The following is a 115343-nucleotide window of genomic DNA, read 5'->3' as shown; positions in this document are numbered from 1 at the left end:
CCGGCATTGTTGATCAGGATCCTCACGTCCGGGGCCTGCTCGGCCAGCGCCGCCGCGGCGTCCGCATCGGTGAGCTCCAGCGCGAGTGGGATCGCGTCCGGGTGGGTGATGGTCCGCGGGTCACGAGCGGTGGCGTAGACCTTGGCGGCACCGCGTGCGTAGAGCTGCTCCACCAGTGCATTGCCGATGCCGCGGCTGCCGCCGGTGACGAGTGCCACCGAGTCTTTGATGCTTGTCATATACCCAATCCCTTCGAGGAAACCGATCTGTTTCCACAGGGTATACAGATCGGTTTCCAAAAGGCAAGAGAATGGGTAGTCTCAGATCTATGACCGACCAGACGCCGCCGGCGGCACCTGCCGCTTCCTCCCGCGACCGGTTGCTCGATGCCGCCGCGCAGATGTTCTACGACCAGGGCGTTCACATCGGTGTCGACACGGTGTGCAAAGCCGCTGGTGTGTCCAAGCGCACGATGTACAAGCTGTTCGACAGCAAAGACGAGCTGGTGGCCGCGGGCCTGGAACGTATTGCGCCGGACTATCAGGCCGCCCTGCTTCCGCCCGCCGATGATGGTCGGTCGCCACGCGAGCGGATACTGCACGTCTTCGAGCGACTGGAGCATCTGGAACCGGTTAAAGATTTTCGCGGCTGCCCCTATGTCGCGGTGGCGGTCCAACTCAAGTCACCCGAACACCCGGCGAGTCTGGTCGCCCGTCGGCAGAAGGACGGGCTCACCTCGTTCTTCCGCCACGAGGCCGAACGCGGCGGCGCGCACGTCCCCGCCCTGCTTGCCCGGCAGCTGACCCTCGTGTTCGACGGAGCCAGTGCCCGATCGGTCGTGCAAGCGCACAGCCTCGATGGCCTCGCCGTCGCGACCGCCACCACATTGCTCGACGCCGCCGGCCTCGGCCGGTCCGTGCCGCCCCACGGTTTCGCTCCAGAGGAATAAGTATCCAAACGGTGAGCGATGCGCCTTGAGGCCGCGACATGGCGCGCGACTCATTCTGGCGACGAAGCGGGTGCGGAACGAGGATGTCGACCATTTTCTGGGCCGACAACCTCCACTGTGATCGCCCGAGAATCTTCTCGGCATCCTTGTTGAACTCGATGATCGTGCCGTCGGCGTCGAAACGATCACTCGTCGGTCACAGCTCGTGCAATCGCCCCGAGAATGACCAGATCGTGACTTCGCGCGCGTCGGAATCAGCGGGCATGCCCCACTGGTCGCGCGGTCCGTCACCGCCGCACTCGGATTCGTCCTCGCGACCGCCCGCGACACCGACGAGGGTCAGATCACTCTGGCGACCGCGCACACCGCACTGATCCGCGCGGCCACTGCGGCCGCGACCAACGCCGCCGACCTCGCGGCCCGCGTCAGCACTGCGCACGAGCGCGGAGCGGGCGCATTCGACACCTACGGCGCTGCCTGGGCAGCCGCCACCGCCGACGAACTCCGCGCGATCCAGCGCGCACTCGAAACCGCATTCGCTACCGAGCACTGACGGCAAGACACCGGGCAGGACCTAGCTGCCCGGTGTCTCACCCCGAACCTAACACGACAGGGAGACACCACCGGAATGACCACAACAACCGTGACCACCACCAGCGCTGATGCAAACAACACTGGCGCGAGCGTCGAGCTGCTGATGCTCGACCCGACCACGCTCGAACTGGACCGCAACGTCCGCGACACCGTCGACACCGACAGTGCTGCGTTCACCGCCCTAGTGGACAGCATCCGCGAGCACGGCGTCCTGCAAGCTGTCAGCGCCACCCGCGACAGCGACGGCACGATCAAAGTCGAAGACGGCCAACGCCGAACGTTCCCCAGAAAGTGGCCGTGTTGTGTCGACGGGAGTTTCGCCCGCGATCGTTCCCGCATGGCTTCCCTGGCGTGCTCGGGTCGGCAATGAGGTCGTCGGTGTCGGCGAAGACCAGGCGACCGTCGTCGAGGGCGACAGCCCACCGATGCACCGGAGCCCAGGCATGCCCACGCTCCTCGGTGTCGGTCAGCTCGGCGTAGTCCTCGATGATCCGACCGGTCTGCGCCGGTTCGGACGTCGCCTACGCCACCCGACTACGAGACGCCGGGCTCCCCTCGCACACTCCACCAAGCGCCCGGCGCCTACCACGGCTTCGATCTGGTCGAAACGAAGACAGGCATCGCACGGGTCTACCTCCAGTCACAGATGACCGCGCTGACTACCGCTCTCGCCCCCAACGATGGGCTTACACCGTCCTGACGGCCTGACTGACAACCTCAATCAACCAGTCCGGTCGGTACTTCCCGAGGAGATTCGGTTCGATCTCACGATCGGTGTTGGGTGGTCCGAAACCTGGGACATCGAGCAACGAGTACCGCTAGTGACGACAGACCCGGACCGCGACAAGTGGGCGGCGGTCTATGCGGGCACCGTCGTTCAGCACGCAATCCTCTCGCCCATACAACGGCCGCGGACAACGTCCCGAAGAGGGCAGTGCGGCCTTGCCCGGGGACGGCTGATCCCTGAATATGGGAAACGACGCCGCGACCAGATCACCGGCGTTGAACCTGTCGCCCTGTCATTCGGTGAAACGCGCGGACCAGAGCCGGATAGTTTCGTCGGTGGCACCGAGCGAACGCACCCACCCGCGCACGCCGCCGGGGTGGGCGTCCCACTGAGCCAGGACACTTTCGATGGCCTCAGGTACGGCACCGCGGAGATCGCGGTCGTGGGGATGTGCCCGGCCGAGTTCGGGGGCGAACCGTGTGATGCGCGCCAGGATGGCCGGCATGTGCTCGTTGGTCGAGACGTAGTCGGCGGCGATGTCGCCGGGTTCGACTCCTGCGATGCGCAGCAGGAGGGCCACGGCGATTCCGGTGCGGTCCTTGCCTGCGGCGCAGTGAAGCAGCACCGGTGCGGGGGCGGTGGCCGCGACCTGCAGGACGTCCGCGAGTTGCTTCCCCGCGTTGATCAGGATCCCCTGGTAGATGTCGGCGAGCCGGGCACCCTGACTGGGCGCGGTGACTTCGGTGTCGGTCAGCAGGGAGATCAGATGCACGGCGGTGCCGTCGGACTGCAACGGGTGTGCACGGGTGGCGAACTCCCGGGGGCTGCGGAGATCGACGACGGTCCGGACCGGCCATTCGGCGACGACGGTGGGGCGTGTGTCACCGGGCGCGGGCAGCGCGCTGCGATACAGCACTCCGGGACGTGTCCGGCGCCCGTCGGAGGCGGACAGGCCACCCAGATCGCGGAGATTGGGGAGAACATCGATGTCGGTCACCGTCATATGAGCTTCTTCCTGAGATAGGAGGCGGCGCGGTCGAGGGTCACCACGACCACGAGCACGACCAAGACGATCGTGAGGACATTTCCGTACTCGAAGAGCCGGAGTTGCTGGGTGAGCTCCATGCCGATGCCACCGGCGCCGACGATGCCGAGCAGCGACGCGGCGCGCACGTTCCCGTCGAGCACGAGGAGGGTGTAGCTGGCGATGGTCGGCACGCTCTGCGGCAGCAGCACCCAGCTGATGCGCTGGGAGCGGGTGGCACCGGCCGCGGCGGCCGCCTCCCAGGCCCGCATGTCCATGGTCTCGAAGATGTCGGCGAACAGCCGGGCCATGCCCGCCGCCGATCCGATGACGATGGCGAGGGTGCCCGCGAGCGGACCGAGGCCCACAGCGGAGACGAACAGTAGCGCCCACATCAGTTCGGGGATGGCCCGGGTGACATTGATCGACGTTCGTGCGGGGTGGTGGAGCCAGGCCTGACCGAAGACCGAACGCGCGCCGAGCAGCGCCCACGGCAGCGCGAGGGCGACACCGATAGTGGTGCCGATGACCGCGATCGCGAGGGTCTCGCCCATCAGGGTGACCGCGGTCGGGAGGATGGACAGGTCGGGCGGGAACATGCGGCCGACGAAGTCGGCGATGTGCGGGATCCCGTCGAGCAGGGCAGCGGCGGAGAACTCGGTGGCCTGCGCCGACCAGAGGATCACCACGGCGGCGACGAGGACGCCGGCGCCGGTCTGCCAGGACGGCCGTCGCAGCGCGGCGAGGTCGGCGGTCGAGGGGGTCTGCTCGGCGGGCTTCGTGTCGAGTGTCATGGTCACCGCACCCCCGCCAGCGCACGGTCGGGTTCGGCGTAGAGGAGGTCGAGGTCGGCGGTCGTGACGGATGCGGTGGGGCAGTCGAAGACGAGGCGTCCGGCGCGCAATCCCACCAGCCGGTCTGCGACATCTCGCGCCAGGTCGACGTCGTGCAGGTTCAGTACCGCGGTGAGTCCCTCGATGCGCGCGAGTCGCACGATGTCGTCGACGACGCCGCGGGCGAGAACCGGATCGAGGTTCGCGACGGGTTCGTCGGCGAGCAGCATGTCGGGTTGCTGCGCGAGCGCGCGGGCGATCGCCACGCGCTGACGCTGCCCACCCGACAGTGCGTCCGCGCGCTTGCGGAACTGATCCTCGAGTCCGAGCCGGCGGACGGCCTCGACGGCGATCTCCCGGTCGGTGCGCCGCACGAAGTGCACGAGGCTGGGCAGCAGCGGCTGACAGGCCAGACGCCCGATGAGCGTGTTGGACAGCACCGTCGCACGTTCTACGAGCTGGAACTCCTGGAACACCAACCCGACTCTCTCGTGGGCACGACGCTTGGCGCGGCCACGCAGCCCGCCGCGATCGACTCCGTCGTGCAGCACCCGCCCCGATGTCGGTGCCGCGAGACCGGCGAGGCAGCGCATGAGCGTCGACTTCCCGGCGCCGCTGCGACCGAGCACCGCGACGATCTCGCCGGGCGCCACCCGCACCGACACCTCCTGCAGGGCCGTGGTGCCGTCCGGATACCGGTAGCTCACCGCGTCGGCCTCCACCCGCGGCACACCGTGTCGTGTGGTCGTCATTTCCGCGACAGCTCCTCGAGATTCACACCGAGTTCGGTTGCCGCGTCGCGGAAGATCGCGAAATCGCTGTCCTGTGCCGTCTCGAAGCTGGTCGCGCCGACCACCCCGAGCGCCGCCGTGTTGTCGCCGCCCACGAACGCGTCGACGATCCCCTGCTCGATCGCGGGGTCGAGATCCTTGCGCGCGATGATCACCAAGGAGACCGGGATGGGGTCGGACTCGGCGACGATCTTCTGCGCGGAGCCGTCGATGACACCCTTGTCCACCATGGACTGATACGAGGACCGGGCGTCCGCGGCGCAGTCGACCGAGCCCTGCTTCACCGCCAGTTCGGCGGTGTCGTGGCCGCCGGCGTAGGTGCCCTCGATGTCGGTGTCGGGGTCGATGCCCGCCCGCTTCAGCAGAAGCTTGGGAATGTAGTTGCCACTGGTGGACCCGGCGTCGACGAACGCGATCTTGCGGCCGCGGAGGTCGTCGATCGAGTCGATGCCGGTACCGGTGCGGCACACGAACACCGAGCTGTAGGCGGCGCCCTTCGCGACCACGAGCGGCTCGACACCGGCAACGGCCTCGGCGAGGGGCGTCGGAAAGGGGCTGAATGCGGCGACGTCGATAAGGCCCGACCGCATCGCCTCGACGATCGACAGGTAATCGCTCGTCGGCTTCACTTCCACCGACTTGCCCGTCCCGTCCGCGATCAGCGAGGTGATCGGTGCGAACTTCGCCTGCAGGTCCGCGTTGGCCTCCGCGGGCGGCAGCCCCACCTTCACTACATCGGGTGCGCCGTCCGGGGCGGAGGAGTCGCCGCAGGCGGCGGCACCGCACAGCGTGACCGCGCAGGCAGCGGCGGCCAGCGTGCGGCGAAGGGTCGGGTGGATGCTCACGGGCGGGGCCTTTCCGAGAAGTATTCGACGATGATCCCCGAATATTCATCTAGACAAGTAGCGTAAACCACGCTCACGGATGTCCGGCAAGTGAATGGGTTCTGAACAGGTCATATGCAAGTTGGTCGAAGCGCAGACATCCTCGAATGTCCTCTAGACTTGCCGCATGCCGAGCAAAACGTCCGCAGGCCGGGTACCGCTCTACCGACAGGTGCAGGACGTCCTCCTGCAGCGACTCGACAGCGGCATGCTGCAACCGGGAGACCGGCTGCCACCCGAGACCGACCTGGCCGCCGAACTCCGGGTCAACCGGCTGACGGTCCGGCAGGCCATCGGCGAGCTGACCCGCGCGGGCCGGCTGGTGGCGCGGCAGGGGTCGGGCACGTTCGTGGCTCCGCCACCCCAGCACTTCCCCATCGAACTCGCCGCCAGCTACATCAATGGTCCCGACGGCCTCAGCGGGGCCTTCGCCTCCGTCGGCCGCACCCTCAGCGAGATCCCTGTGAGCAGTGAGATCGTGCTCGGGGGCAGTGCGCCGCAGGCGGAAGAGTACCTACCGGGTCGCCGGTTGCGTCGCGACGACTCCGTGCTCGCGGTCGACGGTGAACCCTGGTTCGCAAATTCGGTGTGGATGGACGATCGCCGGTTCGCCGGGATCGGACGGCACCTGCAGGACGGCGTCCCGCTGTACACGGTGTGGCGCGACGTCTATGACGTGCGACTGAAGGCCGCCTGGAGATCGTTCGCCGCGGCGGCTGCGTCACCGCGCGTGGCGGAGATACTCGAAATCCCTCCGGGCGCACCGGTACTGCTACGCGAGGGCCTCAACCTCGACGAGGACGGCAGCCCGACTGTGTACATCCACCGGTCGTGCCGCAGCGACCGCGTACGGTTCGTCGCGAACTACCTACAAACGGACTGAGCCTCCGAACATCGTGTCGCCCACGGCCAAAGGCAGAGGTCCGCGAGATCGTTCAGTGGCGAACAGCTCGACCAATGAGGGCACTCATGGTCCATATCGACTTCATGGACCGCTACGGCATCCAGGCGCAAGCCCTCTCGGTGTCGGACCCAGGAGTCGAATTCCTCACCGGAACAGAAGCAGCCGAGATGTCGCGCTACTGCAACACCTACACCGCCGATCTGTTCAAGCGGCATCCCACCCGATTCGGTGGCCTGGCCATACTGCCGATGCGCGATACCACCGCCGTCATCCGGGAACTCGAGTACGCGCTCGACACCCTCCACCTCGACTGGGTGGGCCTACTCTCGGCCTACGAAGGCGCCTACCTTGGCGATCCCCGCTTCGAACCACTGATGCTCGCCCTCAATGCCGGTCGGCATATGTGTTCGTCCAACCCGCGGCCATTCCCGCCGACGCAAAACCCGAACTCCCCCTTCCCGACTTCCTCGAAGAGTTCACTTTCGAGAACCCACGGAAGAAGCACAGGGCAGCCGGCGTATTTGGTCACGAACGGCGATGCCCCGCATAAAGCTCAACCTCCGCCACCTCGTCAGAAACGACTCGGCCCGTTCCCGAAGTGGTCTAAACGGTCACAGTGGGCCAGAGATGCTTCCAACATCCGTAAAACCGTGTCATCGACTTTCCGGCGGAGGTTGCTACGGTGCGGCATCGCTCGATTTCGCCGATTCCACTACCCATGCCGCGATCTGTGTGCGTGAGTTGAACCCCAGCTTCGTCAGGAGATGCTCGACGTGCCCCTGCGCGGTGCGGGGCGAGATCGCCAGGCGCGCTGCGATCTCCTTGTTGGTCAGTCCTTCGGCGATCAGAGCGGCGACCTCACGCTCGCGCTTGGTCGGCGTGACCGATGGACTAGCTGCTGAAGCAGGGAGTTTTGGAATCTGCTCGCCCAGGGCATAGGCGACCGCAGCCTCGAAACCGAGCATACTGCCCTCCCGGTGTGCCGCGGCGAAGGCCTGCTTAGTCATCGCCTGTCGAGTCTTACGTTCGAACTCGTCCTGGTACACGAGCATGTCCGGCAACAACACCGTCGAACTCCCTACTGAGCGACTGAGTTGCTCGGCGGCTTCAGCCAACATGACCGCGCGGCTGGGGTTCCCTTCCTCAGCTGCGATCCACGCCAGTGCTTGGATGCACATGCTGGTCTTCATTCGGTCGTTGACTTTCCTGCCCGTCTTCAGTGCCTGCACGAGTAGGCGAGTAGCTCGCGTGCGATCGCCTTTTCGCCACACCGCAACCGCTAGCGCCCACAATGTATGGGCCCGGTGCACGGATTCGCCTCGCGCCTCCGTAATCGTGAGCACGTGCTCGTAGCATTCGATGGCCCGCTCGGTGTCGTTCTGCAGTTCGCACGTGATGCCGAGGCCGTCGAGAGCGAGGACCTGAAACAAGAGGTCGTCCCGTGCGATGTACACGCTGACCGCACTTTCAAGATGCAAGCGTCCATCGGACAGTTTTCCTCCGAACAGTGCGAGATATCCAGTGGCGTGGTCGATGTGTGCGCGAATCAAGGGGTTATTCGACTGGTCGACGAGCGTACGACAAGCTTCCACCAGGTCCGCCGACCCCTGAAGGTCACCCTGCAGTCCGCTCATCAGGCTATATGCAAATGTCGCTTTGGCTCGTTCGACAGTGAGGGTACCCACCTTGCGGGACAGAAGGCGACCGAGCCACCGGCGCCCCTCGTTGAGCGACCCCTGTGAAAGCCAGAAGGGGCATAGTGCGGCAGCGATCCGAATTCCGGACTCAGGGCTGTCGGACACACAGAATTCCAGCGCCTCACGGACATTCGGCTGCTCCCGCCCCAGCTTTGCGATCAACGCGAGTTGCCGGGAACTGATCCATTCGGATTCCGCCTCGACCACCAGCCGCTCACACCAGTCGCGGTGCCGACGGCGAAGCTCCGTGTAGCCGCCCCTCTCCTGCGCCCTTTCCCGCCCGTACGCACGGACGGTCTCGAGCATTCGGAACCGCACCGCGGAACCCGACTCCTCTCTCGTCAGGATCGACTTGTCGACGAGGAACGTCACCGTGTCGAGAAGGTCGTCTACGTCGTCACCATCGCAGACCTGTTCCGCGGCCTCGAGTTCGAAACTGCCCGCGAACACCGAGAGCTGCGCCCACATCCGTTGTTCCACAGGAGTGCACAGGTCATAGCTCCAATCGATGCACATCCGCAACGTCTGCTGCCGCGACGGCGCGTCCCTGCTGCCGCGAGTGAGCAACAGGTAGCGGTCGGTGAGGCGCTGCAGGATCTGGTCGGGCGTCATCGCGCGAAGCCGAGCCGCAGCCAGCTCGATCGGCAGCGGCAGCCCGTCCAGCCGCTGACAGATTCGGGCGATGGTGACCTTGTTCTCCTCGGTGAGCTCGAATCCCGGGACTGCGGTGGCGCCCCGTTCCGCGAACAGGGTGACCGCATCGTTGCGGGGCAGTCCCTTCGGCAGGTGATCGGGATCCGGGACGGGCAGCGGGGGGATCAGCAGCGCCGTTTCCCCACCGATCCCGAGCGGTTCGCGACTCGTCGCGAGAATTCGCAGCCGAGGGCACACGCGGAGCAGAATTTCGGCGAGCTTCGCGGCCGCGGCCACCACCTGCTCACAGTTGTCCAGCACAAGCAACACTTCACGCGGGGCAAGGAACTCGACGAGCACCTCGTGCGAGGGTCGCGCCGACTGGTGACGCAACCCCAGCGCGGCCACGACCAGGCCCAACAACAGCGAATCGTCGCGCAGCTCACCCAGTTCCACCAACGTCACACCGTCGGAGAAGTTTCGTTGCGCCTTGGCGGCTGCGCGTAGAGCAAGCCGGGTCTTTCCCACCCCGCCGATTCCGGTCAACGTCACCAGCCGCGACGTCGACAACAAGTTCGTCGCCTCGGCCAGTTCCGTGCGGCGGTCGACGAAACTGGTCAGCTCCAGCGGAAGTCCACCCGTTCGGCCCGAATCCGCCGGTGACCACGACGGCCGGACTGACGCTCCGCCCTGCACCTCGGCCGGTTCGGTGTGCATTGCCATCTCGTCGACCGGGAAGCCGTGATGCAGTTGGGACTCACGCAGTTGCCGACCCAGTTCCACAGCGGAGGGGCGAGCGCCGGCCTCGGAGGACATGGCACGTTCGATGACAGCGCTGACCCCCTCGGAAATGCCGTGTTCGCGCGGGTTCGGAACCGGCTCGGACGTGATCCTCAGGAACTGTGCCACCAATTGCTCACCGCTTCGCCGTTCGAACGCCGCATGACCGGTGAAAGCAGCGAACAGGGTGGCGCCGAGGCCGTACACATCGGCGGCCGGACTCGGAGGCTCACCGGCCACGACCTCGGGGGCGGTGAACGCCGGCGAACCCGTCACGACGCCAGCCGTCGTTTCGAACCCACCGGCGATGTGAGCGATGCCGAAATCCGTCAGCGCAGGCTCGCCGTAGTCGGTGATCAGGATGTTCCCGGGCTTGACGTCACGGTGCAGGATCCCGAGGCGGTGCGCGGCCGCCAGCGCGCCGGCCATCTTCACCCCGAGTCGCAACGCTTCGTCCAGCGGGAGCGGTCCGTGACGCCGGATCCGCTCGTCGAGCGACCCCCCGGCGTGGTACGGCATCACGATGAAGGGACGCCCGTTCTCGGTGACACCGGCGTGGAGAACAGTGACGATATTGGGGTGACCGGTCAGCCGGCCGGCCGCACGCTGCTCACGCAGGAACCGTGCCCGGTTCCCCTCGTCGAGGTCGGCGGTGAGGACCTTGACCGCCACGGTGCGGTCGAGCGCAGCCTGCGTGCACCGGTACACGACCCCGAAGCCGCCGCGGCCGATCTCCTGGGCATCCTCGAATCCGGCCGCCGCCAACTCCGCCGTGACCGAACCGGACACGTCGCGTTGCGTCGCGAATGGATCGACACCGGTCATCGGCTACATCGATTCATCCGACACAATACGTTGCAAAGGCACGGGCTTCTTTCACCCCTCAATCATGCATCCCCAACGATGTCGCGGGTAAGCCCGATCAGGCCGAGGGCGAGCAACATGGCGCCGAGTCACCGATGATGGCTCATTCGGTGGGACAGCTACTAAGCCTGGAGCCACCGATGTGGTGTCCGGGATGGGTGAGCCGAAACGACGAGATTCCCTTTGCTTGCTGAAAGAATTGGACTGCCTGTTGACGCGGCCACAGGCGGTAGACGTAGCGGCCGTCCCCTTTTCACATCGCGAAGCCTGCGGCGGATTGCAAAGGCACAGTCCTGCAAACGGGAAGCACGGGTGATCTTCAGATGCAAGGAAGGTGATTGTGTGCAGGCGCCCCGCAATATGGCCATCCACCACGCGTCACTCTATCCAACACAAACCACCTCGGTCACACCAGCACGCTTCGATCCGCGAAAACTGCTGAGCGCCCAATCGCCAACGCGCACCTTCCTGTGTTGAGCAACCCGAGCCCTCCGAATCACTGCGCCAAGGCGACTTTTTACTGGCGCTTCAGGTTTTTAGACACGGGGCGACCCCTGCGAACCGTGACGCCATCGGTCGGCGCTACGAGGGCTGGAAGGACGAACGTTTTCAACATCCGCGCATGGGCAGGATCGCTGGGTTCCATGGATTCCATGCTGTTGAACAGTGCAAACTGCACAAGGGCGAGCCAAGTGTAGACTTCCGACGAGTTAAGGTCACTTCTCATTTCACCCCGGGTCCTCGCCTCCTTCAGAAAAGGCTCCCAAAGGTCGGCCGTCAACTCGGCAGCCAACTCAAGAGTTTCCGACCACGACTCTCCTCGCTGATTTGCCGGGGCCAGAACCATAGCCACGATCGGATCTTCGCGCGCCAAGGCGACGGTATGAATCAGACCCGCAATGAAATTATCCTCAAAGGATCCCTCCCTTTGAAGAAGTTCCCTGCTAGCCTCCAGCACTTCTCGAGCGCGCCAATCGATCAGCACTGAGGTCAATTCAGTACGATCCTGGAAGTACCGGTATACCGTCGGACGTGAAACTCCAGCCTCCGTCGCTATATCCTCCATCGTCGTCTTCGCCAAACCGAAGCGCAAGATCACCTTCTGCGCAGCATGGAGAATCTGCGAGCGGGCTTCCTCGCCATCTTTGCTGAGGACGTTCCCTGCTTTCCTGCGCGCCATGTCACCTTGAGCTTCCACTCGGTTATCAAACTATTCAGCGTGGCCTATAAATCACTAGCGGTTCGCGACGGCTGGACGTACACGTATTGCACGATCACCACGCTTCAAGTATACAACATTCGTTTGTCGTCTCAACGACAACACGAAGGACCGCCTCGGCGCTGGTTGACATGACCCCCGGAGGGCGGGATGCACCCTCGCACCGCCCGTCTCACAGGCCCTGGCACTACGCTCACGTAGTGAACACCGCCCTTCGACGGCAATCCGATGCCAATTCATCGTCACCCGAGCTGGCCTTAGTCGCATCACCCCGAGGAACATGCAGCCCGTGTGCTCATAGATCTGGAGCACCGCGGTTTTAGCGCGCTACCTCTGCGAGCGGAGATCGTCCTCCAACAGGATCGGCGGATCCTCGATCGGGGTCGTCTTCCCCACGTCGTGAAACGCCGTCGCGCTACTCGATCGGTACGATAGTCGTGCACTCACGACTATCGGTTTTTAGTTCAACGCCTGCCATAAGCGGAAGCATTGTTCAGCAATGGATTACGAGAATCCTGGCGCGGATCGCGACTACGCGCAATACAATCTCTCTTCCTTCTCGCGCAAGCACCGCATTGTCACACATGTCGGCGAATCTCGATTGCCCGCGGCATTTGTCGAGGCTCACATCGTCGGCGGGGCAATCAAAGCTCAACCGGACCGACCCGCAGGGGATCGTGCTGCGGGGTCCGACTTCGCGACGAGTCAATGTTGCTCGCCGCAGTGCGCCTGCTAATGGGCGCCACCGCAGTTCTGCGAGCATGCCCACAACGTGCAGGATGTCCACTGTGCGGGCCGCCAGATTACGAGAGGGGTCACCTTTTCATAGTTTCGGGGTCGGATGCGGGGCATCCGGCCGTGTAGGTAATGGTGATGCCGCGATGTCGATGTTCATTCCCTCATCGAAATTGCAGTCTCGGGACAATTTTCGACCGCGCTCCGCGCGCTATCAAGGTACTCGACGGCTGGCCGAAGGTCGGTCACAATTCCCATGCCTTCTTCATCCATATCGAATACTTCGGGAGCTAATAGATAACAGCGGCCATGCCCCTGACATTTGGTCGTGTCAATCTCAACTCGCATTTCTCACTCCTTTCCAATCTATTGGATCAGGGTGACTTCCGTTTACACGGAAGACGCACCTGAATTGCAGCCTTAGGCGCACTGCGTGACAGCTCAGGGCTTTACGGTGTTTCCAGCGTCAACCGCGAGTGCAACACCAGTGACATAGCGAGCTTCATCGCTCGCGAGCCATAGCACCGCATTACTAATCTCAATCGGCAGCAATAGCGGCACAGGTGCGTATTCTGCATCAGGATCCGCATCGAGGTCAGGCAGGATGTTGGTGGCCCCCGCTAGCCCAGTCACACTGCTACCAATAATCGCCATCGTTCGATCACTGAACGTTCCCATACCTTCGGTAAGGACGCCAGTTGGGTGAACAGTATTCACACGGATCTTGTACCGCGAGAGTTCGTTGGCGAAGGCCTTCATCAGGCCCACCACGCCATGTTTGCTTGCCGCATAATGCGCGTACGGCGTATGCCCGCGAAGGCCGGCCGTTGAAGACGTAAGGATGATCGATCCTCCGCGCTTGGACTCGACCATGTATGGAGCTGTTGCAACGACTGTGTTCCAGACACCCTTCAAATTGGTATCTAGTACAGCATCGACAGCGTCCTCCGGGATATCCCAACTGTGCTCGTGCACCGTCATAATGCCAGCGTTGGCACATACGATGTCGATCCGGCCGAACGCTTCGATACCGACCTCGACGGCACCCGTCAGTGCAGCACGGTCACGAACGTCAGCGACGGCGCTGACACACTTCTGGCCAGTCTTTTCGACAAGCGCCCTGGTCTCCTCCAGATCTTCCCGTGTCGCGGCCTTGTAGTCCACCAAGGAATGAATAGGGGCACACGCATCGGTTACAACGATGTCGGCGCCTTCCTCCGCCAATCGCAGTGCATGTGACCGGCCCTGGCCATGGGCTGCACCCGTGATAAAGGCTACCTTTTCCGAAACTCTTCCCATCAGCCTGACTCCTTTTCCATCCGATACTCAAGTTGCAGCATTGTGTACGACTGAATGAATCACTTCTGAGAGCTACCAGCCCTCGCGGGGCAGCGCTTCGGGACTCCGCATGTGGCGTTGAATGTCAGCTCTCGCAATACGCAGCTAAATCCGCGCGCAGAGACGGGTTGCTGCCTCAAACCGACACGCCTACTTGCGTTCTGCAGAGCCACGACATAGGAGAAACCAAACTCAGACGTCGAGACAAAGTACGTTGTGTGTAATGTCGTTAATGTTAGTTACCTCACTGCAGAGTGTCAACGCCATAGCGGTGCCCACGTCATGCGGTGCCCGGAAGTTCCACCTTCATGAATCGTGGTGGTGGACGCACACTCAGTTGCGGCATGAACGACGCTGGACGCCAATGCCTTACGACCGCATTCGGGGTGTGGATAACGGGTCGAGCCACCGATGTGCCACCCGGACCTTTCTTCCCGCCAGACGAATTCGGTTTCGTCCGAAACATCCACTATTTGACAACCAGCTTCATCAACCGTCGCCGGGACAGTATCGAAGGCATCGAGGATGGGACGGGTGTGGTCGGCGAGGTGACCAAGCAGCCCAACTGCCTAGTGGCCGTCTGGTGAACACCGTCCGACACGCTGCAATATTTTCACCGCATCACCGCCATGTCATACTCAACCGCAATAGGGGACCAGTTCCCAGTTTGACTTCACCTACACGAGCTACTGCGGGACTGAAATCGGCGAAATCCATACGCCGGACAGTTGACAATCCTTCATGCAGTGGATTTCATGAGCGAGCAAACCTACAAGAACGCACCGCGTGCCTACATCGACTATTCACACTCAACGGAAGATTCACGAGAACAGTACGCTTTAGTCGATTCATCTTCGACCACGCTCGGGGAATCGCCGCGGTGTTCGCCGCCGGGAAGAGGCACGACACCACGCCGCCCCACTCTCACACCCCAGCGACGAACCCCGCCATCTACGCTCGCCGAGTTGAGTGAACCCTACTTTTACGACGTTTCGGCTAGGGACCTCTACGAGGCTGACGTGATGCCCTCGTCGAAAAGTGCCATCACCGAGTGATGCCGGGACCTGCCCTGGCCTCGGACTCGGCCCAGTCCCGTGCCGAGATCCGCCTCGTACCGCTTTGCCCTCACCCTGCCACACGCCGGTCGCATCGACGGGATTGTGTCGCCATCACCATGCTGGGCGACGGTCGACGAGTCCATCCCGCTAGCCCCTCGGCGTCACGTCGGCGAGCTGAGTGCGACGCGGGCGTACCCGTACCGCAAGCTGATATGCCGCTGCTCGGCGAATCGAGTGCCGGTGCCATGTGCAGTGACGGCAGTCGAATTCGTCCGGACCGATCAGACGCCCCGCCGGACATACCCCTGCTCGACGATTCCGCCACCGGACTCCCCCGACGCGGTCCTGAACGTGTGGAATTCGTCGTAGGCGCTCATCACTGCGCCCGTCCGCGGAGGCCCCATCGGAACCCACTGTCCGGCTGGCCGGCCTACCGAGGCCACGGTGAGCCGATCGCCGGAGTCCAGCTCGATCTCTGCCTCGACGAACAGTCCGCTGCCGTCGCGTGTGAACGAACTGACGCCGGCCACCGGCGTCGCGGTATCGCCGAGCAGGAATCCCGTTGCGTGATCAGAGCCGTCACTGCCGTACAACCTCATCACACTCAAGGCAAAGGTTTCGAATTTCCACATGAACCCGAAGTACTCGGACATCCCGATCGTCTCGTCACGAAATCCCCAGGTTCGATCGCGGAATCCGGATCCGTCAACCGCGGATTCCTGTCCTCGGAGGTTGACCGAGCCAACGACCGAGGCCGCCTGCTGGTAGTGCTTGAGAGCTCCCGTCTCGGCGTAGCCGCCGAACGCCTTTGGCGAGGCGTCGCCGACGAAGTCGGCCCGCGCGAACTGAGGCATGAACCGAAGTTCTGCGGTCACCTCCGGGGTAGAGATGGTGAAACCGGTGTCAAGATCCAGCCGGATGGATTTACTCTCAAAGCTCCCCGGGTCCAGAGGTTCAATGAGCTCGATCGTTCCGTTCGGTGTTTGCAGACTGAACCGCGCCTGGCGCGCGCCGGCGTTCGGCGAGGTCGAGACGTGGACGGTGCCGTATATCCCGTTCTCGTCGTCCCAAAAAGGAAGCCACGCATTGTCGCGCCACGGGGGAGATCCTTCGGGGAGGTCAGCGGGAGCTGTGATGGGCTGCGCCAGCGGACCCCACACGGTGTCCGCGCCAGCACTTAGTTGAGAGGACATGGATACTCCTTGCAATCATCGGACACTCATACATTTGTAACGCATCTTCATACTTGCTTCGTTCATCCAGAGCCGGACCGACGCTGGCGATCTCATCGACGTCCACAAGCAGGCATCAAGACCCGATCTTTTCCGGCCCGATCCCAGCCCTCGTCTAAGGGTTCCAACAGTGGGTGGTGTCGATAGGACACCCTGCGTAAAGATGAGCTAACTCAAGTCCCGCAATGCTCAGGTCTCGGCACTGAACCCACCTGCGCCGAACGACGCCTGAACTCGCTCCACGGCGCTGGTGGCCGATAGTGCTGTTCGTTGCCACCAGCAATGTGAGACCTGTCCCGCCGGCCTGACGACTACTTCCGGTCGAATCCCTGTGCAGCAAGGTACTCGTTGTACTTGATGAAGGCAGGCTGCATGGCCGGCAGCAACTGGAGGAGCTTGCCCACCGGTCCCTTCACTTTGATCTTCCTCCGTGCGAGTGCCATCGGAACATTCAGATCACCAAGCCAGAACTTATGGCCGGTGTCAGTGTCCATGAACAGCTCGATCTCGACGTCAGATGCCTTTGCAGCGTCGCCTTGCCGCACGACCGGCGGATCCTGGGATGCGTCAAGGACGATGACCAACTCGGGGTCCGTGTAGTTCATGCGGAACGCTACATTCGATGAAACCCATTTGGCTTTCAGTTCGGGGTCGACGGCGACATTCTCGATGAACTTGCCGAGAGTAGCCGCGGCTTCCTCAGTAGATGAGAACAATGGCATTGCATTTTCCTTTCACATAGATGTCGTTGCTGAACGTGTCGTCCCAGGTAGGTGATTCAGAGCGCACCCGGTGCGGTCTTGCCTTTGTTGCAATGGAGCACCTGGATGCTCGACAAGTCGTTGAGCCCCCAGGGACCGTGTTCGACGCCGATACCGCTCCACTTGACGCCGCCGAAGGGCGCGTTTGTCGCAAGTACCGCATGCGAGTTAACCCACGCAGTTCCGACGTCGAGTTGGCTTGCCAGGGCCGTGGCACGGTCGATATCCGGAGACCAGATGGACCCGCCGAGCCCGTACTGCCCTGCGTTCACCCTTGCGATCACATCGTTCACATCGTCGTACGGTATGACGGGCAAGGCGGGTCCAAATTGCTCTTCGTCGACGATTCGCATGCCGTCGACCGCACCGGCCAAGATGGTCGGCTCATAGAAGACTCCAGGTCCGCCAACCGGCCTTCCCCCTGCGGTCGCCTTTGCACCGCTCTTGAGAGCGTCTTCCACCAACCCGCTGACTCGTTCGAACTGAGGCCGATTCGCCAATGCCCCAAGCTGCGTTTCCTCACCGAGCGGATCACCAACGACAATCTGTTTAGCTATCTCGGAGAGCGCCTCGACCACACCGTCATAGATTGAACGTGGCACGTACAGCCTCTTAATGAGGATGCACCCCTGGCCGTTGTTCCAGAACGCGCCCCAGAAGAGAGCTTCTGCGATCTCCGCCGGATCAGCGTCGTCCAACACGATCGCTGCATCGTTTCCGCCGAGTTCTAGAGTGACCCGCTTGAGATCCGCTGCAGCGGAGCGATAAACGTGCTTTCCCGTCGCCACCGATCCTGTAAACGAGATCTTCCTCGGTACAGGATGCTCAGTCATCCAAGCACCGAGTTCGTCCCCTCCAGTAACGACATTGAAGACGCCGGGTGGCAAAATCTCACTTGCGATCTCGCCGATGCGCAATGTCGAGATGGGAGTGAAGGGTGATGGCTTCAGCACCATCGTGTTACCGGCACGCAGCGCCGGCGCGAGCTTGAAGAAGGCCATCGCGACGGGAACGTTCCACGGAGTGATTCCCGCGACCACCCCGAGGGGGCGCCGCACAATCTCCGTATGGGCACCGTCATCATCACGGATCACTTCTCGTGGCCGCTCTACATTGGCGTAATAGTCGAGCCAGGCAGCACCCGACATCGCTTCCACGCCGCCCAGATCGAGCGTCTTTCCATTTTCGTTCGCGAGGATCTCGGCCAGTTCCGGCGCGGCATCCATGACCGCAGCAGACAACTCCTGCAGCCTTTCCCGGCGGAAGTCCTCGTCTTTGCGCCATTCGAGTTGAGCCTTCGACGCAGCGTCCATCGCCCGGTCCAACTGAGCTGCGGTACAGACTGGCGCCTGCGCGTACACGTCGCCGGTTGCGGGATTGACTACATCGAAATAGTCACCTCCTGCGACACCTTGACCGCCGATTGTCATTTCCATGAAAACTCCCAGAGTCGTTATTCTAAAGAGACAAAACCAAGATTGCTGGTGGGCCGATCTACAGCACTTCCACCTAGCGACGCTTCTCCCTGGACAGGGAATACCTGTCACCGGTCAGGTCGATCGTGCCGGCTCCCAATGCCCTCTCGCGAAGTTGATGTTTGAGAACACGTCCAACACCGTTAACGGGCAGCTCATCAAAGAACTCGATGAACCTGGGGATGCAGAAGTACGGTAGATGCGTTTCGAAGTACTTCAACAGTTCGCTGGGCTCGGGGCGCTCCCCTCGTGCGACGATGCACGCCTTGATGTCGTCTTCCGTCATCGGCGAGGCCACGGCGTGTACAGCGACTTCATCAACCAGAGGGTGCTGCCGGATGGCAACTTCCAGCTCGATTGACGACACATTCTCGCCACGTCGCCTCATCGCATCCTTCTTCCGATCTACGAATGCGAATGCCCCCTCCGGAGTTTTACGGCCGTAGTCGCCTGTGTGATACCACAGGTTGGTGATCGTCGAAACGGTTGCGCTGTCGTTCTCCCAATACCCGGAGAAGATGGCACCCGGCGCCAGGGGTCGCACCGCGAATTCCCCTGTTTCGCCATCGGGCACCTCATTGTCGAGATCATCGACGATGCGAACTTCGATAAGGCTGGCTGCACGACCCACGGTTCCTGGGAGCCGTTCCTCACTCACCGGGTTCAGGCAGATCGCGGTGGCTTCGGTTTGTCCGTACCCGTCAGACACGACACGTGTACCGAAGCGTCTCTCGAATTCTTCTTGGCGCGGGATGTCCAGCGGAATCCATACCGCCAGACGTAATTGGCCGCGCATGGGAGGGTCCGACGATTCGGGTTGGGCCAGAACGGCTGCCGCCATCGCCGCGACACCCCACGATGTGGTCGCCCCTTCCTCGTGGACCTGACGCATGAAGGTGCTGGCGTGGAATTGGGCGAGAAAGCTGACCGACGACCGAGAAAACAGCGCCGACATCAGGACCGCGATCTGACCGCCGGCGTGATACAGCGGCAGGGCCGTGACGATCTTGTCCCCCGCTGCCACCCATTCCGCGGCAATGTACATGCGTGCGACCTGGAAGTAGTAGGCGTGCGAGAGCTTGCAGGCCTTCGACAGTCCGGTCGTCCCGGAGGTGAACATCAGACTCATCAAGTCGTCAGGTCGAACACTGACTTCCGGAAGTTCGGAACCGTGCTCGGCGAGCGACGCGTATGAGACATACATGGGCGGAGAATCAAGGTCCGGGGCATTCCCGTCTACTCCTACCAGGAATTGCACCGAGGTCGTCGCAAAGTCTTGGCCACCCAGTAGAGACATTGCTGCTGCATCGCCGACAACCGCCCTCGCGCCGCTCGTCGACAACTGGTGCCTCAGGAACTCGCCCTTCAGGAAGACGTTGATCGGCACGAAGACGATACCGAGCTTGGCGCACGCGAAAATGAGCTCGACGTACTCGACCGCTGTGGGGAGCATGATGGCGAGCCGGTCCCCCTTAACAAGCCCGAGTTTCAGCAAACCTGCAGCAACTCGGTCGGTCTTCCCGTCGAGTTCGCCGACCGTGATCCATTCCCCACCGAATTTGACGAAGGGCGCCGATGGATCGGCGGCCGCCCACCCACGGAGTTGCTCGACAGGACCGACAACAGAACCTCGGTCCACGTCAAACGGTAGTTCGTCGCCGCACTGCACTGGTGCGGTAGCCGTTGAACTGGCCTGAATCGTCACACTGTCTCCTGAATACCGTCGTTCACAACATTTCGCGTCGTGCAGGTAATCGGCACGCTTTCGACCGAGTTGTAACTGATACCAACCTGACGTGGCGTTTCTTCTTTCGGAATCGTCAGCCGGAAGTTTTCAAATTTGCTCAGCAGCTCCTCGTAGGCGATCGCCAGCTGAATTCTCGCAAAATGTGAGCCCAGGCAACGATGAACCCCCACACCGAACGCCACATGCGGAGTGCCCATACGCTCGAAGTCCAATTCATCTGGATTGTCGAAATGTTCGACGTCGCGATTGGCCGACATGTAGTTCACCGCAATGCGGTCGCCCTTTTTGAATTCGCAGTCCCCGATCGTGGTGTCCTCGGTGACGGTGCGAGCCATGAAGGACACCGTGGGTTCGAATCGCAGGAATTCGTCGAGATCGACCTTCCACCAGTCAGGGTTACGCAATCGGCCTTCGACCTCAGGGTTTGTTGCGAGGTGGTAGGCGATATTCGACATTGCGCTACGAGTGGTGTCGAGTCCGCCGGCCAACAGGGCTGTTACCACGCCCAGGCGTTCGTCGTCGGTCAACAAGCGACCATCTTCCACCGTGGCAGTGACCAGCGCACCGAGTACGTCATCGCGCGATTCGGGATTCTTCTCGACCTCTTCAAGAAGCTCACCTGCGATCAGAGCGATTTCAAAGAACGCTTCGGGTGTGCCTTCGGTCGCGGCACGCTCAACGGCGCTGACCGCGCGCTTGGTGAGGTCCGCGTCCTCGGTTGCAAAGACCACGCGACCAAGCGCGCCGGCGGTGAACGGGATAGCGAAGTCGTGCACGAACTCGAACTCGCCGTGCTCCTCGAGCTTGCGCGCAACTTTAGCGACGAGGTCTTGGCCGACCTGACGGATCTGGCCCTCGTACTTCAGAAGGTAGTTGCGGGAGAAATACTTGTTGAGAAATTTCCGAAAGTCGCGGTGGATCGGTGGGTCCAGATCCAGTGGCGCCAAACTGACAGGGAGACCCCTGAGTGCAGGTTCGCAACTGCTGAACCTGTCGGGTCGCTCAGCAATCGCCTTGACGTCTTCATATCGCGTTGCGACGTAGTATTCGCCGTCGCCCGCGGCGCGCGGGAAGGGGCACCCACCTTCACGCGCCGCACGCAGCGCGTCCAACATATGCGGACGCTGTTCCGGATCGTACAAGTCGATAGATTCGACGATTTCGTTCACACTCTTCACTTCTTCGCCCTCCTTATAGTTTTTCCGGGAACTGACAGAGTCTGCTGAATCCGTCACGAACACCGGGCGTCTGTGCATCACGTTGATTCACACATTTGGCCTTTCCGCAACGCGCAGCATCTCATTCAAATCGATGAGCTTGATTCGCGGAGCTCCTCGTTCCCTCCCCAGACTTCGCTCGTGCGCGTCAATGGATTTCGCGCCGGCGAAGTTCAGGTAGTCCGGTTGTCGCTCAGATATCAGTTGTCGCAAGTTTTCCTGCGCACGAACAGGTGCGTTGAGGCGCCCCGCGCGGTGATCCTCGATGATCTTCTCGACGGTGTCCTTTGCGCACTTCTTGTTGGTGCCGATCACGCCCGTGGGGCCTCGCTTTATCCATCCCGCGACGTAGACTCCTGTCAGACAGGCTCCGCTTTCCGAGGTGACACGGCCGCCATGGTTTGCAATCGTGCCACTGACCGGTTCAATGGGAAGCGGACCTGTTGGAACTCCTCGGTACCCAATCGAGCGCAGAACGAGCCCGCACTCGATGTCCTCCTCGACCCCCGTAGGCCGCACCTGCGAACGTCCATCCTGGGTGGACACCAATTCGTTGTGTGCGATTCTCAATCCCTCTACGTGGTCATCTCCCAATACCTCCAAGGGGGACGAAAGATAGCGTAGGACGATTCGCTTCTTGCCGGGACTGGGAGCGGAGGACACGAGCTTCCTCAGAATCCCCAACTTGACCGTCGCGATGGGGTCATTCCCCTCGGTAGCGGCGCGCGAGTATGCATCCAGCTCGGACTCGTCCATGTCTACGTGAACATCAAAGCTCGACGATTGACTCAACGCTAGAAGTTCCGGAGTCGTGTATGCCGCCTGCGCCGGTCCTCGCCGTCCCATGACGACTACTTCCTTGATATTGCTCCCAGCGAGCCTATCTACGGCATGGGTAGCCATATCCGTCTTAGCGAGAGCTTGGGGTTCGCTGACAAGGAGACGGGCGACGTCCAGAGCGACATTGCCGTTCCCGATCACAACAGCGCGGTCGGCGGACAGGTCAAACACACTGTCGGCGAAATCGGGATGTCCGTTGTACCACGCGACGAACTCGGTTGCACTGTGGCTACCAGGTAGCTCCTCGCCGGGAATATCAAGCCGTCGGCTCCCGGAAGCACCGACCGCATAGACCACCGCATCGTGCGACTCCAGCAATTCCTCATGCGTAACATGTTTTCCAACAGTGACATTGAGAAACATCTCCATACCCCTGCGACCTGCGGTGCGCTGAAACAGCCCGGCGACCGCCTTCGTCCCTTGATGATCGGGAGCGACGCCGTAACGGACCAGGCCCCACGGAGTGGGCAACTGTTCAAACATGTTCACCTCGACCGCGAGATCGCGGCGCAAGAGAAGCTCTTCTGCGGTATAGCATGCCGCCGGGCCGGAACCTACGATAGCCACCTTCAGCGGGCGGAGCTTTTCGTCCGAATCTACTTTCGTTGTCTGTGCCCGAGCAACATTCGCGTCCTCGGAACTCCTGTTCGAATAGAACGCAGCGTTGATCTCCTCGTACGGAGCCGTCTCATCCGTCAGATCGATATCGGCCACGATCGCGCTCACAGGACATACCTCGACACATGCGCCGCAATCGATACAGGAGACCGGATCGATATACAGCATCTCCGCAGTGCCATAACCCGGCTCATGCGGCGCCGGATGGATGCAGTTGACGGGACAGACCGACACACATGCTGCGTCATTGCAGCAGGGTTGGGTGACAACGTGCGCCAAACCATTACTCCTTCTTGCATCCTCCTGGGACAGCGCGTACGCGGCTCCAGGTGGAACGACGAGACAAACTACGTTGTCTGTAATACCGTTATGTTAGCTACCTCACTTTCGAGTGTCAATGCTGAGGCCTCCGCAAATCCCACCAGGCAATATCCGGGCTTTCCCGCGCGGCGAGGGCCGGCCCAGTGCTGGCGAACGAGGCAAGAAGGCCCTCCAGGGTGGACGTCCACGTAGTCGCAGCCGAACTGACGGCCGTCCGCTGGTTCCGGACGCACCGAGGCGGCCCTTTTGGAGCGCTTGCACTCCAACTGACACATACCTAAGCCCCGACTGGGCCGGCCTGGCTGGGCGGTCTGCGTTCGTGGGCCCGGAGGTACCCCGGCACCTCGTTGCCCGCGGCACCCAACTTCATAGAAGCTCCCGCGGGTAGCGCAACTGCAACAAGCATGACCGAGCCTGAGACGGCGAAATATATTGAAGCGCAGCGGGTTCGTTCGTGAGCGGAAATCGTTCGCACCTACAGTGCGACCATTCGTCAGGCCGATCCACATCAATTTAAAGTCAGATAGAAAAAACCCTGGATTGGCCGCATCCTCTGGGTTATGCTTTCGCTGAGCAGTATGAGCAGATCCGACCTTCCGCGGCATCGCGAGGAGTTGGCGGACCCCAGGGTGATTAGCGCACCAAGACACCGCGGTGACATGCCGTTCCGGTAGCGCCCGACACCCGACTGCGGCGAAGGTGAGATTACGTCACCGCGCGACGACATTTTCAATCGTTAACTCAGACAGAAGGCAGAGGTTCATGGACGTCATCGCAGTGATGCCGCTCGAGAAGTGCGGAGAGGATGTCGCATCGGAGGTCGGGGGCAAGGCGCTGGGACTCGGAGCGCTTATGCGGTCGGGCATGACCGTACCTCCGGGTTTCGTCGTTACCACCGACGCGTACCGTGCGGCGGTGAAGGCTGCGGGCATCAACGAGCACATCGAGGCCGCTCTTCGCGGAGCCGACCCCGAGGGCGATCTCACAGCCGTGTCTGAGGTGATTTCCGCGCTCTTCACGGAAGCGCTCATCAGTGATGAGCTTCGCACGACTATCGAAGATGCATACTGCGGGCTGGGCTTGTCCCCGACTCCCGTCGCCGTGCGGTCCAGCGCGATCGCCGAGGATCGTGCAGACGCCTCTTTCGCTGGACAGCAGGACACCTATCTCTGGGTGCAGGGGGCAGACCAGGTTATTACCCATATCGTACGGTGCTGGGCAAGCCTCTTCAGCCCGCGTGTCATCGCCTATCGGGCCCGCTTGGGAGTTCCGCCCGAGGATGTAGCCATGGCGGTGGTCGTTCAGGAGATGGTACAAGCTCGTGCGGCAGGCGTCATGATGACCCTCGATCCGGCCAACGGTGACCGCGACGCGCTGTACATCGAATCGAACTACGGGCTCGGCGAAGCCGTCGTAGCCGGGGAGGTCACGCCGGACTCCTTCTGGGTCGACAAGAAAACTCTTGGGTTACGCAAGCGCGTTATCGGGGATAAGCAGATTGCGTACCGCTTCGATGAGGCGAGTCAGCAGGTTCGCAAGGTAGAAGTCTCGCCCGGCGAGCGTGCGGACTGGTCCCTCAGCAACGAGGAAGTGTGCAGGATCGCCGAACTCGGACGAGAGATCGAGACGGCCTTCGGCGCCCCGATGGACGTCGAGTGGGCAGTTGCCGGGTCCGGACCGTCCTCACAGGTGCAGCTCCTGCAGGCGAGGCCGGAGACAGTCTGGGCATCGCTACCCGTCCCCCCCAGCAATCAGGTCCGTGTTGCCAACGACTCGGCTGTCATCACACCGGAGCGGTGGGATCCACTACACTCACCAAGCGCTCCGAACCTTCATTGGACCACGTCTAACCTCGGCGAGGCGATGCCCGGGGTTCTCACTCCCCTGAACTGGACGCTGTGGCACCGGACGCTCGAGGAGTCCGCACTGAAGGCCGCATTCCGTATCGGTGTCCTGTCTCGAGCAGAGTCGGAATTCACTGATGACGTTGACCGCCATTACTTCCGCGCGTTCTATGGCCGCCCCACCATCCAGGTCGAGTACATGGGCACAATGGGCGACCGTATGCCTGGCACCTCGAGCGAGGACATCGTCACACAGATCCTCGGTCGTGTTCCCGACGGTTGGCAGGCTAATCCCACACGTCGTCGATGGCCCATTATCGCCGGTAGATTCCCCTGGACATTCATGGCCGTCACCAAGGAGGTCCGGGAGACTGTCAAAGCGGTCGACGCCTGGTACGCACCGCATCTTCAGCGCGTGTCCAGAGCGTCGACGGTGGCCGAGGCGACCGAAAACTTCCGAATCGCCAAACGACACTTCGACCGAGCCCTGGACACCCAGATCGTCAGCTCCCTTGCAGGCATCGTTCCGGTGTACGACATTCTTGAACGACTGACCAAGCCTGCTGGAGTGGACATCTCGGCATTGAGCGGTTCCGGTGGGGCTGAGGTCTCGGGACTCGTCACCGACGTCTGGAAGGCGTCACGCAACGAGCTCAGCTTTGACGAGGTCGTCGCGCGGCATGGAATGCACGGTCCGTCGGAGGGCGAAATATCGAGTGTTGTGTGGCGCGAGAATCCTGAGCCGCTGCGCACACTGATCGAGACCTATGCCCACCAAGACGACGCTGAGGATCCTCGCCTTCGCGAGGCGGATCACCACATCGCGGCCGGTAAGGCGGCGCGACAGCTGCTTGCTGCGACGCCGAGATGGCAAAGACCAGCCGTTCGGTTCCTGCTGAAACTCGCAGCGAAACGTATTCCGCTGCGCGGTGTGGCAAAGCGGTCGTTGGTGCAAGGACTCGACGGGACCCGAGCAGCGGCGCGGCGGCTCGGTGCACTGCTTGTTGAAGTTGGCACTTTGGAGCACCCCGACGACATCTTTTACTTGACCGCGGCAGAAGTCGAACACATACCTAGCGACGTTAAGTCGCTTGTGCGGAAACGGCGCGAGCGACGGGATGCGTACGCAGCGCTGTCGATCCCGGGCGAGTGGAAGGGCATGCCGGAGGCGACGCCGGTCGGCGCCGATGACGGACTGACCGCCGAGGGAGCGATGACTCTTGAAGGCATCGGTGTTAGCGCCGGAGTCGTTGAGGGAATCGCGCGTGTCCTTTACGAGCCTGATTTCGCCGCGGTTCAACCTGGCGAGGTTCTAGTGACCCCGACGACCGACCCGAGTTGGTCCTCGGTGATGTTCATCTCGTCCGCCCTTGTCGTGGACATCGGCGGAGCACTTAGCCATGCAGCGGTCGTGGCCCGCGAGCTTCGGGTGCCGTGCGTCGTCAACACCCGAAGCGGAAGCCGCACCATCAAGACGGGCGACCGTATTCGCGTCAACGGCAATTCTGGAATCGTCGAAATTCTCGAACGCGCCGCCTCGCCTGTGGAGCTCGAGGACGCGTGATGCGCACAGTCTTCCTCAAACGAGGAAGACGTGACTGGTCCGACGTACCGACGCGCGGGGTGTCCGCGGGCCGGGCAGGATAATAGATTCGGAATCGTCCCCGAGGGCCCTCCCGGCCCGCCACCGCAGAGGGTGGAACCGTCTTCAAGCAGCGCAACGTGTCCTGGCGACTCGTGCCCACAGCGCGGTAGCACGTGTAACCACGACCGACCGTGTCCGACAGTACGAGGTGATGACCGTGGTGCGCAGGGCTCGGTACAAGTTGCCGATTGCCGGGCCGGGAGAGCCGGGAGCGGACGACGCCGGTGAAGCCCCTCTCCGGGACCGGTGTAGGAGGTCAACGCGGCCGCCGACCGGACGTGAAGCTAGCTGCGTCGGGCGAGGGTGGTGAGAGCTCCCCGAGTTACACACGGTCGGCCGGCGGCCTTGATGTACACGCACGATCGGGGGTGCAGCCGTGACAGTCGAGAATTTTGCGTAAGTCATTGCTGCTCTGATTTTTTGACACAAAAAGCCGGGTTGCCGAAGGCTAGGATGAGGGACCGAGTCCGGCGCTGCAGCCGACAATGGCGCAACGTCCACGACTGCGGTCGTGAGCGCCATCGATGAACTCAGACTCGGACAGTCACGGGTGGCGTTTCACCTCGATGTCATGGACGGTCACAGCAATGTGGCCACGGCTTGGTCGCTGCAACCGCTCCCGGGAAACTCCAAGGCGCGACTGCGGCCGCGTGCGTGTGTCAGGTTCGAATGGCTCTGGCTCATTCTCCGTGATGGTTCCTGAGTATGTCTGTGGCTGAGGTGTATTCGCATGTGTGGGAGGTCGAATCCGGCGCGTCCATCCCTCTGCCGCTCGCGCGTTTTGATTCGATTTACGTTTCCCTCGACAGCGCCGGAGTTGTCGGGCAGGTGGTCAGCCCGTTGAGGACCGCGGCTCGGTCGCGTCCGATCCCCGGACGAATCGATGCAGGTTCGGCAGATCGTTCGAGGAGACGGCCGCCTTACAAGGTTGACACGGTCGCCGTGTGCTGGTCAGCATCTCGGGCGAACGAGGTACGAACGCGGCGGTGGTCTCAACGTGCTGGCAGTTGGCGAGGACTTGCTGCTCGTCGTCGGTGATGCCCTCAGGTCGGTGCAGGATCCGCGAGGCGACGCGCCGAACCTTCGGGATTTTCGCCCGTGCAGATGTACGGTGGACTCGTCCAACCCGAGTGCCGACCTGCCTGCGGGGCGGCCAGCAGTTGGCGACGCTGCCAAACGGCCGACGCACGGTTCTCCTCAGCGCGCCCGAGCCCCGTTGGATCGGTTTGATCCACCTGCCCTGGGCCTCGAGCGCGGAAACCGCTTTCATAGCGGCGCTGGGTGGAGGCGACGAGGACGGATTGCTCGCGGCGCGCGGTCAACGCTTGTTCGGCGGTCCGCCGGAAGTCCTCCGCGGCGGTGAGTTCGGTGTGCCGTTCGGGATCGTCTGCAGCCCTGAGTCGGAGACAAACGCTCTGAGCCGCAATGTTTTCCGCGCGGCTTCGGCCAGGTTATGCCACAGCTGTCAGCTTTCGGCGACCTCGATCGCGTCGGGCGCCCCCGTGCGCGCCCCTTCGACGCAAGCGCCAGCGCCAACACGGCACCACGGTCGTGCCCGGGCACGCGGTCGGCCAGTCGGCCAGTCGGCGAAGGTAATCGACCTTCCTGTCGTTGAGGACGTCGCCGGGGAGGGCGGTGGCCATGTCGATCAGGACGATCCCGGACCGGTGCCGTCGTCGAAGGGCGAAGTCGTCGACTCCGAGGACCTTCACCGGCCGATGCCCCGTCTGGAAGCGCACGGACAAGTCGTAGCTGGGTGCTGTGTCCCGACAGTTCTGTCGCTGGGTTCCGGAGCGGCCGGCAACCGTCAGCCAAATTCTTTCGAGGCTTCCCTTCAGCATCTGGGGGTGCGCCGTGCACATCACACCGTCTATCTGCTCGGCGAAGGTACGCCCGGATCGCAGTCGGTGGTCAGACGCAGAAGCGCCACATCCCGCAGCACGAGGCGACTCAGCCGGTTTCCGATCGCGATGTCGGCCACACCGTGCATTCGTAGCTATGTTGACCTTCGTGCAGGACGCCGGCGTCCGGAGACGTGTGGATCCCCGCAGTGAGGGGCGCACCGGCCTCACGGAGGCGATCGAGGCAACCCGTGCCGACCGCCACCGGATTGGCCGGTTCGGCGCAGACTCTCGAGCAGTCGATAGAGCCAGGCCTGGCTTTCCCTGAGCGAGACGACGTCTGCAATCTTCGAGATCGTCTCGTGGCCCCGAGGACCGGTGGCACGGCGAGGCGTGCCACCGGATTTCCGGTAATGCTCCGACGCCGAAGGCCAGTTGTGCGGGCATCCTGCGGAGGTCCCGGGTCATTCTGCTCGCAAGAAGCAGAAGCCAGTCGATTCCAGTCAGGCGAACTGCTTCATAAGCTTCGCCGCCTGCTCCGGGCGCAGCAGGCGGAAGTGCCCGTCCGCCGCCACCAGTCGCGTCCCCGGCTCAGCAGCGGCGGCTATCCACGCCTGAGCGAAGACATCGCCGTCCCCGCTGGCGACCACTCGCCCGCGCACGAGCAGCTCCACCCCGGAGGGGACGGGGCGCAAGTATTGGACGACGAGCTTCCGGGTCAGGCCCGGTTTGCCTGAGTCTGCCACGACATGCCCCAGCGCGTGATCCATCAGCATTGCCGAGATCCCGCCATGTACGTGGTGCGGCGGGCCTTCGAATGCCTCACCGAACGTACAGGTGGCGCTGGCCACGCCGTCGACAGTCTCGAACGATAACGGAGCAACGAATGGACTCCCCTCCCCGGTCATTGGTGAGAACATTCGTACGCCGTTGTACGGGTCGTCAACCGAGGAGGGCACACCGGCCTGCCGGCTCGTCGCGCCTAGGATCGAGGTGGCCTCGGCGACCAGAAGCCTCGCCTGGCAGAGGATCTTGGTAGGCACCTCCGACATGACCGAGGCGGTCCCGAGGGCGCGGAGCGCCCGACCGAGATCACGGACCGCGCGTCGTCTATCGACGAGATCGCCCGGGACGTCCTGCTCTGCCACAGTTGTCGCTTGACCGAGCAAGGGTCCCCAGGCGATCGTTGGTACCGGGCCGATTCCCTCCAGGTCCTCGCCGTCCCTTGCCCCTCGGCCGACCCTTTCAGATGGCGACTTTACGAATCCCTCATTCACGCGAGGACTCCTGGAATCTACCCGGTTGAGGCCTCGACGGGTCAAACAAATACCGGAGAGTTCCGCATCCCGCATCCCGTATGCCGGCGCCTGCAGCAGCGCCGAACTTGGGGATGCGCATGCTCGGCGCCGTCGGCACTTCGTCGCGGGACGGCTCGGCGCGCCGCTCGCGGATCGATCGTACGACGATGGCGTCCATGTCTTCAATGCCCTGCATGGTGTTCCTTCGAATCGTGGATGAAGACCGGATCACCTCCGGTCAACGGCCGACGTACGTCCCCTTCGTGCGTGTTTTAAATGCCTCGAAGGCCGCGGCAGCGTCCTCGGTGGCAAAGGTAATGCGCTGGTTGTCCCACTCCAGGTCAAGCTGCTCGGCCAGGGTATTCGTCTCAGCACCTCGCAAGGCACGGACCGTCGCCCGCAACCCGAGTGGCGGCAGCTGCGCTAGATCCTTGGCAACCTTCAGCGCGTGCTCCAGCACCTGGCCGTCAGGGACCACCTGGTTGACGAAGCCTGCACGGTGCGCATCTTCCGCCGACATCGGCTGGTCCCGCAGCAAGAAGTCCGTCGCCGCCGATTGTCCCATCAGCTTGGTGACGAAATAACTGGCTCCCATGTCGGGGCCGAATCCAAGTGTGCCGAACGCAGCTTTGAACTTCACCGACTCGCCCGCAATGCGGTAAGTGTGCAGGCCAGCCCATCCGATGCCTCCGCCAGCCACGGCTCCATTGATGGCCGCGATGGTGGGCTTCTGAAAGTTGTTAAGCATCTGAAGAATCCATCGGCCCGGCCCCAACGGGTCGAAACGTCGAGCTTGAGCCGAGACCCCGAGCGAGGCGTGATCACCCTGCATCACTCCGCCGTAAAACATGACATCCGCGTCCGCGCCGGGACCGAGCTTGCCGTCCAGCTGGGCAAAGTCGACGCCGGGGCTCCACGCCGTCGCGCCGTCCGAGACGTTCGCGGTCGTGACGATGACGCGAACGCTGTCGTCACGTTCGAGCTCGGCGGAGACGTCCAAGAGTTCCCTCAGCAGAGACCCTCCGAGTGAGTTATTGGCGAGCGGACGATCGACCGTAAGCACGGCGACGTGCTCATCCACCGACACGTGCAGTTCCTCCGACATAGGCAGCCTTTCCTCGCGCGGGGGCTCCGGCGGACCGGGGAAGCTCCCGAGACATTTTACTGTACATTAAACTCTGGGCGAACAGAAGCATTCGTTCGAACCCCCACGCGATCAATACCGCGTGGTCGATGATCTGAACCACATCTTCGACGCGCCCGATCAGGACCAGCGATGCCCGCACGGTCGCCGTCGGAGGACCTTGGCCGCTCACTTTGGGTCGGCGCGGTGTTGCCCGAAAAGAGGGCCAGGTCTTCGCACCCCCGACCGCGAGCCACCCGAGTCCCGTGTGACGCGGCCGGGGATTTACCGGTGACACTCGAACGCATCGCGCACCAGAGGATGCTCACGACGCGAATCGCGATCAGACTCCGTACCCTCCATCGACGTTGAGAGTCTGGCCGGTAATCCAGCCGGCACGATCTGACATGAGGAATCGGACTGCCTCGGCCACGTCAGTCACGTCCCCGAACCGACCAAGGGTCGTCTCCGACTTCGCCAAGGCCAGGCCTTGTTCCGTGAAGACCCCCGATTTCACCAACTTGTCGAACATGCCCTCCCCCTCGATGACGCCGGCGCCGACAGCATTCGCGCGAACGCCGAATCGCCCCTCTTCGCCGGCGATGCCCCTGATCAATGCCTGAACCCCCGCCTTGGGGGCCGACGACATCAGGTCCATCTTGCTGTACCGCTCGATCACCGGTGTGACGATGGCGGTTACTGCACCCGACGAAGCACGGAGCATCGGCAGGAAAGGCTGCACCAAGTTGAAGCAGCTCTTGAGGTCGTTGTCGATCACGCGTGAGAAGGTCTCGAGCTCAGTCTTGGCGATGAACGACATCGGAATCACCGGGCCCGCCGCGTAGACGACACCTCGCACGGCGCCGGCATCCGCGACTCGGCTCGCAAAGGCCCGAGCCTCGTCGGGAATCGCAAGATCAACCTGCTCAATCATGGCCTTTCGACCACTCGAACGGACGAGCTCCGCCGTCTCGTCGGCCCCCGCACGATTGCCTCGATACGCCACGACGACGTCATGGCCATCCTCCGCCAGGCTACGAGCGATGGCCCGACCCAAACCACCCGACGCCCCGCCGACAACCGTCCAGCTCATCGATTCCACCATCTTCTCTTCTCACTCCAAACTCAAGGATCGTTCGGCACACGAAACACATCGCGCGTCATCACGACTTCACGGCGCGCTACGGGCCAGCTGAACGAGGACCAACATTCCCGGCAGTATCTAATTCAGACTAAATAATAGGTGCATGTGACCGGGATCGTCAACAAAATCAGGGTGTCGCAGGCACGACCGTAGAAGGGCAGTTAGAATCGGGTTTGTGCCACGCCTAGCGACGAACAATGCCAGCAGCGCTCCCTTAGCGACTACCAAGTCCGCCAAGACCCGAGCCCGGATCTTGGATGCCACGGCGCACATTTTGTGCCGCAAAGGTTTCTCCGGAACTCGCCTGAGCGATATCGCCGACCGCGCCGAGTGTCAAGCACCGGCAATTTACTACTACTTCGAATCGCGCGAGGACCTGATCGAAGAGGTCATCTGGCAGGGAATGGCACACTTGCACGACCATGTGCGCAAGGCCCTCAAAGCTGCGAGCAGCGTGTCACCCGCGGAACGCCTGAACATCGCACTGGAGCAGCACCTACGCTTCATTCTGACCGAGTCCGACTACACAATGGCCGCGATTCGCAATGCCGCCCAGATGCCCATCGAGCTGCGCGATCGGCAACTCGCCGAGCAGCAGAAATACGCGGTGCTGTGGAGGAAGCTGTTCCGGGACGTGCGAACGGCCGGGCAACTTCGGCCGGGCGTCGACGAGCGGCTCGCACGCATGCTCATCCTCGGTTCGCTCAATTGGTCCACCGAATGGTGGCAGCCACGCGGAGAGTCTGTCGACACCTTGGTCCAGAACGCCAAGCGCATGCTCAACGGAGGATTCCTCAAAGAGGTCGATAACGAGGTCGACTGAGCCCCCGATGACAAGCCGGGGACCTCACGGCCCGATGACAGCCCACAAGATCCCCGGTTTCCAGCTACCCGCCTCCACGGACCACCACGTGTTCCGTTAGCAGGGCGCTGGGTGGCCGCGCCCTCCGCTCCCTCGGGCGTCGGCTCGCAGGTCTTCTCCCTCGGGCGTCGGCTCGCAGGTCTTCGATGTGGCCGTCCGCCTCGTCGCCAGCGAAGCTGGGAGTTCAGCTCTCCAGCTCGACGGAGAGCATGTGCGGTGACGGAACACTGCGAAAGTCCATCCAGTGCCCGTGAGGAGTCCATCCCATGGGGAACGGGAGCTCGATGCGACAGATCGGCCCAGTGCCATATACGGCGGGTGGCCAGCGAAGTTATCGGCGGTGCTGTGGTTGCTGCTGAAGCTGGTGACCTTGCCGAACTGCATCCGGGAACCGACGGTGACGGCAGAGTCGATGTACTCCTCAGAGTGCATCCGAAAGCAGGTCAGACCGGCCCAGGAGCACAGGTGCGCGGGATCGGCGAACCGGTGCACGTCCCCGATCTCGGCGACGAACACCGCGGCGAGGGTGGGACCGACGCCGGGCAGCGTCTGGATCGCCGCATACCCGCGGGCGCCACGCAGCTCGGCGGCGATCCGGGCGGTGAACCGCGCCGCGTGGGCGTCGAGGTCGTCGATCAGCTCGAGCAGCGAGATCACCCGCTGCGCGTACGCGTCCCCGAGCGGCACCCGGGCCAGCCTCTGACGGCCGGTGACACCGAACAGGTCCGACACGGGGATCAGGACGCCGGCCTTGGCGAGCACGGCGTGCACCTGCGCCTTCAGGCCGGAGCGCAGCGCGACGAGCTTCGCCCGGTACCGGACCAGTTCCCGCAACTCGCGTGTGGCAGGCGGGGCGATCCAGGCTTCGGGTAGCCGGTTCATCCCCAGCAGATCCGCCAGGTCACCGGCGTCGCGGACGTCGTTCTTGACCATCCGGTATCGGAATCCCTTGACACCCAATGGGTGTGCCAGATGCACCGTCGCACCGGCGGCCTGCAGGGCGTCGACGGCCCAGTACCAGCCGTAGGTGGCCGCGAGCACCACTTCCGGGTTCGGGCCGGCCTTCTCGATCTGTAGACCCAACGCCACCGGATCGTTGACGATCCGCACCGCCGACAGTTGCTCACCCTCCGCTGTCTGGCGGACGATTACCGACCGCTGCCGGTGCAGATCGATCCCGACGAGCTGATTTCCGTCATACTCGTTCATAGGGGCCTCCTTCGTCGTGATGAACCTTGAGACCCAGCATTCGCCGGGAACCACGAGAGCGGGGAGGCCCCGCTCGTGTGCAGGTGGGCCAACAGCCGCACGGGTTACCTCAACGGCCTAGCGCCGCACACGACGCCCGGCAGCTTTCCGCGGAGACGCACCTGACGCACCGCGGTAGACGAGGTGTGACCTCGGAGACGACAGATGACAAAAAGTGACGCTTGACACCTACTCGGTCGACTGCCAGGATACTTAATAGTGATTCAATTCATATCTAGGACCGTGCTGCTGTACCGACGCGCCCAGCACGCCGACTCCGAGACGGCTGCGGACACAGTAGACACCGGTAGAAACCCCTGACCCTCGAGCGGAAGCATCATGTCGACAGTAACGAGAAATTCTCGGCAACATCCTCGTGCCGTTCCCCAAGTACCAGGTGAGGTGGGCATCTGGGTTTTCATATTCGGCGATATGGTTATTTTCGCCGTCCTCTTCGCCACCTTCTTCTATTACCGAGCGAAGAAGCCCGAGATTTTCGATCAGTCGCAAGTCGCGCTGAATCAGAACTACGGTGCGGCCAACACGGTGGTGCTGCTGGTGAGCTCACTGCTGGTTGTGCTCGCTGTCCGGGCGGTGCGGAAACGGATGCCGCTGGCGCCTCACCTGATCGCCGGTGCCATCTTTTGCGGAATACTCTTCTCGGCGTTGAAGGTCTTGGAGTACGCCGAAAAAGTGAGTCACGGGATCACCCCGGCCACCAATGACTTCTTCATGTTCTATTTCGTGCTGACCGGGTTGCACTGGTTCCACCTCATCGTGGGATTGGTAGTACTCGTGACGCTGTACGTGTTCGCACGTAAACCCGAGATCACCGAGCATCGATTCGCCTTCTTCGAAGGTGGCGCCTGCTTCTGGCACATGGTCGATCTGCTGTGGATCGTTCTGTTCCCAATGCTGTATCTGGTGAGGTAGCGATGATTCCGACATTGACTGCGCTGGCACGAACCAAGGCAACGGCCGTGTGGTTGGTACTGGTGTCCGCGACCGTGCTGTCGTGGTGGCTGGGTTTCGAGAGCGCGCACGGTGCCGACGCCTACCGAGAACTGATCGGCGTCGTGATTCTGCTCGTCGCCTTTATCAAGGTCCGATTCATCGGCATGTATTTCATGGAACTGCGGGATGCCCCGCTGCCGTTGCGCGGTCTGTTCGACGGCTACTGCCTAATTGTCTGCGCGGCGGTCGTCGGCATGTATCTGTGGGCTTGATCCCCCGCTGTGTACCAAGTCTTTTCGTCGAGTTAGGAGAAATGATGTTCAAACCCAATGACGCCGATGTGATAGTAGCGACGAACCACACTGCTATCCAGAAGGTATGCGCCTGGAGTGGCGTGGCCTGCATCCTGTTTATGTTCACCGGCCTTGTCATCGCGGGATTTCTGCCGCCGATGCCGACGTCGTGGTCGCAGGCCGAAGTGGCCGCCCATTACCGGGAGAACGCGAACGCTATCCGTGCGGGCGCCGCTCTGGTCGCGGTGGCCTCGATGTTCTATGTGGCATTCACGGCCGTCTTTTCCGGGCAGATGCGTCGGATCCCCGGCATGCATCCCACCGTCGTGTACACGCAGCTGGCCGGTGGCACGCTCGGGTGCCTGACCTTTCTGGTGCCCGGACTGCTGTTCGTCGTCACGGCGTTCCGGCCGGAACGTTCGCCCGAGTTGACCATGATGCTCAACGACATGAGCTGGATCTTGATAATCATGCCGTTCCCCCCGTTCATGGTGCAGAACTTCGCGTTCGCTTACGCCATCTTCAGCGACAAGCGGCAACAGCCCCTGTTCCCTCGTTGGCTGGGGTACGTGAATATCTGGGTACCGATAATGTTCATCCCGGTTGTGATTGTGCCGTTCTTCCGGTCAGGACCGTTCGCTTGGAGTGGGATCTTCGGCTTCTGGGTTCCGGCCATTTCCTTCGGCCTTCAGTTCATAACGAATATGATCTTCATACTGCGGGCCATCAACCGACCGGAATCGGAGGACGCCCCGCAGTCGTCGCCCGGATCCACCCTTGTGGTATGAGATTGTGGCATAACATGTTGTCGGGACATGACAGCGACTAGGTAGCTAGAAGCGGCGTAGCCGGGTTTTAGCTACCTAGAGCGTGTCTACTAAACGTTCGAGGACCGGTGCGGGGTGCTGCGTGAGTGTTGCGAACCGATGAGATCTCCGATGACCTGTGGGCTGTGGTCGAGCCCGTTCTTCCTGCACCATCCGGCCGCAAGGGACGTCCGTGGAACGACCATCGATTGACCCTGGACGGGATCACCTGGCGATTCCGGACCGGGTCACCGTGGCGGGACGTGCCTGAATACTTCGGTGCATGGCAGTCGATTTGGGACGCCACCGTCGCTGGTCGGCCGACGGCACCTACGTGCGTATGTTCGCCGCCGTGCGCGCGGCGGCGCCGGACTACGACGCGCAGCTCGAACGCCTGCTCTCGATCGACTCGACCATTGTCCGCGCCCACCAGCACTCCGCCGGCGCACGGACCGATGCGCACACAGGGGGCTCGGTCGAATGACAGGAATCGGGCCCACGAACCCGCCGACCACGCGCTCGGTCGCTCCCGAGGCGGCGTGAGCACCAAGATCCATGCCCTCGCCGACACCTTCTGGTGCCCGCTGACGCTGTTGCTTTCGCTGGGCCAGGCAGGCGACAACCCCTACCTGGCACCCTTGCTCGGGGCTCACCGCGCCCATGACCCCGAAGCGTTCCGACTGTTGGCGGACAAGGCGTACTAGCATCCGAGTACCCGTAAGCACCTGCGGGAACGCAGGATCTCGCACACCATCCCCGAACGCAGCGACCAGATCAGTCGACGCAAGGCCAAGGGATCCGCCGGGGGTCGGCCACCCGTATTCGACAAAGACCGCAATCGCGAACGCAACGTCGTCGAGCGTGGCTTCGGGCGTCTCAAACAATGGCGTGCGATCGCCACTCGCTACGACAAGTACGCCACCACCTACCTCGGTGGCGTACTCCTGGCCGCACTCGTTATCCATCACCGTGTCCGCAAATAGCAGACACGCTCTGGTCGCCCCGGACCACCCGCCCCGCACGGGTAGTATCGAGCACTGTGACCATCGACGACGATGCCGCGGTGCGGAAGCTGCCCATGCGGGCGCGGATTCTGGCGGCCGCGCCAGATGTGCTGTTACGCTTCACATTGACGAAATTCACGATGGACGAGGTTGCCCGCGCCGCGGGCATCGCACGCCAGACCATCTACAAGCATTTCTCGAGCCGCGACGAACTGCTCATCGCGATGTTGATAGAGGATATGCAGGTCCGCCAGGCGCCGGAGCTCCTCGATGTCGTCGGGCGTCACCCCTCGGTCGAGAATCTCGTCGAGATCTTCCTGACCGAACTCGAGGTGGCCGCGAAATATCCACTGTTCCACGAACTGCTCGATCCCCGCACCGCGCCACGTGCGGCCGAACTCCTGTTTCAGTCGGCGAGCATCATGGCGGTCCGGGAGGCCTCCTGGAAGCCGATCCTGCACCGGTATGCCGAACAGGGTGTTGTTCGTTCGGACCTCGACCTCGCGGCCACGGTGCGCTGGATCACCTATCAAATGTTCTGGCTGGTCACCCATCCGGCCGTACTGACCGACGACAAGGCTGAACTGCGCGAGTATGTACGCCGGTACATACTCGGGGGCATCGTGGCCTAGGCCGTATCCCGTTGGAGCGAAGCCGATGAGCGCGCGCCGCGTCGACGGAGCGACTGATTAGAATCTGTAAGGAAGGAGCGCGCGACGCCTACGGGCTGCCCGTCCCGGTAGACCCGTCGAGCTCTGACGGCCGGAAGAAGACCCGCAATCGGCAGAAGTCGTTCGCGACTCGTGACGAAGCGCAGGCCCGAGCCGACGAACTGAACGCCGCAAGGCACACCGGCGGCACTAACGCACTGGCCGAGCAGCGGAAGGCCGGTGATCTGCCGTTCGGTTACTACGCCCGAACGTGGCTGGACAGCTTGCGGGTGAAGGTAGCGCAGGGGCGGCTGAAGCAACGCACCCTCGACGACTACGAGAGAGGTCTCACCTGTTGGGGGGATGCACACGCCGCAGAGAGGGCGAAAGGTTGAAGGGCTGTGGCCCGGTCCACGACCAATACCGTGCTCTTCGGCGTGCGCCTGTTGGATCGCGACCGGGAGCGTGCGATACGCGAACTGATTCCACAGATGCGCACCTATGACTGGAGCGAGCGCGAGAGTCCGCCCAGTGAGCAGGCGGTCCCAGCCGGCAGCGCCAAGTGGAGCCAGACCCCGCCGCGCGGCATGGCCTATTGGGAGAGTCTGGTGGAAAAGCTCGCCAATGAGCCGGTCCACGCGGGTGACCGCTTCTTCATGGCGACGCTCAAGCCCCTCGGCATCGAGAAGGGCAAGCCATTCGAGCCCACACCACGCCAGCAGAAGATCCTCGATGACGCTGCCCAGATGGGCGAGTTGATGGCCAAGGCGAATACCTACACCAAGCGGTTCGAAGAGCCCTACTGGCCCGGAACGCATTGGAAGGACACCGGGTAGGAGATTACGAGCAGCTTGATGAGCGTGCCTCTTACTTCTACGAGGGCGTCTCCATCTCCGAAGCGATGCGGTCCACGACTCCCGGGCAACTTCGGCCAGGCGTCGACGAGCGGCTCGCACGCATGCTCATCCTCGGTTCGCTCAATTGGTCCACCGAATGGTGGCAGCCACGCGGAGAGTCTGTCGACACCTTGGTCCAGAACGCCAAGCGCATGCTCAACGGAGGATTCCTCAAAGAGGTCGATAACGAGGTCGACTGAGCCCCCGATGACAAGCCGGGGATCTCACGGGCCGATGACGGCCCACGAGATCCCCGGTTTCCAGCTACCCGCCTCCACCGACCACCACGTGTTCCGTTAGCAGGGCGCGGGGTGGCCGCGCCCTCCGCTCCCTCGGGCGTCGGCTCGCAGGTCTTCGATGTGGCCGTCCGCCTCGTCGCCAGCGAAGCTGGGAGTTCAGCTCTCCAGCTCGACGGAGAGCATGTGCGGTGACGGAACACTGCGAAAGTCCATCCAGTGCCCGTGAGGAGTCCATCCCATGTGGAACGGGAGCTCGATGCGACAGATCGGCCCAGTGCTGATGTCATCCGTATCGAAGATCTGGAACTCGCCGAGGTGCTCCTTGAACTTGGACACAGGAACGATGAGGTAACCATCGCCTTCGGGGGCGTCTACAGTCCGAGGGACAAACGCCGGCTCGAACGGGGACTCGTGGCGATTTGCGGTCAACTTCACTCGCTTGTCCGACCCACTGCGCATGTTGCGTCGAATTAGCGTGTCCATCCGCATCGCGCCTGGCCTGCTATCGCTGGGCGAGCCTCCCACGAGAACACCCCAGTCGTAGGGTCGGCCGAAGTGCCGTTCATCGATCTTCGGGAGCTCGCACATGACATCGTCGAGCACCTCACTCGTGACTGTTCGTGTCTTGAGGTTGATCGTCCATCTGCCAAGCACACTCGGCGCAACCTGGAAGAACGGAATGAAAGGGTCACCTGGTGCTGACATCTCGTCGGTTTGGAACGGCGGACGCCCGAACAACGGTGCGTCGAGCTGGATCGTGTCACCGATCTCGTTAGCCGACAGCATGTGCATCATGTACTGCGGCGGCAAGTCGGCAGTGATCCAGATGATCTCCGAGTTGATGTCGAAGCGGTTGATCAGCGCCAGCATAATCGGCTTGGCGACTTCCCATCCGTACCCACCAAGGCCCTTATTCGCCTTTTCGCTCGAGAGCGTGAACGGTTGGAACGGCAGAATGAAGTAGTTCTCGGACAACCACGCGTCGTGGGCGACGGTGTTGTACGGGGCATCGAGGATAGGACGCGACTGGACATCGCCGTTGGGCTTGATCCAGTGAAGGGTGACGAACGGGCGCACGTCGCTGTAACCCCACGCATACAGCATCCCCGTGTCCGCATCCCACTTCGGGTGCGGCGCCATATTGCCGTCATTCTCGTCGATGGGCTCACGGATACCCCGTGAGAGGTCCTTGCCCCAGGAGGGAAAACCCTTGGTCTCGAGCGTTATTGGATCGATGCGAAGCGGAGCCCCGGCCTGCTCACCAATCGCGAAGATGTCGCCAGCGAAGGGGAAAGCATTCACCAGCGCCGTGTTGTGAGAAAGCAGACGCGTCTGCTCATTGCGGATGATGTCACCGAGACCCATCGCACGCCAGTCTTGGCTGATCGCGCAGTCCTCCCACTCGAAGAGGGCTTCTCCGGCCTTCTCCTCGGCCAGGAACTTGGGCGTCCTTACCCACCGGTTGCGGAAGGACGCCTTTCCGTTCTCGAGAACCAAGCCCTGAACCATGCCATCAGTGGTAAAGACACTCTCGACCCCCTGACGCGCAGGGCGTCGAACGGTCGGGCCGTTATGGTACAGCCCACCGTAGATGTCCTTGGGGATCTGACCCTCAATGACTCGACATTCCGGAACCGTGGCCTCGAAGGCCATGGGCCAGAACACTCCCCTTTGCTGCATGCTCATCGCTCCTCAGTCTTGAATCTACTTTTTTGAATCTTGATTTAATTATGCTCTTGGCTAGGATCACGTGTCAACACGACGAGTTCAGAATGAGCGCAGCATGACCTCCGACATAACGGCCGCTCAGGGCATTTCGCGCTTTTAGGGTGGCCACCGCGAGCTAGTCGTTAGCGAGCAATTCAGCGCCATCATCGATCGCGCCTCGCCGAACGGCTCTGTCGGCGGTGAGGGGCGAGTACTTCAGCCTCTGGATGCTGCCAAGACGGTCCAAGACACCGGAGTCGGCGGGCTACGGTCGGCACAGACCGCCATATCTGATCGTCAGGTGGCTGCAGGAGCGCCATGCCGGCGGATTCCTCTCAGCGATGGGCCGCTGGAGAAGAGGCTTTGAGGTCCGTCATCGGCTTTGCCATTAAATTCGAGCCTCCGGCCCCCGTGCAATCGGATCAACGAGGAGTAGGAGGAGCCTTTCCTCTTGAACGGCGAGGCATCGGACCCGAGCTGGCTGCTTTCACTTCTCACATAACCTCATGCCAGACGGAGGATAGTCAGACCAAGCATCGGGTACCGCTCGAATGCACGTATTGCACTCCGAAGACCTGCCGGGACAGCACCCGTCGGGGTGGTGCCTCAAATCGCAGCCCGCCTATCCGCGAAGTCCTCGCGGAACGGCTCATGCTTACAGAGACGGGCAAGGTTGGCGGCCGGCGTCGAATCAGGAGCGAACGACTAACGCCCCTTGACCGCTGATCCGCCCACCGCGAGTCGTGCCATCCGCTCCCCGAGAACCCGCCGCGACTCGCTCGTCCGCGCCCAGCGACTCGAGCATGTCGGGATTCTGCGCGTTGAGGATATCCTGGCGGTTGAAGGTGATACGACAGCTGCCGTCCGTCTGGTCAACCAGCAGTGAGCCGGATGTCAACGTCGTCATAGAGCACCTCCGTTGTCAGGACGGTGGCACCTAGGGATTGTGCACGCTGAATGACGAGGCGATGTCACGCCCGATGATCTCTTTCATGATCTCGGTCGTACCGCCGTAAATCGTCTGCACGCGCGAGTCGATGAAGGCACGGGCAACGGGATACTCGATCATGTACCCGTAGCCGCCATGCAGCTGGACGCATCGGTCAACGATCCGTTTCTGGAGCTCAGTGGTCCACCACTTACCCTTCGCCGCATCCGTGGCCGTCAGGGTCCCAGCGTTCTGGCGGACGGCGAGGCTGTCGACATAGGTTTCCGCGATGTCCAGTTCGGTCGCCATTTCGGCCAGCGCGAACCGTGTGTTCTGGAACTCACCGATCGGCTGACCGAATGCCTTTCGCTCGAAACAGTACGCAGCGGTCAGGTCGAAGATGGCGCGAGCATCCGCAACCGCGCCAAGTGTCGTGCTCAGCCTCTCGCGTGGGAGGTGCCTCTTGAGCTGTGACAACCCGGTCCCGTACGTGCCGAGCAGGTTCTCCAGTGGTAGACGCACATCGTTGAAAAAGAGCTCGCCGGTGTCCTGCGAGTGCAGACCCACCTTCTGCAAGGGGCGACCCCGCTCGAATCCAGGCATGCCGTCCTCGACCACGAACAAACTGAAGCCCAGAGACCCATCGTCTTTCACCGTGCGCGCAGCAACGATGACGATCCCGGCAATCGTGCCGTTCGTAATAAAGGTTTTGCGACCTGATAAGACCCACTCGTCACCGTCTCGGCGCGCCATCGTTGACATCCCCCGCAAATCGCTGCCCGCTTCCGGTTCGGTCATAGCGACGGCTCCGACAATCTCGCCCGCCGCAAGACCAGGCATCCAGCGATCGAGCTGCTCGTCCGTACCGAGGTCCAGCAGGTAGACCAGAACCATGTCGTCCTGGTTCGCCAGGCCGATCGAGAAGGTGGTCGCTCTCGCCAGCGCCATCTCCTCGCTGACCACCATCCGGAAGCGCACATCGGTCTCGCCCGGTCCCCCGAACTTCTCCGGGATCCCCAGTCCGTAGATTCCAGCGTTGATCGCGGCGGTGAAGGCTGACAGGTCGATTCCACCCTCCTCCTCCCAACGGGCGTAGTGAGGCGTGACCTCCCGTTTGATGAAAGTCCTTACCGTGTCGCGGTACTGCTCGTGCACGTCCTCGTAGATCGCGCTGCTCATGAGACCGGAGCCATCTGGGGGGCGCCCGCAGAACGCTGTGACACGCTGACGCCAGGAAGGATCAACGCGGCGATCGCGTTCCTCAACACTGGCGGGCTGCCGCCGGCCACAATTGTTGCCACGACGTCTCGATGGATGCGCTCGATGGCGTAATTCGTGGTCGCCCCGTAGCCGCCATGGAGCTCCAGCGCCTTCAGCGTGATCTGCGAGGCCACTCGCGCGCCGTAGAGCTTGGCGGCCGTTGTCTCCAACGCCCGCGGGTAGTTACCGTCGATTGCCGAGGCCGCGGCATTTCGCGCCATCAGCCGCAGCGCCTCGAGGTCCGTCCACATGTCGACCAGGGCGTGGTAGACGGCCTGGAACTCGGCCAATGGCCGTCCAAAGGCGACTCGTTCGCGGACGAACCTCTCCGCTTCGTCGTATGCGGCGCCAGCCATGCCGAGGTTGAACGCACAGTTGTGCAATCGCTCCATGTTGAAGGCAGTCATCAGGTCACCGAAGCTGCCCGGCCCCCGAATGATGTTCTCGACAGGAATCACGACGTTCTCCAGCGTCAGGTCCCCGTGAGGGATACCTCGGCACCCAAGGAATTCGGGGCCAGCCTCGATCGTCACACCAGGCATGCCTTCTTCGACGATGACCGCGCCGATTCCTCGGTGCCCCGGAATGTCATCGAACCGAACGAACACGGCATAGAGCTGGTTTACCGTTGCTCCGGTCACAAAGTTTTTCTTGCCGTTGAGGACCCAATCGTCGCCTCTTCGCTCTGCAGTGGTGACGAGGGAGGTCAAGTCCGACCCAAAATCCGGCTCGGTGAGCGCAATGGCGCACTGCCTTGCTCCGGTGACGAGGTCCGGAAGAAACTTGTCCCGGGTCGTCTGCGACTCGGCCATCATCACCATGCACGGTCCCGGTCCGGCTGTGGCGAACAGCGGCTCGCCGATCGCCCAGAACTGCGAGTTCCTGAACATCGCCTCGACGGTGATCAGATAGTCCATCGCGGTCAGTCCCTGGCCGCCGTACTCGGTAGGCATCGTCAGGCCAAGGAGCCCGTGCGCCCTGACATGCTCCACGACCTCGGAGTACGGCACCTTGTTCGACCGATCCCATTCCGCCGACCTGCCACGAAGGGCGGCTCCAGCGGCCTTCGCACGCTCCTGCAGTTCCAGCTGTTGCGCACTGAGGGTGAAATCCACAGCATTCTCCCGTCCTCATACGCTCGACACGAGCGCATGCTTTTGAAACTTGATTCAAAACTGTATACTACATGAAGAACGGAGGCGCGTCACGGCCTCGAACCCCTCATCGATTCCGAAACGTGTCGAAGAATGACGGTGCGTCGCATAGTGTTCGAGAAGAAGCCGTGAAGACTCCCGCGCGATGGTGACGCCATTCCTGAGTCTTTCGCGATCGTAGTTGCGACGCGGCAGACGCCCTCGCGTCGACCTTCTGCGGGGTGCCCCGGATGCGGATTGACCACCACGGGTCGCTGCGTGCAGGTCGACGTGCCGACTCAAAGTTCGGCAAGTCCCACCGACCGCTGCTGTATCGGTCGCCCGTCTCGGCGTTGCCGACGCTCGCGTGAAATCGAAAATACCGAAGTGGTGGGCACGTCCCGTCCGCCGCGGCCAGCGGTCCAGATCCCGATCACCACTTCGGCGAGCTGTTTCCCGATCAGCGCATGCAACCGCGCGATCCCGTCCACTCCTTCCGGAAGCCGGCCTTGCTCAGCCTCCGTCCGGCCGGGCCCATCAGCTCGAGATCATGATGATCCTGAGTTCAAACGTCTCCTACAAACAGCAACATCAGCGGCGCGTCTCGCTGCGTCATGTTCGCCACTCCCTGCCGTCAGCGTGCGGAAGAACTGTCAGCAATCTATGTGGCAGTGCTTCAGTGACACTGACATTCCATCAGCGATTCCGTTCTGCCCGGCGGACCGGCAGGGCACGATCATTTTCCAGGACTCCAAGTCCAGCAGGAAGAGCACTCACCTACCCGCCGCTACCGGTCACGAGTCTGCCGCATGGCCAGACCCGCTAGCACTCGATAGGGACTCGGGAGGCGGGGTTGGGCGCGCGGCTACTCGCCAAAGGCGACCAACGAAGGCTTGGACCGATGACGAAGAAGCGGATCCGGGATGCGGGCCGAGGTGACACTCACGACGAGACCCGAGCCGACGTGGTGTGGATCCCCCCGCCAGACGAGCCTCAGCCGAGGTTATCGAGGAATTCGACCACATGGGTGGCGAAGACATCGTTGTCGTCACCCGCGATCATGTGGCCGGCGTCTGCCGACTCGACCTGGGCCTGAGGGATGAGCGCCTTCATCTCCTGCACGCCTGCTTCGCTGACGACGTCTGAGTGCTTCCCGCGGACCAGCAGGGTCGGGACGGTGATTGCTCCCGCCGCCTGTGCAAGGCGCTCGACGTGAGCAACGCTCATTCCTTCGTCGGACTGGGTGAGAAACTGAGGATCCCAGTGCCAGTACCAACGGTCGTTCGCATGCAGACGGACATTCTTCCTGAGCCCATCCAGTGATGCGGGTCGAGGACGATGCGGGTTGTAGCCATGGATCGCGTCGGAGACTTCTTGCAGGTCGGCGAAGCCATCAGGCGAGGCCTCCATGAAGTCACGAATGCGCGCCGCGCCTGACTCTTCCACTCGCGGCGTGATATCGACGAGAACGAGTGCCCGCGCGAATCCCGGAGCCTCACCTGCTGTCAGCATGGCCACGATGCCGCCCATTGATGCGCCCACCACGACCGGGTCTCCGCCTACGAGCGCACATGCGCGACTGAGGTCGCTCACCATCGCATCGAACCGGTAGTCTCCGGTCGGATCCCAGTCACTGTCGCCGTGACCACGAGCGTCGTATGCGAGGACTTTCCAGCCCGCCCGAGCGAACAGCGCGCTGCTGACCCTCCAGGAATGGCGAGTCTGTCCGCCGCCGTGAAGCATGACTATCGAGCCGCGAGGTGGCACCACATGGTCAGGAAGCCACAAGTCGCCGACTAACGCAATGCCGTCATTCACCTCGAACTTGACGATCTCGTGCGACACGCCGTTCCTCTCGTCGGCAAGGAGAAGCCTCCTCGCGCGTGTTGTCTGATCTAGGCGCATTCGATGACAGGTGCCATTCCGTGGCCGCCACCATGTCTGCGGGCGGTGAGGCCGTGCGGCATTCTTCGCCAGCAGATCTCGGGATGTGGGTACATACAGCGGCGATATTCTTGGCGGAACCGGCCTTCTGTCAATCGTGCTCCCAGCGCCCGTCACTTCTGCTCGTTCGCGGGCCGTCGTAGCCCCCGCCGGATTGTCGACTGACTTGACGAACCCGTTCATCGACCTGTCTTAATATAGATTAAGTCATGCTTTGGCGTACCGGGCGCCGGATCCGCGCCTATGAGCAGAACACATTGCCTTCTTGGGCTCTACCGTCCCATCAATCACTTCCCGCACGTCGAGCAGTCGAATCCTGCGGCGGACGTCGCTGTCCGGGGCGGGCTAGCGAAGTACAAGCGTTACCCGAACGGACTGTTCGGTCTAACTCAGCTCGAGTTCACGCCTATCAAACTCTCCGGCCGCAGTGCGTGGTATGTCGTTGACGAAGTCAACCCTCTGAGGTGCCTTCTCGTGCGCAACTCGGTCGCGGGCGTAGTCGATGATATCGGCAGCTAGGTCGGAACATTCGCGGACTTCCGGCTTGACCCTCACGACTGCTTTGAACTGCTGTCCCCGCTTCAGATCGTCGACGCTGATCACAACAACGTCGTAGATTGCCGGGTGCATCATCAAGACGTCTTCGACCTCCTCCGGGCAGCGGTCGACTCTGCTGAAGGTGGTCATGTTGCTGTGCGATCGGCCAGGAACAAATAGCCATCCGCATCAAGAAATCCGTGGTCACCCACTGCGGTCCAGGTGGGATGGTCGGGATGTCGAGCAGCAGCAGTTTTCTCCGGGTCCTTGTGATACTCGAACGGCTGGTCTTCACGTTCGAAATAGACGGTGCCAACCTCGCCGGCGGGTAGCTCTGTCCCCTCGTCGTCACAGATATGCAGTGTTCCGAGCACACTGCGACCTACCGAACAGGGTTTCGTGAGCCATTCGTCCGACGAGATGGTGGTAAATCCGTTTCCCTCGGTGGGCGAGTAGTACTCGTTCAAAATCATTCCTACCCAGTCGATCATGGACTTCTTGACGGAGGGAGGACATGGTGCTGCAGCGTGCACGACACTGCGCAGACTGGATAGGTCGTATTTCGCGCGAACGGCTTCGGGCAGCTGCAGCATACGCACGAACATAGTCGGCACCATCTGGGCGACGGTAACGAAATGCTGCTCGATGACCCGCAAAGCCTCCTCCGCGTCGAATTTCTCCATCACTACCACGGTGCCCCCATACGCGTGAACAGCACCGCACCAACGAAGAGGTGCAGCGTGATAGATCGGGGCCGGCGAGAGATACACATCTGAAAAGGTCAATTCATATGCAGAGCCGATGGCGCTCGTGGTGGGATCACCCGGCTGATCGACCTCGATCTGCAGCAGCGGCGATTTCATCCCCATTGGGCGGCCCGTAGTTCCAGAGGAGTAGAGCAGGTCGGAGCCGCGGGGACACTGGACAAGCGGCACACCTACGTTCGCACGCATGTCCTCGTAGGACCGATACCCCTCGATCTGACCGCCGAAACAGAAGCGGTCCGCGATCTGCAGGGTGAGCGGAACCAACGCTTCGGCAAGTGCCCGGACACCCGCCGAAACGACGAGAACCTTCGAATCACTGTCGTGAATGATGAAGGCAGCGTCGACGGGTGAGAGATTGCGATCGACCGGTGTCACGTACAGACCGGAGCGCAGGGCAGCCCAATATAATTCGAAGCACTCCGGCGCGTTGTCCGACACAAAAGCGAACGCGTCGCCCTTACGAAGCCCCAGGTCGTGGAGAACCCGCGCGAACCTCGCCGAGTTCTCGTTGAGTTCTCGATAGGTCAGAGTGCGTCCCGACTCGCTCATGACTACAGCTGGCCGGTCAGGCGATGTCACAGCATGCACACCGGGAAACATGTCGCTACCTCTCGAGTCGTTATCGACGGTGGGACGGTGGGTGACGATCAGCCAGAGAGGCTTCTGCGGCCGTCTCGCAACGCAGGGTTCCGTCGGAGATCATCTGGCGAACTTCGAGGGCGCGAACCTTGCCCGAAGCAGTGGTGGGCAGCGTGTCGGTGAAGTACCACCGCTGTGGCACCTTGTACTCCGCCAGATGCGTCGCACAGTGCCGTTCCAGATCCTCTCGAAGTGCGTGATGGTCGGTGGCCGCGTTGCACACCACCACTCCTGCGACGATCTCACCGAGCCGCTGATCAGGTATTCCGACAACGACCACCTGAGCGACAGCGGGGTGACCGCTCAAGCAGTCGGACACTTCGTTCGGAGAGATGTTCTCCCCTCCCCGGATGATCAACTCTTTGAGCCGGCCGGTGAGCGTGATCATCCCACGCTCATCCATCGATCCGAGGTCGCCGGTGTGGAGCCATCCGTCGAGGTCTACGGTGCGGGCAGTGGCCTCAGGGTCTCGAAAGTACCCCAGCATCTGCTGGTAACCACGCGCGCATATTTCTCCGGGGACGTCGACCTCTTGCGTATGCCCCGTGACCGGATCGGCGATGCGGCATTCGACCTGCGGAAGCGGGCGGCCGACTGTTGTGGTGATGCCCCTCGCGCTGTCGTCGCGTCGCGTCGCGGTCAATGGGGCCGATAGCTCCGTTTGACCATAGACGTTGAGCACCGTGCCACCGAACAATTCCCTAGCCTTCTCGATCATCGAGGAGGGTACGCTTGCGGCGCCGACCAGGATGGTGGGAATGGTTTGGGGTGCACTATGACCCGCCTCCGCCGTCTGCAGGAGACCATGCAACATCGCGGGTACCAAGAGAATCGTCGAGACCCTCTCACGTTCGACGGTCGCCAGTACCTCCGTCGGATTCCAGCGGTCCACGATGACGAGGGTGCCGCCGACCGCGAGCGCTCCGAGGGTCGAGGTTACGCATCCGGCGGTGTGAAACTGCGGAAAAGGCGAGAGGATGACCGAGCCGGGTTCGACGCCAGCGGTCAGCAGCGTGATGCGTGCAACGTTGACCATGGACCGGTGTGCGAGGAGAACGCCCTTTTGCTTCCCCGTGGTGCCCGAGGTGTATTGCAGCATGGCGGCAGTGTGGGGATCAACGGACGGCCACTCGAACGCGGGATCGAGCGATTCCGTTGCCCAACGGGCGACGGTATCCAGGGAGTGAGCTGCTCGCACAAGTGGGCAATCGGGCAATATCGCCTCGATGACGGCGCCTAAGTCACGGTCACGGTAGGACGTCGTGAAGAGAAGCATCGTCGCTTCGGAGTTTGCAAGTGTGTATCGCAGCTCGTCGATTCCCGCTTGCGGGTTGAGGGCAACCAGGACCCGGCCGGTCATCGCGGCCGCGTACTCGATGAGCGGCCATTCGACGACATTGGCCACGAGCAGCGCGACATGTTCCCCAGGACGGGTGTGTTCGAGGAGAGCAGCGGCGATCGCCCGCGCCTTTTCGAGGATCTGGTGATATGTCAGGCGCTGATTCTCTCCGCGATGATCGTTACCGATCAGAGCCAGACGGTCCCCGAACTGGCCTGCCTGTGCTGTCAGCAGGGTGGCCGAGGTGTGGTCGAGCAAATCGATGCTCTCGTCTCGAGTCCAGTGTGCCTGCCGAAGCGGCGTGCCGATCCCTGCGGACATTATGTCTTCCATTCTCCCAAAGGCACCCGCTGCCCGGTCGGTCGTGAGCGGATGGTGTGAGACTCGTCCGACCAGGTGCCGGTTATCGCGATTTTCAGCTGCTGACGAATTACGCTGGCGGATTCGTAATGTCGTTCCGGACGTCGGTTCGCGGCCATCCCACTCCCCGATGTCTGCCATCCGCCGTCGATGACGAGATTTTGACCGGTGACGTACGACGACTCGTCCGACGCGAGGTACACCGCTCCTGCGGCGATGTCGTCGCCTGTTCCGAAGCGCTTGACAAGCATGTGATCGAGGCGCCTGGTGTCCGAGGTTCGACCGCCTGATGACAGATTTGGAGCTCCGACCTTCCTACATCAGCCGTCCGCCGCCGACCTCGAGGACTGCACCCGTCATGAAGCTCGACAGATCCGAGGCCAGGAACAGTGCCGTACCCGCGACCTCATGCGGTTCCCCCGCGCGCTTCATCGGAATCGTCGATTCCAGGTTCGCGAACGCTTCGGCAGACATCGCTGCGGTCATGGGTGTGCGGATGAGTCCGGGCGCGATCGCATTGACACGAACAGCCCTGCTCGCGAGTTCCTTCGCGGATGCTTTCGTCATGCCCACGATGCCGGCCTTTGCCGCGCTGTAGTTGGTCTGGCCGAAGTTACCGCCCTTACCCGACAGGGAAGACATATTGATGATCGAGCCGCGCCCCTGCTCGCGCATGATCGCGCCGGCGGTCTTCACACCGAGCCAGGTGCCGGTCATGTGGACGTTGACGACCAGTTCGAAGTCGCTGAGCGACATTTTCGCCATCCGGTTGTCGCGGGTGATACCGGCATTGTTGACCCAGATGTCGAGTGATCCGAACTGTGACACAGCGCTGTCGGCTACCCGTGAAACCGCGTCTTCGTCGGTCACATTGCATGCAAGAGCCACCACATCCCCGCCACCAAGCGATTCCGCGGCGATCTCGGCCTTGGCCTGGTCGAGATCGGCGATGATGACCTTCGCGCCGTGCTTGGACAACGCCGCGGCGATCTCGTAACCGATTCCCTGAGCGGCTCCGGTGACGACGGCCACCTTTCCTGCTACCAAGCCCGGCTCTGTGACAAGCAATTCCGGAGCCAATGCAATTTCAGACATTCGTCAAACCCTCTTCTCATAGCATGCTCGGCCGATGATCAGCTTCTGCACTTCATGGTTGCTTCGTAGATGCGTTACATATGGGGATCGCGATGGAACCGCTCGGTCGGGGGGCGTTCCGCATCTGCCCGAGGGCCTTTACACCTCCGGTCCGCGATGCCGTGGTTTCGTCCCGAACAGAGACCGGAGGACTAAGTGGCCGAATTCCACTGCGAGCTGTACGTCTTCTCGCATTTTCAACCCATGCCCGCCGTACTCCTCGGGAAGGGCACACCCGAACAGAGGCACCGCAATGGATGTACTCGGCGATAGCGTCGGCCTCGTCGCGGCGAAGTCCTCTGCTTGCGTATGAATACGATTACTGCCGTGACTATCTGGACGAAGCCGTCTTGGTCGATGACTCGAGTTCTTATCTGTATCGAGTCGTGCTGGGAGGTATACGCTCAATGCCTTCGTAGGCGGGTTCGGGACGCCAGGGGAACCATTCCGGAAGGTCGGAGCCCGGGTTGAGGGTCCACACCGGGGTACGCTTGTCCAGGAACGCCTTGACTCCCTCTGCGGCGTCCGGGCCCGATCCGGTGTACGCGATCGCCGCGGACTCGATCTCATGCGCGACCATCGGGTGGTCGGCGCCCATCATCTGCCACAGCAGTTGGCGCGTCAGCGCGACGGATACCGGGGCGGCGCTTCGTGCGATTTCCTGCGCAATCTCGGTGGCGACGGCGAGGACTTCTTCGGCGGGATGGAGGCTGCGCACCAGCCCGGCTTCAAGAGCTTCCTTGGCCCGGAACACTCGCCCGGTCATCGCCCAGTCCAGGGCACGGTTCGGTCCGACGACGCGCGGGAGGAACCAGCTTGCCGCGCCGTCAGGAACGATGCCACGAGCTGTGAACGGGAACCCAATCTTCGCCGAGTCCGCGGCGACCCGGATGTCCATTGGAAGAGTCAGTGACGCACCGAATCCCACGGCCGGCCCGTTGATCGCAGCGATGACGGGCTTGAGGGAGCGGAAAATGCGCAGGGTTACTCGCCCACCGGTATCACGGGGCGGACCTGATTCGCCGTTTGTCCGGTTGAACGAGTCCCCCCCGGAGGAGAGGTCCGCCCCAGCGCAGAACGCGCGCCCGGATCCTGTCACCACGACGGCGCGCACCGAGTCGTCGGCGTCGGCAGCGTCGAAGGCGTCGATGAGTGCGTCGCACATGGCGGTGGTCACTGCGTTGAGGTTCTCGGGGCGATTGAGTGTCACGAATGCGACGTTGTCGGAGACCTCGTAGAGGATGTCGGGCACGGTCTGTGGTCCTTTTCCGGCTTGTTCAGTGGTTGAGGAGTTCGAGGATCGTGGCGTTGGCCATGCCGCCACCCTCGCACATCGTTTGGAGCCCGTATCGGATTCCGTTCGCCTTCATGTGGTGGACGAGCGTGGTCATCAAGCGGCCACCAGAGGCGCCGAGCGGATGGCCCAGGGCGATGGCGCCACCATTCGGGTTCAGACGGGTCGGGTCGGCACCGGTCTCGGCCAGCCAGGCCATCGATACGCTCGCGAACGCCTCGTTGACCTCGAATGCACCGATGTCGGCGATGCCCAGCCCGGCCTTACCGAGGACCTTCTCCGTCGCCGGAATCGGACCGGTCAGCATGAGCACTGGGTCGACACCGGCCAGCGCGAAGCTGTGCAGTCGTGCGAGCGGCTTCCATCCCAGCTGACGTGCACGTTCGCTGGTCGTGATGAGCAGTGCGGAAGCGCCGTCGGAGATCTGCGAGGAGTTCGCGGCCGTGATGACTCCGTCCTCGGAGAATGCCGGCTTGAGCTTGGCCAACGACTCGAGCGAGCCGCCGCGCCGCACACCCTCATCGGTGTCGACGACCGATGACGTTCCGTCCTCACCCGTCACCTCGATGGGAGCGATTTCGTTCTTGAAACGGCCTGCATCGATCGCCTCGGCGGTCTTGGCGTGCGACTCGAGTGCATGCTGGTCGAGATCGGTGCGGCTGAAACCCCAGCGGCGGGCGATGGTCTCCGCGCTCACTCCCTGGTTGAACTCGATTCCGTCGTAGCGAGCAAGAGCTTTGGGTCCGTACGGTTCCCCGAACCCTGCCCGCCGCGGTGAACCCATCGGCACGCGACTCATCAGCTCGACACCGCCGGCGACCGCGATGTCGTACTGACCCGACATGACACCCGCGGCGGCGAAGTGGACTGCCTGCTGCGACGAACCACACTGACGGTCGATGGTCACCGCGGGGATGTCCTCCGGCCAGCCGGCTCCGAGCACGGCGAAGCGGCCCAGGTTTCCACTCTGTTCACCTACCTGCGACACGCAGCCCCAGATCACGTCCTCGACCAGGGTGGGATCGAGGTCGTTGCGGGCCGCGAGTGCCTCGAGCACCATGGCGGACAGGTCAACCGGGTGGACGCTGGCCAAGGCGCCGTTGCGCTTCCCTACGGGGCTTCGTACTGCATCGACAATGACGGCGTCTCTCATTGGACTACCTTTCTCGGCTTCTGACTACGGTCGCGACGGCACCCTCTGGCCGTCGTGGGGGGTCGATCGATTTGTGGGTCTTCAGGATCCGGTCCACTTCGGCGTCCGCTTCTCCGCGAACGCCCGGGCACCTTCTTGTGCGTCGGAGGACGCGAAGACAGGACCGGTGATGTCTCGTTGGCGATCGAACTGCTCGGTGGTGGACCAGTCACGCGCCTGCGCGAACACTTGCTTGGTGGCGCGCACGGCGAGCGGACCGTTGGCCACGATCCGTCCGGCCAACTCGAATGCCCCGGCCAGCGCCTCGCCCGGTTCGGTTACCCGATTGATCAGTCCGAGTTCGAGAGCGCGGTCGGCGGTGAGGTGCTCACCGGTCAAGGCGTACTCGAGTGCGACTCGTTCGGGGATCAGCCTGGGCAACCGGAGCAGTCCCCCGGCGGCGGCAACCAGACCCCGTTTGGTTTCTGGCAGGCCGAAGACAGCGGCCGATGAGGCCACGACCAGATCGCAGGCAAGTGTGATTTCGAAGCCGCCTGCCAGGGCATAGCCCTCGACTGCGGCGATCAGGGGCTTCTGTGGTGGGTTCTCGACGAAACCTGCGAAGCCGCCCTGGGGTGTGGCCGGGCGGATTCCTTGTACGAACGCCTTGAGGTCCATTCCTGCGCTGAAAGTGCCGCCGGCTCCGGTAATGATGCCGACGACCAGATCGTCCCGCCGGTCCAGTTCCGCGAGCGCCGACTCGATTCGCTCTGCGACTTCCAGATCTACCGCGTTCCGTGCGCTGGGCCGATTGATGGCAATCACCAGTGCGCCATCTGTGACTTCGGTGAGCACGACTGGGGCATGCGTCTTTGGCTCAACTGCTGTCATCGCGATCCTCCTGTGGCAGTGCGATTCATAAGCCCAGCGACTTGCTGATGATCGTTTTCATGATTTCGCTGGTTCCGCCGTAGATTCGGGTCACCCGTGCATCGGCGTAGAGACGGGCGATGGGATATTCGAGCATGTATCCGTATCCGCCGAACAGTTGCAGGCACTTGTCGACCACTCTGCCCTGTAACTCTGTGCAGAAGAGTTTGACCTTGGCCGCGTCGACGGCGCTCAGTTCGCCTTGGTCGTGGTCGTCGAGCGCCCTGTCGACGAGCATCTGCCCCGCCTCTATCTCCGTCGCGCATTCGGCGAGAATGAATTTCGTGTTCTGCATGCTCGACAGCGGCCTACCGAAGACGTTGCGGTCCTTGACGTAGGTGGTGGTTTCGTTTAAGGCGGCGACTGCGGCAGCCTGTGATCCCACTGCGATCGACAGCCGTTCCTGGGCGAGATTGTGGCCGAGGTAGTCGAACGCACGACCTTCTTCGCCCAACAGGTTCGCAGCCGGCACCCGCACGTTGTCGAAGTACAGTTCGACGGTGTCCTGCGCCTTCATCCCCAGCTTGGACAGGGTGCGGACCACACCGAATCCGGGGCTCGAGGTTTCTACGACGAGGATGCTCAGGCCCGCGCGCCGGTTGTCCAGGTCGACCGGTGCCGTCCGTGCGACGACGAGCATCAAGTCTGCGTTGACGCCACCGGTGATGAAGGTTTTCGACCCGTTCAGCACGTAGGTGTCGCCATCGCGGGTGGCGGTACTGCTGATGCCTGCGAGGTCCGATCCGGTCCCCGGTTCGGTCATTGCGATTGCGGAGATCAGGTCGCCGCTGGCGGCGCCGGGAAGCCATCGTTGCTTTTGTTCCGCAGTGGCGTACTTCAGCAGGTACGGCAGCACGATGTCCATGTGAACTCGCAGCGACCCCAGGCCGAGCTTCGCGCGCAGGGTCTCCTCGGTGAGGACGGCGCTGTACTTGTAGGTCTGCTCGCCGCTTCCTCCGTATTCTTGCGGGATCTGGATTCCGAGAATGCCGAGCTCGCCGACCTCGTTGTAGAATTCGCGCGGCGGAGCGCCCTGCTCTTCCCACTTCTCGAAGTTGGGTACGACATTCTTTTCGAGGAACCCTCGTACCATCCGCCGGAATGCGTCGTGTTCGTCCGTGAAAACCTTGCGTTTCATCTCGACTTTCCTGATCAGTGAAGGGGTAGTCGTGGCCGTGGTGGTCCAGCCTCAGTTATCGCGGTGCCATGCGGTTGGCGCCGTCGAGCCGGAGGGTCTCACCGTTCAGGTAGCCGTTGTCGATGATCGAGCACGCCAGCTTGGCGTACTCGTCCGGTTCACCGAGTCGCGCCGGGTGGGGAACCCCACTTGTAAGGGACTGGCGCACGTCGTCACGCAATCCTGCAAGCATCGGGGTATCCATTAGGCCCGGCGCGATCGTGCACACTCTGATGTTCTTTGTAGCAAGGTCGCGCGCTGCGCAGATCGTCAGGCCTGCGACACCTGCCTTGGATGCGGCGTATCCGGCTTGTCCGATCTGCCCCTCGAAGGCAGCGATGGACGCGGTCCACACCATCACGCCACGCTCGCCGGCGATCAGCTCGTTTCCGGCCATGTTTGCGGCGGCAACACTTGACACGTTGAAAGTCCCGAGGAGGTTGGTGCGCACGATAGTGGCAAACAAGTCACCGTCACCCCGCGAGCCGTCCTTGTTCACAAGCCGGACCGAGCCTCCACGGCCGGCTGTGTGCACGAGCACTCGGAGCGGTGATCCGAGCGATGCCTCCGCAACGGCGTTCTCGACTTCGCCGATGTCAGTCACATCGGCAGGAACGAATCGTGCGCGTTCACCGAGCGATGCCGCGACTTCCTTTCCCTGCGAGGACGGAAGATCAGCGATGACAACCGACGCACCCAGGTCGATCAGTCGGCGAGCTGTTGCGAGCCCCAGTCCGGAGGCTCCGCCCGTCACCAGAGTGGACTTGCCGTTGATATCCATAACTCCCTCACCAAACATGTAGGTGCGACCTACTGGCGGCAGCAGTTCAGCCACCCCGTGCCGCGTCGCGGTCGGCGAGAGCGATCGTCGTGCACCGATCCGCTCACATAGATTTTATACTAGATTAAATCTAGCAGGGTCAAGGGGGATTGCCGTGCGGATCGCCAGGACCAACTAGTGCATGGACACAGAGCGGTGACACCCAAGCACTGTTACGCCGTCATTCGCACTACCCGGGCCAAACAACGGTCCGCAGGGCATTTCTACCCACGGTATGCGCACCCCAGACCCATGCTGGGACACTGCCCGGTCCGTTGGCTGCCAGGTGGACGCGGAAGTTTTATGCCGACACCAGTTTTCTAATGTAGATTCATACTATAATGTGGTAGTCACTGGTAGTTTGGTCTACTGCGAGAATTTCGGACATTGAAGGGGATTGATTCAGGCCGCGATCGTCGGCCGCTGGTAACTGCAGTGGACGTCGTCCGGGTACCGGTAGCCGAGCGCAGAATCCCGGCGCCGCGAGTTGTGAACCCTACGATGCACCTGACGATGTCCTGTCGCGCTCGCTGTTTCGTTGCATAGAACGTGCGGTAGACACATTCGTTGTTTAGCGCTGCGAAGAAACTTTCGGCCATACTGTTGTCCCAGCACACCCCCGGTACGCCCCATCGAGGATCGAATTCCCAATCCGGCCACGAGCCGCCGAAATGCGCCAGAGGTGTACTGGGCGGCCACGACCGGAGTGAAAGACCGCCCCCGGCTCGATCAGGGTCGTCGAGGCCGCGTTCGCCAGCTCGGCTGCGATCAAGTCAGTGCGCATGTGATCGGGCGATCGACCACCCGACCACCTTGCGGGAGAAACAGTCGATGACCGCCACAAAGTACTGCAACGACAGTTTGCGATGTCGACGTTTGTAGTGGCTGGCGCGCGCTCTGGCCTGGCTGGCGCGGCGCCAGTTCGACCAGTGCCAGACATGCACGAGGGCGTGTTCGACCGGACAGGCGACGCGGTTGAACAATCGCCGGATCTCGTTGATTGTCAGAGGTATTAGATCTCGGTTACCAGCCGGAGATCCCGTTTTTGAGCGCCGCGGCGCAGGATCGTCAGGAAGGCGGCCGCGGCCATCGACAAGGTGATGTGCAAGTACCAGGCCGGGTACCCGCGAACCTGGTAGTGGTCGAGCCCGGTCTCGTTCTTGGTGGTCTGAAAGCACTCCTCGATCGCCCAGCGACTACCGGCCACCCGGACCAGCTCGGCGGGTTCGGTCTCGGCGTGGCCTTAACATATGTAGTAGGCCATCTCGTCGGGGTCAGTGATCGACCGGCGGGCCAGCAGCCGGTGATCGCGACCCCGTTCGCCACATTCGGAGTCGCCCGAACCCAGCCGGCGCTTGTAGCCGTTGGGCGCGCTGGCTTCTGGGTCTCGACCACTCCGGCGCCTAGACGGCCGCCCAGTTCGAACTCATCGATGCCGGTGGTCATCGACCTGAACCATCCCGTCGGTGGTGAACACGCTCTCGACGCCCTGGCGCGGGGCCGCTGGGCAGGTCCGTTTCCGGTAGAAGCCACCGAACACGTCCTTGGGGATCTCCCCGATCGCCTGGCATTCGGGGACCGTCGCCTCGAACGCCATCGGCCAGAACACACCACGCTGACAGATATGTTTCCCGTCTCCGTAACCAATCCGGTTGATCGGCCGCAAGTCCCCAGCGGACGGCCCGGTGGGGGACTCCTCCGCGCGGGGTCAGCTCCATGGTTGGACTAGGTCAAGCACGAAGGCCATCACGCCGATGCTGATATAGAAGGCGGTCGGGCAGATTGCGAAGCCTATTGCGAACAACGTCCAGGGCTCGGCTGAGGACCGGCCGGGCAGGCGAGGGCTGTCCTCGGTCACGGCGACGGACGGGCGCGCCCCGGCACCAACCGGAGTGATGACCCGCTGGTCCGCATCGACGACCGCCGGAGGACCGTTCACCGCCATCGTCCCGCGCTCGTGCTGCATCCGCACGATCCCTCGGCCGGTCCACGCCATCAGCATCAGAATGATGTTGACCCACACCAGGTTGGTGTAAGGGACGCCGAGAACCGTCCACTCCTCCCGGTAGCCATAGCGGTAGATGTCCAACGCGTAAATCGTCAGACCCTCGACACTCACATCGAGCACCGCGAAGAAGACCGGCAGCACGACGTACTGCCAGCGACCCAGTTTTCGGTCGAGCCAGTCACGGTAACGCAGGATCAGCAGGGTGGTGATCCCGAAGAACGTCGCGTACGAGCACGGCGACCACAGCGGCTCGGGCCGGCCGGCGAGCGTGAAAAGGTTGATCGACCGAGCATCGTAGGTGAGATTGAGGAACCAGTGATCAGTGAAGATCCAGTCCCAGAAGAAAATCGATATACATCCAACGTAGAGGCCGGCGAGAAATCGGGTTCGACCAAACCGGAACACCAAGTATCCACCGAACACCGTGCCCAGGACTTGGGCGAACTCGTAGAGCCGAAGGACCACCAGCGGCGTCTCAGCCAACATGCGCCCGGACCCCGCTTACGTAATCAACCGGCTCGATCATGACCCCTCGACCACTCGAACGGACGAGCTCCGCCGTCTCGTCGGCGCCCGCACGATTGCCTCGATACGCCACGACGACGTCATGGCCATCCTCCGCCAGGTTACGAGCGATGGCCCGACCCAGACCACCGGACGCCCCGCCGACAACCGTCCAGCTCATCGATTCCACCATCTTCTCTTCTCACTCCAAACTCGAGGATCGTCCGGCACAGGAAACAGACCGCGCGTCATCACGACTTCACGGCGCAGCTACGGGCCAGCTGAACGGGGACCAACATTCCCGGAAGTATCTAATTCAGATAAAATATTAGGTGCATGCGACCGGGATCGTCAACAAAACCAGGGTGTCGCAGTCACGACCGTAGAAGGGAAGTAAGAATCGGGTTTGTGCCACACCCAGCGACGAACGATGCCAGCAGCGCTCCCTAATCGACTACCAAGCCCGAATGCACCGATTCGTTGATGTTGTCGTCGTGAATTCCGTTGTGTGGAACGGGTTGTGGGGACGTGGGTGATCGTCCGACCTGGTGTGTCGGGTTGTTTCACTGAGCCTTTCGCATCCAGGGTGGCATGTGTGATCGGTGTTAGGTGATGATCGGCTGATTTCCCTCCGGGCGGTGGAAGCGATGTGTGCGAGCATGGACAAGGTGGTGTGGATACCATGCACGGTAGGTACGCCCCTGTTACTGGACCAGGCCGGCCTCGTTTCTTGGCCTGCTGGAAGCACTCCTCGACCCGCCACCGCGATCCGGCGACGACTGCGAGTTCGGTGAGCGTGGTGCGCCGGGATCCGACGCCGATGTAGGCGATCTCGGTCGGATCGGAGAGGGACCGGCGGCGCTCCGGATCGGCACCCGAACCGAGGAGTATCCCGCGGGCGGGGTGCGCCGTCGCCGGCCGAGATCCGGCGCCACTGCCTCGGCGGGACCGCGGCGATCATATCGCCCGCCGGTCCGGGGTGAACACGTCGTCGTTGCGCCGGGTGGCCAGCACATAGGACACATCGCGTTCCTCGAGCCACACCCGCAGGGACTTCACCTGCCCGTACGCTTCGTCGGCGGTGAGTCAGGAGAACGGCACCTTCGCATCGAGAGCGGGTTCGATCATGTGCTGCGCCAGCACGGGTTTTGGTCGCGAACTCGACCCCATCCCCGATGCCGGCGGCGCGGCACCGGACCCGATCGGCGGTCCACGATTCGGGGCAGGTGCAGCTCCCGGTCGATGAGCGCGTGCCCGGGCCGCGCTCGCGTAGGCGAGGAACACCCCGATCTGGCTGTTCTCGATCCTCCGGCCGTGCCGGAGTACTGCCGGGCCACCCCGGCCGACGGGTGCCCTCTTCAAGACTCTGTCTCGTCGACGATCAATACGCCCATGTCAGCGTCGCCGATCGTCTCGACCACGACCTCACGCACGTCGTCGCGGAGCCCCTTCACAGTCCCAGGAGTAGAAGTTCAGCAGCCGCTGCATGCCCTCCGGGCCGCATCACCGGCCATCGAGCCACGTCGGATGCTTCTGATGCCAACTGCGGCACCTCCGGGGCCGGACGGCAAGACGCAGTTTGCGGCGCCACTTCGCGACTACCACGCCCCCAGGAATGGACCTCGACATCAGGAGCGATACCACCAGCGCCGCAGGGTTTCCGAATTCGCTACATTACCGGGAGATCTCGGCACCGGCTACCCCGTCGCCCGCCCGCAGCAATGCCCGCGCCTGGACTACCTGTCGGTGCGGCGGCGCGTGGATCCAGCAGTCCGCCCGAGCTCTGCCCGATATTCGCCACTGACCGTCCACGTCACGGCAACCATGAACGCAGCATGAAATCGCTTGCTACTTCACAGACGGACCATTGGCTCGAGCAATCGTTTCGATGGACAGGCCGAATCCTGCGGCGCGAAAACCCTCAGACACCCGGTTGTTATGATTCGGCGTCTGTCGCGCGGGAGATGCTGGCCACGACGCGCGCCTCGTAATCTTTCCGGGTCCCTTGATCGATCTGGGGACCTAGACGGTCGATCTTCGTAACCCGAAACAGCAACGAACGGAGTGTGTACGGCAACGCACCGTAGACGTGGGCGGCTATTCCGACTACACCAGGCGAGAAGATAGCGTGCCGCTTTCGCTTCAGGCCTTCGATGATTGCATCGGCGACTTCTTCTGGTGTAACGCCGCGCATCCCGCGCATCTCCTGTAGTCCCGCCGCCAGTTCCGTCTTGACGATGCCGGGGCCCACCGACGACAGATTGATACCACTGCCCGTCAGTTCGAGACGCACGCTATCGGTGAGACCAACGATCGCGTGCTTTGTGCCGACGTATGTGGCGACGCCGGGGGCGGGCAACCACCCACCGGTCGATGCCAGGTTGACAATATGGCCGGCGCCTCGCGGCTTCATGCGTCGTAGGGCTTCCTTCATCCCGATGAGGGTGCCGCGGTAGTTGACGTCGACCAAGCGGTCTGTCATCTCGTCGGTTTCGTCAATAAAGTAGCCCACCGGCATGATGCCGGCGTTGTTGACGAGGATGTCGAGCGGACCGAAGTGCTGTTCGGCGGCATCGAGAACCGAGCGGAACTGCTCGCGGTTGGAAACATCGAGTGACCGACTAATGGCGTTCTTGCCGATGGCGGTAGCGACGGCCTCGGCAGCCGCCCCGTCGAGGTCTGCGACGACGACTCGTACACCCTCGCGTGCGAGGGCCTCGCACGTCGCCCTTCCAATTCCTCGGCCTCCGCCGGTGACGACGGCGACTTTGCCGCTCAGTGCAACTTGGTTCATGGCTGTCTCCTAAAAGTTCTGCTCCGTTGTTGACTGCGGATCTGCGTTATGTGGCCCGCAACCCGCGCAACGATACACCTGACGTACCGTGTATCAGAGTATCGTTTTTGTCTGCCCCAGGCCAGGTCTGTGCAGAGCACGTGCCGTTTTGCGGTCAGCCGCGCGGCTCGGCGCGTGACGATGGCGTCCGTCCGGTTCACTATTTCCAGCGGCTTCGGTGACATGCCCATACCCGAATCAGCATCGCGCGCCTTCGTTGACGCGAAACTGCTGCTCGTGGCGACCTTCTTGTTCCCAAATGATGTAGCGGCAGATCCCGCGCTGGACTTCTCGCGATGAGAGGAATTGCCGGTGTCGAACGCGAGAATCGGCGCAGTGGATCTCGCGGGGCAGGATCCGACGTGGTTCCACTATCGGGGACCTGCCAACCCCATCGCCGGCCGGAAGAATCGGCAAGTTGGGTCAGGGCCCAGGCAGAAAATGTCCAGATCGTGTTCGCTCGAAATGAGCGACCTTCTCATGATCTCCGCGGTCGGCTACGCTGGACGATTTCTGGCTCCACCTCATAGAGCATCGAATCCATCAGCACCGGAGACGTTGTATCCCATTCTCGACGCACCACACCGCAGGCGTGGACACGGCCAAAAAACGGGCGCCTGCTTGCCGGTTGACCGTCGAGCTGGACACCGTGTAATGAATATGCAGCCGATCTGCCATGCAGTACTGGAACCGGATTACCGCGGAGGCACCGCCGGCGCCGGCGGCGACTCCACAGATGGCGGGGCAGTCGACGACGAAGAGGGCGGCGGATTGCCAGCACCGCCGAGCGACGCATCATCTCCCCCAATGTCCGAAATCTTCCAATTGTCGCGGCCGTCGACCGTCAACTGATAAGAGGCAGTCGAATCGATTCCGTCGGGCGCCTGACTGTTCGTTGTCAATACCTTTACGAAGGCAGTCACGGTATACGAACCGTTATTCTCGGAAACTACTTTTGCTGCCACCGGTTTCGCTGTAGCCACCCATTGCAGCGGCGTGATGATCTGCTCCATCGACGATGCTGCGTGTGTCAGCCGATCCGCCAATTCATCGCTTGTGCCACTGGTTAAGCGCGAACGCCAGGACGCGAGATCGCGAAAATCCATCTGCGCGGCGCCGGTCGAGTAGTCGAGAGCCACCTGCTCCGCATGCGAACGGGCGTCCGCATTGTCACGCATGCTGTTCAGGTCGTCCGTTTTCCCATGGAGTTGCCACCCGAGGATTCCGATCGATCCGATCATTGCAAGGAGTACGAGGGCGCCGATGAACGAGCGGACCCGGATGACTCGGTCACCATTTCGCAGGCGGCCTGCAACGGCCCCGGTCTTGTACTGGCGGACATCACCTTCGCCGCTCTGGACGACCGCCGACTCTTCATTAGCCTGCTGTTTAGTTGTTCTAGCTTCAGTTCTACTGATCATGTTCCCAATGCCTTTGAATATCGGTTTTCTTGATGGCGCTCCGAGTAGTAACTTGGTGGATGAAACTCAGCCTCCTCCCAACCCTTGGAGATGCAGCGTGAGCGCATCGCCCGCATCGGCCGCAGCGAGCGCATTCGTAAGCAGATCTGACACCGGGATTGTCCGAAGCGACGCTGCTGCAGCAGTCATGCTCGGAAGCAGATCGCCACCGATCACGTGCAGATCCATCGCGTTCTTGTCGAGAAACGCCTGCGATTCAGCGAGAAAGGGCTCCACTCCGTAGGTAATGCCATCCGGAAGCGATGCCAGGCCGACAACGTCGAAATAGCGGTTGATGACGTTCGCGAACCCTTGGCCGAACTCTACGATGTTGGGCGTTGCTCCATCGAGCGCGTATGGCACCGGCGCACTTTGTTGGAGTAGCGGTTGTATTACCTGCAACAGCTTGTTGAGATCACCCCTCCGAGTGATGATCTCGTTCGCCAGAAGTTCACCGACTCTATTCAAATTGTTGAGCACGCTGGCATCTTCGGGCAACGCGACATCAACACTGGCGAAGACCTCCCGTACCCGGTCGGGGTCGACCTGCTCCAACATCAAGGTGAGCCGCTTTGAGAAATCCTGGAGCGAAGTTGGCTGACTTACCCGCGAAGAATCCACGACCGAACGATTCTCGAGGAAGGGGCCTCCCGAAGAACTGCTCTGGATAGCCATGTACCCCTCGCCGAGCGCCGACATGTTGTCAACGCGAAAGGTGCTTTCGATCGGAATCTCGTAGCTCCGGTCATAGTTCCACTTGAGTTCAACACCGTCTGCAGACGCATTCAATGCGGTCACATGACCGATTTGCACTCCGCGTAGCAGCACTCTGGAACCGACGACCAAACCATTCGTGTCGGTCACCGTCATGCTGGCCTCGTTAACCTTCTGCAAAGGCGAGACGTTCAGCCCGAGATTCCCCAGGTAGGCAAACGACGCCACGGCCATCGCAAGCATCCCAACGACGGAGATGCGCGTCTTTGTGAAGATCATTTCACTGCTCCGAGCATACGCAGAACGTTCTCGACATCAACCAGAACTTGATCTCCGTTCGCTGCCTGGATCGACTTAATATCAACCTGAGGATCCTTTACGAATGGAACAAGTGTTGTGCGAATAAAATTGTCCAATTTCTCGCCCGAAGTCGGCCCCTCGTCCCACATGTAGCGAATAGACTGCCCCGCATCGGCAACAGAATTCAGCATCGGAACCAGCCACATTCCGCCCTCGAAGACACTGCCAACGTTGGGCAGTACGACGCTCAGATGACCGATGAATTTCTGATTCAAGCTCCGCCAGTAGTACGTGCCTGTGTGATTCTCGTCGCCTTCGAACATGATGGAGAGCGCATCAGACTGGCCATCCACCGCGACGGCTGTCGAATTCATGCCGTCCAGCATCCGATCAATCTCGCTGAGGTGGTCCGAAAGGTCGCGCAAATCGACTGCGACTGTCGATGCGATCGCCCTCACATCCTGGACCTGCGGCATCACGTTGTTGAGGCGTTTCATTGTGTCTTGAACCTTCTGGATGCTGCCGCCGTTAACGAAGTAGGCGAGCACCGCCATCGTATCCTCCAATTGCGGAGGCGATGTGGTCTGTGCGGCAGTAATCAGCATGCCCGGCTTCAAATACTCCACCTGCGCCGAATTCTGATTTGTTTCGAGTGCGATATACGTATCGCCGAGAAGCGTGTCTTGGCGGATAACCCCGTGTATGTCGGTGGGGATGCGGGCATCACCTGCCACGTTAACGGTCACCGCAACCACCGCCCCCTGCACATCCACGGCCGTGACCTGTCCGACTCTCAGCCCGTTGAGCGTTACATGCGCGCCGTCCGGAAGGTTGAGCGCACTCGCGAATTGAATCGTGATGGCGTAGCCGTCTCGGACACTGCCTTGCACCGATGGCAGGTCCTTCGGCCCCAGTGAACACGATGCGGTCAACGCGACCACGAAACACATCGAAATGGCGCCGAGACCGTGCTTCCATCGTTTGGCTTGGCTCATCGAACGCCCTCAACTAAGAGTCTGTCGAGATTTCCAGTCAGGACAACCGGTTCACCGGATCCATTGTCGACAGTCATCGGCTGATAGTTCATCGTCGGTCCACCCGGACGGCCGAACTGTTGCTGTAGCACGGTCGTCACCGAAGGGAGGGAATCAAGCAGACTTGCAAGATCTTTGGACCGGGTCGCGGCAAGGTGAATCGCGTCGCTGACAGGCCCATGCATCGTCGGCCACAGCAGATCACCGTAATGATCTTGAATGCTGTACAACACCGCGATTAGGTATCCGGTGCCATCGACCAGCTTCGTGACGCCTGGCCACAGGTCAATTCCCTCGGCAACCACATCCGGCAGTTCATTCAGGAGCGAGCTGACAGTCGACCAGTTGTGCAGTGCTTCCTCTGTCAAGGGCGCCATGTTGAGAACGCTCGAACCGATATCGGAGACCAGTTGGTCTGGACTCTCTGCGGCAGCCGATGCGTGCTCCAACATCGCGCGTGCGTTCTCACCCTGCCCCTGTAACTCCGTATCGAGACTTCCGATCGCGTGAGCCAGGCTCTTTTCACCCTCTGCCGGAGTCATTGCATCTACGAAGTCTGCTGCCGACCCGACAATTTCGGAGATGCTCTTCGGCGTGAAACTGCGATTCATTGGGATACACTCCCCTGGTTCGAGATGCGGGCCGGAATCGTAGTTGCCGACTAGTTCGAGGCTCCGGTCAGCCAGCAAGGATTTCGACCGTGTCACAACCTGCACGTCAGCACGATATTCGCGCCCTGGGTCTAGCGAGAAGCTCACGATCACGCGATCACCTGCAGGTTCGACGTTGTCAACTCTTCCCACGCGATAGCCCATCTGGGTCACCGGATTGCCTGGGTACAACCCGAGGGAGTCTGGCATTTCTGCGCAGAATGCCGACGTGCTGCCGTGCGAGTCACCGCGTACCACGTACAGGCTTCCAGCTACTACAAGCGCAATCGCTACAGCACCGGTCACGGCTGCGGCGAGCTTCCGATTGATGTGTGACATGTCAGCACGTCCCTCCTGGAACAGGAACACAGACCGTCGAGGCCAATATGGTTCCTCCGCTGATCTGGGCGATTCCCGCCGGCGTCAGCCACGCAGCCAGGCGATCGCGGAGCTGTTGGAGTTGATCGATGGCGGGACCCATGTCCTGCTGGAAGGCACCGATCGAATCGCGCAGTTGCTCGATCTTCGGGCGCATTTCAGGTTCGTGGGCAAGATAGAATTTTTCGAGCGGAATGACACGGTACAAGACCTCACCGAGGAGCGTATAGGCCTCGTTGAAGCCGGCGTGCGTATTGTGATAGGTGGACAGCACCACCTCGATTCGGCGGATCAAATCGAATACGAAGTCACGCCGTTGATTAAATTGCTGTAGATATTGTGCCGCCATATTCACAATGTCACGAATCTGCTCACGCTGGTGGTCCATCACCGTGCCGATGCTGTCCATTCCCGAGATGATCGTGGCGAGCGAACCCGGATTTCGTTGCAGGGCATCTGCTGTCTGATCGATGTTTGCGTCGATCGTGCCGCCATTCACGCTGTCGGTGACGATCGGCGCCGCCTGAAGCACATCAGCGATAGAGTACGGGACGTTCACGCGGTCGACTGGTATAACGGCCGAACCAAGGTCGTTGTTGCCCAACGGAAGCACCGAGACTGCATACCCGCCGACCGGAGTCAACATTCGCACGTCAATTCGGGAGTCGGAGCCGATAAAGACCTCTCTTTTGATCTCGGCGGTCACCCGGACGAACGAATCCCCGATGGACAGGGCAGTGACCTTGCCGACGCTGATGCCGGCAACACGGACGTCGTCACCGACTTCAATTGCTGCAGCGTCTGTCGTTTCGAACGAAATTTGTTTGCGGCCTGGCGGTTGTACGTACACCATCACTGTGATCGTCAACGCGATGGCCATCACGACCACGACCGCGATGCCGAGCGTCAGCTCACTGCGGTACCCCTGGGTGATCCGCCTCAATCCCCTGACCACAACGGTCATCGTGCGTTGCATACAACTACCTCGCTGCCATTGAGAAGCACCTGGACTGTCGTCGGCAATGTGGCGACTCCGTTGGTGCAAGATACGTTGGCCGAGGTCGCCGACACCTGCGGTAACTGCAGGCCCGCGATCGACGCGGGGAGCAAGCGCAGCGCATCGGCCGCAGCCGGTAGAGATTCGAACGCGTTTGTCAGCATCTGGTCAACATCCATCTCATGTGTCAGACCGAGTTGCTCGATCAATCGGAATAGCGGCCGCATGAACTGAGGCCCAAACACGGCTGTCTTCTGGAACTTGTCGAGGACTGTCATCGCATCTTCAATCGAATAGTTGAGCGAATCCAGGAAATCCATCACCTGCGGCGAACGGCTGCCCATTGTGTCGGCGATCCGCGCCATGTTCGCGGTCAGCGTCGAGAGGACTTGTTGACGGTCGCGTGCCATCGCGGCGAGTTTGTCCGCGCTTTCGAGCATCGGAGCGAGCCCCCCGCCGTCACCCTGCAAGAGCGCAATCGCATTCTCAGTGAAGTCGTTGATCTCGGCGGTGCTCATCGTGGTCAAAACGGGTTGCAAGCCGTTGAACAGCTGCGTGATGTCGAAGGACGGCTTGGTATTGGCTGTGGTTAGATGACCGACCGGCGTTCCTGGATTCTCAGGCACCGTCAGCTCGACGTACCTGGCACCGGTGAGATTCTGATACTTGACCGCGAGCTCCGTTGTGTTCGTGAGTTCGTACGGTTCTTTCAGTGTGAATGCTACCTGGGCGAGGGTGTGACCGTCCTGACTTGTGAGCTCAACCGAAGTCACCTTGCCGATCTGCACGCCTCTGGTTCTAACGTCACCATTCTCGTGAAGTCCAGATACGTCGGTGAATTGCGCTGTGTAAGAACGTGTATCACCCTCGACAGGGCTCTTCATCGCGTTGACCACAATGACGAACAACAGTGCAGCGACTACCGCCACCACACCCAATTTGAGTGCCGTAAGCCCAAGTTTCATATGCGGCTTCATCGAGGTATCTCTCCCTGCTGCGCCGCCGTCGCCCCCGCCATCGCACTGAGTGGCGCTGCCAAGGACGGAAGGTCGTCGAGCGCGACGCGAAGGTTGAGGACCTTTTTGTCGCCGTTCGTCGTAAAAACGTTGTTGTACCGATCGATCAGGCTCGCGAGTTTGCCCAGCGCCGTGCCATTGTCGAGAAGGTTCGGCAGTGCGGTGGCGAACGCCCGTGCGATCTCCGTTAGCGGTGTCAACTCTGTCGCGTGTGAAGCCAGCAGAATGCCGGCCGAACCAAACAGCTTTTTCGCGGCCAGGTCAAGTCCTTCGGCACCCCGGTCCATCATGGGATCATTGACACCAAACGAGCCATCGGGTCTCTTGTTGAACTTGGTGTCGAAGAGGATGTAGAACGCCTGGATGGTCTGGTCGCTGAAGGCCGGCATCACGTCCAGGACGTCGTTTACCCGAGACAGCAACGCGCTCGGTATCTCCTGTTGCGTTTTCGCCACTTCGTCAGCCAGGACAATGCCGGTCTGGATCAGCGGCGTCACTCCGTCGCTGTACCGGATGACCTTGTTCAACGTAGTGATCATGCTCGTTGTAAGGGTTCCATCGATAGTGTGTGACCCCTGTTCGAGCAGTGTCGACATCGTGTAGTCACCGACCGTTGTGCGTTGGAGTTCCGCCCCGGAGACCAGGTTGTTACCCCCCTCCTTGGCCACCAGATTGACGGCCGCGACCCCAAAATAGTTGAGCGGACGGAAGTCCAAGTCCATCGAGTCTGTCAACCCCTCGACCTCGTCAGGCTTCAGAGACAACTGGATGCGTACCATGTCTTGATCCGTCTTCTCGACGGACGTCACCTCACCAACTTCGGCACCTCGCAAAATCACCCTAGTGCCTTCGGCCACGCCAGGCCCGACCTGAAGAGTTTCGACCGTGAGGCGCAATCCGTCGGGTTTTGTCAGAAGCGGACGAATCCAGATAGCCGTTACAAGCACGATCGCCACCAGCACGATGGTGAGACCGGCAGCAGTGTTGACCATTCGGATTTGGTGCTCGTCGGACCCACGGATGAAGTCCTGATTTCTCGGTTTGCTCATTATCTTATCCTTTGAAGGTCAACACCGGGCTCAGACCCCAGAGCGCCACCGTCATGCAGAAGTTCAGTACCACGATCAATACGAGGCTGGCCCGAATCGCCCTGCCTGATGCCAATCCGACCCCGGCCGGCCCGCCGCTGGCAAAGTATCCGTAGTAGCAATGGATGATTGTAACGACGACGCAGAACGTAATTGTCTTGAAAACCGATGCTCCCAGATCAGGCCAATTTAGGAATTGCGCGAAGTAGTGGTCGTACGTTCCGTGTGGTTGTCCTTCGAAAGTCTTCACGATTACACCGCCGACGAAGAAGCTCACCACCAGCGCCATCAGGTATCCGGGCAAGACCACCAACAGACCGCCAATGAGTCGAGTGCCCACGACGAATGGAATTGATTGCAGGCCCATAGCTTCCGTGGCGTCGATCTCCTCCGAAATTCTCATGGCGCCAATTTCTGCTGTCATGCGGCAGCCGGCCTGTGCGGCAAACCCGATTCCGGTGATAATCGGCGCGATAACACGAATATTGCCGAACGATCCGATGATGCCGGTGAGGGGACCGAAACCGAGCAGGTCGAGCGCTAGGAACGCCTCGATGGCGACCACAGCTCCGACCGCGACACCGAGAAAGAACATAAGGCTGATTACGCCGCCGTCGACGACCAATGAACCACTGCCCCACGCCATGTCGTTCATGGTCTTCCAGGTGGCCTGACGGTAATGTTTGACGGTTCGGGGAAGCGAGATGACGACTTTCCACACGAACACCGCCAGCTGGCCGATCTCACCGACCATGCCTGATAAGCCGCGCCCCACCACCCTGAAGGGCCGAAACATGACCGGTGGAACCGGACTGTATTTTGAGGAAGCATTCATTTCATCAGGCCAATCGGGTCGGATAGAACATCAGCTGCAGCTGGCTGACCAACAGATTTGTGATAAAGATGCTGAAGACACTAAGCACCACTGACGCGTTGACGGCGTTCGCAACCCCCTTGGGCCCGCCTTTCGCCTCGAGTCCTCGCAGACTCGCTATGGAGACGACGATTGCGGCGAACAGAAACGCTTTCAACACCGAGAACGCTAGATCGGTGGGAGAAGTAAATGCTCCGAACGACTGCCAGAAGCTGCCCGGTACGACGTCGGCGACATTCACAGAGATGATGAGGCCGGCAGCGACACCCGTCGAGATGATGATGATGCAAAGGATGGGAGAGATTAGGAGCATCGCCAAAAATCGCGGCATCACCAGACGTTCTACCGGGTCCACGCCCATCACACGCATCGCGTCGATTTCCTCGCGGATGGACCGTGCACCCAAGTCGGATGAGATTGCCGAGGCAGCCGCGCCACTCATGAGCAGACCCGCCGCCATCGGTGCACCCTGGCCGACGACACCAAGTCCGCTTGCCGCGCCCGCGAGTGAACTGGCACCGACCTGATTCATGATGCCACCGACCTGGACCGACACCTCGGCGCCGATCGGGATAGCCATCAGCAACGCGGGCAGCGCCGTCACCTTGAACAGCAGCCACATCTGATCCGCGATCTCATGCACGGGCAGACGCAGCTTGATCGTGTCAACAACCGTGTACCGCAGTACTTCGGCAACCAGATGTACCAGCCTGCCCAACGTCTCCAGGCTCCGGACTGGCGCCCTTTTGTTTAGGTACCCGGCCGCCCGCTGCGTCCGGGCAGGCCGAGCGTTCGCGCCTCTGTGACCGCCCTTGAATGTCCCGTTTGCCGAACCTCGCTGATCATGCTCCAGCGGAACCTCGGTGGTTGCCAGCGTCCCCATCGATCCTCTCCTCGCGTGTAAGCGCACGACAATTCCGTCGCCTTCGAATCGGCGAATCTGGCTCTTGTTTCGCGCCTATGGTTCGACCAATCATCGGCACTTCCGGAAGAGCCGGCGGAGGCTGTTGCCGCCTCCGGCAGGCTCAAAGATTTCGTTCGCCGAGTCAGGTCTGAGTGTCGAGCGTCACTTTCGGTGGTTACTGTGATACACGTAACGTTCTGCGTATCATGGTAGTCAGAGGTGCCCACTTCTAGCAAGCGAAACCGAGTAATAGATCGCATTTCGTACTCGTCGTCTCCGGCAACGCTGCAAATCGTTAGGGGAGAGAGGATTTGCGAACTGTGACCGAACAGCGTCCCCACGCTCCTACGTGCAGTCACGCGCCGGAGAGGCTTTGGACTAGCCGGGTCACGGCCTCAGCACTCGTCGCGAATCCTCAGCTGTCCCCCACGGAGGAGGAATGACCTCAGTATCGAAATCATCGGCAGGAACCAGTGTTTCGTCGAAGCTTTGCTGAATCGCGATCTGCGCGTTCTCGGGCAGGGTGTGCATGATGTGCCGGACGAGTTCCTGCCGGCGGGCGACGGCCTGCCGGAACGGCATCCCCGGCGTCGCCTTCATCTGCGGGACGATGCCCTCGACGTCGTCGACACCACCGGCGTGGTGACCGGCGTCGACCATCGCCTGCTCCTGCGCCATGGTGGCCTCGTCCTTCTCCTCGGACATGCCGATCGGACCGATCATGGTGCCGTTGAGGAACTGCTTGACCACCGGCTCCTCACTGGTGAGCAGCACCTCCCGCGGACCGAACATCACCAGATGACGGCGGAACAGCATGCCGATGTTGTCCGGCACCGTGCGCGCGAGATTGATGTTGTGCGAGACGATCAGGATCGTCGCGTCGATCTCGGCGTTGATGTCGATCAACGTCTGGGAGATGTAGGTGGTACGCACCGGGTCCAGGCCGGAGTCCGGCTCGTCGACGAGGATGATCTGCGGGTCCAGCACCAGGGCGCGGGCCAGGCCCGCACGCTTGCGCATACCACCGGAGATCTCACCGGGCAGCTTGTCCTCGGCCCCGAGCAGGCCGACGAGCTCCATCTTCTCCATGACGATCTTGCGGATCTCGGACTCGGACTTCTTGGTGTGCTCGCGCAGCGGGAACGCCACGTTGTCGAACAGGTTCATCGAGCCGAACAGGGCGCCGTCCTGGAACAGCACACCGAACAGCTTGCGGATCTCGTAGAGCTCCTTGCTGGAGCACTCGAGAATGTTGGTGCCGTCGATCACGATCGAGCCCTGCTCCGGGCGGAGCAAACCGATCAGCGACTTCAGAAACACCGACTTACCCGTACCCGACGGCCCGAGCAACGCACTGACCTCACCGGCGGGAAGGGTCAACGTGACGTCCTGCCAGATCCTCTGCGAGCCGAACGACTTGGTCAGTCCCTCGACGGATACCTCGACTCCCACCATTACCTCCGCGTCTTTTCAGACATCCCCGAGCACCAACGCGGACACGTCGACCGGATGGACGCGGCCACAGCACTGTCGCATGTCCTTACAGGGCTACTTACTGAACCAGCGATGACGGCGTCTTTCATCGGACTACCTTCCTCGGCTTCTGATTACGGTCGCACCGGCGCCCTTAGGTCACCGGTTAAACACCCGGGCCTTCGGACCCGGTCCACTTTGCGGGCACGCTCGGGCGCCTACATATGCGTCGGAGGTCGGCGATACGCCACGATTAGATTGATCTCCCTCGTGAAATAGTCGCCGCCCCATGCTCGAATCGAAATCGCATATGAGCCACGGACGCACAAACATAATTTAGAATAGATTCGACAATGTGTCAACGCTCACATCCGATGGGGCAATGTGGCCGCGAACCCGGGGCCATCGAACCGCGCGAACACGGCAGAAGGATTCTCACTACGGCCCGCCATGTAGCCCTCGGAAAGCTGCGGGAAGCGGACAGAAGGGAGCGGCTACGGCCGCCTCAGACAGTGCTTCCTTGTTCGCGATCTCGTATGGCGTCTCGTCTGCCGCATCCTCGTTCTGATGTAGCGGCGAATCATGCTGCTCTGCTCCTTGGGGCCGATGCCGATCGAGGCGCAGTTCCCGGCACTGCGGACCTTCGCCCTCGGCGGGCACCTCAAGCCGCCGAAAACCGCTCGAAGTCTCTCGTTTTTCCGGTGCCTGCGCAGCCTGTGTCCGACGGACGTTCGGCCTGTCGATCGTGCACAACTACACACTTGTCCTCGCCCAAGCCGTTACGCGGCGAACAGGTGCCGCACCCCATGTAGTCGGGTGTAGGTAGCGCGCAACGTACTCGCGACTCCCGCCCGAGTGCAGCGTGCTTGCCGCCGCGTTCGGCCCGCTGCCGGCCCAGATGCAGCTGCAGATTGCAGATTCAGCAGCTCGAACTCGTCGAGACAGACCACCTCGGCGACCAAGAACTCGGCGAGCTTGGTCAGGCGCCAGGTCGATACGGCAGATCGTGCTTGGTGGAGATGGACTTGGCGATCTTCGGAACCGGCATGACCTGCATGGGCAGTAGGGTATCTGGCTGCGCTGCCAGGTCATACCGACCGGGGACCGCGACAGATTGTCTGCACCAGTCGATTGCCCCTCGTTATCGTCGAGCGAGTGCACTCGTACTCTGTCACCCGACCAAATTGACCGGTGCCGTGCCCGTTACACCGCAACTGGGCGGCGTGCCGACCCGAACAGGCACAGGTTCCCGGGTAGGGCACTAGCGGAGTTGCGGGGGGTGTCGTCGATCGGCCCGAATCGTTCGGGAGCAGAAGCGTCGAATGCGACCGACTCATCCACATCCCGTGTTCGCGATGATGGATCGTGATCGCGTTTGGTCGATCTGGCCACACAGGCGGCAGGCTTCTCCGCCAGCTTGGTCTCGGTCACCGGGCCGCGGGTTCCGATTCAGTTCATCTCGGATCTGTCTCGTGTTCGTTGTCCGAGACCGTCGACCAGAATCTCAACGCTAGGCTTCTCCCTCTTGTTGCCTTCCCTACCCCAGGGACAGTAGGGCGCGGTTTTGGGTTCGCTCGCGGCCGCACTATTCTCCTTCGCGCTCATACACAACCGCTCGGGTTGCGATGGAATCGGAAGATCGATGCCGAGGCTGCTGACCCTTGGCATACATCAACTCGGCGGTGCTCTTCTGATCACGCGGCTGCTAGGGACTCGGCTGGCACATCACGTCATCCACCGCCGAAGCGGCCGATCGGGGTGCCTGGCTGACCAGTGCTCCCTTGCGGATGCTCTGCCCCTCAAGGCACTAGGACGCGAACAGACTCTGCAACACACGCAGGCTTGTCCTCACCCTTGATCTCGATGGTGTACTTCACGACCACCCGCGAGCCCTGCCTGGTGTGCTCGAACGACGCAATCTCGCCGCCTACCCGGATCGATGCCCCCACCCTCACTGGCTGTGGGAAGCGCAACTTGTTCAGTCCATAGTTGATGACAACTTTCACGCCATCGACGCGCATCAGGTCGGCACTGAGCCTCGGTAACAGCGAAAGCGTGAGGTAGCCGTGCGCGATCGGGCCACCGAACGGACCCTGCGCCGCCCGCTCGGGGTCGACATGGATCCACTGGTGATCATCGGTGGCGTCGGCGAACGCATTCACGCGGTCCTGCGTGATCTCAAGCCAGTCGCTGTGGCCGAGGTGATCGCCGACGGCGGCCTCGACCTCGTCTATTTTCTGGAATAGGCGCATTGACTCTCCTTGTGTCTGCCTGGTTATGGAGCGGTTATGGCAGCTAGTTCAACTATGGTCGGGCAGCGACGAGCCGGGATGGCCCGCAGTTGACCGCCCGAACACTACTGTCCGCCTCATGGAAAGACCCGTCAGACGCTACCGCGAGCACAAAGCGAATACCCGACGCTGATCAGCTGAAAAGCATCTCGTTATTTAATAGTGAATAGAAAGATAGGCGGTCTCCGACTCGACGTCAAGGACGAGTACCTAAGCTGCAGATTGTCCACCGGGGGTCCGGCCCGGCAGGCGGCGTGCGCGTCTTACCCTCAGTCGGCACGCTTTTGTGGCAGCCTGAACTGCCCGGCGCTCGCGCGGCTACCGGGGTCAACCACGCCACGACCTGCATCGATCTGGATCGGCGGGTTGCGGCCAGGGGTGTCGAATCGACTTAGACCGCGGGCTTCACCAGCCCACCGTTTGCAGGGTAGCTCGCGAGACGAGGTTTGAGACGATGCATTAGCGTCGCGTCCTGCGAGTGACACCAGCCCGATGTGGCGATTGCGTCTTGCCGGAACCGTAGGGGATCTGTTCGTCGACAATTGGACTACACTCGGGTGGCATTGGAACTGTCCGCTGATGATATGTCACGTCGCGGTGAAACACGGCAAGTGAAGGCCGCCGACGCATACGACGGCGGCCTGGCGCCCTCTCGGGCAACGGAATCGCGGTGTCCTCACTGATGGTCCGCGCTGGGTGGGGAGACTTCAACAATATGGTTGCCCTTGAAGGTGGACACCGAATTTCATGCAGAAATTGACAACGTAGACGACACGATCGGCGAGCAGCAGTCACCTCCAATTCCTCGCCGCCGACAGCTTGACAGCAATAGGAATATCTATCGTAATGGGCGCAACCCCGGAATTTCATTACTGCTGAGACGTATTCACCGCGACCGCATGGACCTCGCAGCACCCCGTTTGATATGACTTGTACACACACGCGATGGTGATCATGCCCGTCGCACGGGCAGATTGGGCTGGTACGGGACAGTGCAGAGAATTGTGATCGTCGGAGCGGGCCTGGCAGGTCTGCGCACCGCCGAGGAACTCCGGCGGGCCGGATACGAGGGTGACCTGGTTCTTCTGGGCGGTGAACCGCATCTTCCCTACGACCGTCCGCCGCTGTCGAAGGAAGTGATGCGCGGGGAGAAGAGCGACACCACGCTCAAACCACGTGAGTTCTTCGACGAGAAGAACATCCAGCTGCGTCTGGGTGTCGAGGCGGTCGCGGTGGACACCGGATCCCGCATCCTGAGACTCGCCGACGGCAGCGAACTCGGCTACGACGAACTGGTGATCGCCACCGGCCTCGTGCCGCGGCGGATACCGGGTCTCCCGGACCTCGCGGGCGTCCACGTTCTCCGTTCCATCGACGAGAGCCTGGCGTTGCGCGCGGACCTCGCCGAGGGCAAGCGCGCACTGATCGTCGGGGCGGGGTTCATCGGCTGCGAGCTGGCGGCGAGCATGCGGGCCGGTGGTCTCGACGTGGTGCTGGTGGAGCCGCAGCCGACGCCGCTCGCGTCCGTGCTCGGCGAGAAGGTCGGCGGACTCGTCGCCCGGCTGCACACCGGCGAGGGAGTCGACCTGCGGGCCGGTGTCGGGCTCACGTCGCTGGTGGGCACCGACCGGGTCACCGGAGCCGTCCTCGGCGACGGAACCGAAGTGGAGGTCGACGTCGTGGCGATCGGTGTCGGTTCGGTGCCGGTCACCGCGTGGCTCGACGGCTCCGGCGTCGAACTGGACAACGGTGTGGTGTGCGACGGCGTCGGACGCACGGCGGTCCCGCACGTGTGGGCGGTCGGCGACGTGGCCGCGTGGCAGCTGCGGGTGGGCGGTCGCAAACGCGTCGAGCACTGGAGCAATGCCGGTGAGCAGGCCAAGATCCTCGCCGGGGCGTTGACCGAGACCGGCGACGAGAACGCCGCCGCTCAGGTGCCGTACTTCTGGAGCGACCAGTACGACATCAAGATCCAGGCCCTGGGCACGGTGGCGGCCACCGACGAGGTGCACGTGATCAAGGACGACGGCCGCAAGTTCCTCGCCTACTACGAGCGGGACGGCATCCTGGCCGGTGTCGTCGGCGGTGGAATGGCGGGGGGCGTCATGAAGATGCGGGGCAAGATCGCGGCGGGAACTCCGATCGGCGAGGCCCTCGAGGCCGCGTCAGGGACCTGCTGATCGGGGTTCTCCCCACCTTCGAGGGCGGCAGCGCACGGGTATAAGTAAGTGTTTGGAAATGGTCACGATTCGCGGGACGATTGCCATGGTCGGAGTCCGGTGTCGGTGCGAGTCGTCGTGTCATGAGCCCGATCATGGCCCACTTGATGAACGGGCTCCGAGTGTGCGGGCAGGCGCACATAGTCGTGGTCGAGGCGGCGACAGCGCACCAGCCACGACAGCGTCCGTTCGATCACCCAACGGTGCGGTAGGACCACAAGGTTCCGCCGTCTCGATACGCGTGGGCGCCGTAGTAATTGAGGTCGACGTAGCGCCACTCTTTCTCCTCGAAGAAGCCCGGATGCTTGATCCGTGCCGCCAGCGCTGACATCCACCGGACGCATTCGCTCAACATTTGCCCCGTCGGCTTCGTCGCCTGGGTCTTCGCGTAGACCCAGTGGTGCAGCCACTGCTCGAGTTCGGCGGTCACTTCGGCCGGCACTTTGTCGTGGCCGTAGTGAACGGAAGTGAGGAAGGGCTGTCGATGAAAGAATGACCCTTCCGCGCGGCGCTTCGGAAACTTCGAAAAGTCCACGCCGATGGCGAATCCGCTGGTTCCGCCGCCGTTGCCGCGCCACTGGCTGAGCACACCCGGTTCCGTCGAGAACGAGGTCGTGTAGCAGTGGATGTGGTGTTCGTAGTCTCGGGCGGCGATCTGGTCGATGCAATCACAGAGAGCTCGAAAGAACTTCGCTTTGTCCGCGGGGTTGGCGATCTCATGCCGGTCGTTCGGCCCGTAGTTGATTGCCTCCAACTGCTCGGCGTAGGCCACGATGGCTTGCTTGAGGAACTGCAGCCCGTGGATGAGTTCCTGATCGTCGTTGAGGTACTCGATTGCAGTTGCCCGAAACACGGCCTGGAATTCGGATCCCGAAACCGTGAACCCGTCGGAGGACGTGATCGTGGCATCCCCGGCAGCCGCGTTGTCCGGCTGGGTTTCACATTGCCGAGGATTCCGAGGAGTCCCGCGGCGGTCGTGTAGTGCCACAAGGTGTCAGGCAGTTTGGTGGGGTTAGTCTCCGGTGCCACGGCTCTCATCACCGCGTCAGGTTCACGACGCAGGTGTCGAGGGCTTGGACGATCTCGTCACCGGGGGAGATCTTCAGCGGGGCGGCGCTGGCCTTGGGCCAGGTGGTGGTGTTACGGGCGCCACCGGTCGAGGCATAGACCGCGCCGTTCGCGATCACCCAGACGTCGGAGCGGTTCTTCATCTTGCCGGTCGTGTCGACGGTGGTGCCGCCCAGGAAGGTGTACGGACCGGAGTCGATCACTGTGCCGTTGATGAGCGAAAGGCCCGACGCGGAGAACCCTGACTCGACGAGGGCCACGAGCGTTTCGTTCGCCGGGGCGCAGCGCGGGTCAGAAGCCGGAACCGCGGGTCGCGGCGCCGGGGCCGGCGTCGTGGTCGGTGCGGCCGCGGCCGGTGGAGTGGTCGATGAGGGTGCCGCCGACGTCGTTGTAGGCCGTGGCGTGGTGGCGTGTGTCGTTGTGGCGGTCGTTGTCGCCGCCGCGGCCGCCGGCTTGTCGTCCTTCTTGTCCCCACCACCGAAGACCGCGCCGAGAATTCCCATGACTACCAGCACCGCCGCCAGAATGAGCAGGACCTTCCCCACGCCGCCCTTCCGTGGAGTGGGTGTCTGGGACGGCTTCGGCTGGGTCTGCTCGGTCCACTGCCTCCCGTCCCAGTAGCGCAGCAGGTTCGCGTCTGCCGGGTCCTGGTGCCATCCGGGCGGGGGTGTCGGAGCGGTCACTTTGGGAGTTCTCCTCGATCTGTGCTGTGACCCGCCGAACTGTCAGGCGCCGGTGGGCACGTCCGCTTGCCCTTGAGATTCGGAAACGGTTGCGGATTCTCCGTGGATTGTTACACCTTCACTGCCGCGCTACGTCCGGTGACGTCCTTCTACACGCAGTGTGTATATCGTACGAATGACATCAGGCGACAGTGCCTTTTGCCAACGGACACGTCAGACTCCTTGTAGGCGGTCAGTTCGCTCCGGTTGGGCGGACACGGTTTCTCCGGATCAGTGGACACGAGAATTCCGGGTCGGCGGCCGCGAAACAGCTGATTGACACGCTGGCGTAAATACCGGACGGGGTTCCTTCGCCCGAGTTGGCTTGGTTTGCCGCGCAAACCAACCGACCGAAGGAACCCCATGACCAAGTGTGCCTGGGAAGTGATGGAGATCTTGGAGCCTACGAACTGACTCAGTGTGCGCATTCGGCGGCGCAGCTGGTCGGGTGTGACGAGACGGTGGCCCGGTATGTCGAGCTCCGCGACGCCGGCCGCGACCCGGCCGAGCGTGCGCGTCGCGCACGCTCGATCGACCCGTTCCTCGGGAAGATCGAGGAGCTGGTGGAGGCCTCACAGGGCCGGATCCGGGCGGACGTGGTGCACGACAAGCTCACCGCGATGGGCTTCGATGGCACCGACCGCACCACCCGCCGCGCGGTCGCCGAGCTCAAGGCGACCTACCGGGCCGGGCACCGCCGGAAGTATCGGCCCTGGATCCCGGAGCCGGGGATGTGGCTGCAGTTCGATTGGGGCGAGGGCCCGCGGGTCGGTGGCCGGCGTACCCAACTGTTCTGCGCATGGTTGTCGTGGTCGAGGTTTCGGGTGGTGGTGCCGGCGTGGGACCAGCAGCTCCCGACGTTGATCGCCTGCCTGGACACCACGCTGCGCCGGATCGGTGGGGCACCGACGTATCTGCTGACCGACAATCCCCGAACCGTCACGATGGACCGGATCGCCGGCGTCCCCGTCCGCCACCCCGACATCGTCTCCGCAGGAAAGCATTACGGCTGCGTCGTGCACACGTGTGAACCGTTCGACCCGGAATCGAAGGGCGGCGCCGAGCACACGGTCAAGATCGCGAAGGCCGATCTGGTGCCGACCGAGGCGAACCTGCTCGAGGAATACCCGAGTTTCGCCGAGCTCGTCGACGCATGTGAGCGGTGGTGCGAGAAGGTCAACGCCCGCCCGCACCGCGCCGTCGGGGCCGCCCCGGCCGAGCGGTTGGCCACCGAACTCGGCCGGCTGCACGTGCTGCCCGAGGATCCGCATCTGCTTGCCCTCGGTGAGGAGCGCCTCGTCGGCTTCGATCAGACCGTCAGCTGGGGCAACGTGCGGTACTCGACCCCGGACGGGCACCAAGGGACGAAGGTGTGGTGCCGGGTCACCGGCGACGAATTGGTGATCGTCGCCCGCACCGGAGGCGGTGTCGCGGAGATCGCCCGCCACCGACTGTCCACCCCGGGGAACCCGAGGATCGTCGCCGCGCATTACCCGCATCACCCCGACGACGGATCGGTGCTGCGCCTGCCCAAACCCCGCCCGCGCACCGCGGCCGAGATCGACTTCCTCGCCCTCGGCGAGGGTGCACACCGCTGGCTGACCGAGGCCGTCGCCGGAGGGGTCGTCCGGATCCGCCACAAGATGGCCAGGGCAGTCGAATTCGCCCATGTCCTCGGCGCCGGACGGGTCGATCAGGCATTGGCCGTGGCCGCGGTGGCGGGCCGGTTCGGCGACGGGGATCTCGCCTCGATCCTTGACCACCTTGCCGCCGCCGTCCAGCCCGGACCTGTAATGGTGGTCGACGAAACCCACTCCACGCAACCCGGCACCGCCGGATGGGGCCGGGTGGGCGCATGAACAGCAATTCGGCACCGCCCCTCCCGGACGAGCTGGCCAAGATCTGCACCCGCATGAGGCTGCCGTATCTGCGCAAGGCCGCCCCCGACGTGCTCGCGACCGCCCGGGCCCAACGCTGGGACCCGGCCGAGGTGGTGCGGGTGCTGCTGCAGGAGGAAGTCGTCGGCCGGGACGCCGCCACCCGGCGGATGCGCCGCAAGAACGCGAAATTCCCGACCGGCAAGACGTTCTCGTCGTGGCGCCCGGAGGAGTCCTCGATTCCCGAGGCCACCCAGAACGCGCTCACCACGCTCGAATGGGTGCACCGCCGGGAGAACCTGGCCGTGTCCGGAGCATCCGGGACGGGGAAGAGTCATTTCGTCGAAGCGCTCGCGCACGCGGCGATCGAGGCCGACCTGCGGGTGCTGTGGTTCACCCTCGAAACCCTCACCCAAACGGTGAACAAGGCGAAGGCCGACGGATCCGTCGCCCGGACGGTGGCGAAAGTCTGCTCCTGCGATCTCGTGGTGGTCGATGACATCGGCATGCTGCCCGCCGGGCAGGACGCCGCCGAGGCGTTCTACCGCATCGTCGACGCCGCATACGAGCGCCGCTCGGTCGCCGTGACGTCGAACATTCACCCCTCGGGATTCGACACGATCATGCCGAAGACCCTGGCCACCGCTACTGTCGATCGGCTCCTGCACCACGCCCACGTCATCGTGACCAAGGGCGATTCACACCGCCTCGCCGACGCCCTCGCCGGCAAGGGCGTGCACCCACTCGACTAACGACGCGGACCAACGGCACCGGCCGCCACCGGTCTTCAACGACCGCACATCCGGAATTTTGACGTCCACAGATCCGGAGATCTCATGTCCGCCCGCCTGGACTTCCTCGTGTCCGTTGACACCTTTCGGCCGAGGGCGCACACCACCCGTCGACGATCCACTGCGGCGGGCCTGGTGGAAGTCGAATGGTGAGCTACCTACGACGCGGAGGCACGATCGACGCTCCGACACCCACACACCGCGCGGCAGACGAATCGACCGAGTCCCTGGAATCGGCGCCGTTTACGATCGGTGAGGGCGGGGGAACGCCAGCACGCGAACAATGAGGGGGAACGCATGTCTGCAAGTGCGGTTCACACACAGGCGGAGAAGGCTGGCGCCACCCCATACAGGCGGGCGCTGCTGTCGGTGTACGACACCGTCGTGCTGCGGTGGAGCAACACCCTCGTGTGGCGCTACCCCCGCGAACGCCTGCTCGCGCACTACAACTCCCACCTCGGTGGCCGGCACCTCGACATCGGCCCGGGAACCGGCTGGTACCTCCAGCACGCCACCTACCCGACCCCGAACCCGGTGGTGGAGTTGCTCGACCTCAACCCGAACACTCTGCAGATGACCACCGCGCGCCTAGCCGACCGTGGCATCACCGCGGCCGCGCACACCGGCAGCATCCTCGCCCCACTACCCGCGGACATCGGGGTATTCGACTCCGTGGCCGCGAACTTCGTCCTGCACTGTGTGCCCGGTACCTGGGCGGAGAAGGCCCGCGCGTTCGGGCACATCGCCCAGGTCATGGCCGACGACGGGGTGTTCTTCGGCTCGACCATCCTCGACACCGGTGCGCACCACACTCCACTCAGCCGCGCCTTGAACCGCCTCTACAACGGGCCGATCAAGCTGTTCCACAACCGCGGCGACGACCTCGACGGTCTGCACACGGCCCTGGCCGCGCCGTTCGAGGAGGTCGAGATCACCGTCGTCGGCTCTGTCGCGGTCTTCGCCGCCCGCCGGCCGCGGCGCCTGGGCAGCTGATGCGGCGCGGGAGCGCTGGCCGAACACGTTAGGCCGGCGCGACCACACACCCCGCTGCGCCTGATCCGCCGATGCCGCCTGCCAACCGAGAGGAACCCCAGTGCCGACCCCCGAACCCGATGACCAGAAGATCGTCAGTCTGAACGCGGTGCGGCAGAAGAGAACCGACGACCTGCTCTCCGGATCCATACCGCTAACGTCGCTGCTGTATCGCCGACGCGACCGGATCGCCGCCAACCTACTCGTCACCGACGTCCTCACCACGTACATGCGCGGATCCGGGATCGGGCCGGCCGGGGTGATGGTCATGCTCGGCATCGCCGACGACGCCCGGGTCCGCGACCTGACCGCCGAGCAGCGCGGGCAGATCACCGACGCGATCGCCGCGACGAGCGGGCGGTAACCCACCCTAGGGGGACGTGTCATCTCCACAGTTCAGATGGCATTTCTTGCGAGGTCAGGACTCGACCGGAACCAACCGCTCGAGGCGGGCATGGAAGGGGAAACGACCGGGAACGTCGTCACGCACCGACTCGATCACCGCGTCCTCGCCGTCGATGCTCACAATGACGAACTCCGAGGTGGCATCGGTATGCACCTTGACGCGGTCACCCACATTCAGACCCGCGCGGGTTCCCGGATTCTCGGTCATAAGACATGACTAACCCGTCCGGTTTCGGTGTGCAAGCCTCCGATATTTGCCAGTTCGATTCGATCTTGCTCCGACTGCCACATCGGGGTGCCAAGCGCTGTGCCGATAGCCGATCCCTAACCGGAGCAGCCACAATCTGTTTCCAGTACCAGGCGCGGAGATCGTGGGATTCTACTGTTCATGTGGACTGCGGATAGCTTTCAACGCGACGTATCGACAGGCACATGGGTGGACGAAAGCCTGAAGCGATTCGCCGTAGACCATCGTGCCGGCCTCGTCGGTCAGGTGGTGCCGCCGGAATTCGATGCATACGCACGGATATTTCATCCTGCCCATCGGCGCACAGGCACCTCCGCTGGGCAACGCGAGCCCATCACCTGGCACGCCGTCGCAGCGGCGAACGAGCGTGTCGCGCATCCACTGATGGAATGGGAGTTCCTACTCCCTACACCCGCGGCCAGAAAAGGTCAGCCAGGCCTATGGGACGAAGCTCCGAGTACCGGTGAGCTCACCGGTCCGACAGCTGAAGCTCTCATCGGTGTGCTTGCGAACTTCACGACCACACCCGAGCAGTGCTGGTACGCCATATGGGAAGGAAACACTCTGCTCGATGACGTCCGCGAGAACGCCGGACTACTGCAAGCGGGCAATATGGGGATGTTTCTACTCACCGACTCAATCACCGCGGCTGGAAGCCGATTCCGCAATCTTCTATCGCCGAACCTCTGGTGGCCCGACGACCGCGCCTGGTGCGTGGCAACCGACGTCGACCTCATGGCCAGCTACGTTGGCGTATCCACAGAGTGTGTCCACGCGATCACCAATTGTTCCGAGCTGGAAGCACTCGAGGTGTCCGCCACAATGAGCGTCCAGTGGGACAGCGACACCATCAATCCGCGGCCGGATGAACGTTCCTGACCGCAATCTCAGGGCCACGAACATCGGCCGGTCCGAACGCTTCCACCGCAAGCCGATCCGCTACAGACGAGTTATTGTGGGCAGAGTTCACCTATCGGAGCGACATGTCCTCGGTGTGGGGATTTGCCCACACCGGCCGTTGTTCACGTAGCCGAGGGAGCAAAGGGTGCTTGCCCTCGGAAGGCCACTGCACGAACTCATACCCGGCCAATTCGTTCTGCACTATGTCCGCGACCCACACCGTTGCCTCATTCACCGGGGCGTCCATCACCAGCCCGTGGCCGATGCCGAAACCTCCAACATCACCTACATATTCTTCTGGACGGTGCCAACCAGCAATGACGTAGTACTCGTCGTTGACGATCAACTCCCAGAGCAGCCCGTCCAACGTCACTGCACGGCCGTAACGCAGGCACTGCAGATCACGTGCGACAGCCCCGAATGCGGCTACCCAGGCCTCAGGCGCGTCAGTCTTGGGAGCCTGCTCAAACAACGGGAATCGCCATACCAACGCATCTTCGTTCAACCAATCCCGCAGAGGCACGGAGTCCACTCTTACTCCCATTGTCAGTGACTGATCGACTAGCGGTCGAGCTAATTGTGCGTACTTGCGCCTGCCTCAGAAGTACTTTCTGCGACCGGAACCGCCTCCCAGGGAGATGATTCCGGCCCGGAGGACCTCCGAGGGAGGGAGTTCCAAGTACGTCGTGACAGGCTCCAGCCCAATCGCCGGCCAGGCCGTGACGAGGGGCAATTCGGTTGTGTCCGGCAGTGGTGAGACCTCAAAGAAGTACTCGTGCCGATACGTGTTCTCTTGCTGGTGAAACCCCTCAGTGCTGCGACGGGGAACGGGCTGAAGGACAGAATCTTCGAGAGCCCGCAGCTGCAGTCGTTCGCCCACCCATTCACCACGACGACGTTCGCCGGTCACTGGGTCGATTTCAGCCGGCGCCTGAAACTGGCGCCTCATTGCCTCGGCGTGGGTACCAGAAGCTACCGCGACGACCGCCAAGTCCAGGCCCGATGAATAGGCAACGATCGAACGCAGCCCCACCACAATTCCCACAGACCGGGCGAGCACTCGCGGGCCGTGGGCAAGCGCACCCATCTCCATCGCGTCGGGCGGCATGATCCGTTGCGGCCAGGTCATCATCTGAGCCTGACACATGCGGTAGGTGCCGAACGGTCGAATACCGGCACATGCTCCCGCACCGATTCTCGGCGGCCGAAGCCCTCCGCTGTGATTGACCGCGAATGCCCGCTCGCAAGCGGAACCCTCACCGGCACATTCCGATTGTCGTCCCATGACCGGAAATCGCTGACCTGCGAAGTCCCGTAGAGGTGGTCCGGTGAAGAATCCCGAACTGGGGCGTCAAACGGTGCAGACATGTGCTCCCAACCCGGTAAGTATCGGAATCTGCGAGAAACTCGCGGACTGCACGCGTAACTCATGGAATCCATCAGTTTCGAGCCAAATCGAGGGCAAAGCTACTTGGCGCTACATACCGCCGCGACCAGCTGAAATCGGAGGATTCCGCATGCAACGGCCCAATCGAACCTGTGCGCACTCCGGTACCGGCCCAGTCCTTCCGTTAGGGGACGTGTCATCACTACAGGTCAAAACCCCATTCTGCCGGGTCGGTCGCCGGTCGGACTGATTCGCCGTCACCCCGCGGGCCGTGTATCGGCGGCCCGTACCCTTGCCCCATGTCCGCTGATCCAGGCAGCATCCACGCCGACGGCCACCAGGCGCTGCCGAACCTGGCCGCACAGGACGCTTCGGCGGATCCCCACATCATCACAGCGGCGGCGCGCACCGGAACGGACATCGAGCTGCGGATTCACACGTCCGTCGCACCGTTCGACGTTACGGCCGAGGAGTGGTTTCCCGCGGCGACCGGGTTCGCCGTCACGGTCATCGTGCACACCGTCGACGCGCAGACGGGCGTGCCGCGGTATCTGCCGCCGGCGGATACCGCCGAGTGGGCGCGGGCGATCTTCTCGGCCGTTGACTCCGCGCACGGATACTTCCTCGGCGCCGTCGACCCAGGCACCGGCGTCCATCGACGCGGGCAGCTCGCATACCGCCTCTACGTCGACACCGACCGCCGGGCGATTCCCGTGCCTCGGCAGGTGGTCACCTGCCCGCACTACCTGCTATCGGCCATCGACGGCAGAGCCGAGATCACCATTCCCACGACGGCCTGACCCGACAGGCTGGCCGGTTGCCGGACCACGGTCTGCGGGCGCTACTTCCTTGGGTGTCCGATCTGCACGCCCTCCGAAGGGTGCGACCTTGAAGTCACGTCGCTGTTGCCTGCTCATGTGGTTCCTCCATCCGTCTCGATCCGATCCCCTGCCAGAGACAGCTGGTCGCCGATGTCCAGAGGCCGCGGAAGCTGCCGGATACCAGCACGAACTCGACTGTGCGATCGAGGCGCTGAAGAAGATGAAGGAACGCGGCATCCGGGTGCTGCCCGGCGGCGACTACGGCTTCGCGTGGACCCCGCACGGCACCTACGCCCGCGACCTGCAGCACTTCGTCGAACTGCTCGAGTTCTCCCCGAAGGACACCCTGCTCGCCGCCACCGCCCTCGGCGGGCAGATCATGCGGATGCCCGACGACCTCGGTCAGGTCAAGGCCGGGTTCTACGCGGACATGATCCTGATCGACGGTGACCCCCTCGAGGACATCACCCTCCTGCAGGACCAGTCCAAGATCGTCGGCATCATGAAGAACGGTGTCTTCCACAAGGATCCGGGCTCCGGACAGTCCGCGCGCCCGGCCGAGCTCAGCGAAACCCACCGCGGAACCCCCATCCCCGCATAGGAATTCGCTGACCGTCACCGGCCGGTGAGGGTGGGGAGTGTGGCCCACCCACCCCGCCGGCCGGCCACGGACAACCACATCCGCCGATCCCCCTTTTGCCTTGCGGCGGACCGTCACCGTGGCCCAAGGAGAATCACCGTGCCGTCGACTCTGCTCTCGTGGCAGCAGGCCAAGCTCATCGCCGTCACCGAATTCTGGGACTGGCAACTCCACGCCCGATGCCGCTCCACCGGTTCGGCCACCTTCTTCGCCCCCGACGACGAACCCGCCGGATCACGGATCCGCCGAGAGAACGCGGCCAAGAAGATCTGCGGCGACTGCCCGGTGCGGCCACACTGCCTCGCCCATGCCCTGAACACCCCCGAACCGCACGGGGTATGGGGCGGAATGACCGAACGCGAACGCGCCGGAACGAAGAACCCCACCACCGCCCGGTCCACACCGCTCGCTTCCTGAATCCCCCACGCGGTCGGCGCACCTGCGCCGCCAGCGACCGCACCCACGTCGACACCCACTGCCCACGGACCGCTCCGGCAACGCTGCCTCACGCACATCCTGCCGATGCCTGCCGTGCCGAATTTCAGCGAAGGACTATTTCGATGTGCAACCTCATCCATGAGGCTCACCAACATTCGCTCTCCCGCCGCGGACTGCTCACCGGTGTCATGGCACTCGGGACCGCGACCGCGTTGGCCGGTTGCTCCGCCGCCGACACCACCACCTCCGCGGCGAGCACCGGAAGCTTTGCTTACCTCGACAACGCACGCGCGCACCGCACCCGCCTGGCCCTGCTCGGCACCGCCGGTGGCCCGATGACCTGGATCGCCCCCCACAACAGCGGCGACCAGACCCGCCACGGCATCGCCACCGCCGTCGTCGTCGACGGCGCGATCTACCTGGTCGACTGCGGAATGGGCGTCGCACACCAACTCCGGCGGGCCAACCTCGGCAAGGAGGGCGACTTCCACGGCTACGAAGGCCTGCGCAGCGTCTTCCTCACGCACCTGCACTCCGACCACACCATGGACTACTTCAACATCGTGCTCTCCGGCTGGTACCAGGGACTTCCCGGGTCGGCGCCGGTCGAGGTCTACGGGCCCGGTGACCGGGGTGCGCTGCCCCCGATCTCCGGCACCACCGACGTCCCGGTGGTCAACCCCGAGAACCCGACACCGGGCACGGTGGACATGACCAACTACCTCACCCAGGCATTCGCCACCGACATCAACGACCGGCTCCGTGACTCCGGTAAACCCGGTCTCGACAAGCTCATTCGCACCCACGACATCCCGATTCCCTCCGCCGTCGCGGCCCGAGCCAATGACAACCAGTTCCCGGTGATGGACCCGTTCCTGGTCATGGAGGACGACCGCGTCAAGGTGACCGCCACCCTGGTCGATCACGGCGCCGTCTACCCGGCCTTCGCGTTCCGCTTCGACACCGCCGACGGATCCATCGTCTTCTCCGGCGACACCGCGCCCAACCCCAACCTGATCACCCTGGCCACCGGTGCCGACATCCTCGTCCACGAGGTGATCGACGCCGACTGGGTCAAAGCCCTCTACGGCGAACCGCCGTACAGCCCGGAAGAAGAGGGGTTCATCGAACACCTCCTGCACTCGCACACCACGATCGAGCAGGTCGGCCCGGTCGCCGAGGAGGCGGGGGTGAAAACACTGGTCCTCTCGCATCTCGCGCCGGGAAACAACCCGACCGAACGGTGGCAGGCCGCGGCCGCCGGCTTCTCCGGCGACCTGATCGTCGGCGAGGACCTGATGGAGATCGGCGTCGGAGAACGCACCAGTTGATCGATACCGTGCTCCTGCTCGGGGCGGCGGTCGCCGCAACGGTGATGATCGGCGCCGTCCTGCAGCGGCTCAGCGGTACCGGTCTCGCGCTCGTGTCCGCCCCGCTGCTCACGCTGCTCCTCGGCCCCGCAGCGGGGGTGCTGCTGGTCAACATCTGCAGCATCTGTTCGGCCGCGCTGATCTTCGGTGTCGTGCGCCGCGACGTGGACTGGCGCCGATACCGGATGCTGACCGCGGCGGCGATCCTCGGCGTCCTACCCGGCGCCGTGCTGGTCGCTGCGGTCCCGGCGTCGTGGCTTGCCCTCGTCGTCGGGGTCAGGTTCGCCGGGTCGATCAGGGGCGCGAGAGGCAAAATTGCTTAGCAAAAAGAACTAGCACTCACCTGACGTGAGTGCTAAATTTTAGTGGGTCTACGTCACAAGCTGAAGACCCTCGACCGAGTCGCGACCATCGACTCGCCGAAGCGGCCACGACAACACTGACTACGTTCTCGGACCGAACAGTCAGTCCCGAAGACGCTTCCAGCCCTGTGCAGCCGACATGTGTCCGGCGACCCGAATCGTCAACCGTTAGAAGGAGGATCATGACCGCCGCCATCCCCCGCAGGCCGCTTGCCGACCACAGCATGTGCTCCTCCGTCGACGGCAACGAGAAACGTAAGCAGCGTGGTTCGCGGTTGCCCGCCGTGTCGATCACCTTGGCGGCGCTGTCCGTTGCGTCGTTCTGGGTGGTCGGACTCGGCTTCCTTCTGGGAGTGGGCGCGGTGGTCTGCGGTGCCGTCGCTACGTCGCGGTCCACGGTCGCGGACGACGAGGCGGCATCTTTGCGTGCCCTACTGGGCGTCGTTGCCGGCGTCGCGGGGATCACCGTCTCCGCGATCGCTCTGTTCCCCATGCTGGCCCAGCTTTGAACCGCGGACGTGGCCGCTGCATTTCCGGTCGCTACCCGGACTGACCCGCACCACCCGCTTCATCGAAGGGATGCGCGATCACACCTGTAACCCGGGCAACGTGTCCCAGTGCAGCCACCGCGCATGCCCGCTGTCGTCGACCGTCGCGTCTGTAAACGCCTGACGCATCCACGTCGCGTGGCCCCGGCCGAGTATGTCGGGAGGGTTCCACCCGCCGCGACCCACGCCTCGAGTTTCGGAATGTCGAGCCCGCCCGCCTGGTTGCATCCTCCGCTGGTGTCGGACGCCGCCACCACGCGGAAGCCCTCCTCCGTGGCTGTGCCGCATCGCATCGAGTGCGACGAGCACGACCCCGCGGATGGTGGCGCCGGCGCGGCCATGAGGAACTCCGATGGACCGCCGCGGCAGGGAATGGCCGGCTCACTGGTCGACGGTGAGACCCTTCGCCTCGAGCACCTGGGCGAGATTGCTGACCTGGATCGGGGTTTCACCCTTCTTGTAGCGCTCGATGTAGGCGGCTTCGGCGGCGTCGCGGTCACGGGAGGCGTCGATGGCGAACTGGACCTCGTCGCGTCGGACCACGACCACTCCGTCGCAGTCACCCTTGATCACGTCGCCGGGATAGATGATCTGGCCGCCGAACACCAACGGCTGGTTGACGGGACCGAGGGATTCCTTCACCGTTCCCTCGATGCACACGTGCTTGGAGAAGACGGGAAACCCGAGTTCGCGGATCTCCCGGCTGTCCCGCACCCCGCCGTCCGTGACCAGTGCGCTGATGCCCCGGGCCACGCACGCATTGGCCAGCACGTCGCCGAACTGTCCTGCGGGCTGGTCGCCGGAGGACACGACGAGCACGTCGCCGGGTTGCGCGTAGCTGATGGCGACCTGGAGCATGATGTTGTCGCGCGGATGGCAGACGACCGTGAAGGCCGTTCCGCAGAACGACATGTCGCGGTCGATGGGCTTGATCCCCGAATCCAGTGCACCCTTACGGCCCTGGGCTTCGTGGATGGTGGCGGCCGAGAAGGCGCCCAGTCGGTCGATCGCGGCCTTGTCGGCGCGGTCGATCTTGGTAGTGACGTGAACCATGATGTCTCCGTTGGTCGGGTAAGAGCGGGTGGGATCAGCTGAGCGACGCGACGGCCTTCTCGACCGCGGCGGCCGCGTTCCGCAGAATGTCCTCGGACGTGGCGAACGAGACGCGGAAATACGCCTGGGCGCCGTACGCGGAGCCCTGGATGGTGGCCACCGACGCGTGGTCGAGGAGGAAGAGCACCACGTCCTGATCGTTCTCGAGCAGCGTGCCGTCGGGAGTCCGCTTGCCCACGAGGCCCGCGCATCCGACGAACAGATAGAACGCGCCCTGCGGCAGCACGGGTTCCAAACCCTCGATACGGGAGAACAATTCGAAGATGACGTCCCGCCGCGCGCGATAGCTCGCAACGGACGTGGTGACGAAACTCTGATCGCCGGTGAGCGCCTCGGCCGCGGCGGCCTGACTGATCGACGACGGGCAGGAGGAACTCTGCGACTGCAGCTTGTTGATCGCTGCGATCAGGCCCTTGCTTCCGACGCCGTACCCCAGACGCCAGCCGGTCATCGCGTAGGCCTTCGACACACCGTTGGTCACCAGGATCCGATCGCGGAGGTGCGGCGCGGCCGACAACAGGTTCGGAACGGGTGAGTCGGTGAAGACGATCTCGTCGTAGATCTCGTCACAGAGGACGTTCACGTGCGGGTTCCGGTCAAGGACCGCTGCCAGTTCCGCCAGTTCCTGCTCGCTGTACACCGCACCGGTCGGATTCGACGGTGCGTTGAGGATCACCCATTTCGTCGCGGGAGTGATGGCGGCGGCGAGCTTCTCCGCGGTGAGCAGGAACCGGTCGGACTCCGGGCAGTCGACGACGACGGGTGTTCCGCCGTGGACGGTCACCATGTCGGGGTACGACACCCAGTACGGCGCGGGCACGATCACCTCGGTGCCCTCCTCCACCGTCGCCATCAGCGCCAGGAAGATGACCTGCTTGGCACCTCCGCCGACGGTGATCTCGTTGTCCGCGAACTCGACCCCGGTCCGGGCGAGCATTCGCTTCGCGATCGCGTCCCGCAGTGCGGGGATACCGTTGACGGGGGTGTACTTGGTGAGACCGGATTTCATCGCCGCGACGGCTGCCGCCTTGATGTGGTCCGGTGTGTCGAAATCGGGTTCTCCGACCGTCAGGTCGAGGATCTCCCGCCCCGACGCCCGGAGCTCGCGAACCCGTTGCGCAGCTGCCACACTCGGTGACTCACGCATCTGGTCGACTCGCGCTGCAGGGACGAAGGTGGACATTGTTCCTCCTGGTAGAGGGCGTGGGAACGAAAGAAGCCGGGAACTCGGGCGGTACCTTCACACCCAGGTTATCGGGAGCACATCACGGCTGTACAAGACCGATTACTTGTCGGGCGATAGCCGTTCGGAATGGCTGGAATCAGAACGCCAGCAACACCTTCGCGGAGGCGGACGCGTCCTTCGCGACGGCGAACGCCTCGAGGCCGGCCTCGATGCCGAACTCGTGACTGATCACCGGTTCGACGTTCAGGCTGCCGTCCGCCAGAGCGGCGAGCACCGAATCGATCTCGTCGTTGAATCGGAAGGATCCGACGAGTTCGAGTTCCCGCGTGATGACGAGCGAGAGCGGCGCGGGCTGAAGACCGGTGGGGAGCAGTCCGAGCATGACGACTCGGCCGCCGCGCGTCGCGCCGCGAATGGCCGATTCGAGCCCGAAGCGGTTACCGGAGCATTCGACGACGACATCGGCGTCGACGGCCGCGATGCTCTCGGAGTCGGTGGCGTCGAGGGTCCGGTCGGCGCCGAGCGCCCGTGCAACAGTGAGGGGATACTCGTGCACGTCGACTGCGGTGATCTCGCGCGCACCGGCCCGGCGCAGGACCGCCACCACGAGGGCGCCGATGGGTCCGCATCCCACGACGAGTGCGCTCTTCCCCGACACGTCGCCGGCGCGGGCCACGGCATGCCACGCGACGGCGGCGGGTTCTGCGACGGCAGCGGTGCGCAGTGGAAGGTCCGGCGGCAGCGGCCGCAGCATGCGCGAGGGCAGAACGGCGTACTTCGCGAATGCCCCTTCGGTGTGGGGGAATTGCGCTGCACTGCCGAGGTATGTGCATCCCGGTGAGAGGTTCGGGCGATCGGCGGGGAACCTGGCGCCGCGACCGCCGGGGGTGGCGGGGTGCACGGCGACTCGTTCACGCGCTGCGGGGCCGCTGCCGTCCGCCGCGGCCTGCACCACCGTTCCCACCACTTCGTGGCCCAGCAGCATCGGTGCCTTCAGAATCGACTCACCCGCCGCCCCGTGCGTCCAGTAGTGCAGGTCGGATCCGCAGATCCCGCCGTAGGCGATCTCGACGACGGTCTCGGACGGCTCGGGCCGGCGCAGCGGCACCGATTCGATGCGCAGGTCTCCCGCGGCGTGCGCCACCACCCCGAGGGTTTCGGCCGGAAGCGGGGTGCCGGACTCGCGCTGCGCAGTGTTCACCGCGGGTCTCGATCGTTGCGCCGGATGAAGTCGAGTCCACCCGGTACCTGGAATGTGGGCATGATTTCGATCAGGCCGAGATTGACGTGGCCCGGGGCGTCGATCGCGAACTCGATGGTGTCGGCGATGTCCTTGGTCGTGATGGATTCGAAGCCTTCGTAGTACGTCTCCCACGCCTCCTTCATCGCCTCCGGCGACCCGCCCAGGTTGCGTCCGAAGATCTCGGTTTCGACTCTGCCCGGGCAGATCTCCGTCACGCGGATGCGCTTGCCGATGGTGTCGTTGCGCAGCTGTCGCGAGATCTGGTGCACCGCAGCCTTCGTGGCGTGATAGGCGGTGTGGCCGTAGAAGTTGTACAGGCCGGCGATGGAGCTGATGTTGACGATGTGGCCGAGGTCCCGCTCGACCATTCCCGGCATCAGCAGGCGGCACAGGTGCAGCACCGCACGGAGATTGACGTCCACCATGGCGTCGACCGAATCCGCGGAGGCGTCCAGGATGTTGCCGGTGGCCGACACTCCCGCGTTGTTGATCAGCACGTCGATCTCGAGCCCCTCGACGGCGGCGCTCAGTGCGTCGATGTCCGTGATGTCGACGGCGAGCGGGATCATTCCCGTCTTGTCCGCGACCTCGTCGAGCCGTTCCTTGTTGCGGGCCACACCGTAGACGGTCAGTCCGCGCTTGGTCAGGATCTCGGTGACCGCGGCACCCATTCCGGTGTTGGCGCCGGTGACCAGTGCCGTCCGGTAGTCGTTGAATGGCATAACGCTCCCTTGCCTTGCTGGTGGTGAAAGTTGGTACAGCCCGGTGGTCTTCGAGTGGTCAGGAGACCACCGGGCCGAGTCTGGATCCGTCAGAGCGTGTCGCGGAGTGGCACGTGCGCCCGGTCGGTGATGGTGCTGACAGCGATGAGGGTGCCCACCGCGGTGACGACGGCATAGACCGCGGGAACGTAGATTCCGAACTGAGGAATCAGCCAGGTCATGAGCAGGGGCGCCGTGCCGCCGAAGACCGCGGAGGAGATGTTGTAGCCCAGCCCGTACGCCGAGTACCGCACCCGGGTGGGGAAGAGCTCCACGATGAGGATGTGGATGACGGCGGTGTGACCGGCGAAGATCACCGCCATGATGCATGCGCCCACCACTGCGAGCACGAAGTTGCCGGTCGCGATCAGGGCGTAACAGGGGATGGCACCGATGGCCATCGCGATCGCCGCGCCGGCGATGACCTTCTTGCGGCCGACACGGTCGGAGAGAGCACCCATGAACGGGATGGCGATGCAGATCGCCACGAGACTCGCCGCGGTCACGAGCAGGGCGGTGCCGGTCGAGAAGCCGATGTTGTCGCCCTTCAGGAACGTCGGCATGTAGGAGAAGAGCACGTAGTAGCCGGAGCCGTTCATCAGCGGGATGAACAGCGCGAGCAGCATCGCCTTGCGGTGCTCGGGGGTCGCGAACGCTTCCTTCAGTGGGTTGCGGGACAGTCCGCCTTCCGCCTTGAGCTTCTCGAAGTTCGGGGTGTCGCTGATGGCCCGGCGGATGTACCAGCCGATGATGCCCATCGGGATCGCGACGAGGAACGGCACACGCCACGCCCAGCTGGCCGGTCCGCCGCCGTTGATGGCGGCCTCGTTGAGCCACGGTGACATCGCGAACGCCACGAGCGTGCCCGTGAGCAGGGCCAGGAAGGACGCGATCTGTGCGTAGCTGGTGATCAGTCCGCGCTTGCCCTCCGGCGAGTGCTCGGCGAGGAACGTCATGGCGCCCGCCGCCTCACCGCCCACGGAGAAGCCCTGCAGAATGCGCAGGAGGATCAACAATGCGGGTGCGGCGACGCCGATCGCGGCGTAGGTCGGGAGAATGCCGATTCCAGCGGTGGCGACGCTGATCAGCATGATGACGAAGACGAGCATCTTCTGCCTGCCGATCCGGTCGCCCAGGATGCCGCAGACGACCGCGCCGAGAGGTCGGACGAAGAACGAGATCGCGTAGCCGGCGAAGACGAGCATCAGCGCGTCACTCGACTTGGAGACGTCGAAGAAGACGATGGCCAGGGCGGTCGCCATGAAGGCGAAGATGCCGTTGTCGTAGAGCTCGACGAAGATGCCCACGCAGCCTGCGAGAACGACTTTGCGGAGCTGGCGGGGTTGCACCTCGTGTTCGGACGTGTGCCCGGCCGTGTCGGGTGAGATCGCGTTGGTCATGCTGACTCCATCTGGGGTACCGAGCTGTGCTGGGCGGATGTCGTTTCTGTGTGAAGGGGGATCCGAAGACTGGCGAACGCGTTGGCCACGCGGGAGCGGAGGAGATCGATCGAGCGTCGTTGCGTGCGGTACGCGTCCACGGCGTCGGAGACGGTCACCTTCCTGAACCGGACCTCCTGGCCGGGGCGTGCCTGGCCGAGCTGGGACAGAGCGGTGGCGGTCACGACCGCGAGCACCGGGTATCCGGCGGTCACCCCTCGTCCACGATGCAGAACGAGGATCTCGTCGCCGGCCGGAACCTCGACCGCACCGATCGGCACTCCACGGGAGAGCACCTCCGTCGACCGGTCCCGCCGGGGAACGGGGCTGCCCGGATCGGTCGGCGTGAGGCGGAGGCCTATGTGGTTCGAGTTGTCGCCGATGACGAAGGGGGTGTCGAACAATCGGGCGGAGGTCGAGCCGAATTCGTGGACGTCGGGACCATCGGTCACGTCGATGGTCCAGCATCCGGTGAAGGCCGCGGGCCGGGCGCCGAGCCGGAACAGCGGCATCAAGAAGTGCGGGTGGTCGATCGGCGGTCCGTCGACGTCGATGGCGACGGACTCGCCGACCGTCAGTTGCCGGCCGAAACCGAGAACCGAGTCGGGGGCGCAACTACCGAGCAGGCAGGGCGCGTCGATCGTTCCGTGCACGGCGAGGTAGACCCTGAGCCCGTCGCGGATTCCGCGGACGGTGAGTTCTTCGCCCGCGGTCCACACGAACGGCTCCCACTGCGGGCGGGCGACACCCCCGACCTGCACCTCCGCCGGCGCTCCGGTCACCGCGACGAGCAGGTCGATGCTCGCGACGGCGCCGAAGTCCATGGCGACCATCTCGAGCAGGGGTGCCGTACGCGGGCTCCCGACCAGTGCGTTCGCCACGTCGGCGCTGTACTGGTCCGAGGCTCCGCCGGTCATCTGGCCGAACCGCGACGCTCGGAGCCGGCCGAGGTCCTGGATCGAGGTCAGCCCGGGTGTCGTGACGGTGATCGATTCAGCCATGACGGACGCCCTCGTACATCGACCACTCGGCCGCGGTGATCGGAACGAAGAGGAACGTGTCGCCGGGCCGGAAGTCGGACAGTGGGTCGGTCGCCGGATCGACGATGGTCAGCGGGGTTCGACCGATCACCGGCCAGCCTCCCGGCGCGGGACGCGCGGAGACGACGGCCTGCCTGCCCGCGACAGCGACCGCGCCTGCCGGTACGTGTGGCCGCGGAATCGTGCGGCGTGGGACGGGCCGCGGGAACGCGGGACCGTCCAGCATCGGGGCGCCGCCCGGGGAACCGAAGCAGCGCATGGTCAGTGGGCCTTCGCAGTGCAGTCGGATCACCTCGGCCGGTGAGAGTTCGAGGTGTGCTGCCACGCCGTCGAGGTCGGGGCCGAATTCTCCCCCGTAGACGACGGGGATCTCGAACTGCCGCGGGCCGCGCGCCGCGGCATCCGCGGGGAGCTCGATCAGCCGTTCGACGTGTGCACGGATGGCGTCGTGGGTGTTTGCACCACAATCGAATTCGACCAGCAATGCGTCGTACGTGGGAATGATGCCGGTGACCGCGACCTCGTCGCCGCGTGCGTCGAGTGCGGCGGCGACCGCGTGGACCACCCGCCAGCGCTCCTCGGCATCCGCGGACAGCGACGTCAGACGTACCGCGGAGTCTCCGCAATCCGAGAGGACGAACTCCCGGTGCGGCCGGATGCACGTCACGCCGGACACGACGCGGACTCCTTCTCTTCCTTGCCTGCTTCCTTGGCCGCGAGGACCTCCGTCACCGGGGCGATGACGACGCCCGCCCTCAGGAGCGCCTCCCGGATCGCTCGCGCGTTGCGTACGGCGTCGGCGCCGTCACCGTGCAGCAGCACCGTGTCGGCCTCGATCGGGATGCGGGTGCCGTCGACGGCCTCGACGACACCCTCGGTCACCATCTGCACCGTGCGCGCCACCAGAGTGTCCTGGTCATGAATCACGGCGCCGGGCTCGGACCGCGGCACCAGGGTGCCGTCCGAGCGGTACGCGCGGTCCACGATGGCGACGATCGCCACGCGAATCCCCCGCTCACGGGTGTGGTCGGCGAGTTCACCGTCCTGGGCGAGCACGATCAGCCGCGGGTCGAACGCCTCCACCGCGTCGACGACGGCGCGTGCGTAGTCCGCCCGCGTGGCGACGAGATTTCCCAACCGACCGTGCGGTGCGATGTGCGAAAGCGTCGTGCCGTGTGATGTCGCGAAGGCGTGCAGCGCGCCGAGTTGGTACAGAACGTCCGTGCGGACCTCGTCTGCGGTGAGGTCAATCGCGCGCCGGCCGAACCCTGCCAGGTCGGGAAAGCTGGGGTGCGCGCCGATGCCGATGCCGCGGGCGACGCATCCTCGGACCGTGGCGTCCATGGTCCTGGGGTCACCGGCATGGAATCCGCACGCGACGTTGGCGGACGTCAGCACGTCGAGCAGCGCGTCGTCGTCGCCCATCGTCCATGCGCCGAAGCTCTCGCCGAGGTCGGCGACGAGATCGATCTTGACAGTCACGGTGCCTCCCATGGGGACCTGCAGTGGAACCGCTGGTGCAGTTCCTGTGAACTTTCGATGTAAACGGACGCTACGCAGGATCCGGTTCGGGCGGTTAATACCTGTTTTACGTGAGGCGATAACGAACGTCTATGGTGTTTGAACAGCGGCGATGCAAAACCGGAAGAACAGGGCCTCGCATTTGGCTACGGCGGTGTTTCCGCCCGGCAACCTTGTCGAAACCGCGGCGTGCTTGCGTCGCCGCATCGTCAGAAAGGCAGATCGCTCGTGGATACCCGACGCTTGTTCTCATTCGTCCGCATCGTCGACGCCGGAAGCATCACGCGGGCGGCCGACATTCTGCACATCGCCCAGCCGGCATTGAGCCAGCAGATGACGGCGCTGGAGACCCACTTCGGTCAGCAGCTGCTGATCCGCAGCAAGCAGGGCGTGGAACCCACCGATGCGGGGCGCGCGCTGTACCGGCACGCGCAGGTGATCCTGCGGCAGGTGGAGAGTGCTCAAGCCGAGGTGAGCGTCGTCGGCCGAGAACTGGCGGGCGGCGTCTCCGTGGGGCTCGCGCCGTACAGCACCGTGAGTTCCATCGCGTTGCCGCTGCTCACCGCGGTGCGGTCGCGGTACCCGAGCATCCTTCTGCACATCAACGAGAACTTCGGCGGCGTGCTGAGCGAGGCCATGATGACCGGCCGCATGGACATGGCGCTGCTCTACGACGCCGGGCCGATCAAGGGCGTCAACTTCGAGCGTCTCCTCACCGAGGAGCTGATGGTCGTCGCGCCGGCAGGCACCGGTCTGCCCGGTGACACCGGGACGGCCGTCGCCATCAAGGATCTCGTCGACCTGCCGCTGCTGCTGCCGGGCCCGATGCACACCATCCGTAAGGTGGTGGAGCAGGCCTACGAACACGCCTTCGAGCACGCGCGGGTGGTCGGGGAGGTGGAATCGGTGACCCTGATGGCGCAGGCGGTACGAAATGGTTTGGGCGCGACGGTATTACCGTTCTCCGTGGCCCGCCGCATCATGAATGTGGAGAACCTGGAACTCCGCCGCATCGAACCGACCATCGAAGTCCAGGTCTCCCTCGGAACACCCGCCAATCAGCCGCTCTCGGGACCTGCCGAGGCGGTGCGCGAGGTGTTGCGCAGTGTCGTCGCCAACTACATCCGGACCAGTTCGGAAGCCGATCGAGGCATTCAGTAACCCCGGCTCGCGTCGATCGGTGCCATCAAAGGCGCTCCGGCAGCGAAACGTTCGACGTTGGACGCGACGTGATCGGCAAGCAGCCGTGTCAGCCCCGTCGCCGGATTCGCGACGTGCGGCGTGATGATGGCATTCGGCAGGGTCCAGAGCGGATGTCCGTCGGGAAGTGGTTCGGGATCGGTGACGTCGAGGGCGGCCCCGCCGATCGATCCGGATTTCAGCGCGTCGACGAGCCCCGCGGTGTCGATGAGGGAGCCGCGTGCGACGTTGACGATCCACGCCGTCGATTTCATCTGCGCGAGTGCGTCCTTGTCGACGATGTGCGCGGTCGCCGCCGTCGCCGGTGCGGCGATGACGAAATGGTCTGCTCTGGACCAGATTTCCGACGTCCGATCGGACGGCAGCGTCTCGACTGCACCCGGGACCGGGGTTCCCGAACGAGTGACGGCGAGCACTCGCGCCCTGAACGCGTCGAGCAGCGGAATCATCGCGCGACCGATGCCGCCGCACCCGACGATGGCGACCGTCGCCCCGCGCAGCGTGCCCACCTGCGGGTCGAATTCGGCCTTGCGCCAGGAGGTCGCGCGCACCTGCTCGGTGAGGGCACGGACACCGGCCAGGAGCAGCAGAACTCCGTGTTCCGCGACGTTGCCGGCGTAGGCGCCGGCCGCGGACGTCCACGTCCGCTCGGTGTCGACGATCCCCGCGGAGATCCACGGTTCCACACCCGCCGAGGGGAGTTGCACCCAGCGCACCGAGTCCGGCAACTGCGCCGGGAACGTGTCGGGACCCTGCGCCCACACCACGGCTTCGGCGTCGTCGAGTGGGGCGAGTACGCCTCCGCCCCGCTCGATCCCGCGCATCAGGGCGGCGTCCGGGTGCGGTCCGAGGTGGATACGAGGCGTTGCGGTGTTCGGCATCATGGTCTTTCGAGTCGGTCGGGTGGGGATCACACTACGGCGGTGAGGCCGCCGTCGACGTACAGGATCTGGCCGTTCACGAAGTCCGACGCCGGCGACGAGAGGAAGAGCAGTGCACCCACGAGTTCCTCGGGGCGCCCCCACCGTCCGGCGGGCGTGCGTGTGGTCAGCCACGCACTGAACTCGGCATCGTTCACGAGCGCCTCGGTGAGCTGGGTGTCGAAGTACCCGGGTGCGATGGCGTTGGCCTGCAGTCCCAGTGGTGCCCAGTCGGCGCACATTCCGCGTGTGAGCATCTTCAGCCCGCCCTTGCTCGCGGCGTACGGGGCGATACCCGCCCGGCCGAGTTCACTCTGGACGGAACAGATGTTGACGATCTTCCCGTGCCCGCGACGGACCATCGCCCGCGCGAACTCGCGGCCGACGAAGAACGCGCTGCTCAGGTTGGTGTCGAGCACGCGACGGAAGTCGTCGTCACCGAACTCGAGCAGTGGGCTGCGGTGCTGGACGCCGGTGTTGTTCACGACGATCTCGACGGGACCGATCTCGTTCTCGACCCGCTGCGCAGCGGCGGTGACCTCCTCGGGAGCGGTGACGTCGAACGCGCAGGTGTGGACTGTCGCACCGGTGGCGCGGACGATCTCGTCGCGGCTGCGTGCGAGGGCGTCGGCGTCGCGGCCGTTGAGCACGACCTCCGCGCCCGCCTCGGCGAGTCCGTTGGCGAGTGCGAAGCCGATTCCCCGGCTCGATCCCGTGACGAGAGCGATCTTGCCCGTCACATCGAAACTCCCGTGCGAACTCACTGTGTGACAACCTTTCGTTCTTCGTGCAGGTATTCGACGGCGGCCCGTGCGATCGCATCCGGCGCCGGATCGACGTCCAGGACCACGCCGAACTCGTCGGCGTCGAGCGGCTCGAGGAGCGCGAACTGGGAATCGAGCAGGGCAGGCGGCATGAAGTGCCCGCTCCGCGCGTGCATCCGGCCGTGGATGACCTCCCGCGCTCCCGTGAGGTGGACGAACAACACCGGGTCGGAGACGTCGCGGAGGATGTCGCGATAGCTCCGCCGTAACGCCGAGCACGCCACCACGCCACGGCGCTGCTGATCGGACAGCTCCTGCAGGCGGTCGCGGACGACTGCGAGCCACGGTGCCCTGTCGTCGTCGGTCAGCGGGATACCGGCGGCCATCTTCTCGACGTTCGACGGCGGATGCAGATCGTCGGCGTCGAGGAACCGGTGGCCGGTCAGTGCGGAAAGTTGCTGCGCGACTGTTGTCTTCCCGCAGCCGGTCACCCCCATCACCACGATGTGGGGTCGCTGATCGCCACTCATGAATTGTTCCTGTCCGCCGGTGTGGAGAGATGCAGTTCGAACATGCCCGACCGGACAACTGCTTGGCAATGGCGGAGGGGATACCGGTTGACGTTGCCGTCATAGCGAAGCGCGAGGGATGCGGATGTTACCGGCTCACGAGTTTGACTGCCGCGGCCTCGATGGTCTCCTCGGAGAGCAGGACCTCGAGGGCGGCGTCGCCGAGGGGGATGAAACTGTCGTCGCTCGTGACGCGTGCGAGTGGCCCGGTGAAGCCGTCGTCGATCAACGCCGCGACCACACCTTCCGACACTCCCCCCGACTTGCGGGTCTCGTCGACGATCAGCACCCGGCCGGTGGCGTTCGCCTCCCGGACGATGTCGTGGACGGGCAGCGGTGCGAGCCACCGCATGTCCACCACGCGCGCGGCGATGTGCGCCCGTTCGAGACGGCGCGCGACGCGCAGGCTCATGTGCACCCCGTTGCCGAACGTGACGATCGTCAGGTCCGTGCCGTCACCGTACGTGCGGGCCGAGCCGATCGGCACATGGTTCTCGGTCCGCTTCGCCGGATCCGGATACGGTGCCAGCCACCGCTCGTCACCGTTCTCGTACAGATCCCGGGTGTGATACAGCGCAATGGGTTCCAGATACACACACAAAGCGCCCGCGGTGCGCGCGGCCGCGGCGCACGTGTGCATCATGGCCGCGGCGTCGTCGGGGCGCGCCGGCGACGCCACCACGATTCCGGGGATGTCACGCAGTGCGGCGACGGCGTTGTCGTTGTGGAAATGCCCGCCGAACCCCTTCTGATACCCGTACCCGGCAACCCGCACCACCATCGGGTTGCGGTATTGGCGGTCGGAGAAGAACTGCAACGTCGCGCCCTCCCCGCGGATCTGGTCGGCGGCATTGTGCAGGTAGGCCAGGTACTGGATCTCCGGGATCGGCAGCAATCCGGACACCCCCGCTCCCAGCGCGAGTCCCAGGATCGCCTGCTCGTCGAGGAGCGTGTCGAACACCCGCGCGGACCCGGCCTTCTTCATCAGACCGCGGGTCACCCCGTACACCCCGCCCTTGCGGGCGACGTCCTCACCGAACACCAGCGCCTCGGGGTACCGGGCCAGCACGTCGAGCAGGGCACGGTTGATCGCGAGAGCGACGGTGAGCGGACCTTCCTCCTCGGGAAGCGGGGACCCGACGAACTGCGCGCGACGGTCCGGGTCGACGCGTTCCGGCGCGGCCGCGGCGGCCTGCTCGGCACTGTCGGTGAGTGGCTTCATCACCGCCGCGGGACTGTCCAGTTGAGGTAGTTCGCCGACCTGCTCGGCCAGTTCGAGGACCTCGGCGCGCTTGTTCTCGTAGCGGTCGAGGATGTCGGTGGGGCTCAGGTGTCCGCGTTCGGTCAGCAGTTTCGCGGTGCACAGCACCGGATCCCGGTCGAAGTCTGCGGTGATCTCCGCAGATGTCCGGTACGCGGCCTCGACATCGGAGCCGGCATGACCCATCAACCGGACAGTACGCAGGTGCAGAAACGCGGGCTTCCGGTGCCTGCGGACCCAGTCGGCGGCATCTCTCGCCGTCGCGTATGCCGCCGGCAGGTCGGAGCCGTCCGCCTCGAAGTACTCGAGGCCCGCCCGGTCACCGAAGTTCGCGGCGATCCACCCCTTCGGAGTCCTGGTGCTGATCCCGATCCCGTTGTCCTCGCACACCAGCAGCAGTGGCAACGGCAACCCCTGGTAGGCGGCGTGCACCGCGGTATTGATGGCACCGACGGCGGTGGAATGGTTCGCCGACGCATCCCCGAAGCTGCAGACGGCGACCGCGTCGGCCGGCCACGGTGAGGGCACATGCACCTTCTCCGACCGGGCGATGGAGAAGGCGACACCGACAGCGCGTGGGAGATGCGAAGCGATGGTGGAGGTTTGGGGAATAATGTTGAGGTCGTGACGGCCGAACACCTTGTGCCTACCACCCGAGATCGGTTCCTCCGTCGCCGCCACGAGTCCGAGGAGGACGTCGCGCAGCGGATCACTGCCGTCCACCTGCTGCGCCCGCGCCAGGAAGAAACCACCGGAACGGTAGTGCAGCAGAGCGGGATCGGTGGGTCGCAGCGCGGCCGCGACGACCGCGTTGCCCTCGTGCCCGGACGAGCCGATCGTGTAGAAACCCTTCCCCCGCGACCGCAACCAACGGGCCGCCAGATCGAGATGCCTGCTGCCGACCTGGGCGTCGAAGAGGTCCAGGGCGCCCTGCACCGACAACGGGGACGGCGGCTGGACCGGATCCTCCGGACCGACGCCGGGGCGGCTCTCCCCGGGAACCAGCCCCGACACGACAGAGGTGAAGTAGTCGTCGATCTGTTCGGCCATTCCTAGATCATCCTGTGGCGCCGACCAGCGGGCAAGAGTCGCAGGATCAGAGTCTCGATGCCTCACCGTAAGGTCGACTGTTCCTCACGCCGGGCCGTGACCGTCACCATGACGAATACTGGGGTCACATCTGTCCCGGCGGGCGCTTCGCCTCCGGCTCCGGTGTTCGATCACATGACGTTCGGCGACACCGGTGTGGAGTGACAGGATGGCAACATGTCTGGGTCCGACTCCGCAGACCGACTGCACATTCGAGAGGCCGCTGTGATCATGAACAATTCCCCCGCTGGTGAATACACGCTGGTGCGCAGTCGATGACCACGACGAGGACCGGTGTCGCCGTGATAGGTACCGGCACGATGGGCTCCGCAATCATGTGGAGACTGTCGGAGCGAGGTATTCCTGCAGTCGGTCTCGAGCAATTCACTCCCGGGCACGATCGTGGCTCCGGGCACGGCGAGTCGCGCATCTTCAGAACCGCATACCATGAGGATCCCGCGTATGTCCCGATGCTCCGGGCCGCACTCCGAGGATGGCGGGAACTCGGTGAGCAAACCGGCGAACCCGTCTTGACGATGACCGGGGGCCTCAGTATCGGCCCCTCGAGCGGCGTGATTGTGGGTGGCTCCCTCGAAGCAGCCAGGGTGCATGACCTCACCCAGGAGATTCTCGACCCGGCCGAGTTCGGTACCCGGTTTCCTACACAGAGGTTGCGTGGGGGAGATACGGCCATCTGGGAGAAGGATGCCGGCGTGATCAGGCCGGAGTTGGCGATCACCGGTGCAGCGCGCCGTGCGAGCGAACTGGGCGCCTCTGTACGTCCCGAGAGCCGCGTCCTGGGGATCGAGGACGGTCCCAGAAACACGGTGCTCGTGCGGCTCGACCACGAGGTCATTCGAGCCGACCACGTCGTGGTCGCGGCAGGCGCCTGGATTCCCGGCCTTCTCCCAGCCGCCCATCTCCCCTTGACTGTGGAGCGCAAGATCCTCGCATGGTTCCCGGCCGAAGATCCCACGCAGTTCGGGCCCGACCGGTTCCCGGTATTCCTGCGGGACAGCCCGGAGGGTACGTGGTACGGCTTCCCCACCATGGACGGCAAGACGGTCAAGATCGCGCTCCATCTCGGCGGGCGCGAGACCGACCCTGACGAGCTGGATCGGGTGGTCCATGACGAAGACACCGCCCCGTTGCGGGACCTCGTTCGTCATTACCTGCCTGGATTGAGTTCGCACCCCGTGCGGGCCGCGGTGTGTATGTACACGAACACACCCGACGGGCACTTCATCATCGGAAATCCACCCGCCTACAGGAACGTGACGGTCGTGTCCGCGTGCTCTGGTCACGGTTTCAAATTTGCACCGGTGATCGGAGAGATCGCCGCCGATCTCAGTTGCGGATCGACCCCGGAATTCCCCTTGGAGTTGTTCGACGTCAACCGATTCTCTGATTGACACAACGGGGATCCGGCGTCCGCGCCGTCGTGATCGAGGGCCGTGGTCCCTCGACTCGCCGGCTAGGTCGAGAAGTACACCGGTGGTGCTGTCGAGTCCAGGGCCAGTGCCACAGCCGCACGGGCAGCGACGGGCCCCACCAGGTTTCCCGTCCCGTTGTACCCACCGATGGCGATGACGCCGGGAAGAACCTCGGAGCAGAGGGGACGGCCGTCGGTGGTGTAACTCACGGACGCACCCCATCTCCGGACGACGTCGACGGGCTTGCCCGCCATACGTTCCGCTACTCGTTCGATGTAGCCCTGGACGTCCGGAGTGGGTGACGTGTCGAATGTCCACTCGGTGTCGACGAAACGGTCTCGCCCGCCCCCGACGAATAGGCGCCCATCCTTCGCTTGCTGGGCGTAGTCGTATCCCCAGCGTCCGTACACAGGGCACGGCAGGCGTTCGGGCAGCCCCGGCGCCGTCCCGAGCATTTGCAGGCGTGCCGTCCGGACCCGCCCCTGCAAATCCGGGAGGACCTGTTCGAGTTTGCCGTCCACCGCGACAATGACGACGGGCGCACTGACCGAACCGTGTTCTGTTGTCACCCTTCCACTCTCCACTGCGGTGACAGGCGAGTGCTCGTACAGGCCGGCCCGTCCCCGAAGGAGAGACGCCAGCCCCAGAGCTCGACGAGAGGGGTTCATGGCCGCGTCGTCGGGCAGAAACAGACCGCGCCCGAGCTCGCCGTCGTATTCTTCGACAGCGATGTCGTGCTCACGCAACACCGCTGCCAGTGCTGCGCAATCCGCGAGTTCCACCACACGGTCGGCGGCCTCGGCGTCGTCGACAGGTTCGCCGGGCAATCCGGCGAGGCGAATGGAGCCCGTCCGTGCGATGACCTCCGGACCCAGCATCTCGGCAAGCCGGTCCAACTCGAGCAGGGTTGCGCGATAGAGATCGACCGACGACGTCCCCCAGGTCGTGAGGGACGAGTGGAGGAACGTCGCCGGGCCGCCCAGGAGGAAGCCGCCGTTGCGCCCCGCCGCGCCGGCCGCGACCCGCCCGGCGTCGACGCCGACAACCTGCAGCCCACGTTCGACCAGGGCGCCGATCGCCGCGAGACCCGACCCGCCGAGGCCGACGACACACACGTCGGCCGTGACGTTCTGTTCCAACACCGGAAGACCGTTCCACGACGCGACCACCGGATCGTCGTCCCAGGCGCTCACCGAATTCCACTGGGTGTCGGATCGAAAATTCATCATCGCATTCCCTATCCTTCAGCTCGCGACGTTCCGATGTCCGAGGAAGTTGACGCCTTGCGCGAAGCCACGACCGGGCAAGTCTATGCGGCATTGCGGGCGACGAGATAGTCACAGACGACTTTCCAGCGGGGCAACGGTCGCTGTCGGGGCCGGTGTCACGAAATGTTGCGGCGGTGTCGCTCGTCGAACCGGTGGATCTCGTCGATGACGGTCTCGACGATGTGCGGCCCGGCACCACCGACAGAGGTTGCGACCGCGAGTATGCCTACCGCACTAGGTTTGTCGGCCGGGTGAGGTGTCCACGCGGGGACCATCCCGCAGTCGACCGTCACGCCGGGCGCCGGCCCTACCCCGTGCCCGTCAGTCGTTCCCGACATTCGCCGGGCGGTGCCGAGCGCAGTGCGGGTCGCGGAGTCCAGCAGTTCCGCGGCGGCGCCGTCGGTCCGGGAGCAGCACATCAGATTTCCGGCGTCGTCGGCAACGCTGACGGCGACGGCGGCGTCGAGTGTCGCGGCATGGCGCCGGACCAGATCGAGGGCGAGTTGCGCACGCGCTGCGGTGAGTGTCATGGCGTTCTCCGATGATCGATCGCGGATTGTGCGGCTCAGCTCACCTTCTTGATCAGGTCGGCGAGCTCGGCCAGTTCGACGGCATCGAGGTCGGTCAAAGGCGCGCGCACCGGGCCTGCCGGTCGGTCGATCGCCGTCATGCCGGCCTTGATGATGCTGACCGCGTAACCCTGTTTCTTGTTGCGCAGGTTGCAGTACGGGATCACGAACTCGTTGAGTGCGTTGATGACGAATGCGTTGTCTCCGCTGCGGAGCGCGTTGTAGAAGTCGAGCGCGAACTTCGGAACGAAGTTGTAGATGGCCGAGGAGTACGTGGTGACACCCAGCGCGAGATACGGCAATGCGAACATCTCGGCGGTGGGCAGTCCGCCGACGTAGGTCAGCCGGTCACCGAGACTCGCGTAGATGCGGGTCATCTGCTCGATGTTGCCGACCCCGTCCTTGAACCCGACCAGGTTCGGGCAGCTGTCCGCGAGCTCCGCGACAGCGGCCTCGGTGTAGACGGCGTTGGCGCGACTGTAGATCGTCACCCCGAGAGTGGTTGCGGCACAAACCTCTTTGACGTGGGCGACGAGTCCGTCCTGGCTCGCCTCCGTGAGATACGGGGGCAGCAGCAGGATGCCGTGCGCGCCGACGCTCTCCGCCGACCGGGCCATCTGCACGGCCGTGGCGGTGCCGTAGCCGGCGGGCGCGATCACCGGGAGACCGTCGGGTGCCTCCTGCACCGCTGCCCGGACCACCTGCTCCACCTCGGGCGGGGTGAGCGAGAAGAACTCGCCCGTGCCACCTGCGGCGAACAACCCGGAGGCGTCGAATTGCCCGAGCCAGCCGATGTTCTCGCGGTACGCGGCCTCGTCGAACGAGTGGTCCTCCGTGAAGTGGGTGACCGGGAACGACAACAGACCGGAGCCGAGCTTGTGAGCGATCTCGTGGGGGGACGCAGTGGCCATGGGTTTCGTTCTCCTCGTTCGCAATCGCGCCGCCGTCGGTGCGCGCTGTGTCCACAAGGCTAGGAGCGCCAACCATTCAAGTCCAACACTAGTTATGGATCTTCTGATACCCAAAAGGTATCGCCGGTGCCGTCTGCGCCGAACGAACGGGACGCTCGTTCGATCGACGCGACGAGCGTCCCGTTCGTTCAGGAGAGGTCGAGGGCGGCGCGGACGATGCTGTCGGTGTCGATGCCGTGGTAGCGGTACACGTCGTCGAGGGAACCGACCTGCCCGAACTTGCTGACACCGAGCGCGGCGCCGGGGACGTGGTTGATCCCGGTCAGGAACGCGAGGGTGTGCGGGTGTCCGTCGAGGACGGTCACCATCGGCGCCGCCCGGCCGGCGGGGAACACCTGATCGAGGATCCACGACGGGCCGTCGGCGAGGCCGCGGCGCGCCTGCACCGCCTCGAACAACAACCCGGGACTGGTCACGCACACGACGTCGGCGGCAATCCCCTGCTCGGCTAACCGGTCCGCGGCCGCGAGGGTTTCGGTGATCATCGCGCCCATCCCGACCAGCGTGATCGCCGGCTTGTCGCTGTGCCGGAGGGTGTACGCGCCGGCGACCACCTGACGGCGGCGGCGTTCCCGGGCGGCGGGATCGGTGGGGACGGCGGCGAGAGTCTGATCGACCGGGCGGGTCGAGAGCCGCAGATACGACGAGGAGCCGTCCGGGCGGCCCAGGCGGGAGATGCTGTCGAGCAGCGTCCACTCGACGTCGATCGCGAAGGCGGGTTCGTAGCTGATGCAGCCGGGCTGTTCGAGGCCGATCGACGGGGTCTTGATCGACTGATGCGCCCCACCCTCCGCCGCCAGGGTCACCCCGGACGGGGTGCCGACCAGGATCGACTGCCCACCCGCATAGATGCCGTACGACCAGGGCTCGAGGGCGCGTTCGACGAACGGGTCGTACATCACCCCGATCGGGAACAGCGGCTGTCCCCACCGACTCCAGGTGGCACCGAGTTCACCCATCAACCCGACCAGGTTGGTTTCGGCGATGCCGAGTTCCATGTGCTGCCCGGTGGGCTTTTCCCGCCAGTGCATGATCGTCTCGGCGTCGTCGTCGAACCAGTTGCGGCGCTCGTTCGGCGACCACACCCCCACCTTGTTCAGCCACCCCGCCAAGTTGGTAGTAGAGCTGACATCGGGGCTGACCGTGACCACCCGCTTCGCCGCGTCGGGGGCCTCCCGGGACAGGTCCAGCAGCGCCCGGCCCAAAGCGGCCTGCGTCGTGGACGTCCCGGAGGGGGTGCGGCCGATATCGGCCGGCACCGCGGGCGGGGTTGCCGGTTCGACGGGGTTCCGCCGCAACCGGTCCGCGGTCGCCGCGCACACCTGGCCCGCCGCACTGTCGGTGTCGAACCGGGCCCACGGGTTGGCCGGGTCCATGCCCAGTTCATCGGCGAGCTGTTCGTACTGCTCGACGGTCAGCAGCGACGAGTGATTCTGCGGATGCCCCTGCGTCGGCAGGCCGCGACCCTTGATCGTGTAGGCGATGATCACCGTCGGGCGGGTGTCGTCGATCTGCGCGTACGCGGCGCGCAGGGCGTCGAGGTCGTGACCGCCGAGGTTCCGGATCGCCCGCAGCAGGGTCTCGTCATCGAGGCCGGCGATGAGCGATGCGATCGCAGCGGCGTCGGGACCGTCCCCGGGCAGCCGCACCCGCACCTGCTCTGCGTCGCACCGCAGCAGCCGCTGGTACTCCGGGTTGGGCATGTCCAGGATCCGGGTCCGCAGCGCCGCACCGCCCGCCCGGGTGAACAGCGACTCGAGCAGGGTCCCGAATTTCACGGTGATCACCTGCCATCCGGCGGCGGAGAACATGGCCTCGAGCCGGCCCGCGGCGATGTTCGGCACCACCCGGTCCAGGGACTGCCGGTTCAGGTCGACGATCCACACGATCTCCCCGAGTTCGGACACGGACGTGTCGAGGATCGCCTCCCACACCGCGCCCTCGTCCAACTCGGCGTCACCGACGAGCGAGTACTGGCGGCCCGTGCCCGCAGAACCGATCTGGGTGTTCACGTAGCGGCGGGCGATGGCACCCCAGATCGGGGCCGTCGCGCCGATGCCGACCGACCCGGTCGAATAGTCCACCGGATCAGGATCTTTCGACCGGCTCGGGTACGACTGGAGGCCACCGAACTCCCGCAGCGTCGTCAGATACTTCTCGTCCAGCTCACCGAGCAGGTAGTTGATGCCGTGCAGCACCGGCGAGGCATGGGGTTTCACCGACACCCGATCCCCCGGCCGGAGCTGCTCGAACCACAACGACGTCATGATCGACACCATCGACGCGCACGACGCCTGATGCCCACCCACCTTCAACCCCGTCGGATTCGGGCGAACCCGGTTGGCGTGGTGGATCATCGACGTCGCCAACCAGAGCACGCGCTTCTCGATCTCCACGAGCGCTTCCGGAGTGGTCGCGCGCGGGCTGAGCTGCGCCGGGTGGTCGTCGATCGTGCGGGCGTCGTTCATCGTTTCGTCCTTGCCTGTGAGTTCCTGGCACCGAATCCGATCCTCCTCGGCCCAGTTCGTGAGCGAGGCGGATCGGCGGTGACGGGCAGGCGGACCTGTGGGAACCGACCTCACCGCATCTTCGAGGTCTCGTGTGCAGATCTCGCACAACAGTCGACCATCGGAACGCACTTTGAGCAATACCGAGCGTCGCATTTGAGCATCCTGCGCATGTTCGGAGCAGCCGCCGTGGTCGGCGGTTGGCAAACTGCCCAGCACGACCGCCGCCGCTACCCTCCGGCGCTACCCTGACCGGGAGGGCTCTGCACCGCGCACACCGACCCAGGGGGGAAAGCTTGACCACCACACCAGACCGCGTTCGCACGGCGTTCCCGGACATCAGCTCGCGTGCGTGGGAGCACCCGGCGGATCGCGCGGCGCTCGTCACCCTGCGCACCTTGAAGGGGTTCGACACAGTCTTCCGAACCATCTCGGGTCTGTTGCAGGAGCGCCAGCACCGGCTGATGTACCTGGCCACGTCCGTGCGCGTCGACGAACGGCAGTTCAGCGATCTCCACGACCTCCGCAGCGACTGCGTGCGGATTCTCGGCGCCGACGAGACGCCCGAGCTGTTCGTGCTACAGACCCCGGTCGTGAACGCCTTCACCATCGGCATGGACCGTCCGTTCATCGTGGTCACCACCGGACTGCTGGACGTGATGAATTACGAGGAGCAGCGGTTCATCATCGGCCACGAGCTCGGGCACGCGCTCTCGGGGCACGCGGTGTATCGCACGATCCTCATGCATCTGATGCGCCTGGCCGGGACCATCGGCTGGATCCCGATCGGCGGGTGGGCGCTGCGCGCGATCATCGCCGCGCTCATGGAATGGCAGCGCAAGTCGGAACTGTCCGGCGACCGTGCCGGTTTGCTGTGCGGGCAGGACGTCCACACCGCCCTTCGCGTGCAGCTGAAGCTGGCAGGCGGCTCCCGGGTCAGCGAGATCGACACCGACGCCTTCCTGGCGCAGGCAGCCGAGTACGACGCCAGCGGCGACCTGCGCGACGGCGTGCTCAAGCTCCTCAACATCGAATTGCTCACCCACCCGTTCTCGGTACTGCGCGCCGCCGAGCTGAAGAAGTGGGTGGACAGCGGCGCCTACGCAGCGATCCTGCGTGGCGAATACCCGCGCCGCGGCGAGGACGACGACGCCAAGATCAGCGAAGAATTCCGCAAGGCCGCGAAATCGTACAAACAGAATTTCGACACCTCGAACGACCCGCTGATCCGAATGCTCCGTGAGATCGGCAGCGGACTGGGCACCACCGTGGACGCCGTCGGCAACGGCGTCGGCGACGTCGCGGCGGACATCAAGGAGCGCTTCACCCACTGGCGCAGAAATTCCGACGGCAAGAAGGATTCCGACGGCGACAGCTGACCGCTAACCAGCGGAGGTCGGGCGCGTTCTCGCGCGCCCGACCTCTTCGGTCAGTCGGCCATGGCCTCGGCCAGCTCCTCGACCTCCTGGATGACCGGTTCGGGCACCCGCACGGGCCCGGGGGTGTAAGTGACCGACCGCAGCCTGCCGGTGAATCGGAACGTTCCGCGGCGTTCACGCAGATCCCACACGACGGGTCCGCGGGCGTCGACGCCCACCGAGATCCCGGTCCACGGCGCCATGCCGACCAGCTGGAACTGGTCGACGAGGGTGGCCACGTCGGTGCTGACCCCGGCCGAGTCGGTGAGGGCGACGGTGAAGTTCCACCGGACGGATTCGGTGGCCTCCGCCCGCACCCGCACGCCCACCACATCCGCACCGAGGGGCGCGGACGTGTGCGCGACGCGGCCGTAGCTGTTGACCGAGAACACGATCCGGCCGTCCTCGACGTACAGCACGTATCCGCCGTGCGGGTCACCGTGCGCGACGAGAACGCCTTCCTCGCCCGCAGCGATCGCATGGGTGGCGACGTCGATGGTGAAGTCGCGGTACTGGATCAGCACACTGGACCGATAGCGTTCCAGCGTCGGCGTGCCCGCGAGGATCTTCACCGGCTCCGCGAGTCGACGCTCGTCGGGTCGCCGCTGCACGGCCTTGCGGTCGTTGAGGATCGGGAACACGGTGTTGTGCCACGCCGCCCGATCCCACGCCTCGGCGAGTTCCCGCACCTTCTCGGGGAAGAGATGCGCGACGTCCGTGGTTTCGGCGGGGTCGGATTCGACGTCGAACAGCTGCCATTGTGGATCGTCGACCCGGGTCGGATCCGTGTGCAGCGACAGCAGTTTCCAGCCGTCCCGGTAGAACCCGCGGTGACCACCGAACTCGGCGTACTGCTCCGTGTGTGGGGTGGGCTGCGCGGCGTCACGCAGAACGTCGACGATACTGACACCGTCACGCTCCTGGGCGGGAAGCCCGTTCCGGTGGCTCGGAGTTTCGAGTCCAGCGAGATCCAGGAGCGTCGGCGTGATGTCGGTGACGTACGAGTACTGCTTGCGCAGTCCGGTGTCGCCGTCGGCACGCCCGAGTCCGGCCGGCCAGGACAGCAGGAACGGCACCCGGACACCACCGGCGAACGTCTGGCCCTTGTAGAACCGGAACGGGGTATTCGACGCCTGCCCCCAGCCGCGCGGGTAGTGGACGCCGATCCTCTCCGAGCCGATCAGTTCCTCGTGCGGAACGTCGCGCACCCAGTCCGACGGGACCGGTCCGTGCACGAATTGGCTGAAGTACGAACGCGTTCCCGCCGCGCCGCCCTCAGCGGTGCCACCGTTGTCGGACGTGAACACGATGATGGTGTTGTCGGTCTCGCCGAGTTCGTCGAGGGTGTCGAGCACCCGCCCCACGCTCTGGTCGATGCTGTCGACCATCGCGGCGTAGACCTCCTGGTACCGGGCGAACCGCAGCTGCTCCTCTTCGGTGAGCTCGTCCCACGGCGGCGCGTCGTAGCCGGGTTCGGTGTTGCGTTCGGCCATCTGGGTGCCGGGCGGGAAGAACCCTGCCTCGAGCTGCGCGTCGAAGCGGCTGCGTCGCACTGCGTCCCAGCCCTCGGTGTGGCGGCCGCGGTACTTGGCCAGGTCTTCGGGCTTGGCCTGGTGCGGTCCGTGCATCGCGATGTGCGAGAAGTACAGGAAGAACGGCTTGTCGGCGTCGTGGGCGCGCAGGCTCTTGATCCGCGAGACGGCCTTGTCCGTGATGTCATCGGTGACGTAGTAGTCCGACGGATACTCCTCGACGTCGACCACGGAGTTGTCCGAAATCAGCTCGTTCGGGTAGTAGAACGAATTCAACCCCTCGAGCGAGCCGTAGTAGCTGTCGAATCCACGCTGCAGGGGCCAGGAGTCACGGGTGCGGCCCGGTGCGAGGTTGGTGTCGCGCGCGAGATGCCACTTGCCGACCGCGTGCGTGGCATACCCGTTCGCGCGCAGAATCTCGGCGAGGCTGAGCGCGTCGTCGGCGAGTTCCATGCGCAGTCCGGGGAAGCCGGGATCGAAGTTGGCCACGCTGCCGTAGCCGGCGCGGTGCGGGTTCAGGCCGGTGAGCAGCGCCGCGCGAGCCGGTGAGCAGACCGAGGTGGTGTGATAGTTCGACAGCCGGTAGCCGCTGTCGGCGAGCCGGTTCAGGTTGGGGGTGTCGATCTCGGAGCCGAACGGTCCGATGTCCGAGTAGCCCATGTCGTCGATGAGGATGACCACGATGTTCGGCGCACCGGCGGGGGCTTTCGTCTCCGGCGCCCACCACGGCGTCGACTCCGCACTCGTCCGCCCGATATGTCCGCCGAATCCGTCGTACCCTCGCGCGCCCGGAGGGAGCTGCTGCTCGCTGTCGATACCGCCGGTTCCGTTACTTCCCACTTCGGGCACGCGCGCAAATCCCTTCACTCACGGGGAGGGTTTCCCCATGCATTTAGGGAAATAGTACGGTCGCCCGCGAGACCTTCGAGTGGTTTGAATCACGTGGATTTCAAAGCATGTTCGGCAGGGACGGTTGTGACCTGCGTCGCGCCGAGGAGGCCTCGGAACGTGATCTGCGCTATGAAAGCGGCGACTTTTACACGGGCGTAAGAAATCCAGGACAAGCTTTGCGGAGGCTTGTCCACCGGCGATCGTCGGCCACGGCGGGCTCTACAGAATGTGCTCCTGCCCACGTGTGACCGTCCAGAAAGCTGTACCACTGTGCTCCAGCTCATCTCGATACTCGCCCTTCTCAGGAAGGTCGGTTCCACCGCACTGCCGTCAGTGCGCGCCGCGTTGCTTCGCTTCGCGGGGTACCTGGTGCCGATTGCGCAGACGGCGGTCACCGCGGGGGCGGCGTGGTGGGTGTCGGTCGAGGTGGCCGGTCACGAACAGCCGCTGCTGGCTCCGTTGGCGGCGGTCGTGTGCCTGAGCGTCGCGCGGGGCGCCCGCAGCCGCCGGGCCGGCGAGTTGATCGCGGGCGTCACCATCGGAACGATCGTCTCGGACGTCGTCGTGCGATACATCGGCAACGGGCCGTGGCAGATCTGCCTCGTGGTAGCGGTGGCGATGTCTTTCGCGGTGCTCCTCGACGGTGGTTCGGTGATCGTCCTGCAGGCGGGTTCGTCGGCGGCGTTGGTCGCAGCCATGGCATCCGCTACGAGCGCCCACCCGTTCGACCGTGTCGTGGACGCACTGATCGGGGGTGCGCTCAGCCTGGTGGCGCTGTCCGTGTTGCCCACCGACCCGGTGCGACGGACACGCCGGTGCGCCGCCGCTGTGCTGGACAGCGTGGCCGCGGCCCTCCGTCAAACGTCGAAGGGCCTGGCCGCGGGTGACGTCTCCGCTCTAGAGGATGCTCTCGCACTTGCCCGTTCGACGCAGTCGACCATCGACAGCATGCGCGTCGAACTCCGCTCCGGATCCGAGGTGGCCCGGATCTCGCCGATTCACTGGCGGGGACGTCGCCGCATCGGCCGGCTGGCATCGATTGCCGACCCGATCGACAACGCCGCACGCAACACCCGGGTCCTGGTGCGGCGCGCCCTGATCGCCACGT

General features: G+C 63.5%; 97 protein-coding genes and 6 pseudogenes (2 of these 103 running past the window's edge). 29 read left to right on the top strand and 74 right to left on the bottom strand.

The features are described 5' to 3' along the window. Positions 1 to 239 carry the start of an SDR family oxidoreductase gene (locus QM693_RS01070; RefSeq protein ID WP_283351075.1) on the bottom strand. It extends 475 nt beyond the left edge of the window, so 239 of the gene's 714 nt are visible here — the first part of the coding sequence; the start codon lies at positions 237 to 239; the stop codon falls past the left edge of the window. An 89-nt stretch (positions 240 to 328) separates the two neighbouring features. Between QM693_RS01070 and QM693_RS01065 the strand changes: the two genes are divergently transcribed. After that, positions 329 to 949: a TetR/AcrR family transcriptional regulator gene (locus QM693_RS01065; protein WP_283351074.1), complete on the top strand. Its 621-nt coding sequence runs from the start codon at positions 329 to 331 to the stop codon at positions 947 to 949. Between the two features lie 196 nt (positions 950 to 1145). Here the strand turns inward: QM693_RS01065 and QM693_RS01060 are convergent, their stop codons facing one another. After that, entirely contained in the window at positions 1146 to 1499 is a 354-nt protein-coding gene (locus QM693_RS01060; RefSeq protein ID WP_283351073.1) for a hypothetical protein, read from the bottom strand. A 93-nt stretch (positions 1500 to 1592) separates the two neighbouring features. Between QM693_RS01060 and QM693_RS01055 the strand changes: the two genes are divergently transcribed. Continuing rightward, a complete protein-coding gene (locus QM693_RS01055) occupies positions 1593 to 1913 on the top strand; it encodes a ParB/RepB/Spo0J family partition protein (protein WP_283351072.1) in 321 nt (106 codons plus the stop codon). Positions 1914 to 2562: 649 nt separating this feature from the next. On the opposite strand, the gene QM693_RS01050 is transcribed toward QM693_RS01055, so the two are convergent. From QM693_RS01050 to QM693_RS01035, 4 genes are read right to left on the bottom strand one after another with little or no spacing between them, the layout of a single operon-like run. Continuing rightward, complete coding sequence (locus QM693_RS01050; protein ID WP_283351071.1) at positions 2563 to 3273, bottom strand: tyrosine-protein phosphatase; 711 nt, start codon at positions 3271 to 3273, stop codon at positions 2563 to 2565. Then, positions 3270 to 4088, bottom strand: coding sequence for a phosphonate ABC transporter, permease protein PhnE (phnE, locus tag QM693_RS01045; protein ID WP_283351070.1), 819 nt, complete (start codon positions 4086 to 4088; stop codon positions 3270 to 3272). The genes QM693_RS01050 and phnE overlap by 4 nt, the downstream gene beginning before the upstream one ends. Positions 4089 to 4090: 2 nt before the next feature. Further along, positions 4091 to 4879: a phosphonate ABC transporter ATP-binding protein gene (gene phnC / locus QM693_RS01040; protein ID WP_283351069.1), complete on the bottom strand. Its 789-nt coding sequence runs from the start codon at positions 4877 to 4879 to the stop codon at positions 4091 to 4093. Continuing rightward, positions 4876 to 5763, bottom strand: coding sequence for a phosphate/phosphite/phosphonate ABC transporter substrate-binding protein (locus QM693_RS01035; protein WP_283351068.1), 888 nt, complete (start codon positions 5761 to 5763; stop codon positions 4876 to 4878). The genes phnC and QM693_RS01035 overlap by 4 nt, the downstream gene beginning before the upstream one ends. Before the next feature lie 166 nt (positions 5764 to 5929). Here QM693_RS01035 and QM693_RS01030 point away from each other — a divergent pair, with 166 nt between their 5' ends. After that, the gene (locus QM693_RS01030; RefSeq protein WP_283351067.1) at positions 5930 to 6685 is read left to right on the top strand and encodes a GntR family transcriptional regulator; all 756 of its coding nucleotides are present in this window, start codon (positions 5930 to 5932) and stop codon (positions 6683 to 6685) included. Between the two features lie 86 nt (positions 6686 to 6771). Further along, complete coding sequence (locus tag QM693_RS01025) at positions 6772 to 7446, top strand: amidohydrolase family protein (RefSeq protein ID WP_283351066.1); 675 nt, start codon at positions 6772 to 6774, stop codon at positions 7444 to 7446. Here the strand turns inward: QM693_RS01025 and QM693_RS01020 are convergent. From QM693_RS01020 to QM693_RS00975, 10 genes are all read right to left on the bottom strand, one after another. Then, a complete protein-coding gene (locus QM693_RS01020) occupies positions 7384 to 10641 on the bottom strand; it encodes a protein kinase domain-containing protein (RefSeq protein WP_283351065.1) in 3258 nt (1085 codons plus the stop codon). The two genes, QM693_RS01025 and QM693_RS01020, sit on opposite strands and share 63 nt — an antisense overlap. Positions 10642 to 11197: 556 nt before the next feature. Beyond that, on the bottom strand, positions 11198 to 11860 hold the full coding sequence (locus QM693_RS01015; protein WP_283351064.1) for a TetR/AcrR family transcriptional regulator: 663 nt from the start codon (positions 11858 to 11860) through the stop codon (positions 11198 to 11200). A gap of 930 nt (positions 11861 to 12790) precedes the next feature. Continuing rightward, positions 12791 to 12982, bottom strand: coding sequence for a ferredoxin (locus QM693_RS01010; RefSeq protein WP_283351063.1), 192 nt, complete (start codon positions 12980 to 12982; stop codon positions 12791 to 12793). Between the two features lie 93 nt (positions 12983 to 13075). Beyond that, entirely contained in the window at positions 13076 to 13933 is an 858-nt protein-coding gene (locus QM693_RS01005; RefSeq protein ID WP_105417968.1) for a mycofactocin-coupled SDR family oxidoreductase, read from the bottom strand. 1378 nt (positions 13934 to 15311) lie between these two features. After that, positions 15312 to 16238 (bottom strand): DUF7064 domain-containing protein, encoded by a 927-nt coding sequence (locus tag QM693_RS01000; RefSeq protein ID WP_283351062.1) that lies wholly within the window; start codon positions 16236 to 16238, stop codon positions 15312 to 15314. Between the two features lie 335 nt (positions 16239 to 16573). Next, positions 16574 to 16984, bottom strand: a complete 411-nt coding sequence (locus QM693_RS00995) for a hypothetical protein (RefSeq protein ID WP_105417965.1) — start codon at positions 16982 to 16984, stop codon at positions 16574 to 16576. A 56-nt stretch (positions 16985 to 17040) separates the two neighbouring features. Continuing rightward, positions 17041 to 18459, bottom strand: a complete 1419-nt coding sequence (locus QM693_RS00990) for an aldehyde dehydrogenase family protein (protein WP_283351061.1) — start codon at positions 18457 to 18459, stop codon at positions 17041 to 17043. A gap of 73 nt (positions 18460 to 18532) precedes the next feature. After that, on the bottom strand, positions 18533 to 20203 hold the full coding sequence (locus tag QM693_RS00985) for an AMP-binding protein (protein ID WP_283351060.1): 1671 nt from the start codon (positions 20201 to 20203) through the stop codon (positions 18533 to 18535). Continuing rightward, positions 20200 to 21423: a cytochrome P450 gene (locus tag QM693_RS00980; RefSeq protein ID WP_283351059.1), complete on the bottom strand. Its 1224-nt coding sequence runs from the start codon at positions 21421 to 21423 to the stop codon at positions 20200 to 20202. The genes QM693_RS00985 and QM693_RS00980 overlap by 4 nt, the downstream gene beginning before the upstream one ends. 87 nt (positions 21424 to 21510) lie before the next feature. Continuing rightward, positions 21511 to 23199 (bottom strand): FAD-dependent oxidoreductase, encoded by a 1689-nt coding sequence (locus QM693_RS00975; protein WP_283351058.1) that lies wholly within the window; start codon positions 23197 to 23199, stop codon positions 21511 to 21513. Positions 23200 to 24003: 804 nt separating this feature from the next. On the opposite strand from QM693_RS00975, the gene QM693_RS00970 reads away from it, so the two are divergent. After that, positions 24004 to 26649 carry a PEP/pyruvate-binding domain-containing protein gene (locus tag QM693_RS00970; RefSeq protein ID WP_283351057.1) on the top strand — a complete coding sequence of 882 codons (2646 nt, stop codon included), beginning with the start codon at positions 24004 to 24006 and terminating at the stop codon, positions 26647 to 26649. A 2425-nt stretch (positions 26650 to 29074) separates the two neighbouring features. On the opposite strand, the gene QM693_RS00965 is transcribed toward QM693_RS00970, so the two are convergent. The 3 genes from QM693_RS00965 to QM693_RS00955 form a co-directional block, all read right to left on the bottom strand. Beyond that, positions 29075 to 29719, bottom strand: coding sequence for a PaaI family thioesterase (locus QM693_RS00965; protein ID WP_181450142.1), 645 nt, complete (start codon positions 29717 to 29719; stop codon positions 29075 to 29077). Between the two features lie 388 nt (positions 29720 to 30107). Further along, positions 30108 to 30974 (bottom strand): enoyl-CoA hydratase/isomerase family protein, encoded by an 867-nt coding sequence (locus tag QM693_RS00960; RefSeq protein WP_141471507.1) that lies wholly within the window; start codon positions 30972 to 30974, stop codon positions 30108 to 30110. A gap of 361 nt (positions 30975 to 31335) precedes the next feature. Further along, positions 31336 to 32085 (bottom strand): SDR family NAD(P)-dependent oxidoreductase, encoded by a 750-nt coding sequence (locus tag QM693_RS00955; protein ID WP_240960532.1) that lies wholly within the window; start codon positions 32083 to 32085, stop codon positions 31336 to 31338. A gap of 226 nt (positions 32086 to 32311) precedes the next feature. Here QM693_RS00955 and QM693_RS00950 point away from each other — a divergent pair, with 226 nt between their 5' ends. Continuing rightward, positions 32312 to 32959 carry a TetR/AcrR family transcriptional regulator gene (locus QM693_RS00950; protein ID WP_105417955.1) on the top strand — a complete coding sequence of 216 codons (648 nt, stop codon included), beginning with the start codon at positions 32312 to 32314 and terminating at the stop codon, positions 32957 to 32959. A gap of 480 nt (positions 32960 to 33439) precedes the next feature. Here QM693_RS00950 and QM693_RS00945 read toward each other — a convergent pair. After that, a pseudogene (locus tag QM693_RS00945) lies at positions 33440 to 34207 on the bottom strand (IS110 family RNA-guided transposase); the annotation flags it as partial. A gap of 441 nt (positions 34208 to 34648) precedes the next feature. Between QM693_RS00945 and QM693_RS00940 the strand changes: the two are divergent. The 7 genes and pseudogenes from QM693_RS00940 to QM693_RS37715 all read left to right on the top strand — a co-directional run bounded on the left by QM693_RS00940 (position 34649) and on the right by QM693_RS37715 (position 39049). Continuing rightward, the gene (locus QM693_RS00940; protein WP_342365510.1) at positions 34649 to 35179 is read left to right on the top strand and encodes a cytochrome c oxidase subunit 3; all 531 of its coding nucleotides are present in this window, start codon (positions 34649 to 34651) and stop codon (positions 35177 to 35179) included. A gap of 14 nt (positions 35180 to 35193) precedes the next feature. Beyond that, positions 35194 to 35472: a cytochrome C oxidase subunit IV family protein gene (locus QM693_RS00935; protein ID WP_241962035.1), complete on the top strand. Its 279-nt coding sequence runs from the start codon at positions 35194 to 35196 to the stop codon at positions 35470 to 35472. Between the two features lie 44 nt (positions 35473 to 35516). Continuing rightward, positions 35517 to 36281: a hypothetical protein gene (locus tag QM693_RS00930; protein WP_133169337.1), complete on the top strand. Its 765-nt coding sequence runs from the start codon at positions 35517 to 35519 to the stop codon at positions 36279 to 36281. 125 nt (positions 36282 to 36406) lie between these two features. Continuing rightward, positions 36407 to 37282, top strand: a pseudogene (locus QM693_RS00925) (IS5 family transposase). A gap of 56 nt (positions 37283 to 37338) precedes the next feature. Further along, entirely contained in the window at positions 37339 to 37935 is a 597-nt protein-coding gene (locus tag QM693_RS00920; protein ID WP_105417951.1) for a TetR/AcrR family transcriptional regulator, read from the top strand. A gap of 419 nt (positions 37936 to 38354) precedes the next feature. Next, positions 38355 to 38789 carry a DUF1254 domain-containing protein gene (locus QM693_RS00915; RefSeq protein WP_283351055.1) on the top strand — a complete coding sequence of 145 codons (435 nt, stop codon included), beginning with the start codon at positions 38355 to 38357 and terminating at the stop codon, positions 38787 to 38789. A gap of 65 nt (positions 38790 to 38854) precedes the next feature. After that, the gene (locus QM693_RS37715) at positions 38855 to 39049 is read left to right on the top strand and encodes a TetR-type transcription factor C-terminal domain-containing protein (RefSeq protein WP_206016905.1); all 195 of its coding nucleotides are present in this window, start codon (positions 38855 to 38857) and stop codon (positions 39047 to 39049) included. A 195-nt stretch (positions 39050 to 39244) separates the two neighbouring features. Here the strand turns inward: QM693_RS37715 and QM693_RS00910 are convergent, their stop codons facing one another. From QM693_RS00910 to QM693_RS00755, 32 genes and pseudogenes are all read right to left on the bottom strand, one after another. After that, entirely contained in the window at positions 39245 to 40774 is a 1530-nt protein-coding gene (locus QM693_RS00910; protein WP_283351054.1) for a carotenoid oxygenase family protein, read from the bottom strand. A 712-nt stretch (positions 40775 to 41486) separates the two neighbouring features. Further along, positions 41487 to 41702: a hypothetical protein gene (locus QM693_RS00905; RefSeq protein WP_105417948.1), complete on the bottom strand. Its 216-nt coding sequence runs from the start codon at positions 41700 to 41702 to the stop codon at positions 41487 to 41489. A gap of 30 nt (positions 41703 to 41732) precedes the next feature. Further along, entirely contained in the window at positions 41733 to 42902 is a 1170-nt protein-coding gene (locus QM693_RS00900; RefSeq protein WP_164065122.1) for an acyl-CoA dehydrogenase family protein, read from the bottom strand. Further along, complete coding sequence (locus QM693_RS00895) at positions 42899 to 44098, bottom strand: acyl-CoA dehydrogenase family protein (RefSeq protein WP_105417946.1); 1200 nt, start codon at positions 44096 to 44098, stop codon at positions 42899 to 42901. Before QM693_RS00895 ends, QM693_RS00900 begins: the two co-directional genes overlap by 4 nt. Positions 44099 to 45109: 1011 nt before the next feature. Then, positions 45110 to 45961 carry an alpha/beta fold hydrolase gene (locus QM693_RS00890; RefSeq protein WP_241031839.1) on the bottom strand — a complete coding sequence of 284 codons (852 nt, stop codon included), beginning with the start codon at positions 45959 to 45961 and terminating at the stop codon, positions 45110 to 45112. Between the two features lie 483 nt (positions 45962 to 46444). Then, a pseudogene (locus QM693_RS00885) lies at positions 46445 to 47964 on the bottom strand (AMP-binding protein). A 19-nt stretch (positions 47965 to 47983) separates the two neighbouring features. Then, entirely contained in the window at positions 47984 to 49663 is a 1680-nt protein-coding gene (locus tag QM693_RS00880; RefSeq protein ID WP_206016901.1) for a class I adenylate-forming enzyme family protein, read from the bottom strand. Continuing rightward, positions 49663 to 49953: an SDR family oxidoreductase gene (locus tag QM693_RS37710; RefSeq protein ID WP_206016900.1), complete on the bottom strand. Its 291-nt coding sequence runs from the start codon at positions 49951 to 49953 to the stop codon at positions 49663 to 49665. The genes QM693_RS00880 and QM693_RS37710 overlap by 1 nt, the downstream gene beginning before the upstream one ends. Before the next feature lie 64 nt (positions 49954 to 50017). Next, the gene (gene fabG / locus QM693_RS00870) at positions 50018 to 50797 is read right to left on the bottom strand and encodes a 3-oxoacyl-ACP reductase FabG (protein ID WP_141471500.1); all 780 of its coding nucleotides are present in this window, start codon (positions 50795 to 50797) and stop codon (positions 50018 to 50020) included. Between the two features lie 409 nt (positions 50798 to 51206). Next, positions 51207 to 52088 carry an enoyl-CoA hydratase-related protein gene (locus QM693_RS00865; protein ID WP_283351053.1) on the bottom strand — a complete coding sequence of 294 codons (882 nt, stop codon included), beginning with the start codon at positions 52086 to 52088 and terminating at the stop codon, positions 51207 to 51209. Between the two features lie 25 nt (positions 52089 to 52113). Next, positions 52114 to 53283 (bottom strand): thiolase family protein, encoded by a 1170-nt coding sequence (locus QM693_RS00860; protein WP_283351052.1) that lies wholly within the window; start codon positions 53281 to 53283, stop codon positions 52114 to 52116. A gap of 81 nt (positions 53284 to 53364) precedes the next feature. Then, on the bottom strand, positions 53365 to 54153 hold the full coding sequence (locus tag QM693_RS00855; protein ID WP_283351051.1) for a crotonase/enoyl-CoA hydratase family protein: 789 nt from the start codon (positions 54151 to 54153) through the stop codon (positions 53365 to 53367). A 25-nt stretch (positions 54154 to 54178) separates the two neighbouring features. After that, complete coding sequence (locus QM693_RS00850; protein ID WP_105417938.1) at positions 54179 to 55330, bottom strand: acyl-CoA dehydrogenase family protein; 1152 nt, start codon at positions 55328 to 55330, stop codon at positions 54179 to 54181. 55 nt (positions 55331 to 55385) lie between these two features. Further along, on the bottom strand, positions 55386 to 56150 hold the full coding sequence (locus QM693_RS00845; protein WP_164065114.1) for an SDR family NAD(P)-dependent oxidoreductase: 765 nt from the start codon (positions 56148 to 56150) through the stop codon (positions 55386 to 55388). Positions 56151 to 56591: 441 nt separating this feature from the next. Further along, a pseudogene (locus QM693_RS00840) lies at positions 56592 to 57037 on the bottom strand (DDE-type integrase/transposase/recombinase); the annotation flags it as partial. A gap of 164 nt (positions 57038 to 57201) precedes the next feature. Continuing rightward, positions 57202 to 57510, bottom strand: a pseudogene (locus QM693_RS00835) (IS701 family transposase); the annotation flags it as partial. Positions 57511 to 57615: 105 nt separating this feature from the next. Continuing rightward, the gene (locus QM693_RS00830; RefSeq protein ID WP_206016897.1) at positions 57616 to 57786 is read right to left on the bottom strand and encodes a hypothetical protein; all 171 of its coding nucleotides are present in this window, start codon (positions 57784 to 57786) and stop codon (positions 57616 to 57618) included. Positions 57787 to 57897: 111 nt separating this feature from the next. Beyond that, positions 57898 to 58683, bottom strand: a complete 786-nt coding sequence (locus QM693_RS00825; protein WP_206016896.1) for a hypothetical protein — start codon at positions 58681 to 58683, stop codon at positions 57898 to 57900. After that, a complete protein-coding gene (locus QM693_RS00820) occupies positions 58673 to 58882 on the bottom strand; it encodes an SDR family NAD(P)-dependent oxidoreductase (RefSeq protein WP_241031838.1) in 210 nt (69 codons plus the stop codon). The genes QM693_RS00825 and QM693_RS00820 overlap by 11 nt, the downstream gene beginning before the upstream one ends. Positions 58883 to 59408: 526 nt before the next feature. Continuing rightward, positions 59409 to 60198, bottom strand: a pseudogene (locus tag QM693_RS00815) (IS701 family transposase); the annotation flags it as partial. A 439-nt stretch (positions 60199 to 60637) separates the two neighbouring features. Beyond that, the gene (locus tag QM693_RS00810) at positions 60638 to 61495 is read right to left on the bottom strand and encodes an SDR family NAD(P)-dependent oxidoreductase (protein WP_206016894.1); all 858 of its coding nucleotides are present in this window, start codon (positions 61493 to 61495) and stop codon (positions 60638 to 60640) included. Between the two features lie 734 nt (positions 61496 to 62229). Then, entirely contained in the window at positions 62230 to 62955 is a 726-nt protein-coding gene (locus QM693_RS00805; RefSeq protein WP_206016893.1) for a hypothetical protein, read from the bottom strand. Between the two features lie 66 nt (positions 62956 to 63021). Beyond that, positions 63022 to 63987 carry an MlaD family protein gene (locus tag QM693_RS00800; protein WP_241031837.1) on the bottom strand — a complete coding sequence of 322 codons (966 nt, stop codon included), beginning with the start codon at positions 63985 to 63987 and terminating at the stop codon, positions 63022 to 63024. Further along, positions 63984 to 65003, bottom strand: a complete 1020-nt coding sequence (locus tag QM693_RS00795) for an MlaD family protein (RefSeq protein ID WP_206016892.1) — start codon at positions 65001 to 65003, stop codon at positions 63984 to 63986. The genes QM693_RS00800 and QM693_RS00795 overlap by 4 nt, the downstream gene beginning before the upstream one ends. Then, positions 65000 to 66031: an MlaD family protein gene (locus QM693_RS00790; RefSeq protein WP_206016891.1), complete on the bottom strand. Its 1032-nt coding sequence runs from the start codon at positions 66029 to 66031 to the stop codon at positions 65000 to 65002. The genes QM693_RS00795 and QM693_RS00790 overlap by 4 nt, the downstream gene beginning before the upstream one ends. Before the next feature lies 1 nt (position 66032). Beyond that, positions 66033 to 67034, bottom strand: a complete 1002-nt coding sequence (locus tag QM693_RS00785) for an MlaD family protein (protein WP_283351050.1) — start codon at positions 67032 to 67034, stop codon at positions 66033 to 66035. Continuing rightward, positions 67031 to 68044 (bottom strand): MlaD family protein, encoded by a 1014-nt coding sequence (locus tag QM693_RS00780; protein WP_206016889.1) that lies wholly within the window; start codon positions 68042 to 68044, stop codon positions 67031 to 67033. Before QM693_RS00780 ends, QM693_RS00785 begins: the two co-directional genes overlap by 4 nt. Further along, on the bottom strand, positions 68041 to 69132 hold the full coding sequence (locus tag QM693_RS00775) for an MlaD family protein (protein ID WP_283351049.1): 1092 nt from the start codon (positions 69130 to 69132) through the stop codon (positions 68041 to 68043). The genes QM693_RS00780 and QM693_RS00775 overlap by 4 nt, the downstream gene beginning before the upstream one ends. A gap of 4 nt (positions 69133 to 69136) precedes the next feature. Then, positions 69137 to 69967, bottom strand: a complete 831-nt coding sequence (locus tag QM693_RS00770) for an MlaE family ABC transporter permease (RefSeq protein WP_283351463.1) — start codon at positions 69965 to 69967, stop codon at positions 69137 to 69139. A 43-nt stretch (positions 69968 to 70010) separates the two neighbouring features. Next, entirely contained in the window at positions 70011 to 70928 is a 918-nt protein-coding gene (locus QM693_RS00765) for an MlaE family ABC transporter permease (protein WP_283351048.1), read from the bottom strand. A 408-nt stretch (positions 70929 to 71336) separates the two neighbouring features. Continuing rightward, positions 71337 to 72404: an ABC transporter ATP-binding protein gene (locus tag QM693_RS00760; protein WP_283351047.1), complete on the bottom strand. Its 1068-nt coding sequence runs from the start codon at positions 72402 to 72404 to the stop codon at positions 71337 to 71339. A gap of 1817 nt (positions 72405 to 74221) precedes the next feature. Then, positions 74222 to 74674 (bottom strand): MaoC family dehydratase, encoded by a 453-nt coding sequence (locus QM693_RS00755; protein ID WP_283351046.1) that lies wholly within the window; start codon positions 74672 to 74674, stop codon positions 74222 to 74224. A gap of 1031 nt (positions 74675 to 75705) precedes the next feature. On the opposite strand from QM693_RS00755, the gene QM693_RS00750 reads away from it, so the two are divergent. After that, a complete protein-coding gene (locus QM693_RS00750; protein ID WP_283351045.1) occupies positions 75706 to 76893 on the top strand; it encodes an NAD(P)/FAD-dependent oxidoreductase in 1188 nt (395 codons plus the stop codon). Between the two features lie 232 nt (positions 76894 to 77125). On the opposite strand, the gene QM693_RS37705 is transcribed toward QM693_RS00750, so the two are convergent. Continuing rightward, entirely contained in the window at positions 77126 to 77920 is a 795-nt protein-coding gene (locus QM693_RS37705; RefSeq protein ID WP_502942572.1) for a DUF2971 domain-containing protein, read from the bottom strand. A gap of 49 nt (positions 77921 to 77969) precedes the next feature. Beyond that, the gene (locus QM693_RS00735) at positions 77970 to 78683 is read right to left on the bottom strand and encodes a DUF2510 domain-containing protein (protein WP_283351044.1); all 714 of its coding nucleotides are present in this window, start codon (positions 78681 to 78683) and stop codon (positions 77970 to 77972) included. A 500-nt stretch (positions 78684 to 79183) separates the two neighbouring features. Here QM693_RS00735 and istA point away from each other — a divergent pair, with 500 nt between their 5' ends. From istA to QM693_RS00715, 4 genes are all read left to right on the top strand, one after another. Then, positions 79184 to 80581 (top strand): IS21 family transposase, encoded by a 1398-nt coding sequence (gene istA / locus QM693_RS00730; protein ID WP_283351043.1) that lies wholly within the window; start codon positions 79184 to 79186, stop codon positions 80579 to 80581. Then, a complete protein-coding gene (gene istB / locus QM693_RS00725) occupies positions 80578 to 81351 on the top strand; it encodes an IS21-like element helper ATPase IstB (protein ID WP_029537648.1) in 774 nt (257 codons plus the stop codon). The genes istA and istB overlap by 4 nt, the downstream gene beginning before the upstream one ends. Positions 81352 to 81687: 336 nt before the next feature. Then, positions 81688 to 82383 (top strand): class I SAM-dependent methyltransferase, encoded by a 696-nt coding sequence (locus QM693_RS00720; protein ID WP_283351042.1) that lies wholly within the window; start codon positions 81688 to 81690, stop codon positions 82381 to 82383. A 100-nt stretch (positions 82384 to 82483) separates the two neighbouring features. After that, entirely contained in the window at positions 82484 to 82786 is a 303-nt protein-coding gene (locus QM693_RS00715) for a hypothetical protein (protein ID WP_283351041.1), read from the top strand. 54 nt (positions 82787 to 82840) lie between these two features. On the opposite strand, the gene QM693_RS00710 is transcribed toward QM693_RS00715, so the two are convergent. Then, on the bottom strand, positions 82841 to 83035 hold the full coding sequence (locus tag QM693_RS00710; RefSeq protein WP_061040485.1) for a hypothetical protein: 195 nt from the start codon (positions 83033 to 83035) through the stop codon (positions 82841 to 82843). Positions 83036 to 83215: 180 nt separating this feature from the next. On the opposite strand from QM693_RS00710, the gene QM693_RS00705 reads away from it, so the two are divergent. Continuing rightward, positions 83216 to 83953: a hypothetical protein gene (locus tag QM693_RS00705; protein ID WP_283351040.1), complete on the top strand. Its 738-nt coding sequence runs from the start codon at positions 83216 to 83218 to the stop codon at positions 83951 to 83953. Between the two features lie 91 nt (positions 83954 to 84044). Here QM693_RS00705 and QM693_RS00700 read toward each other — a convergent pair whose 3' ends face one another. Continuing rightward, positions 84045 to 84497, bottom strand: coding sequence for a hypothetical protein (locus QM693_RS00700; protein WP_283351039.1), 453 nt, complete (start codon positions 84495 to 84497; stop codon positions 84045 to 84047). Positions 84498 to 84572: 75 nt separating this feature from the next. Further along, complete coding sequence (locus QM693_RS00695; RefSeq protein ID WP_283351038.1) at positions 84573 to 85103, bottom strand: hypothetical protein; 531 nt, start codon at positions 85101 to 85103, stop codon at positions 84573 to 84575. Positions 85104 to 85660: 557 nt separating this feature from the next. Between QM693_RS00695 and QM693_RS00690 the strand changes: the two genes are divergently transcribed. From QM693_RS00690 to QM693_RS00665, 6 genes are all read left to right on the top strand, one after another. Continuing rightward, a complete protein-coding gene (locus QM693_RS00690; RefSeq protein WP_283351037.1) occupies positions 85661 to 86161 on the top strand; it encodes an N-formylglutamate amidohydrolase in 501 nt (166 codons plus the stop codon). A 115-nt stretch (positions 86162 to 86276) separates the two neighbouring features. Continuing rightward, entirely contained in the window at positions 86277 to 86783 is a 507-nt protein-coding gene (locus QM693_RS00685; protein WP_283351461.1) for an amidohydrolase family protein, read from the top strand. Positions 86784 to 86921: 138 nt separating this feature from the next. Beyond that, complete coding sequence (locus QM693_RS00680; RefSeq protein WP_283351036.1) at positions 86922 to 87239, top strand: WhiB family transcriptional regulator; 318 nt, start codon at positions 86922 to 86924, stop codon at positions 87237 to 87239. A gap of 143 nt (positions 87240 to 87382) precedes the next feature. Continuing rightward, on the top strand, positions 87383 to 88591 hold the full coding sequence (locus QM693_RS00675; protein ID WP_283351035.1) for an MBL fold metallo-hydrolase: 1209 nt from the start codon (positions 87383 to 87385) through the stop codon (positions 88589 to 88591). Beyond that, positions 88588 to 88953 carry a TSUP family transporter gene (locus QM693_RS00670; protein ID WP_283351034.1) on the top strand — a complete coding sequence of 122 codons (366 nt, stop codon included), beginning with the start codon at positions 88588 to 88590 and terminating at the stop codon, positions 88951 to 88953. Before QM693_RS00675 ends, QM693_RS00670 begins: the two co-directional genes overlap by 4 nt. 221 nt (positions 88954 to 89174) lie before the next feature. Continuing rightward, entirely contained in the window at positions 89175 to 89501 is a 327-nt protein-coding gene (locus QM693_RS00665; protein ID WP_280779528.1) for a hypothetical protein, read from the top strand. Positions 89502 to 89921: 420 nt separating this feature from the next. On the opposite strand, the gene QM693_RS00660 is transcribed toward QM693_RS00665, so the two are convergent. The 8 genes from QM693_RS00660 to QM693_RS00625 form a co-directional block, all read right to left on the bottom strand. Next, positions 89922 to 90593 carry a 4-carboxy-4-hydroxy-2-oxoadipate aldolase/oxaloacetate decarboxylase gene (locus QM693_RS00660; protein WP_280779527.1) on the bottom strand — a complete coding sequence of 224 codons (672 nt, stop codon included), beginning with the start codon at positions 90591 to 90593 and terminating at the stop codon, positions 89922 to 89924. Between the two features lie 34 nt (positions 90594 to 90627). After that, positions 90628 to 91836, bottom strand: coding sequence for an aspartate transaminase (locus QM693_RS00655; protein ID WP_283351033.1), 1209 nt, complete (start codon positions 91834 to 91836; stop codon positions 90628 to 90630). A 139-nt stretch (positions 91837 to 91975) separates the two neighbouring features. Beyond that, the gene (locus tag QM693_RS00650; RefSeq protein WP_283351032.1) at positions 91976 to 93040 is read right to left on the bottom strand and encodes an L-idonate 5-dehydrogenase; all 1065 of its coding nucleotides are present in this window, start codon (positions 93038 to 93040) and stop codon (positions 91976 to 91978) included. After that, on the bottom strand, positions 93037 to 93804 hold the full coding sequence (locus tag QM693_RS00645; RefSeq protein ID WP_005567627.1) for an SDR family oxidoreductase: 768 nt from the start codon (positions 93802 to 93804) through the stop codon (positions 93037 to 93039). Before QM693_RS00645 ends, QM693_RS00650 begins: the two co-directional genes overlap by 4 nt. Positions 93805 to 93893: 89 nt before the next feature. Next, entirely contained in the window at positions 93894 to 95243 is a 1350-nt protein-coding gene (locus QM693_RS00640; RefSeq protein ID WP_005250039.1) for an MFS transporter, read from the bottom strand. Then, positions 95240 to 96283, bottom strand: coding sequence for a 5-oxoprolinase subunit C family protein (locus QM693_RS00635; protein WP_283351031.1), 1044 nt, complete (start codon positions 96281 to 96283; stop codon positions 95240 to 95242). The genes QM693_RS00640 and QM693_RS00635 overlap by 4 nt, the downstream gene beginning before the upstream one ends. Then, positions 96276 to 96998: a 5-oxoprolinase subunit B family protein gene (locus tag QM693_RS00630; RefSeq protein WP_283351030.1), complete on the bottom strand. Its 723-nt coding sequence runs from the start codon at positions 96996 to 96998 to the stop codon at positions 96276 to 96278. Before QM693_RS00630 ends, QM693_RS00635 begins: the two co-directional genes overlap by 8 nt. Beyond that, positions 96986 to 97816, bottom strand: coding sequence for a LamB/YcsF family protein (locus QM693_RS00625; protein ID WP_283351029.1), 831 nt, complete (start codon positions 97814 to 97816; stop codon positions 96986 to 96988). Before QM693_RS00625 ends, QM693_RS00630 begins: the two co-directional genes overlap by 13 nt. 270 nt (positions 97817 to 98086) lie before the next feature. Between QM693_RS00625 and nac the strand changes: the two genes are divergently transcribed. Further along, entirely contained in the window at positions 98087 to 99004 is a 918-nt protein-coding gene (gene nac, locus QM693_RS00620; protein ID WP_005254585.1) for a nitrogen assimilation transcriptional regulator NAC, read from the top strand. On the opposite strand, the gene QM693_RS00615 is transcribed toward nac, so the two are convergent. The 4 genes from QM693_RS00615 to QM693_RS00600 form a co-directional block, all read right to left on the bottom strand. Continuing rightward, positions 98998 to 99927 carry a D-isomer specific 2-hydroxyacid dehydrogenase family protein gene (locus QM693_RS00615; protein ID WP_283351028.1) on the bottom strand — a complete coding sequence of 310 codons (930 nt, stop codon included), beginning with the start codon at positions 99925 to 99927 and terminating at the stop codon, positions 98998 to 99000. The genes nac and QM693_RS00615 overlap by 7 nt on opposite strands. 26 nt (positions 99928 to 99953) lie before the next feature. Then, positions 99954 to 100727: an SDR family oxidoreductase gene (locus tag QM693_RS00610; RefSeq protein WP_283351027.1), complete on the bottom strand. Its 774-nt coding sequence runs from the start codon at positions 100725 to 100727 to the stop codon at positions 99954 to 99956. Continuing rightward, on the bottom strand, positions 100724 to 101257 hold the full coding sequence (locus tag QM693_RS00605; protein ID WP_283333141.1) for a gluconokinase: 534 nt from the start codon (positions 101255 to 101257) through the stop codon (positions 100724 to 100726). The genes QM693_RS00610 and QM693_RS00605 overlap by 4 nt, the downstream gene beginning before the upstream one ends. Positions 101258 to 101384: 127 nt before the next feature. Next, the gene (locus tag QM693_RS00600) at positions 101385 to 103607 is read right to left on the bottom strand and encodes a thiamine pyrophosphate-dependent enzyme (protein ID WP_283351026.1); all 2223 of its coding nucleotides are present in this window, start codon (positions 103605 to 103607) and stop codon (positions 101385 to 101387) included. A gap of 314 nt (positions 103608 to 103921) precedes the next feature. Between QM693_RS00600 and solA the strand changes: the two genes are divergently transcribed. After that, positions 103922 to 105058: an N-methyl-L-tryptophan oxidase gene (gene solA / locus QM693_RS00595; RefSeq protein ID WP_283351025.1), complete on the top strand. Its 1137-nt coding sequence runs from the start codon at positions 103922 to 103924 to the stop codon at positions 105056 to 105058. A gap of 62 nt (positions 105059 to 105120) precedes the next feature. Here the strand turns inward: solA and QM693_RS00590 are convergent, their stop codons facing one another. From QM693_RS00590 to QM693_RS00575, 4 genes are all read right to left on the bottom strand, one after another. Further along, positions 105121 to 106308, bottom strand: a complete 1188-nt coding sequence (locus tag QM693_RS00590; RefSeq protein ID WP_477951479.1) for an NAD(P)/FAD-dependent oxidoreductase — start codon at positions 106306 to 106308, stop codon at positions 105121 to 105123. Positions 106309 to 106463: 155 nt separating this feature from the next. Continuing rightward, positions 106464 to 106877, bottom strand: coding sequence for a heme-binding protein (locus QM693_RS00585; RefSeq protein WP_283351023.1), 414 nt, complete (start codon positions 106875 to 106877; stop codon positions 106464 to 106466). Between the two features lie 35 nt (positions 106878 to 106912). Then, a complete protein-coding gene (kdgD, locus tag QM693_RS00580; protein WP_164060816.1) occupies positions 106913 to 107827 on the bottom strand; it encodes a 5-dehydro-4-deoxyglucarate dehydratase in 915 nt (304 codons plus the stop codon). Between the two features lie 188 nt (positions 107828 to 108015). Further along, on the bottom strand, positions 108016 to 110355 hold the full coding sequence (locus QM693_RS00575) for a thiamine pyrophosphate-binding protein (RefSeq protein WP_283351022.1): 2340 nt from the start codon (positions 110353 to 110355) through the stop codon (positions 108016 to 108018). Between the two features lie 335 nt (positions 110356 to 110690). Between QM693_RS00575 and QM693_RS00570 the strand changes: the two genes are divergently transcribed. Continuing rightward, entirely contained in the window at positions 110691 to 111773 is a 1083-nt protein-coding gene (locus tag QM693_RS00570; RefSeq protein WP_283333147.1) for a M48 family metallopeptidase, read from the top strand. A gap of 50 nt (positions 111774 to 111823) precedes the next feature. On the opposite strand, the gene QM693_RS00565 is transcribed toward QM693_RS00570, so the two are convergent. Next, on the bottom strand, positions 111824 to 114184 hold the full coding sequence (locus QM693_RS00565) for an arylsulfatase (protein WP_283351460.1): 2361 nt from the start codon (positions 114182 to 114184) through the stop codon (positions 111824 to 111826). A 321-nt stretch (positions 114185 to 114505) separates the two neighbouring features. Here QM693_RS00565 and QM693_RS00560 point away from each other — a divergent pair, with 321 nt between their 5' ends. Then, on the top strand, positions 114506 to 115343 hold the 5' portion of the coding sequence (locus QM693_RS00560) for an FUSC family protein (protein WP_283351021.1). The gene runs 308 nt beyond the window's last position; 838 of the gene's 1146 nt are visible here — the first part of the coding sequence; its start codon is at positions 114506 to 114508; its stop codon lies off the right edge, out of view.

The organism is Rhodococcus sp. IEGM 1305, assembly GCF_030058635.1.
GTDB lineage: Bacteria > Actinomycetota > Actinomycetes > Mycobacteriales > Mycobacteriaceae > Rhodococcus_F > Rhodococcus_F opacus_D.
Note: the sequence above shows the minus strand (reverse complement) of the source record. Positions and strands in the feature narration are given on the sequence as shown.

Excerpts from the sequence above, each read along its gene's own strand:
- QM693_RS01065 (WP_283351074.1), top strand. The coding sequence starts at position 329 with ATGACCGACCAGACGCCGCCGGCGGCACCTGCCGCTTCCTCCCGCGAC.
- QM693_RS01050 (WP_283351071.1), bottom strand. The coding sequence starts at position 3,273 with ATGACGGTGACCGACATCGATGTTCTCCCCAATCTCCGCGATCTGGGT.
- phnE (WP_283351070.1), bottom strand. The coding sequence starts at position 4,088 with ATGACACTCGACACGAAGCCCGCCGAGCAGACCCCCTCGACCGCCGAC.
- phnC (WP_283351069.1), bottom strand. The coding sequence starts at position 4,879 with ATGACGACCACACGACACGGTGTGCCGCGGGTGGAGGCCGACGCGGTG.
- QM693_RS01030 (WP_283351067.1), top strand. The coding sequence starts at position 5,930 with ATGCCGAGCAAAACGTCCGCAGGCCGGGTACCGCTCTACCGACAGGTG.
- QM693_RS01025 (WP_283351066.1), top strand. The coding sequence starts at position 6,772 with ATGGTCCATATCGACTTCATGGACCGCTACGGCATCCAGGCGCAAGCC.
- QM693_RS01020 (WP_283351065.1), bottom strand. The coding sequence starts at position 10,641 with ATGACCGGTGTCGATCCATTCGCGACGCAACGCGACGTGTCCGGTTCG.
- QM693_RS01015 (WP_283351064.1), bottom strand. The coding sequence starts at position 11,860 with ATGGCGCGCAGGAAAGCAGGGAACGTCCTCAGCAAAGATGGCGAGGAA.
- QM693_RS01010 (WP_283351063.1), bottom strand. The coding sequence starts at position 12,982 with ATGCGAGTTGAGATTGACACGACCAAATGTCAGGGGCATGGCCGCTGT.
- QM693_RS01005 (WP_105417968.1), bottom strand. The coding sequence starts at position 13,933 with ATGGGAAGAGTTTCGGAAAAGGTAGCCTTTATCACGGGTGCAGCCCAT.
- QM693_RS00995 (WP_105417965.1), bottom strand. The coding sequence starts at position 16,984 with ATGCCATTGTTCTCATCTACTGAGGAAGCCGCGGCTACTCTCGGCAAG.
- QM693_RS00990 (WP_283351061.1), bottom strand. The coding sequence starts at position 18,459 with ATGGAAATGACAATCGGCGGTCAAGGTGTCGCAGGAGGTGACTATTTC.
- QM693_RS00970 (WP_283351057.1), top strand. The coding sequence starts at position 24,004 with ATGGACGTCATCGCAGTGATGCCGCTCGAGAAGTGCGGAGAGGATGTC.
- QM693_RS00960 (WP_141471507.1), bottom strand. The coding sequence starts at position 30,974 with ATGTCGGAGGAACTGCACGTGTCGGTGGATGAGCACGTCGCCGTGCTT.
- QM693_RS00955 (WP_240960532.1), bottom strand. The coding sequence starts at position 32,085 with ATGAGCTGGACGGTTGTCGGCGGGGCGTCGGGTGGTTTGGGTCGGGCC.
- QM693_RS00930 (WP_133169337.1), top strand. The coding sequence starts at position 35,517 with ATGTTCAAACCCAATGACGCCGATGTGATAGTAGCGACGAACCACACT.
- QM693_RS37715 (WP_206016905.1), top strand. The coding sequence starts at position 38,855 with ATGCGGTCCACGACTCCCGGGCAACTTCGGCCAGGCGTCGACGAGCGG.
- QM693_RS00910 (WP_283351054.1), bottom strand. The coding sequence starts at position 40,774 with ATGAGCATGCAGCAAAGGGGAGTGTTCTGGCCCATGGCCTTCGAGGCC.
- QM693_RS00905 (WP_105417948.1), bottom strand. The coding sequence starts at position 41,702 with ATGACGACGTTGACATCCGGCTCACTGCTGGTTGACCAGACGGACGGC.
- QM693_RS00900 (WP_164065122.1), bottom strand. The coding sequence starts at position 42,902 with ATGAGCAGCGCGATCTACGAGGACGTGCACGAGCAGTACCGCGACACG.
- QM693_RS00880 (WP_206016901.1), bottom strand. The coding sequence starts at position 49,663 with ATGTCCGCAGGGATCGGCACGCCGCTTCGGCAGGCACACTGGACTCGA.
- QM693_RS37710 (WP_206016900.1), bottom strand. The coding sequence starts at position 49,953 with ATGCTTGTCAAGCGCTTCGGAACAGGCGACGACATCGCCGCAGGAGCG.
- fabG (WP_141471500.1), bottom strand. The coding sequence starts at position 50,797 with ATGTCTGAAATTGCATTGGCTCCGGAATTGCTTGTCACAGAGCCGGGC.
- QM693_RS00860 (WP_283351052.1), bottom strand. The coding sequence starts at position 53,283 with ATGAGAGACGCCGTCATTGTCGATGCAGTACGAAGCCCCGTAGGGAAG.
- QM693_RS00855 (WP_283351051.1), bottom strand. The coding sequence starts at position 54,153 with ATGACAGCAGTTGAGCCAAAGACGCATGCCCCAGTCGTGCTCACCGAA.
- QM693_RS00850 (WP_105417938.1), bottom strand. The coding sequence starts at position 55,330 with ATGAAACGCAAGGTTTTCACGGACGAACACGACGCATTCCGGCGGATG.
- QM693_RS00845 (WP_164065114.1), bottom strand. The coding sequence starts at position 56,150 with ATGGATATCAACGGCAAGTCCACTCTGGTGACGGGCGGAGCCTCCGGA.
- QM693_RS00830 (WP_206016897.1), bottom strand. The coding sequence starts at position 57,786 with ATGGCGTTCGAGGCGACGGTCCCCGAATGCCAGGCGATCGGGGAGATC.
- QM693_RS00825 (WP_206016896.1), bottom strand. The coding sequence starts at position 58,683 with ATGTTGGCTGAGACGCCGCTGGTGGTCCTTCGGCTCTACGAGTTCGCC.
- QM693_RS00820 (WP_241031838.1), bottom strand. The coding sequence starts at position 58,882 with ATGAGCTGGACGGTTGTCGGCGGGGCGTCCGGTGGTCTGGGTCGGGCC.
- QM693_RS00810 (WP_206016894.1), bottom strand. The coding sequence starts at position 61,495 with ATGAACCAAGTTGCACTGAGCGGCAAAGTCGCCGTCGTCACCGGCGGA.
- QM693_RS00805 (WP_206016893.1), bottom strand. The coding sequence starts at position 62,955 with ATGATCAGTAGAACTGAAGCTAGAACAACTAAACAGCAGGCTAATGAA.
- QM693_RS00800 (WP_241031837.1), bottom strand. The coding sequence starts at position 63,987 with ATGATCTTCACAAAGACGCGCATCTCCGTCGTTGGGATGCTTGCGATG.
- QM693_RS00795 (WP_206016892.1), bottom strand. The coding sequence starts at position 65,003 with ATGAGCCAAGCCAAACGATGGAAGCACGGTCTCGGCGCCATTTCGATG.
- QM693_RS00790 (WP_206016891.1), bottom strand. The coding sequence starts at position 66,031 with ATGTCACACATCAATCGGAAGCTCGCCGCAGCCGTGACCGGTGCTGTA.
- QM693_RS00785 (WP_283351050.1), bottom strand. The coding sequence starts at position 67,034 with ATGACCGTTGTGGTCAGGGGATTGAGGCGGATCACCCAGGGGTACCGC.
- QM693_RS00780 (WP_206016889.1), bottom strand. The coding sequence starts at position 68,044 with ATGAAGCCGCATATGAAACTTGGGCTTACGGCACTCAAATTGGGTGTG.
- QM693_RS00775 (WP_283351049.1), bottom strand. The coding sequence starts at position 69,132 with ATGAGCAAACCGAGAAATCAGGACTTCATCCGTGGGTCCGACGAGCAC.
- QM693_RS00770 (WP_283351463.1), bottom strand. The coding sequence starts at position 69,967 with ATGTTTCGGCCCTTCAGGGTGGTGGGGCGCGGCTTATCAGGCATGGTC.
- QM693_RS00765 (WP_283351048.1), bottom strand. The coding sequence starts at position 70,928 with ATGGGGACGCTGGCAACCACCGAGGTTCCGCTGGAGCATGATCAGCGA.
- QM693_RS00760 (WP_283351047.1), bottom strand. The coding sequence starts at position 72,404 with ATGGTGGGAGTCGAGGTATCCGTCGAGGGACTGACCAAGTCGTTCGGC.
- QM693_RS00755 (WP_283351046.1), bottom strand. The coding sequence starts at position 74,674 with ATGCGCCTATTCCAGAAAATAGACGAGGTCGAGGCCGCCGTCGGCGAT.
- istB (WP_029537648.1), top strand. The coding sequence starts at position 80,578 with ATGAACAGCAATTCGGCACCGCCCCTCCCGGACGAGCTGGCCAAGATC.
- QM693_RS00720 (WP_283351042.1), top strand. The coding sequence starts at position 81,688 with ATGTCTGCAAGTGCGGTTCACACACAGGCGGAGAAGGCTGGCGCCACC.
- QM693_RS00710 (WP_061040485.1), bottom strand. The coding sequence starts at position 83,035 with ATGACCGAGAATCCGGGAACCCGCGCGGGTCTGAATGTGGGTGACCGC.
- QM693_RS00705 (WP_283351040.1), top strand. The coding sequence starts at position 83,216 with ATGTGGACTGCGGATAGCTTTCAACGCGACGTATCGACAGGCACATGG.
- QM693_RS00695 (WP_283351038.1), bottom strand. The coding sequence starts at position 85,103 with ATGACCTGGCCGCAACGGATCATGCCGCCCGACGCGATGGAGATGGGT.
- QM693_RS00690 (WP_283351037.1), top strand. The coding sequence starts at position 85,661 with ATGTCCGCTGATCCAGGCAGCATCCACGCCGACGGCCACCAGGCGCTG.
- QM693_RS00685 (WP_283351461.1), top strand. The coding sequence starts at position 86,277 with ATGTGGTTCCTCCATCCGTCTCGATCCGATCCCCTGCCAGAGACAGCT.
- QM693_RS00675 (WP_283351035.1), top strand. The coding sequence starts at position 87,383 with ATGTGCAACCTCATCCATGAGGCTCACCAACATTCGCTCTCCCGCCGC.
- QM693_RS00665 (WP_280779528.1), top strand. The coding sequence starts at position 89,175 with ATGACCGCCGCCATCCCCCGCAGGCCGCTTGCCGACCACAGCATGTGC.
- QM693_RS00660 (WP_280779527.1), bottom strand. The coding sequence starts at position 90,593 with ATGGTTCACGTCACTACCAAGATCGACCGCGCCGACAAGGCCGCGATC.
- QM693_RS00655 (WP_283351033.1), bottom strand. The coding sequence starts at position 91,836 with ATGTCCACCTTCGTCCCTGCAGCGCGAGTCGACCAGATGCGTGAGTCA.
- QM693_RS00645 (WP_005567627.1), bottom strand. The coding sequence starts at position 93,804 with ATGCCATTCAACGACTACCGGACGGCACTGGTCACCGGCGCCAACACC.
- QM693_RS00640 (WP_005250039.1), bottom strand. The coding sequence starts at position 95,243 with ATGACCAACGCGATCTCACCCGACACGGCCGGGCACACGTCCGAACAC.
- QM693_RS00635 (WP_283351031.1), bottom strand. The coding sequence starts at position 96,283 with ATGGCTGAATCGATCACCGTCACGACACCCGGGCTGACCTCGATCCAG.
- QM693_RS00625 (WP_283351029.1), bottom strand. The coding sequence starts at position 97,816 with ATGGGAGGCACCGTGACTGTCAAGATCGATCTCGTCGCCGACCTCGGC.
- QM693_RS00615 (WP_283351028.1), bottom strand. The coding sequence starts at position 99,927 with ATGATGCCGAACACCGCAACGCCTCGTATCCACCTCGGACCGCACCCG.
- QM693_RS00605 (WP_283333141.1), bottom strand. The coding sequence starts at position 101,257 with ATGAGTGGCGATCAGCGACCCCACATCGTGGTGATGGGGGTGACCGGC.
- QM693_RS00600 (WP_283351026.1), bottom strand. The coding sequence starts at position 103,607 with ATGGCCGAACAGATCGACGACTACTTCACCTCTGTCGTGTCGGGGCTG.
- solA (WP_283351025.1), top strand. The coding sequence starts at position 103,922 with ATGACCACGACGAGGACCGGTGTCGCCGTGATAGGTACCGGCACGATG.
- QM693_RS00590 (WP_477951479.1), bottom strand. The coding sequence starts at position 106,308 with ATGATGAATTTTCGATCCGACACCCAGTGGAATTCGGTGAGCGCCTGG.
- QM693_RS00585 (WP_283351023.1), bottom strand. The coding sequence starts at position 106,877 with ATGACACTCACCGCAGCGCGTGCGCAACTCGCCCTCGATCTGGTCCGG.
- kdgD (WP_164060816.1), bottom strand. The coding sequence starts at position 107,827 with ATGGCCACTGCGTCCCCCCACGAGATCGCTCACAAGCTCGGCTCCGGT.
- QM693_RS00575 (WP_283351022.1), bottom strand. The coding sequence starts at position 110,355 with ATGAACGACGCCCGCACGATCGACGACCACCCGGCGCAGCTCAGCCCG.